This window comes from Pseudomonas sp. S1(2024) (genome assembly GCF_046557535.1).
The window spans coordinates 55,251-147,513 of record NZ_JBKGFP010000002.1 but is presented as its reverse complement, the minus strand read 5'-3'; the positions used below and the strand labels follow the sequence as shown (position 1 = coordinate 147,513).

General features: G+C 64.0%; 85 protein-coding genes (1 of these 85 running past the window's edge). 53 read left to right on the top strand and 32 right to left on the bottom strand.

Features of this window, described 5'->3' with window-relative positions; all coding sequences use genetic code 11:
* Window positions 1-84: 84 nt before the first annotated feature.
* From ACLCGK_RS03895 to ACLCGK_RS03885, 3 genes are all read right to left on the bottom strand, one after another.
* Window positions 85-1,386, bottom strand: a complete 1,302-nt coding sequence (locus ACLCGK_RS03895) for an MFS transporter (RefSeq protein WP_054573205.1) — start codon at window positions 1,384-1,386, stop codon at window positions 85-87.
* A gap of 275 nt (window positions 1,387-1,661) precedes the next feature.
* Window positions 1,662-2,867 (bottom strand): transporter associated domain-containing protein, encoded by a 1,206-nt coding sequence (locus tag ACLCGK_RS03890; RefSeq protein WP_410951309.1) that lies wholly within the window; start codon window positions 2,865-2,867, stop codon window positions 1,662-1,664.
* Between the two features lie 9 nt (window positions 2,868-2,876).
* Complete coding sequence (locus tag ACLCGK_RS03885) at window positions 2,877-3,686, bottom strand: inner membrane protein YpjD (RefSeq protein WP_013971188.1); 810 nt, start codon at window positions 3,684-3,686, stop codon at window positions 2,877-2,879.
* A 324-nt stretch (window positions 3,687-4,010) separates the two neighbouring features.
* On the opposite strand from ACLCGK_RS03885, the gene ffh reads away from it, so the two are divergent.
* From ffh to ACLCGK_RS03825, 12 genes are all read left to right on the top strand, one after another.
* On the top strand, window positions 4,011-5,387 hold the full coding sequence (ffh, locus tag ACLCGK_RS03880) for a signal recognition particle protein (protein WP_013971189.1): 1,377 nt from the start codon (window positions 4,011-4,013) through the stop codon (window positions 5,385-5,387).
* A gap of 259 nt (window positions 5,388-5,646) precedes the next feature.
* On the top strand, window positions 5,647-5,898 hold the full coding sequence (gene rpsP, locus ACLCGK_RS03875) for a 30S ribosomal protein S16 (RefSeq protein ID WP_003259424.1): 252 nt from the start codon (window positions 5,647-5,649) through the stop codon (window positions 5,896-5,898).
* A 5-nt stretch (window positions 5,899-5,903) separates the two neighbouring features.
* Complete coding sequence (gene rimM, locus ACLCGK_RS03870; protein WP_025337913.1) at window positions 5,904-6,440, top strand: ribosome maturation factor RimM; 537 nt, start codon at window positions 5,904-5,906, stop codon at window positions 6,438-6,440.
* Window positions 6,441-6,443: 3 nt separating this feature from the next.
* A complete protein-coding gene (trmD, locus tag ACLCGK_RS03865; RefSeq protein WP_003252146.1) occupies window positions 6,444-7,196 on the top strand; it encodes a tRNA (guanosine(37)-N1)-methyltransferase TrmD in 753 nt (250 codons plus the stop codon).
* Between the two features lie 42 nt (window positions 7,197-7,238).
* Window positions 7,239-7,589 (top strand): 50S ribosomal protein L19, encoded by a 351-nt coding sequence (gene rplS / locus ACLCGK_RS03860; RefSeq protein WP_003252148.1) that lies wholly within the window; start codon window positions 7,239-7,241, stop codon window positions 7,587-7,589.
* Between the two features lie 93 nt (window positions 7,590-7,682).
* Entirely contained in the window at window positions 7,683-8,090 is a 408-nt protein-coding gene (locus ACLCGK_RS03855; protein WP_096009939.1) for an acyl-CoA thioesterase, read from the top strand.
* A 170-nt stretch (window positions 8,091-8,260) separates the two neighbouring features.
* Window positions 8,261-9,157, top strand: a complete 897-nt coding sequence (gene xerD, locus ACLCGK_RS03850; protein WP_054573207.1) for a site-specific tyrosine recombinase XerD — start codon at window positions 8,261-8,263, stop codon at window positions 9,155-9,157.
* A gap of 153 nt (window positions 9,158-9,310) precedes the next feature.
* Complete coding sequence (locus ACLCGK_RS03845) at window positions 9,311-10,054, top strand: DsbC family protein (RefSeq protein WP_003259432.1); 744 nt, start codon at window positions 9,311-9,313, stop codon at window positions 10,052-10,054.
* An 83-nt stretch (window positions 10,055-10,137) separates the two neighbouring features.
* Window positions 10,138-11,442 (top strand): homoserine dehydrogenase, encoded by a 1,305-nt coding sequence (locus tag ACLCGK_RS03840; protein ID WP_003259434.1) that lies wholly within the window; start codon window positions 10,138-10,140, stop codon window positions 11,440-11,442.
* A 58-nt stretch (window positions 11,443-11,500) separates the two neighbouring features.
* The gene (gene thrC, locus ACLCGK_RS03835; protein WP_010952565.1) at window positions 11,501-12,910 is read left to right on the top strand and encodes a threonine synthase; all 1,410 of its coding nucleotides are present in this window, start codon (window positions 11,501-11,503) and stop codon (window positions 12,908-12,910) included.
* Between the two features lie 220 nt (window positions 12,911-13,130).
* Window positions 13,131-13,550, top strand: a complete 420-nt coding sequence (locus ACLCGK_RS03830) for a histidine kinase (protein WP_410951308.1) — start codon at window positions 13,131-13,133, stop codon at window positions 13,548-13,550.
* Between the two features lie 79 nt (window positions 13,551-13,629).
* Window positions 13,630-13,911, top strand: coding sequence for a DUF3509 domain-containing protein (locus tag ACLCGK_RS03825; RefSeq protein ID WP_013971195.1), 282 nt, complete (start codon window positions 13,630-13,632; stop codon window positions 13,909-13,911).
* 285 nt (window positions 13,912-14,196) lie between these two features.
* On the opposite strand, the gene ACLCGK_RS03820 is transcribed toward ACLCGK_RS03825, so the two are convergent.
* Together ACLCGK_RS03820 and ACLCGK_RS03815 are read right to left on the bottom strand one after the other, a co-directional pair.
* Window positions 14,197-15,072, bottom strand: coding sequence for a TIGR02285 family protein (locus ACLCGK_RS03820; RefSeq protein WP_410951307.1), 876 nt, complete (start codon window positions 15,070-15,072; stop codon window positions 14,197-14,199).
* A 20-nt stretch (window positions 15,073-15,092) separates the two neighbouring features.
* Complete coding sequence (locus ACLCGK_RS03815) at window positions 15,093-16,292, bottom strand: CaiB/BaiF CoA transferase family protein (RefSeq protein ID WP_410951306.1); 1,200 nt, start codon at window positions 16,290-16,292, stop codon at window positions 15,093-15,095.
* A gap of 133 nt (window positions 16,293-16,425) precedes the next feature.
* Here ACLCGK_RS03815 and ACLCGK_RS03810 point away from each other — a divergent pair, with 133 nt between their 5' ends.
* On the top strand, window positions 16,426-16,968 hold the full coding sequence (locus ACLCGK_RS03810) for a YaeQ family protein (RefSeq protein ID WP_013971198.1): 543 nt from the start codon (window positions 16,426-16,428) through the stop codon (window positions 16,966-16,968).
* A gap of 8 nt (window positions 16,969-16,976) precedes the next feature.
* Window positions 16,977-18,686, top strand: coding sequence for a single-stranded-DNA-specific exonuclease RecJ (gene recJ / locus ACLCGK_RS03805; protein WP_410951305.1), 1,710 nt, complete (start codon window positions 16,977-16,979; stop codon window positions 18,684-18,686).
* 329 nt (window positions 18,687-19,015) lie between these two features.
* On the opposite strand, the gene ACLCGK_RS03800 is transcribed toward recJ, so the two are convergent.
* A complete protein-coding gene (locus ACLCGK_RS03800; protein ID WP_338460156.1) occupies window positions 19,016-19,279 on the bottom strand; it encodes a DUF3077 domain-containing protein in 264 nt (87 codons plus the stop codon).
* Window positions 19,280-19,835: 556 nt separating this feature from the next.
* Between ACLCGK_RS03800 and ACLCGK_RS03795 the strand changes: the two genes are divergently transcribed.
* Complete coding sequence (locus ACLCGK_RS03795) at window positions 19,836-20,942, top strand: NADH:flavin oxidoreductase/NADH oxidase (RefSeq protein WP_410951304.1); 1,107 nt, start codon at window positions 19,836-19,838, stop codon at window positions 20,940-20,942.
* A 126-nt stretch (window positions 20,943-21,068) separates the two neighbouring features.
* Here the strand turns inward: ACLCGK_RS03795 and ACLCGK_RS03790 are convergent, their stop codons facing one another.
* The 5 genes from ACLCGK_RS03790 to ydcS form a co-directional block, all read right to left on the bottom strand.
* Window positions 21,069-22,493, bottom strand: coding sequence for a gamma-aminobutyraldehyde dehydrogenase (locus ACLCGK_RS03790; RefSeq protein ID WP_410951303.1), 1,425 nt, complete (start codon window positions 22,491-22,493; stop codon window positions 21,069-21,071).
* A 17-nt stretch (window positions 22,494-22,510) separates the two neighbouring features.
* Window positions 22,511-23,317, bottom strand: a complete 807-nt coding sequence (locus ACLCGK_RS03785) for an ABC transporter permease (RefSeq protein WP_013971205.1) — start codon at window positions 23,315-23,317, stop codon at window positions 22,511-22,513.
* Window positions 23,307-24,218, bottom strand: a complete 912-nt coding sequence (locus tag ACLCGK_RS03780; protein ID WP_410951302.1) for an ABC transporter permease — start codon at window positions 24,216-24,218, stop codon at window positions 23,307-23,309. The genes ACLCGK_RS03785 and ACLCGK_RS03780 overlap by 11 nt, the downstream gene beginning before the upstream one ends.
* A 1-nt stretch (window position 24,219) precedes the next feature.
* On the bottom strand, window positions 24,220-25,251 hold the full coding sequence (locus ACLCGK_RS03775) for an ABC transporter ATP-binding protein (protein ID WP_410951301.1): 1,032 nt from the start codon (window positions 25,249-25,251) through the stop codon (window positions 24,220-24,222).
* Between the two features lie 148 nt (window positions 25,252-25,399).
* Window positions 25,400-26,551 (bottom strand): putative ABC transporter substrate-binding protein YdcS, encoded by a 1,152-nt coding sequence (gene ydcS / locus ACLCGK_RS03770; RefSeq protein WP_013971208.1) that lies wholly within the window; start codon window positions 26,549-26,551, stop codon window positions 25,400-25,402.
* A 218-nt stretch (window positions 26,552-26,769) separates the two neighbouring features.
* On the opposite strand from ydcS, the gene ACLCGK_RS03765 reads away from it, so the two are divergent.
* The 15 genes from ACLCGK_RS03765 to ACLCGK_RS03695 all read left to right on the top strand — a co-directional run bounded on the left by ACLCGK_RS03765 (window position 26,770) and on the right by ACLCGK_RS03695 (window position 43,237).
* Window positions 26,770-27,462, top strand: a complete 693-nt coding sequence (locus tag ACLCGK_RS03765; RefSeq protein ID WP_015269154.1) for a tellurite resistance TerB family protein — start codon at window positions 26,770-26,772, stop codon at window positions 27,460-27,462.
* A 256-nt stretch (window positions 27,463-27,718) separates the two neighbouring features.
* The gene (locus tag ACLCGK_RS03760; RefSeq protein WP_410951300.1) at window positions 27,719-29,341 is read left to right on the top strand and encodes a methyl-accepting chemotaxis protein; all 1,623 of its coding nucleotides are present in this window, start codon (window positions 27,719-27,721) and stop codon (window positions 29,339-29,341) included.
* Between the two features lie 5 nt (window positions 29,342-29,346).
* Complete coding sequence (locus ACLCGK_RS03755) at window positions 29,347-29,853, top strand: chemotaxis protein CheW (protein ID WP_410951299.1); 507 nt, start codon at window positions 29,347-29,349, stop codon at window positions 29,851-29,853.
* Window positions 29,850-31,124, top strand: coding sequence for a CheR family methyltransferase (locus ACLCGK_RS03750; RefSeq protein WP_015269157.1), 1,275 nt, complete (start codon window positions 29,850-29,852; stop codon window positions 31,122-31,124). Before ACLCGK_RS03755 ends, ACLCGK_RS03750 begins: the two co-directional genes overlap by 4 nt.
* Window positions 31,121-31,783, top strand: coding sequence for a chemotaxis protein CheW (locus ACLCGK_RS03745; protein WP_013971213.1), 663 nt, complete (start codon window positions 31,121-31,123; stop codon window positions 31,781-31,783). The genes ACLCGK_RS03750 and ACLCGK_RS03745 overlap by 4 nt, the downstream gene beginning before the upstream one ends.
* Complete coding sequence (locus tag ACLCGK_RS03740; RefSeq protein ID WP_054573214.1) at window positions 31,780-34,083, top strand: hybrid sensor histidine kinase/response regulator; 2,304 nt, start codon at window positions 31,780-31,782, stop codon at window positions 34,081-34,083. The genes ACLCGK_RS03745 and ACLCGK_RS03740 overlap by 4 nt, the downstream gene beginning before the upstream one ends.
* On the top strand, window positions 34,080-35,093 hold the full coding sequence (gene wspF / locus ACLCGK_RS03735; RefSeq protein WP_013971215.1) for a Wsp signal transduction system protein-glutamate methylesterase WspF: 1,014 nt from the start codon (window positions 34,080-34,082) through the stop codon (window positions 35,091-35,093). Before ACLCGK_RS03740 ends, wspF begins: the two co-directional genes overlap by 4 nt.
* Before the next feature lie 51 nt (window positions 35,094-35,144).
* Entirely contained in the window at window positions 35,145-36,149 is a 1,005-nt protein-coding gene (gene wspR / locus ACLCGK_RS03730; protein ID WP_025337936.1) for a Wsp signal transduction system regulator diguanylate cyclase WspR, read from the top strand.
* Window positions 36,150-36,364: 215 nt separating this feature from the next.
* A protein-coding gene (gene prfB, locus ACLCGK_RS03725) for a peptide chain release factor 2 (RefSeq protein WP_096009945.1) occupies window positions 36,365-37,460 on the top strand; the annotation gives its coding sequence in 2 pieces (ribosomal slippage) (window positions 36,365-36,436 and window positions 36,438-37,460; 1,095 coding nt in all).
* A gap of 92 nt (window positions 37,461-37,552) precedes the next feature.
* Window positions 37,553-39,055 carry a lysine--tRNA ligase gene (gene lysS, locus ACLCGK_RS03720; protein ID WP_046616107.1) on the top strand — a complete coding sequence of 501 codons (1,503 nt, stop codon included), beginning with the start codon at window positions 37,553-37,555 and terminating at the stop codon, window positions 39,053-39,055.
* A gap of 264 nt (window positions 39,056-39,319) precedes the next feature.
* Complete coding sequence (locus tag ACLCGK_RS03715; protein WP_182329152.1) at window positions 39,320-40,024, top strand: TetR/AcrR family transcriptional regulator; 705 nt, start codon at window positions 39,320-39,322, stop codon at window positions 40,022-40,024.
* 29 nt (window positions 40,025-40,053) lie between these two features.
* A complete protein-coding gene (locus ACLCGK_RS03710; RefSeq protein WP_003258915.1) occupies window positions 40,054-40,602 on the top strand; it encodes a hypothetical protein in 549 nt (182 codons plus the stop codon).
* 139 nt (window positions 40,603-40,741) lie between these two features.
* Window positions 40,742-42,019, top strand: coding sequence for a flavohemoglobin expression-modulating QEGLA motif protein (locus ACLCGK_RS03705; RefSeq protein WP_013971219.1), 1,278 nt, complete (start codon window positions 40,742-40,744; stop codon window positions 42,017-42,019).
* Entirely contained in the window at window positions 41,991-42,914 is a 924-nt protein-coding gene (locus tag ACLCGK_RS03700) for an alpha/beta hydrolase (RefSeq protein ID WP_038408942.1), read from the top strand. The genes ACLCGK_RS03705 and ACLCGK_RS03700 overlap by 29 nt, the downstream gene beginning before the upstream one ends.
* Window positions 42,911-43,237, top strand: a complete 327-nt coding sequence (locus tag ACLCGK_RS03695; RefSeq protein WP_013971221.1) for a hypothetical protein — start codon at window positions 42,911-42,913, stop codon at window positions 43,235-43,237. Before ACLCGK_RS03700 ends, ACLCGK_RS03695 begins: the two co-directional genes overlap by 4 nt.
* Before the next feature lie 246 nt (window positions 43,238-43,483).
* Here ACLCGK_RS03695 and ACLCGK_RS03690 read toward each other — a convergent pair whose 3' ends face one another.
* From ACLCGK_RS03690 to ACLCGK_RS03680, 3 genes are all read right to left on the bottom strand, one after another.
* On the bottom strand, window positions 43,484-44,275 hold the full coding sequence (locus ACLCGK_RS03690) for an OmpA family protein (RefSeq protein WP_015269164.1): 792 nt from the start codon (window positions 44,273-44,275) through the stop codon (window positions 43,484-43,486).
* A gap of 50 nt (window positions 44,276-44,325) precedes the next feature.
* Window positions 44,326-44,739: a DUF4398 domain-containing protein gene (locus ACLCGK_RS03685; protein ID WP_003258911.1), complete on the bottom strand. Its 414-nt coding sequence runs from the start codon at window positions 44,737-44,739 to the stop codon at window positions 44,326-44,328.
* A 275-nt stretch (window positions 44,740-45,014) separates the two neighbouring features.
* Window positions 45,015-45,359 (bottom strand): type 1 pili tip component, encoded by a 345-nt coding sequence (locus ACLCGK_RS03680; RefSeq protein ID WP_013971223.1) that lies wholly within the window; start codon window positions 45,357-45,359, stop codon window positions 45,015-45,017.
* Between the two features lie 200 nt (window positions 45,360-45,559).
* Here ACLCGK_RS03680 and ppc point away from each other — a divergent pair, with 200 nt between their 5' ends.
* The 7 genes from ppc (at window position 45,560) to ACLCGK_RS03645 (ending at window position 52,854) form a co-directional block, all read left to right on the top strand.
* On the top strand, window positions 45,560-48,187 hold the full coding sequence (gene ppc, locus ACLCGK_RS03675; RefSeq protein ID WP_410951298.1) for a phosphoenolpyruvate carboxylase: 2,628 nt from the start codon (window positions 45,560-45,562) through the stop codon (window positions 48,185-48,187).
* 257 nt (window positions 48,188-48,444) lie between these two features.
* A complete protein-coding gene (gene adk, locus ACLCGK_RS03670) occupies window positions 48,445-49,095 on the top strand; it encodes an adenylate kinase (RefSeq protein ID WP_003259830.1) in 651 nt (216 codons plus the stop codon).
* 241 nt (window positions 49,096-49,336) lie between these two features.
* Complete coding sequence (gene tsaB, locus ACLCGK_RS03665; RefSeq protein WP_410951297.1) at window positions 49,337-50,011, top strand: tRNA (adenosine(37)-N6)-threonylcarbamoyltransferase complex dimerization subunit type 1 TsaB; 675 nt, start codon at window positions 49,337-49,339, stop codon at window positions 50,009-50,011.
* Window positions 50,012-50,142: 131 nt separating this feature from the next.
* Window positions 50,143-50,433 (top strand): hypothetical protein, encoded by a 291-nt coding sequence (locus ACLCGK_RS03660; RefSeq protein WP_025337946.1) that lies wholly within the window; start codon window positions 50,143-50,145, stop codon window positions 50,431-50,433.
* Window positions 50,434-50,436: 3 nt separating this feature from the next.
* The gene (locus ACLCGK_RS03655; RefSeq protein ID WP_410951296.1) at window positions 50,437-51,306 is read left to right on the top strand and encodes a DUF72 domain-containing protein; all 870 of its coding nucleotides are present in this window, start codon (window positions 50,437-50,439) and stop codon (window positions 51,304-51,306) included.
* 28 nt (window positions 51,307-51,334) lie between these two features.
* Window positions 51,335-52,165, top strand: coding sequence for an oxaloacetate decarboxylase (locus ACLCGK_RS03650; protein WP_367245302.1), 831 nt, complete (start codon window positions 51,335-51,337; stop codon window positions 52,163-52,165).
* Complete coding sequence (locus ACLCGK_RS03645) at window positions 52,165-52,854, top strand: extensin family protein (protein ID WP_410951295.1); 690 nt, start codon at window positions 52,165-52,167, stop codon at window positions 52,852-52,854. The genes ACLCGK_RS03650 and ACLCGK_RS03645 overlap by 1 nt, the downstream gene beginning before the upstream one ends.
* Window positions 52,855-52,866: 12 nt before the next feature.
* On the opposite strand, the gene ACLCGK_RS03640 is transcribed toward ACLCGK_RS03645, so the two are convergent.
* Window positions 52,867-53,487, bottom strand: a complete 621-nt coding sequence (locus ACLCGK_RS03640; protein ID WP_367245300.1) for an energy transducer TonB — start codon at window positions 53,485-53,487, stop codon at window positions 52,867-52,869.
* Between the two features lie 103 nt (window positions 53,488-53,590).
* Between ACLCGK_RS03640 and ACLCGK_RS03635 the strand changes: the two genes are divergently transcribed.
* Window positions 53,591-54,367, top strand: a complete 777-nt coding sequence (locus ACLCGK_RS03635) for a class I SAM-dependent methyltransferase (RefSeq protein ID WP_367245310.1) — start codon at window positions 53,591-53,593, stop codon at window positions 54,365-54,367.
* A 164-nt stretch (window positions 54,368-54,531) separates the two neighbouring features.
* On the opposite strand, the gene ACLCGK_RS03630 is transcribed toward ACLCGK_RS03635, so the two are convergent.
* A complete protein-coding gene (locus ACLCGK_RS03630) occupies window positions 54,532-55,173 on the bottom strand; it encodes a TetR/AcrR family transcriptional regulator (RefSeq protein WP_013971232.1) in 642 nt (213 codons plus the stop codon).
* A gap of 193 nt (window positions 55,174-55,366) precedes the next feature.
* Here ACLCGK_RS03630 and ACLCGK_RS03625 point away from each other — a divergent pair, with 193 nt between their 5' ends.
* Complete coding sequence (locus ACLCGK_RS03625) at window positions 55,367-56,467, top strand: efflux RND transporter periplasmic adaptor subunit (RefSeq protein WP_367245299.1); 1,101 nt, start codon at window positions 55,367-55,369, stop codon at window positions 56,465-56,467.
* Between the two features lie 6 nt (window positions 56,468-56,473).
* Window positions 56,474-59,539 (top strand): efflux RND transporter permease subunit, encoded by a 3,066-nt coding sequence (locus ACLCGK_RS03620; protein WP_410951294.1) that lies wholly within the window; start codon window positions 56,474-56,476, stop codon window positions 59,537-59,539.
* A gap of 128 nt (window positions 59,540-59,667) precedes the next feature.
* On the opposite strand, the gene ACLCGK_RS03615 is transcribed toward ACLCGK_RS03620, so the two are convergent.
* The 5 genes from ACLCGK_RS03615 to plsB form a co-directional block, all read right to left on the bottom strand.
* Window positions 59,668-60,357 (bottom strand): DUF4197 domain-containing protein, encoded by a 690-nt coding sequence (locus ACLCGK_RS03615; protein WP_015269179.1) that lies wholly within the window; start codon window positions 60,355-60,357, stop codon window positions 59,668-59,670.
* Between the two features lie 34 nt (window positions 60,358-60,391).
* Complete coding sequence (locus ACLCGK_RS03610; protein ID WP_015269180.1) at window positions 60,392-60,790, bottom strand: YbaY family lipoprotein; 399 nt, start codon at window positions 60,788-60,790, stop codon at window positions 60,392-60,394.
* A gap of 121 nt (window positions 60,791-60,911) precedes the next feature.
* A complete protein-coding gene (locus tag ACLCGK_RS03605; RefSeq protein WP_410951293.1) occupies window positions 60,912-61,625 on the bottom strand; it encodes a hypothetical protein in 714 nt (237 codons plus the stop codon).
* 39 nt (window positions 61,626-61,664) lie between these two features.
* Window positions 61,665-62,039, bottom strand: a complete 375-nt coding sequence (locus tag ACLCGK_RS03600; protein WP_410951292.1) for a YbaY family lipoprotein — start codon at window positions 62,037-62,039, stop codon at window positions 61,665-61,667.
* A gap of 80 nt (window positions 62,040-62,119) precedes the next feature.
* Window positions 62,120-64,606, bottom strand: a complete 2,487-nt coding sequence (gene plsB / locus ACLCGK_RS03595) for a glycerol-3-phosphate 1-O-acyltransferase PlsB (protein ID WP_410951291.1) — start codon at window positions 64,604-64,606, stop codon at window positions 62,120-62,122.
* A gap of 231 nt (window positions 64,607-64,837) precedes the next feature.
* On the opposite strand from plsB, the gene ACLCGK_RS03590 reads away from it, so the two are divergent.
* A complete protein-coding gene (locus ACLCGK_RS03590) occupies window positions 64,838-65,047 on the top strand; it encodes a cold-shock protein (RefSeq protein WP_003252255.1) in 210 nt (69 codons plus the stop codon).
* Between the two features lie 122 nt (window positions 65,048-65,169).
* Here ACLCGK_RS03590 and ACLCGK_RS03585 read toward each other — a convergent pair whose 3' ends face one another.
* The 4 genes from ACLCGK_RS03585 to ACLCGK_RS03570 form a co-directional block, all read right to left on the bottom strand.
* Entirely contained in the window at window positions 65,170-65,544 is a 375-nt protein-coding gene (locus ACLCGK_RS03585; RefSeq protein WP_003257701.1) for a hypothetical protein, read from the bottom strand.
* Between the two features lie 17 nt (window positions 65,545-65,561).
* The gene (locus ACLCGK_RS03580; protein WP_013971239.1) at window positions 65,562-66,374 is read right to left on the bottom strand and encodes a putative RNA methyltransferase; all 813 of its coding nucleotides are present in this window, start codon (window positions 66,372-66,374) and stop codon (window positions 65,562-65,564) included.
* Window positions 66,374-67,525 (bottom strand): succinyl-diaminopimelate desuccinylase, encoded by a 1,152-nt coding sequence (gene dapE / locus ACLCGK_RS03575; protein WP_013971240.1) that lies wholly within the window; start codon window positions 67,523-67,525, stop codon window positions 66,374-66,376. Before dapE ends, ACLCGK_RS03580 begins: the two co-directional genes overlap by 1 nt.
* A 187-nt stretch (window positions 67,526-67,712) precedes the next feature.
* On the bottom strand, window positions 67,713-70,304 hold the full coding sequence (locus ACLCGK_RS03570) for a glycosyltransferase (protein ID WP_061550985.1): 2,592 nt from the start codon (window positions 70,302-70,304) through the stop codon (window positions 67,713-67,715).
* A gap of 119 nt (window positions 70,305-70,423) precedes the next feature.
* Between ACLCGK_RS03570 and tcdA the strand changes: the two genes are divergently transcribed.
* Window positions 70,424-71,233, top strand: a complete 810-nt coding sequence (gene tcdA / locus ACLCGK_RS03565; RefSeq protein ID WP_367245297.1) for a tRNA cyclic N6-threonylcarbamoyladenosine(37) synthase TcdA — start codon at window positions 70,424-70,426, stop codon at window positions 71,231-71,233.
* A gap of 111 nt (window positions 71,234-71,344) precedes the next feature.
* Here the strand turns inward: tcdA and ACLCGK_RS03560 are convergent, their stop codons facing one another.
* The 4 genes from ACLCGK_RS03560 to ACLCGK_RS03545 all read right to left on the bottom strand — a co-directional run bounded on the left by ACLCGK_RS03560 (window position 71,345) and on the right by ACLCGK_RS03545 (window position 74,491).
* Window positions 71,345-71,755 carry a SufE family protein gene (locus tag ACLCGK_RS03560; RefSeq protein WP_013971243.1) on the bottom strand — a complete coding sequence of 137 codons (411 nt, stop codon included), beginning with the start codon at window positions 71,753-71,755 and terminating at the stop codon, window positions 71,345-71,347.
* Window positions 71,752-72,957: a cysteine desulfurase gene (locus tag ACLCGK_RS03555; protein ID WP_410951290.1), complete on the bottom strand. Its 1,206-nt coding sequence runs from the start codon at window positions 72,955-72,957 to the stop codon at window positions 71,752-71,754. Before ACLCGK_RS03555 ends, ACLCGK_RS03560 begins: the two co-directional genes overlap by 4 nt.
* A gap of 120 nt (window positions 72,958-73,077) precedes the next feature.
* Window positions 73,078-74,112, bottom strand: coding sequence for a 2,3,4,5-tetrahydropyridine-2,6-dicarboxylate N-succinyltransferase (dapD, locus tag ACLCGK_RS03550; RefSeq protein WP_367245295.1), 1,035 nt, complete (start codon window positions 74,110-74,112; stop codon window positions 73,078-73,080).
* Between the two features lie 31 nt (window positions 74,113-74,143).
* On the bottom strand, window positions 74,144-74,491 hold the full coding sequence (locus ACLCGK_RS03545) for an ArsC family reductase (protein ID WP_013971246.1): 348 nt from the start codon (window positions 74,489-74,491) through the stop codon (window positions 74,144-74,146).
* A gap of 562 nt (window positions 74,492-75,053) precedes the next feature.
* Here ACLCGK_RS03545 and ACLCGK_RS03540 point away from each other — a divergent pair.
* Window positions 75,054-76,700, top strand: a complete 1,647-nt coding sequence (locus tag ACLCGK_RS03540; RefSeq protein WP_013971247.1) for a Na+/H+ antiporter — start codon at window positions 75,054-75,056, stop codon at window positions 76,698-76,700.
* A 151-nt stretch (window positions 76,701-76,851) separates the two neighbouring features.
* On the opposite strand, the gene dapC is transcribed toward ACLCGK_RS03540, so the two are convergent.
* From dapC to map, 3 genes are read right to left on the bottom strand one after another with little or no spacing between them, the layout of a single operon-like run.
* The gene (gene dapC / locus ACLCGK_RS03535; protein WP_410951289.1) at window positions 76,852-78,048 is read right to left on the bottom strand and encodes a succinyldiaminopimelate transaminase; all 1,197 of its coding nucleotides are present in this window, start codon (window positions 78,046-78,048) and stop codon (window positions 76,852-76,854) included.
* A 30-nt stretch (window positions 78,049-78,078) separates the two neighbouring features.
* Entirely contained in the window at window positions 78,079-80,781 is a 2,703-nt protein-coding gene (locus ACLCGK_RS03530; protein ID WP_023662319.1) for a [protein-PII] uridylyltransferase, read from the bottom strand.
* Between the two features lie 42 nt (window positions 80,782-80,823).
* Window positions 80,824-81,606 (bottom strand): type I methionyl aminopeptidase, encoded by a 783-nt coding sequence (map, locus tag ACLCGK_RS03525; RefSeq protein WP_004375406.1) that lies wholly within the window; start codon window positions 81,604-81,606, stop codon window positions 80,824-80,826.
* 346 nt (window positions 81,607-81,952) lie between these two features.
* Between map and rpsB the strand changes: the two genes are divergently transcribed.
* From rpsB to ACLCGK_RS03475, 10 genes are all read left to right on the top strand, one after another.
* Window positions 81,953-82,690: a 30S ribosomal protein S2 gene (rpsB, locus tag ACLCGK_RS03520; RefSeq protein WP_003252287.1), complete on the top strand. Its 738-nt coding sequence runs from the start codon at window positions 81,953-81,955 to the stop codon at window positions 82,688-82,690.
* Window positions 82,691-82,876: 186 nt separating this feature from the next.
* Window positions 82,877-83,740 (top strand): translation elongation factor Ts, encoded by an 864-nt coding sequence (tsf, locus tag ACLCGK_RS03515; RefSeq protein ID WP_013971250.1) that lies wholly within the window; start codon window positions 82,877-82,879, stop codon window positions 83,738-83,740.
* 180 nt (window positions 83,741-83,920) lie between these two features.
* Window positions 83,921-84,664, top strand: coding sequence for a UMP kinase (gene pyrH, locus ACLCGK_RS03510; protein WP_003252294.1), 744 nt, complete (start codon window positions 83,921-83,923; stop codon window positions 84,662-84,664).
* Window positions 84,661-85,218, top strand: a complete 558-nt coding sequence (gene frr, locus ACLCGK_RS03505; RefSeq protein WP_013971251.1) for a ribosome recycling factor — start codon at window positions 84,661-84,663, stop codon at window positions 85,216-85,218. The genes pyrH and frr overlap by 4 nt, the downstream gene beginning before the upstream one ends.
* Window positions 85,219-85,233: 15 nt before the next feature.
* A complete protein-coding gene (uppS, locus tag ACLCGK_RS03500; RefSeq protein ID WP_013971252.1) occupies window positions 85,234-85,989 on the top strand; it encodes a polyprenyl diphosphate synthase in 756 nt (251 codons plus the stop codon).
* Window positions 85,989-86,804: a phosphatidate cytidylyltransferase gene (locus ACLCGK_RS03495; protein WP_013971253.1), complete on the top strand. Its 816-nt coding sequence runs from the start codon at window positions 85,989-85,991 to the stop codon at window positions 86,802-86,804. Before uppS ends, ACLCGK_RS03495 begins: the two co-directional genes overlap by 1 nt.
* Window positions 86,801-87,991 carry a 1-deoxy-D-xylulose-5-phosphate reductoisomerase gene (gene ispC / locus ACLCGK_RS03490; RefSeq protein ID WP_410951288.1) on the top strand — a complete coding sequence of 397 codons (1,191 nt, stop codon included), beginning with the start codon at window positions 86,801-86,803 and terminating at the stop codon, window positions 87,989-87,991. The genes ACLCGK_RS03495 and ispC overlap by 4 nt, the downstream gene beginning before the upstream one ends.
* Window positions 87,992-88,063: 72 nt before the next feature.
* On the top strand, window positions 88,064-89,416 hold the full coding sequence (rseP, locus tag ACLCGK_RS03485; RefSeq protein WP_410951287.1) for an RIP metalloprotease RseP: 1,353 nt from the start codon (window positions 88,064-88,066) through the stop codon (window positions 89,414-89,416).
* 74 nt (window positions 89,417-89,490) lie between these two features.
* A complete protein-coding gene (bamA, locus tag ACLCGK_RS03480; protein ID WP_013971256.1) occupies window positions 89,491-91,851 on the top strand; it encodes an outer membrane protein assembly factor BamA in 2,361 nt (786 codons plus the stop codon).
* A gap of 44 nt (window positions 91,852-91,895) precedes the next feature.
* A protein-coding gene (locus tag ACLCGK_RS03475) for an OmpH family outer membrane protein (RefSeq protein ID WP_015269197.1) crosses the window boundary here: on the top strand, window positions 91,896-92,263 show its 5' portion. The gene runs 136 nt beyond the window's last position; 368 of the gene's 504 nt are visible here — the first part of the coding sequence; the start codon lies at window positions 91,896-91,898; the stop codon falls past the right edge of the window.

Here is a 92,263-nt window from a genome sequence, read left to right as displayed (position 1 = left end):
TACCCCCCCCTCCCCATTTTTCTTTGCCCCCCCCTTGGGGGAACGTTACTCCCCCACAAAGGGCCGCAACGCGGCCCCATTTACTTACAGCTGCGTATTGCGGGTCTCTTTCAGGCACAGCACGGCAATCAAGCTGATCACCGCCGCCACCGACACATAACCCCCCACCCAGCTCAACCCACCCATGCTCACCAGCTTCTGGGCAAAGAACGGTGCCGCCGAGGCGCCGACGATGCCGCCCAGGTTATACGCCGCCGAAGCGCCGGTATAACGCACGTGGGTCGGGAACAGTTCAGGCAGCAGTGCCCCCATCGGCGCAAAAGTCACGCCCATCAGGAACAGTTCGATGGCCAGGAACAGCGCCACACCTGCGGTCGACCCCGAAGTCAGCAGCGGCTCCATGGTAAAGCCCGAGGCCACTGCCAGCAGGCCGCCGACGATCAGTACCGGTTTGCGCCCGTAGCGGTCGCTGAGCCAGGCCGACAGTGGTGTGGCCAGGGCCATGAACACCACCGCGAAGCACAGCAGGCCAAGGAACGTCTCGCGGCTGTAGCCCAGCGTGGTCACGCCATAGCTCAGCGAGAACACCGTGGAGATGTAGAACAGCGCGTAGCACACCACCATCGCCGCTGCGCCCAGCAGGGTCGGCAGCCAGTATCTGGAAAACAGGTCGACCACCGGCATTTTCACCCGCTCGTGGCGGGCGACGGCCTTGGCGAACACCGGGCTTTCTTCCAGCTTCAGGCGCACATACAGGCCTACCAGTACCAGCGCGGCGCTGAGCAGGAACGGAATGCGCCAGCCCCACTCGCGGAACTGCTCGTCGCTGAGCACCAGGGCCAGGGTCAGGAACAGGCCGTTGGCGGCCAAAAAGCCGATCGACGGGCCCAGCTGCGGGAACATGCCGAACCAGGCGCGCTTGCCTTCGGGCGCGTTCTCGGTGGCCAGCAAGGCCGCGCCACCCCATTCGCCACCCAGGCCCAGGCCTTGGCCAAAGCGCAGCAGGCAGAGGATGATCGGCGCCCATACACCAATGCTGTCATAGCCCGGCAGCACGCCGATGGCTGTGGTGGACACGCCCATCAGCAGCAGCGAGGCGACCAGGGTCGACTTGCGGCCGATACGGTCGCCAAAGTGGCCGAACAGTGCCGAACCCAGCGGGCGCGCCAGGAAGGCGATACCGAAGGTGAGAAAGGCCGCCAGCATCTGCGCGGTGCCCGACCCGGACGGGAAGAACACCGGGCCGATCACCAGGGCGGCGGCAGTGGCGTAGACGTAGAAATCGTAGAACTCGATGGCGGTGCCGATGAAGCTGGCGGTGGCTACCCGCGCGGGCGAGTTGACCGGCGCGGCAGGCGCTTCGGCATAGGTGCTGCTGGTTGTCATTGAATAGGTCCCTGACAGTCTGGTCCGGCTCCATTGGGATAAGCCCCGCGGCGTGCAATGCAAAAGGGCAGGCACGGTGGCACGGGCGCCGGAGCGTTTTGTTGTTGTGTGCGCCCGACTGACGATAGCCCAAGGGGGATAGGGGCGGGGGCGGGCACTGTTCGGGGTGTTGAAGCAGGACCGCGGGGCGTGTCAGTGGAGCGGACTGGCCGTGGAGCGCCGGGTGCGGGTAGCAGGCGGGACGGCGGGGCTGGGTAAGCGTGACCCGAGTATAGCTATCGGGTCACGGTCCACACCAGTACCTTGCTGGCACAATTGTCCTCTGTTTCGAGGATTTCCAGGCGATAGCGGCCGATCTTCAGGCAAACGGCGCTTTCCGGGATACTTTCCAGCGCTTCGGTGACAAGCCCGTTGAGGGTTTTCGGCCCGCCGTCGCAGGGTAGGTGCCAGCCCAGGCTGCGGTTGATCTCGCGCAGCGAAGCAGTGCCGTCGATGACGAAAGTGCCATCGGGCTGCGGGTGCACGTGGGGGTTGTCCAGGCTGTGTTCATCCTCGAACTCGCCAACGATCTCTTCGAGGATGTCTTCCAGGGTGACGATGCCCAGCACCTCGCCGTACTCGTCCACTACCACGCCCAGGCGGCGCTGCTGTTTGTGGAAGTTCAGCAGCTGCATTTGCAGGGGCGTGCTCTCGGGCACGAAATAGGGCTCGTAGCAGGCGCCGAGCAGCATCTCCAGGGTCAGCTCGGCTTTGGGCAGCAGGTGGCTGATCAGCTTGGTATTGAGGATTGCTTCAACCTGGTTGATGTCGCTGTGGTACACCGGCAGGCGGGTGTGGCGGCTGACGATCAGTTGCTCGATGATGCGCTCGATCGGCTCGTCGAGGCTGATGCCGTCCACTTCGTTGCGCGGTACCAGGATGTCGTTGACGGTCATCTTGTCCAGTGACTGCAGGCCGTCGAGCAGGCCGTGGCGCGGTGCTTCTTGTTCCTCATCCTCGTCGAATTCGTCGGCTTCCTGCGGGTGCAGGGCCACGGCCGTGGGTTGCACGCGGAACGGACGCAGGATCAGCTTGGCCATGCCATCCAGCAGGCAGGCCAGCGGTTGCAGCAGGGCGAGGGGTACTTTCAGCAGGCTGGTGCCGAGGCTGACGAACGCTTGCGGGTTGCGCCGGGCCAGGCGACGCGGCAGGTATTCGGCAAACACCAGCAGGACGAGGGTGGCGGCCAACCCGGCCAGCCAGAAGCCGTGCTCGCCGCTATGGCGCTGGCCGAGCAGGCAGGCCAGGCCCAGCACCAGCAGCTTGCCCAGGCTGGCGCACAGCACCAGGGCCTGGGCCGGCAGCACGGGCTGGCCGTCGTCGCCGACACGCAGCGTGCCATTGAGTTGCAGGCGGGCGGCGTCCACCGCGGTGAACAGCGCCGACCACAACAGGGCCAGTGCCAGGGTGCCGAATAGCGGTGCGTACGGCAGGGTATCCATGGGCGGCCGTCAGATATGCAGGATGAATTCGCGAACCAGCTTGCTGCCGAAATAGGCCAGCATCAGCAGGCAGAAACCGGCCAGCGTCCAGCGGATGGCCTTGTGGCCACGCCAGCCCAGGCGGGTGCGGCCCCACAGCAGCACGCTGAACACCACCCAGGCGATACAGGCCAGCAGGGTCTTGTGTACCAGGTGCTGGGCGAACAGGTTGTCGAGGAACAGCCAGCCGGAGATCAGCGACAGCGACAGCAGGCACCAGCCAGCCCAGAGGAAGCCGAACAGCAGGCTTTCCATGGTTTGCAGCGGCGGGAAGTTGCGGATCAGCCCGGATGGGTGCTTGTTCTTCAGTTGGCGGTCTTGCAGCAGCAACAGCAGTGCCTGGAACACCGCGATGGTGAACAGCCCGTAGGCCAGGATCGACAGCAGGATATGCGCGAGGATGCCCGGCTCTTCGTTGACCAGCGGCACCGTGCCGGGGGGCGCGAACTGGGCCAGCAGCGCGGTCACCGCGCCCAGCGGGAACAGCAGCACCAGCAGGTTTTCCACGGGTATGCGCAAGCAGGCCAGCAGGGTCAGGGCGATGACCGCCACGGCGATCAGGCTGGCGGCACTGAAGAAGTCCAGGCTCAGGCCCAGCGGGGTAATCAGCTGGAAGAACAGCGCACCGGCCTGGGCGAGTACCGCGAAGGCACCCAGCAGGGCAAGCAGGCGCTTGTCGGCCTTGCGGTTCTGGGCAAGGTAAGAGCCCTGGTAGATGGCCGCTGCTATATATAGGCCGGCGGCGATCAGGTTGGGGATGAGGCTGGGTGAGGAGAACATAAGTCCTGGTTGGCGAGCCTTAAAGAGACGGAGTTTGGCATAGATCGCGCTGGTCTAGGAAGACTGGCAGACTGCGGTGCGGCATTCGCGGGCGCGCCCGCTCCCACAGGGATCGCGCCGCTCTTCAGGATGGTGATGTTCCTGTGGGAGCAGGTTCACCCGCGAAGAGGCCGGCACAGCCACCGAATATCTACCCGGCCGCCAGCAAGGTGTGCGCCGCCGCCGCACTTCGCTATAATCGCCGCCTTGCTGTGCCCGGCGGGTATGCATTCCCCCCTGGGCGCCTGACAAACCTCGGCTTTTACTGGGCCTGAAAGGATCACCATGTTCGAAAACCTGACCGACCGCCTGTCACAGACGCTGCGCCATGTCACCGGCAAGGCCAAGCTGACCGAAGACAACATCAAGGACACGCTGCGCGAAGTGCGCATGGCCCTGCTCGAGGCCGACGTTGCCCTGCCGGTGGTCAAGGATTTCGTCAACAGCGTCAAGGACCGTGCAGTCGGCACCGAAGTGTCGCGCAGCCTGACCCCAGGCCAGGCGTTCGTGAAGATCGTCCAGGCCGAGCTGGAAAGCCTGATGGGCGCGGCCAACGAAGACCTCGCACTGAACGCCGCTCCGCCAGCCGTGGTGTTGATGGCCGGCCTGCAGGGTGCCGGTAAGACCACCACCGCCGGCAAGCTGGCGCGCTTCCTCAAGGAGCGCAAGAAAAAGAGCGTGATGGTGGTGTCCGCCGACGTCTACCGCCCGGCGGCGATCAAGCAGCTGGAAACCCTGGCCAACGACATCGGCGTCACCTTCTTCCCGTCCGACATCAGCCAGAAGCCGGTGGCCATCGCTGAAGCGGCCATCCGCGAAGCCAAGCTGAAGTTCATCGACGTGGTCATCGTCGACACCGCCGGCCGTCTGCACATCGACGCCGACATGATGGACGAGATCAAGGCGCTGCACGCCGCGGTCAAGCCGATCGAGACCCTGTTCGTGGTCGACGCCATGACCGGCCAGGACGCGGCCAACACCGCCAAGGCGTTTGGCGAGGCGCTGCCGCTGACCGGCGTGGTGCTGACCAAGGTCGACGGTGACGCCCGTGGCGGTGCCGCGCTGTCGGTGCGTGCCATCACCGGCAAGCCGATCAAGTTCATCGGTATGGGCGAGAAGACCGAAGCCCTCGAACCGTTCCACCCCGACCGCGTCGCCTCGCGCATCCTCGGCATGGGTGACGTGCTCAGCCTGATCGAGCAGGCCGAGCAGAACATCGACAAGGCCAAGGCCGACAAGCTGGCCAAGAAGCTGAAGAAGGGCAAGGGCTTCGATCTCGAAGACTTCCGTGACCAGCTGCAGCAGATGAAGAACATGGGCGGCCTCGGCGGCCTCATGGACAAGCTGCCGAGCATCGGCGGGGTCAACCTGTCGCAGATGGGCAACGCCCAGGGCGCCGCCGAGAAGCAGTTCAAGCAGATGGAAGCGATCATCAACTCCATGACCCCGGCCGAGCGCCGTGATCCGGAGCTGATCAGCGGCTCGCGCAAGCGCCGCATTGCCATCGGTTCCGGCACCCAGGTGCAGGACGTCGGCCGCCTGATCAAGCAGCACAAGCAAATGCAGAAGATGATGAAGAAATTCTCCGCCAAGGGCGGCATGGCCAAGATGATGCGCGGCCTTGGCGGGATGCTGCCGGGCGGCGGCATGCCGAAGCTGTAACCCCTATTCCGGGGGCCTGCCGTTTGTCCGGCAGGCGTCCAGAACCCCCGCCGTGGCGGGGCAATGGCCGCGGATTTCGCGGCTCAACCGGCAGATCTGGACGGCAGGGCAGGGCCTTGCCGAAAAAGTCATTTGCAAATGTCCGTGTATTCCCCGAGAATATGCGGCCTTTTGGGCACCCGTGTGCCTATTTGGCATTCAGATTTGCAGTACCAGCTGCTGTATCAACTGCAGCACCGACTATAGGAACGATGTTCACATGGTAACCATTCGTCTGGCCCGTGGCGGCTCGAAAAAGCGCCCATTCTACCACCTGACCGTGACCAACTCGCGTAACGCCCGTGACGGCCGTTTCGTTGAGCGCGTAGGTTTCTTCAACCCGATCGCTGCTGGCGCCGAAGTCAAGCTGTCGGTCAACCAAGAGCGCGTCAACTACTGGCTGAGCCAGGGTGCACAGCCGTCTGAGCGCGTTGCTCAGCTGCTGAAGGACGCTGCCAAGGCTGCTGCCTGAGTAGTATGAACGCGACGCCAGAAAAGGCTGACGACCTCATCGTCGTTGGCAAGATTTTTTCGGTTCACGGCGTTCGCGGCGAGGTGAAGGTGTATTCCTTTACCGATCCGATTGAAAACCTGTTGGATTATCCGCGCTGGACGCTTCGGCACGAAGGCAAGGTAAAGCAGGTCGAGCTGGTCAACGGTCGTGGCTCCCAGAAGGGCCTGGTCGTGAAGCTGAAAGGCCTCGATGATCGCGATGAAGCCCGTCTTCTGAGCGGTTACGAAATCTGCATTCCGCGGAGCCTTCTGCCCAACCTGGCTGCTGACGAGTACTACTGGTACCAGTTGGTCGGCCTGAAGGTCATCAACCAGGACGAACAACTGTTCGGCAAGGTCGATCACCTGTTGGAGACCGGTGCGAACGATGTAATGGTGGTCAAGCCCTGCGCAGGCAGCCTGGATGATCGCGAGCGTCTGTTGCCCTATACGGCGCAATGCGTGCTCGATATCGACCTGGAAGCAGGCGTGATGCGGGTTGAATGGGACGCGGACTTCTAAACGATGGGTAACCTTCGCGTAGACGTCATAACGTTGTTCCCCGAGATGTTCTCGGCCATCACGGAGTACGGCATTACCAGCCGCGCGGTGAAACAGGGGTTGCTTCAGGTGACTTGCTGGAACCCGCGGGACTACACCACAGATCGTCACCACACGGTGGATGATCGGCCGTTTGGCGGTGGTCCGGGCATGGTGATGAAAATCAAGCCTCTGGAAGACGCCCTGGTTAGCGCCAGGCAAGCGACCGGAGCAGCGGCGAAGGTGATCTACCTTTCGCCACAAGGCCGCAAGCTGACTCAGCAGGCGGTCAAAGGCCTGGCCGAACAGGAATCGTTGATCCTGATCGCCGGTCGTTATGAAGGCATCGACGAGCGCTTTATCGAGGCTCATGTCGATGAGGAGTGGTCGATTGGCGACTATGTGCTTTCCGGTGGCGAGCTGCCGGCCATGGTACTGATCGATGCGGTTACACGGCTGCTGCCCGGAGCTTTAGGGCATGTGGACTCGGCGGAAGAAGATTCCTTCACCGACGGTCTGCTCGATTGCCCGCACTACACCCGACCTGAGGTGTATGCGGATCAGCGTGTTCCCGACGTGTTGCTAAGTGGCAACCATGCACACATCCGGCGTTGGAGAATGAAGCAGTCCCTTGGTAGGACCTTCGAACGACGCGCCGATCTTCTGGAAAGTCGCTCGCTTTCTGGAGAAGAGAAGAAGCTGCTCGAGGAATATCTCCGCGAGCGGGACGATAGTTAAACGTATCGATGGTGGATCACGTATCCATCTTAGGAGCACAGCATGACCAACAAGATCATCCAGCAGCTCGAAGCCGAGCAGATGAGCAAGGAAATCCCGACCTTCGCACCAGGCGACACCGTTGTCGTTCAGGTTAAAGTGAAGGAAGGTGAGCGTTCCCGTCTGCAGGCGTTCGAAGGCGTCGTTATCGCCAAGCGTAACCGCGGTCTGAACAGCGCCTTCACCGTGCGCAAGATCTCCAGCGGCGTTGGCGTAGAGCGTACCTTCCAGACCTACAGCCCGCAAATCGACAGCCTGGCCGTGAAACGTCGTGGTGACGTGCGTAAAGCCAAGCTGTACTACCTGCGCGACCTGTCCGGCAAAGCCGCTCGCATCAAGGAAAAACTGTCCTGAGTGCAGTTTGCCCGGTGGCCGAGGCCGCCTAGCGAGAAAAAAGCAGCCTTCGGGCTGCTTTTTTGCGTTTTGACCCCCGAAGATGTGATTGCCATGACTACCCGAGAGCAGGAAATCCTGCGCCGCACCGAACTGTCGGTGACCCGCGTGACCAAGGCGGTGTTCCCCAACACCACCAACCACCACAACACCCTGTTCGGCGGCACCGCCCTGGCCTGGATGGACGAAGTGTCGTTCATTGCTGCCACGCGCTTCTGCCGCCTGCCACTGGTGACCGTGTCCACTGACCGCATCGACTTCAAGCACCCGATCCCGGCGGGCTCGATCGTGGAGTTGGTGGGGTCGGTCATCAAGGTGGGTAATACCAGCTTGCAGGTGCAGGTGGATGTGTTCGTCGAGAACATGTACCTGGATGGGCGCGAGCGAGCGATTCATGGGGTGTTCAGCTTCGTCGCCATCGACGAGGACAAGCGGCCGGTGCCGGTTTTGCCCCAGGCCTGATTTCTCCTGCGCTGGCCCTTTCGCGGCTAAAGCCGCTCCCACAGGGATCGCACATACCTCAAGGGCGGTGATATCTCTGTGGGAGCGGCTTTAGCCGCGAAGAGGCCAGTACAGACAACAATTATGCTGCTGTGAAACACTAAGCCACCTCCAACATCCAGCAGCCCCGAATGCCCGCCCTAGACCACCCCCTGATCGACCAGTTCCTCGACGCCCTGTGGCTTGAAAAGGGCCTGTCCGACAACACCCGCATGTCCTACCGCAGCGATCTGGCCCTGTTCAACGGTTGGCTGCAGGAACACGGCGTCAGCTTGCCCGATGCCGGCCGCGACCTGATTCTCGACCACCTGGCCTGGCGCCTCGACCAAGGCTACAAGCCGCGCTCCACGGCACGCTTCCTGTCCGGCCTGCGCGGTTTCTTCCGCTACCTGCTGCGGGAAAAACTGGTGGCCATCGACCCGACCCTGCAAGTCGACATGCCGCAACTGGGCAAGCCGTTGCCCAAGTCGTTGTCCGAAGCCGACGTCGAAGCCTTGCTGCAGGCCCCGGACCTGAGCGAAGCCATTGGCCAGCGTGACCGCGCCATGCTCGAAGTTCTCTACGCCTGCGGCCTGCGGGTCACCGAACTGGTCAGCTTGGCCCTCGACCAGGTCAACCTGCGCCAAGGCGTGCTGCGGGTGATGGGCAAGGGCAGCAAGGAGCGCCTGGTGCCCATGGGCGAAGAGGCGGTGCTTTGGTTGCAGCGCTACCTGCGCGATGGCCGCGCCGAACTGCTCAATGGCCGCCCCAGCGATGTCTTGTTCCCCAGCCAGCGTGGCGATCAGATGACCCGCCAGACCTTCTGGCATCGCATCAAGCACCATGCCCGGGTCGCCGGTATCGACAAACCGCTGTCGCCGCATACCCTGCGCCATGCCTTCGCTACTCATCTGCTCAACCATGGTGCCGACCTGCGCGTGGTGCAGATGCTGCTGGGCCACAGTGACCTTTCGACCACGCAGATCTACACCCATGTCGCCAAGGCCCGCCTGCAGCAATTGCATGCCCAGCACCACCCGCGTGGATGAATGTTTTTCATGTTCCGCCGACCGGTCCTTGCAAGGCCCTTCACTGGCGGTGTGATGTGGTAGGCTTGAGCGGTTTGCACCAAGGGCCGCACGGTCACCGCGTATTTTTCGCAGGTGGCGCCCTCCGGCCCCTGTCCGCCTTCAGGAGTTCCCATGCGCGTGACCCAGTTTTTCGCCGCCGCCGCGTTGGCGCTGGCCAGTACCTTTGCCGCTGCCGCGGCAACCGATAGCAATGCTGCTGCCGAGCAGGCCATCCGTAAGTCATTGCAGAACCTCGAGCTGGAAGTGCCCGTCGAAAGCGTGGCCAGCAGCCCGGTCAGCGGCCTCTATGAAGTCAAGCTGCAGGGCGGCCGCGTGCTGTATGCCAGCGGCGACGGCCAGTTCGTGATGCAGGGCTACCTGTTCCAGATCCAGGACGGCAAGCCGGTCAACCTCACCGAGAAGACCGAGCGCCTGGGCATTGCCAAGCTCATCAACGGCATTCCAGCCGCCGAGATGGTGGTTTATCCTGCCAAAGGCGAGACCAAGTCGCACATCACCGTGTTCACCGACACCACCTGCCCGTACTGCCACAAGCTGCACGCCGAGGTGCCCGAGCTCAACCGCCGCGGTATCGAAGTGCGCTATGTCGCCTTCCCGCGTCAGGGCCTCGGTTCGTCGGGTGACCAGCAGTTGCAGGCCGTCTGGTGTTCCAGCGACCGCCGTGCGGCGATGGACAAGATGGTCGAGGGTGAGGAAATCAAGGCCGCCAAGTGCGCCAACCCGGTCAGCAAGCAGTTCCAGCTGGGCCAGTCGATCGGCGTCAACGGCACGCCGGCGATCGTCCTTGAAAGCGGCCAGGTCATTCCGGGCTACCAGCCGGCACCGCAGGTCGCCAAGCTGGCATTGGCCAAGTAATCCAATTCAGTACGCCGTCGTCATGGGGTGACGGCATGTTTCACGGTCGGCATAGGTGCCGGCCGTTCAATGGGGAGTTCACAGTGAAACCGGTCAAAGTAGGCATCTGTGGGTTGGGGACCGTCGGTGGCGGAACCTTCAATGTACTTCAGCGCAACGCCGAGGAGATCGCCCGCCGTGCCGGGCGCGGTATTGAAGTGGCACAGATTGCCATGCGCTCGCAGAACCCGAACTGCCAGATTACCGGTACCCCCATTACCGCTGATGTGTTCGAAGTTGCGAGCAACCCGGAGATCGACATTGTCATCGAGCTGATCGGTGGCTACACCGTGGCCCGCGAACTGGTGCTCAAGGCCATCGAAAACGGCAAGCACGTGGTCACCGCCAACAAGGCGCTGATTGCCGTGCACGGCAACGAAATCTTCGCCAAGGCCCGCGAGAAGGGCGTGATCGTCGCCTTCGAAGCGGCCGTGGCCGGTGGCATCCCGGTGATCAAGGCCATCCGCGAAGGCCTGTCGGCCAACCACATCAACTGGCTGGCCGGCATCATCAACGGCACCGGCAACTTCATCCTCACCGAAATGCGTGAGAAGGGCCGCGCCTTCCCGGACGTGCTGGCCGAAGCCCAGGCGCTGGGTTACGCCGAAGCCGACCCGACCTTCGACGTTGAAGGCATCGATGCCGCGCACAAGTTGACCATCCTGGCCTCGATCGCTTTCGGCATCCCGCTGCAATTCGACAAGGCCTACACCGAAGGCATCACCCAGCTGACCACTGCTGACGTGAACTATGCCGAGGCCCTGGGCTACCGCATCAAGCACCTGGGTGTGGCCCGCCGCACTGCCGAAGGTATCGAGCTGCGCGTACACCCGACGCTGATCCCGGCCGACCGCCTGATCGCCAACGTCAACGGCGTGATGAACGCCGTCATGGTCAACGGCGACGCTGCCGGCTCCACCCTGTACTACGGCGCCGGTGCCGGCATGGAGCCTACCGCTTCGTCGGTGGTCGGTGATCTGGTGGATGTGGTCCGTGCCATGACCTCCGACCCGGAAAACCGCGTGCCGCACCTGGCCTTCCAGCCGGATTCGCTGTCGGCCCACCCGATCCTGCCGATCGAAGCCTGCGAAAGTGCCTACTACCTGCGCATCCAGGCCAAGGATCACCCTGGCGTACTGGCCCAGGTGGCCAGCATCCTCTCGGAGCGTGGCATCAACATCGAGTCGATCATGCAGAAGGAAGCCGAGGAACAGGACGGCCTGGTGCCGATGATCCTGCTGACCCATCGCGTGGTCGAGCAGCGCATCAACGACGCCATCGTCGCCCTGGAAGCCCTGCAGGACGTCATCGGCAAGGTCGTGCGCATTCGCGTCGAGCAGCTCAACTAACAATAGTGCCGTGGGGCCGCCAGCGCGGCCCCGGCCCCAGTATCGAAGGTTTGCACCCATGCGCTATATCAGTACCCGCGGCCAGGCTCCGGCCCTCAATTTCGAAGACGTCCTGCTGGCTGGCCTGGCCAGCGACGGCGGCCTGTACGTCCCGGAAAACCTGCCACGCTTCACCCAGGAAGAAATCGCCTCGTGGGCTGGCCTGCCGTACCACGAACTTGCTTTCCGGGTGATGCGCCCGTTCGTCGAAGGCAGCATCGCCGACGCCGACTTCAAGAAGATCCTCGAGGAAACCTACGGCGAGTTCGCCCACGCCGCGGTTGCCCCGCTGCGTCAATTGAACAGCAACGAGTGGGTGCTGGAGCTGTTCCACGGCCCGACCCTGGCGTTCAAGGACTTCGCCCTGCAACTGCTCGGCCGCCTGCTGGACCACGTGCTGGCCAAGCGCAACGAGCGCGTGGTGATCATCGGCGCCACCAGCGGTGACACCGGTTCCGCCGCCATCGAAGGCTGCCGCCGTTGCGACAACGTCGACATCTTCATCCTGCACCCGCACCAGCGCGTGTCGGAAGTGCAGCGCCGGCAGATGACCACCATCTTCGGCGACAACATCCACAACATCGCCATCGAAGGCAACTTCGACGACTGCCAGGAAATGGTCAAGGCCAGCTTCGCCGACCAGTCGTTCCTCAAGGGCACCCGCCTGGTTGCGGTCAACTCGATCAACTGGGCGCGGATCATGGCCCAGATCGTCTACTACTTCCACGCTGCCCTGCAGCTGGGTGGCCCGGCGCGTTCCGTGGCGTTCTCGGTGCCGACCGGCAACTTCGGCGACATCTTCGCCGGCTACCTGGCACGTAACATGGGCCTGCCGGTCAGCCAGCTGATCGTCGCCACCAACCGCAACGACATCCTGCACCGCTTCATGAGCGGCAACCAGTACGTCAAGGAAACCCTGCACGCGACCCTGTCGCCGTCGATGGACATCATGGTCTCGTCCAACTTCGAGCGCCTGCTGTTCGACCTGCACGGCCGCAACGGCGGCGCCATTGCCGAGCTGATGGCCAACTTCAAGCAAGGTGGCGGCTTCAGCGTCGAGCAAGACCGCTGGACCGAGGCGCGCAAGCTGTTCGACTCGCTGGCAGTGAGCGACGAGCAGACCTGCGAAACCATCGCCGAAGTGTTCGCCGCTACCGGCGAAGTGCTCGACCCGCACACCGCTATCGGCGTCAAGGCCGCCCGCGAGTGCCGCCGCAGCCTGGACACGCCGATGGTGGTGCTGGGCACCGCGCACCCGGTCAAGTTCCCGGAAGCGGTGGAGAAGGCCGGTGTTGGCAAGGCGCTGGAGCTGCCAGCGCACCTCAGCGACCTGTTCAGCCGTGAAGAGCGTTGCACGGTGCTGGCCAATGACCTGAAGGCCGTGCAGGGCTTTGTCAGCCAGCATGGTAACCGCGGCAAGCCTTTGTAAGCATCGGGGCCGCACTGCGGCCCATCGCCGGCAAGCCAGCTCCCACCCCGACCGCATAGACCCAAGGTCATGTGCAATCCCTGTGGGAGCTGGCTTGCCGGCGATGGGCTGCGGAGCAGCCCTAATTATCCGAATTTTCCCACTGCTCCATCAGAAGCATCCTATTCAGGCCGCCCAGCGCAACGCCTAAATTAGCCGGTCCTCCCATCAGGAGCGGCTCATGCACCAGCCCTACGTGTTGATCCACCAGGCTCGCCCATCCCATCAGATCCTCCTGCACCAGGCCCTCAACGCTCAGGGCATGTTCCATGTGCGCATCAGCGAAACCAGTGCAGACCTCGACGCCTGCCTGAACGCCGATCACCGCCCCGATCTGCTGATCCTTGACCACGCCATGCCGACCCGGGCCGGCCTTGCCTTGCTCGAACAGCAGCACCGAACTCGTGCTTTGCTGTTCGTCGGCCAGGCTACCCCCAAGCGCCGCAACCTCGCCCAAGAGGCCAGAAACCGGGGCCTGTGGGTGCTCGCCGAACTGCCCTGGCCACTGTCGATGCCATGCCTGCAGCGCGCTCTGCAGGCACTGCAGGTGCGCCCGTGGCGGCGTATTCAAACTGTCACGTCCGCCCCGCATGCTCACTGAAGCAGCCGCGGTGTAACGAACTTTCCGCTGCGTCTGTTGGTCAGTTCCTCTATATCCCACCACGCAGCGAGTGATCCGGATGGAAAGAATCTGCAGACTGCTCAACGAAGCCCTGACCCCCTATCAGACCCACCTCGGCATAGCCGATGCCCAGGGTAATCGCCAACTGACCGTTCATGACCGCCTCGCCGGCATCACCTTGCGGCGCACGGTGAGCGAACGCCAGTTGCAGGAACAACGCCTGTTGGTCGACCTGGTGGATGGCCTTCACCGTGACCTCCAGATCGCTGAAGGGCGTTTGCAGCCCTGTGTGATCGCGGCATTGCAGCAGCGTCAGCAACCCCATGGAACCTTTGCCTGAGTGGTTTATCAGACACTGTAGGGGCAGCCGGGCCAGTGCTTTGCTCCGGCGCTGGCAAGGCTGTCACGGGAAGCCCCCAAGGGCTTTCGCTTGGCCCCGGGCGTGTTTCCCCAGCGCCCGGGGTTTCTTTTCTTGGGGGGCAGGCACATGTCCTTGTAGGAGCGGCCTTGTGTCGCGATGGGCCGCAAAGCGGCCCCGGCAATCTTTGCGGCGAAGCTGAAAATGTGGGGCCGCTACGCGCCCCATCGCGACACAAGGCCGCTCCTACAGGGGCCGATCGGGCAGCTAGTGGTCTTCGAAGAAGCGCTTGCTCTCTTCCAGGTAGTCTTCCTGCAACGCCGGGTCCAGCCAGCGTGCATACAACCCTGGCAACACATCCCGACGCAGGGCAGGCAGCAGCTGGTCGATGTGCGCAATGGCTTCACGCCCCAGCTCGCTGTTTGAACAGCCCACATGCAGAAACTGGTAGCGGTTTACCCCTTTCACAGGGTGAAACTGGTAGTCAGCCAGCGCCCCGCCTTGCAGGTCGACCAGGTAGCGCACCTCGGGCCAGTAGCCGAGCACCATGCGCAGGCGCCCGAGCTGTTGCATCTGCAGCAGGTTGGCGGTGGCGTCGTTGCCGTAGTGGCGGCTGAACGCGGTGTCGGGCAACTGGCGCAGGATGGCGTCGATCTGTGTGCCATAGCTGCGCTCGGCGACAACACCCAGCTTCAGTGGGGTCTTGCTCAGCAGGTTGAGCAGGTCTACCTCCTGGCCGTCGAGGTAAGGCGCCACCAGCGCCTCGCTGTCCTTGCGCAGCACCAGGCCGCCACTGAGCACGCCCAGGGAAGGCACGGAAAACCTCACATATTCGGCGCGTTCCGGCGTCCACAGCAGGGTCGGGTCGCAGGTGAAGCTTTTCGGGTCCTGCAGCATCTGGATGCCGCGGGCGCGGTTGACCCGCAGGATGCTGTGGTCGTACTCGGGCATCTGCCTGATCAGCAGGGGCAACAGCTGGTCGATCACCCCTTGGCCTTTCTCCGGCCCTTCCAGAATGGTGAACGGCGGCAGGTCGCGCACCAGCCAGAAGATGCGCTCCTTGGCACTGGCAGGCTGCAACAGCAATGCGGGCAGCAGCCCGCACAGCAGGACCAGGTGACGTAGGCAACGGGCAGCGCGCATGGACCAGGGCCGCGCCAGGGTCAGACCGTGCCTGCTTCGCGCAGGCTGGCGATGGCCGCCGCGTCGTAGCCCAGGTTGCCGAGCAGTGCCTCGGTGTGTTCGCCCAGCGCCGGGCCTACCCACTCGGTGGAGCCGGGGGTGTCCGACAGCTTGGGCACGATGCCCGGCATGCGGAATGGCTTGCCGTCCGGCAGCTTGGCCTGCAGGAACATTTCGCGTGCCAGGTACTGCGGGTCGTTGAACATGTCCTCGGCCGAATAGATGCGGCTGGCCGGCACTTCGGCGGTGTTCAGCACCTGTATCAGTTGCTCCAGCGGCAGGCTGTTTGCCCAGCGGTCGATTACCCCGTACAGCTCGTCACGGCGCAGGTCGCGGCCATCGTTGGTGGCCAGGGTCGGGTCGTCGGCCAGGTCGATGCGGCCAATGGCTTGCATGAAGCGCTTGAAGATCGCATCGCCGTTGGCGCCGATCTGCACATGCTTGCCGTCGGCGCTGGTGTGAATGGAGGAGGGCGTGATGCCTGGCATGATGTTGCCAGTGCGTTCGCGGATAAAGCCGAACACATCGAACTCCGGGACCATGCTTTCCATCATGGCGAAGATCGCTTCGTACAGGGCTACGTCCACCACCTGGCCCTGGCCGCCGTTGACTTCCCGGTGTCGCAGCGCCATAAGTGCGCCGATCACCCCCCACAAGGCAGCAATCGAGTCACCGATGGAAATGCCCGTGCGCACCGGTGGGCGGTCGTCGAAGCCGGTGATGTAGCGCAGGCCGCCCATCGACTCGCCCACGGCGCCGAAGCCCGGCTGGTCCTTCATCGGCCCGGTCTGGCCGAAGCCCGACAGGCGCACCATTACCAGGCGCGGGTTGAGCGCGTGCAGCACGTCCCAGCCCAGGCCGAGTTTTTCCAGCACGCCCGGGCGGAAGTTCTCGATCAGGATGTCGGCGTTGGCCAGCAGGCGTTTCAGAATCTCGCGCCCCTCTGGGTGCTTGAGGTTGAGGGTGAGCGACTGCTTGTTGCGGGCCTGCACGAACCACCACAGCGAGGTGCCCTCGTACAGCTTGCGCCATTTGCGCAACGGGTCGCCGCCATCGGGCGATTCGACCTTGATCACCTCGGCGCCGAATTCGGCACAGATACGCGAGGCGAACGGGCCAGCGATGAGGGTGCCGAGTTCGACAACCTTGAGACCGGCGAGGGGTTTGCTGGGCGTAGTCATGGGGCATCCGTGGCAGCTGGGCAGATGCGTGGTTTTATCATAGGTCCGAAGCGGCAGATACTGCTGCGGGGCAACGAAGGGCAGTATCGGTTAGACTGTGTCACTTTTTCTCTGCGCAAGAAGCCCGTCGACCATGGCCCAGCCGTCCACCACCTACAAATTCGAACTGAACCTGACCGACCTCGACCGCGGCGTGTACGAAAACGTCCGTCAGACCATTGCCCGCCACCCTTCGGAAACCGAAGAACGCATGGCCGTACGCCTGCTGGCCTACGCCCTCTGGTACAACGAAAACCTGTCGTTCGGCCGTGGCCTGTCCGACGTGGACGAGGCGGCGCTGTGGGAAAAGAGCCTGGACGATCGCATCCTGCACTGGATCGAGGTAGGCCAGCCGGACGCCGACCGACTGACCTGGTGCTCGCGCCGCACCGAGCGTACCAGCCTGCTGGCCTACGGCAGCCTGCGCGTATGGCAGAACAAGGTGGTAGACGCGGTCAAGGGGCTGAAGAACCTGAGCATCGCCGCTGTGCCGCAGGAGGTGCTGGAAACCCTCGCCACCGACATGCCCCGCACCATCAAGTGGGACGTGATGATCAGTGAAGGCACGTTGTTCGTCACCGACGACCGTGGCCAGCACGAAGTGCAGCTGGAGTGGCTGCTTGGTGAGCGTGGCTGAAGCCCCTCATGCGTATCGAACCTCGCCCGCTGCCGCCCACCCTGCCATTCCTGGGTAACCTGCCACCCTTGCTGACCCGCCTGTACGCCGCGCGCGGCGTGCAGAGCGAGGCCGAGCTGGACAAAAGCCTCGCGCGCCTGCTGCCGTACCAGCAGCTCAAGGGCATCGAGGCCGGCGTGGATCTGCTGGTCGAGGCTATCGACCAGCGCCAGCGCATCCTCATCGTCGGCGACTTCGATGCCGACGGCGCCACTGCCAGTACTGTCGGCGTGCTGGGCCTGCGCCTGCTGGGCGCGGCCCATGTCGACTACCTTGTGCCCAACCGCTTCGAATACGGTTACGGCCTGACCCCGGAAATCGTCGAGGTGGCGCTGCAACGCCAGCCGCAGCTGCTGATCACCGTGGACAATGGGATTTCCAGCGTCGACGGTGTGGCAGCCGCCAAAGCCGCCGGGCTCAAGGTGCTGGTCACCGACCACCACCTGCCGGGCGCGGAGTTGCCCGACGCCGACGCCATCATCAACCCCAACCAGCCGGGCTGTAGTTTCCCGAGCAAGGCGCTGGCTGGGGTAGGGGTGATCTTCTACGTGCTGATGGCCCTGCGTGCGCGTCTGCGCAGCCTGGGCCGCTATGAAACGCAGCCGCAGCCGAACATCGGCGAATTGCTCGACCTGGTGGCCCTGGGCAGCGTCGCGGACGTGGTGCCATTGGATGCCAACAACCGCATCCTGGTGCACCAGGGCCTCGAGCGCATTCGCGCCGGCCGCGCCCGGCCGGGGCTCAAGGCCATTCTTGAAGTGGCCCGTCGCGATCACCGGCGCATCACCTCGACCGACCTTGGCTTCATCCTGGGCCCGCGGCTGAACGCTGCCGGGCGCCTGGACGACATGAGCCTGGGCATCGAATGCCTGCTGTGTGAAGACGCGGCCCTGGCCCAGGACATGGCCCAGCAGCTGGATGACCTGAACCAGGACCGCAAGTCCATCGAACAGGGCATGCAGCGCGAGGCCCTGGCCCAGCTCAAGGACCTGCCTGTCGAGTCGATGCCATATGGCCTGTGCCTGTTCGATGCCGACTGGCACCAGGGGGTTATCGGTATTCTGGCTTCGCGCCTGAAGGAGCGTTACCACCGGCCGACCATCGCTTTCGCCGACGCTGGCGAGGGTATGCTCAAAGGGTCGGCGCGTTCGGTGCCGGGGTTCCATATTCGCGATGCGCTGGATGCCGTGGCGGCGCGCCACCCGCAACTGATCAGCAAGTTCGGCGGCCACGCGATGGCGGCGGGGTTGTCGTTGCCTGAGGCCAATTTTCCGGCATTTGCCGCGGCGTTCGATGAAGAAGTACGACGCCAGCTACGCGAAGAGGACCTGACCGGTCGGCTGTTGTCCGACGGCAGCCTGGCGGTGGAGGAGTTCCACCTCGACCTGGCCAAGGCCCTGCGCCATGCCGGGCCCTGGGGGCAGCACTTCCCCGAGCCGCTGTTCCATGGCGTGTTCCAGCTGGTGGAGCAGCGCGTGGTGGGCGAGCGGCACCTGAAGGTGGTGCTCAAGAGCGAGTGCGGCTCGGTGCGGCTGGACGGCATTGCCTTTGGCATTGACCGCGAAGTGTGGCCGAACCCGACGGTGCGTTGGGTCGAGTTGGCGTACAAGCTGGATGTGAACGAGTTTCGTGGTAATGAAAGTGTGCAGTTGATGATTGCCCACATGGAGCCGCGCTGACTGCAAGTACTGCGGCTTCCGCAACTCTGTAGGTATGGCACAAGGCCTTGATGCCAGGTGAAGATCCCTGTGGGAGCGGGCATGCCCGCGAACACCGGCGAAGCCGGTGCCATCCACCGAGTCGCCTTCTTCGCGGGCACGCCCGCTCCCACAGGGCCTGCGGCGGGCTTGAGACTTACGCTGTACCTGTAGGAGCGGGCATGCCCGCGAACACCGGCAGAGCCGGTGCCAGCCACCGAGTCGCTTGCTTCGCGGGCACGCCCGCTCCCACAATGCTCTGCGGCGGGCTTGCGAATGTGCTCTAGGTACGATCGATGATCACACCAAACTCAGCGCGCCATACCTAACTCGGCATCATCCATCAGTGCCTTGGCCATTGCACTGAGATAGTGCGCAGCCCAGATCATCATGGGTTTCTCATCCATCAGCCCGACGATGGTCAACTCCCGCACATAGCCCATCAATTCCGAAGCCTGATCACGGGCGTCTCGGCACGGAATGCCCGCTTCGATGCGAAATAATGGGTGGGTCTGGTTTTCACCCTGAAAGAAAGTGGTCTTGCCGACGGTGAACTGGGTGTCTTCTGTGTTCATTGATCCCTCTCCTGATCATTCTGAGCGTTTTGTCGAAGGAGAAGAAATGAGGGGGATCAGGGACTGTCATTTTCATATCAATCACTCGTATGGTTGCTGATTGACCGCCTCTCCGATTCCACACGAAGGGTGGCAGTTGTACGCGGTGTGGAATCCAGGCTACGAGTAAACCCGGTAGGCTTTGCGGCCTTCCGCGCACAACTGCCATGACGACAGCTACTCGGTAATTGATCGGGATTCCACCCCCGGCCGCTGAATGCCAGCGACCAGCAAAGGCTAGAGAGTCAGGATTCCAGTAACAATCAGACGCGAGTCGACAGGACTTGTAGGTTATTTCTTCAACCTAGGCTTCACCATATCTGGGCCGTAAGGGATATCTGAAACTCTGATCAGACATGGGGCTGGTAACGCAGAGCCGTTCAACCTCTACCAAATCCCATGGAACCTCCCCCCCAACCATTCTGGTCTAGTCTGAAGTTATGACCGGACCTGGGCCAGGGACGTGCAATTGAGTGTCCGGGCCGGATCACCATTGGAGTCCTTGGGAGGTGCCCTCATGAGCCTGCTGCTCGAGCCTTACACCCTGCGTCAGCTGACCCTGCCCAACCGAATCGCCGTTTCGCCGATGTGCCAGTATTCCGCCGTCGATGGCCTGGCCAACGATTGGCACCTTGTCCATTTAGGCAGCCGCGCCGTGGGCGGCGCTGGCCTGGTAATCACTGAAGCCGTGGCGGTGACCGCCGATGGCCGCATCACCGCTGAAGACCTCGGCCTGTGGGACGACGCTCAGATCGCCCCGCTGCAACGCATCACCCGTTTCATCACCGCCCAGGGGAGCGTGCCCGGCATCCAGCTGGCTCACGCCGGGCGCAAGGCCAGCACCTATCGCCCATGGCTGGGCAAGCAAGGCAGCGTCAAGCTCGAGGAGGGCGGCTGGCAGCCGGTGGGCCCGTCGAAAATCGCCTTCGACCCGCAACACACGACGCCGCACGAGTTGAACCACAATGAGATTCAGGGTGTGATCGACGCCTTCGTCGCCTCGACCGAGCGCGCCCTGAAGGCCGGTTTCAAAGTGGTCGAGATCCACGCTGCCCATGGCTACCTGTTGCACCAGTTCCTGTCGCCGCTGAGCAACCAGCGTCGCGACGAGTACGGCAGTTGCTTCGAAAACCGTATCCGCCTGACCCTGGAGGTGGTCGAGGCCGTGCGCAAGGTCTGGCCTGCCGAGTTACCGCTGTTCGTGCGGGTATCGGCGACCGACTGGGTCGAGGACGGCTGGAACCCGGATGAAACCGTCGAACTGGCCCGCCGCCTGCGTGGTTTGGGCGTCGACCTGATCGACGTGTCCTCCGGCGGCACCTCGGTCAACGCCGAAATCCCCACCGGCCCGGGCTACCAGACGCGCTTCGCCGAGCGTGTGCGCAAGGAATCGGAAATCGCCACCGGCACCGTGGGCATGATCACCGAACCGGCCCAGGCCGAGCACATTCTGCGCACCGGCCAGGCCGACATCATCTTCCTCGCCCGCGAACTGCTGCGCGACCCGTACTGGCCGCTGCATGCCGACGACGACCTGGGCGGCAACAAAGCTACCTGGCCAGCGCAATACCAGCGCGCCACCAGCCGGGCCAACCCGATTCACGAGTCGGACCTGCGGGACTAGGTTCTACCTGCACTGGCCTCTTCGCGGGCTTGCCCGCTCCCACAGGTACATCACAAACCTCAAGGGCTGTGATGTACCTGTGGGAGCGGGCAAGCCCGCGAAGAGGCCAGTAGATTCAACCCTGGACTAGTGCTTGATCATCACATGCCGCACACAGGTGTAGTCCTCCAGCCCATACATCGACATGTCCTTGCCATACCCCGAATGCTTCTGCCCGCCATGGGGCATTTCGCTGACCAGCATGAAGTGGGTGTTCACCCATGTGCAGCCATACTGCAGGCGCGCCGCCAGGCGGTGGGCGCGGCCGGTGTCGCGGGTCCATACCGATGAGGCGAGGCCGTAGTTGGAGTCGTTGGCCCATTCCAGCGCCTGCGCTTCGTCGTTGAAGCGGGTCACCGACACTACCGGACCGAACACTTCGTTGCGCACGATTTCGTCGTCCTGCAGGGCGTCAGCCAGCACGGTCGGTTCGAAGAAGAAACCGTCGCCATCAATCGCCTTGCCACCGGTTACCAGGCGAATGTGCGGCTGGGCGATGGCCCGTTGCACCAGCCCTGCGACCTTGTCGCGGTGCTGGGCACTGATCAGTGGCCCCAGTTCGGTGTCCTCGGCTTCCTGCAGGCCCGGCTTGAGGCTGGCCACTGCGGCCCCCAGGCGTTCGACGAAGCGCTCGTAGATGCCATCCTGCACGTACAGCCGACAGGCGGCGGTGCAGTCCTGGCCGGCGTTGTAGAAACCGAAGGTACGGATGCCGTCGATGGCGGCATCGATGTCGGCATCGTCGAACACCAGCACCGGGGCCTTGCCGCCCAGTTCCATGTGCATGCGTTTCACGCTGTCGGCGGTGGCGCTGATGATGTGAGCGCCGGTGGGGATCGAGCCGGTCAGCGACACCATGCGCACCTTGGGGTGGTTGACCAGCGGGTTGCCGACCGTCTGGCCACGGCCGAAGAGGATGTTCAGCACCCCCGGTGGCAGCAGGTCCTGGGCCAGTTCGCCGAGGCGCAGGGCGGTCAGCGGGGTCAGCTCGGAGGGCTTGATCACCACCGTGTTGCCGGCAGCCAGGGCCGGGGCGATCTTCCACGCCAGCATCATCAACGGGTAGTTCCACGGCGCGATCGAGGCCACCACGCCCAGCGGGTCGCGGCGGATCATCGACGTATGGCCCGGCAGGTACTCGCCGGCTGCCGAGCCGCCCAGGCAGCGCGCCGCACCGGCGAAGTAGCGGAACACGTCGGCAATTGCCGGGATCTCGTCATTCAGCGCAGCGCTCAGCGGCTTGCCGCAGTTCTGCGATTCCAGTCGGGCCAGTTCGTCGCCATGGGCTTCGATAGCGTCGGCCAGTGCCAGCAAGGCTTGCGAGCGTTCCTTGGGGCTGGTTTGCGACCAGCTGTCGAAGGCCTGGTCGGCGGCGCGCACGGAGCTGTCCACCTGGGCCTCGCTGGCTTCGTTGATCTGCGCCAGGGCACTGCCCAGCGCCGGATTGAGCACGGTCCAGGCCGGGCCTTCGCCAGCGACCAGTTGGCCATTGATCAGCATCTGCGTTTGCATCGGGGACTCCTCCAGGGTCATTTGCCGCTGCCCGCGACGCTTTCGCCGCCACGGGTCAGGTAATAGGCGCCAAGTATCGGCAGCATGGTCACCAGCATCACCAGCATGGCGACCACGTTGGTCACCGGCACGTCGCGCGGGCGGCTGAGCTGGTTGAGCAGCCAGATCGGCAGGGTGCGTTCGTGGCCGGCAGTGAAGGTGGTGACGATGATTTCGTCGAACGACAGGGCAAAGGCCAGCATGCCACCGGCCAGCAGCGCCGAACCGAGGTTGGGCAGGATGATGTAGCGGAAGGTTTGCCAACCGTCGGCACCGAGGTCCATCGAAGCTTCGATCAGGCTCTGCGAAGTGCGTCGCAGGCGGGCGATCACGTTGTTGTAGACGATAACCACACAGAACGTGGCGTGGCCGACCACGATGGTGAACACGCCGGGCTCGATCCCCAGGCTCTTGAACGCCGAGAGCAGGGCGATGCCAGTAATGATGCCAGGCAGGGCAATGGGCAGGATCAGCATCAGCGAAATGCTCTCCTTGCCGAAAAAGCTGCGCCGGTACAGCGCCGCCGATGCCAGCGTGCCGAGCACCAGGGCGATCAGCGTGGCCAGGCAGGCCACTTGCAGTGACAGCTTGATCGCTTCCAGCACATCGGGCCGGGCGAAGGCCACGGCGAACCACTTCAGGGTAAAGCCCTTGGGCGGGAAGCTGAACGCCGCGTCTTCGGTGTTGAAGGCATACAGGAAGATGATCAGGATCGGGAAGTGCAGGAACAGTAACCCGCCCCAGGCCGCCAGGCGCAGCCCGGTCGAGGCTTTTTCAGAGTGCATCGAAGGCCCCCAGTCGCTTGACGATGGACAGGTACACCGCGATCAGCACGATCGGCACCAGGGTGAACGCGGCGGCCATCGGCATGTTGCCGATCGCCCCTTGCTGGGCATAGACCATGCTGCCGATGAAATAGCCGGGCGGGCCGATCAGCTGCGGCACGATGAAGTCGCCCAGGGTCAGCGAGAAGGTGAAGATTGAACCGGCGGCAATGCCCGGGATCGACAGCGGCAGGATCACCTGCACGAAGGTCTGGCCGGGCCTGGCGCCCAAGTCTGCCGAAGCTTGCAGCAGCGACGGCGGCAAGCGTTCCAGCGAGGCCTGGATCGGCAGGATCATGAACGGCAGCCAGATGTACACGAACACCATGAAGCGCCCCAGGTGCGAAGTCGACAGCGTGCTGCCGCCCACGCCCGGTACCGCCAGCACCATTTGCAGCAGGGCATCCAGGTGCAGTTGCTGGGTGAACCACTGGGCCACGCCGCCCTTGGCCAGCAGCAGGGTCCAGGCGTAGGTCTTGACGATGTAGCTGGCCCACATCGGCATCATCACTGCGATGTAGAAAAATGCCTTGGTCTTGCCGCTGGTGTAGCGCGCCATGTAGTAGGCGATGGGGAAGGCCAGCACCGCGCTGGCCAGCGACACCGCCAGCGCCATTCCCAGGGTGCGCAGGATGATGTCGAAGTTCGACGGGTTGAACAGCGCGGCGAAATTGCCCAGGGTCAGGTTCGGGGTCACCGCCATGGTGAAGTCGTCGAAGGTATAGAAGCCTTGCCACAGCAGGTTCAGCAGCGAGCCCAGGTAGATCGCGCCGAACCAGGTCAGCGGTGGGATCAGCAGCAGGGCCAGGTACAGGTTGGGGCGCCGGTACAGCAGGTTGGACAGGCCGCGCAGCGTGCTCATGTCAGCGGCCCTCCGTTTCCTGCAGCACCGTCATGGCTTCGCGGGGCCAGTGCGCCTGTACTCGTTGCCCGGGTTGCCAGGCCTGTGCCTGCGCCTGCCAGCGGTCGTTGGCCTGGCTCACCGCCAGCAACTGGCCGCTGTCCAGTTGCAGCTCGTAGCGGGTGGCACTGCCCTGGTACTGGATATCGCGCAGCTGGCCGCTGACCTGGACGTGCTGGCCGGCTGTGGCCGGGGCGCCGAGGCGGATGTGTTCGGGGCGGATGGAGAAGGGCGCCGGGCTGCCATTGAGCAACGTGGCCAGTTCGCCGCGCACAACGTTGGAGGTGCCGACGAACTCGGCGACGAAGGTGGTGGCCGGCTGCATGTACAGGTTGCGCGGGGTGTCGACCTGCTCGATACGGCCGCGGTTGAACACTGCGACGCGATCGGACATCGACAGCGCCTCGGTCTGGTCGTGGGTGACGAAGATGAAGGTGATGCCCAGCTGGCGCTGCAGCTTTTTCAGCTCGCCCTGCATCTGTTCGCGCAACTTCAGGTCCAGCGCGCCAAGCGGCTCGTCCAGCAGCAGTACCCGTGGCCGATTGACCAGCGCGCGGGCCAGGGCCACGCGTTGGCGTTGGCCCCCGGACAACTGCGCCGGTTTGCGCGCGCCGTAGCCGGCCAGGGCCACCATCGCCAGGGCTTCTTCGGCGCGGCTGTGGCGTTCGGCCTTGGCCACGCCTTTTACCTTCAGGCCGTAGGCGATGTTGTCCAGTACGTTCATGTGCGGGAACAGGGCGTAGTCCTGGAATACGGTGTTGACGTCGCGCTGGTAGGGCGGTACGCCCGCAGCCTCGACACCGTGGATGCGGATCGAACCGCTGGTGGGTTGCTCGAAGCCTGCGATCAGGCGCAGGCAGGTGGTCTTGCCCGAGCCAGAGGGGCCGAGCATGGAGAAGAATTCGCCATCGATGATGTCGATGCTGACCTGGTCGACGGCCTTGACCTCGCCGAAGGTGCGGGAAACCTGGGTGAACTGGACGGCTAGGGGCATAGGCGGTACTCGGTTGTTCTTGTATTGCCTGTACCGGCCCTATCGCCGGCAAGCCAGCTCCCACAAGTACTGTGCAGGCCTCATGGCCTATGCGCGCCCTGTGGGAGCCGGCTTGCCGGCGATAGGGCCGGTACAGGTGAAGAAACCCTCAGCGCCCACCCATGATCGCAATGTAATCCTGGGTCCAGCGGCTATACGGCACGAACTTGCCGCCCTGGGCCTGCGGGGTTTTCCAGAAGGCGATCTTGTCGAAGTTGTCGAAACCGTTGGTCTTGCAGCCCTCGGCCCCCAGCAGCTCGTTGCCGGTGCAGGCCGCCGGCACCGCCGGCAACGAACCGAACCAGGCCGCCACGTCACCCTGTACTTTCGGCTGCAGCGACCAGTCCATCCATTTGTAGGCACAGTTGGGGTGCTTGGCCTCGCTGTGCAGCATGGTGGTGTCGGCCCAGCCGGTCGCGCCTTCTTTGGGAATGGTCGAGGCCACGGGCTGCTTCTCGGCCTTCAGGCCGTTGACCATGTAGCCCCAGGAGCTGGAGGCAACCACGCCTTCGTTTTTCACGTCGCTCATCTGCACCGTGGCGTCATGCCAGTAGCGGTGGATCAGCGGTTGTTGCTGGCGCAGCAGTTCCAGCACGGCCTTGTATTGTGTTTCGCTCAGCTCGTACGGGTCCTGGATGCCCAGTTCCGGTTTGGCCGTCTTCAGGTACAACGCCGCATCGGCGATGTAGATCGGCCCATCGTAGGCCTGCACGCGGCCCTTGTTCGGCTTGCCGTCGGGCAGGTTCTGCGGCTCGAACAGCACACCCCAGGTGGTGGGCGCCTGCTTGAACACGTCGGTGTTGTACAGCAGCACGTTCGGGCCCCATTGGTACGGGGTGCCGTAGACCCGCTTGTCGACCACGTACCAGCCACCGTTCTGTAGCCGTGGGTCGATGTTCTTCCAGTTGGGGATCAAGTCGGTGTTGATCGGCTGTACCCGCTTGCCCGCGATCAGCCGCAGCGAGGCATCGCCCGAGGCGGTGACCAGGTCGTAGCCGCCCTTGGTCATCAGGCTGACCATCTCGTCCGAGGTGGCGGCGGTCTTGACGCTGACCTTGCAGCCGGTTTCCTTCTCGAAGCCGGTCACCCAGTCGTAGGCCTTGTCGCTTTCACCGCGCTCGATGTAGCCGGGCCAGGCGACGATGTCCAGGCGGCCCTCGCCGGGCCCCAGGGCCTTGGGCGGTTCGGCAGCCTGCAGGCTGGCGCTGGCCAGCACGGCGCAGGCGGTTGCGCCGAGCAATGCGGTCTTGTGCACTGACATGGTGTTCCCTCTTCTTGGAGATTTTGGTCGGGGCAGTCATCAAGCAAGCCGTGAAGCGAGCGTTATAGGCGTAGTGCGGTTTACGCGCGGTATTGGCGATATCGAGTCTAGTTGGCTTTTTGCCAGCCAATGCAACATCCGGAAGCAAATCCCCCCATGGCGATCGGGCGGGCAGGGCTTAACCTGACGGCTCCCTTGGCCAGCGTGGAGACCGTTTGATGAACACCCGGGGATTGCTCGACCAGTTGCTCAAGTCCGGCCAGGACTTGCTCGCCAGCCAGGCTGGCAAGGGCAGCTCTGGCAAGCCAGGCGCCAGTGCCGGCGGCCTTGGCAGCCTGCTTTCCGGTGCCGGTGGCGGCGCCCTGGCGGCGGGCGCCATGGGCTTGCTGCTGGGCAACAAGAAGGCCCGCAAGTATGGCGGCAAGGCCCTTACCTATGGGGGGCTGGCCGCGCTCGGTGTGCTGGCCTACAAGGCCTACGGCAACTGGCAGGCGCGCCAGCAGGTGGCCGCCGCCGAGCCGCAGACCGTCGACCGCCTGCCGCCGGCCCAGGCCGAACTGCACAGCCAGGCGGTGCTGCGGGCGCTGGTGGCGGCGGCCAAGTCAGATGGCCATATCGATGAACGCGAGCGTGCGCTGATCGAGGGTGAATTCACCCGCCTGGACAACGACCGCGAGTTGCAGCACTGGCTGCATGCCGAGCTGAACAAGCCGCTGGACCCGGCCGAAGTGGCCCGTGCCGCGCAAACGCCGGAAATGGCCGCCGAGATGTACCTGGCCAGCGTGATGATGGTCGACCAAGAAAACTTCATGGAGCGCGCCTACCTGGACGAACTGGCCCGCCAGCTGCGCCTGGACCCGGCCCTGCGCCAGGAGCTGGAAAGCCAGGCAAGGCTTGCCGCCGGCCAGTGATGGGGGCTGCGTTGCAGCCCATCGTCGGCAAGCCGGCTCCCACAGGGATCACACATGGCCTGAGGTCATGCGGTCGAGGTGGGAGCCTGGCTTGCCGGCGATGGGCCGCACAGCGGCCCCAATGGCGTTGGGCACAAATGACCGGTCTGTCGGCAAGGTTACCTGGTCACCCCACATTTCAGCCGCATGAGCACTGGGCGCCTGGGCTATACTTCGGCGATTTTTCCCGCTCGTTGTGAATTCCTGAGGGCTGAATGTGAAGAACTGGACCTTGCGCCAACGGATCCTGGCAAGTTTCGCCGTGATCATCGCCATCATGCTGCTGATGATCGTGGCCGCCTACTCGCGGTTGGCGACCATCGCATCCGCCGAGCAGGCAGTGGGGAGCGACAGCATTCCCGGGGTGTACTACAGCTCGATGATCCGTAGCGCCTGGGTCGACAGCTATGTCACCAGCCAGCAACTGGTGGGCCTGTCCAACCGTCGTGAAATCACCTCGGCCGACATGGAGCTGTTCAAAGGTTTCGAGGACCGCCTGAAGCAGCACATGGCGAGTTACCAGGCCACGATCCTGAACCAAGCCGACCAGAGCCACTTCAACACCTTCGTGCAACTCGAAGAAAACTACATGAAGATCGTCGGCCAGGTACTGGACGCCTACCGTCAGCACGACTATGACGGAGCCCAGCGGTTGATCAACGAGGTGCTCACCCCGGCATGGGTGGATGGGCGCAAGCATCTGAACCAGGTTATCGAGGACAATCGAGCCTCAGCTGAAACCGCCACCAGCGAAATCGTAAGCGCCGTGAGCACGGCCAAGGGCAGCATGGTGGTTTCGCTATTGCTGGCGATCATCGCCGCGGGCATTTGCGGCCTGCTGCTGCTGCGCGCCATCACCGCGCCCATGCAACGCATTGTCCATGCCCTCGACAAACTGCGCTCCGGCGACCTGAGCATGCGCCTGAGCCTGGACCGCAAGGACGAGTTCGGCGCCATCGAAAGCGGCTTCAACGAAATGGCCGAGGCCCTGGCCAACCTGGTGGCCCAGGCCCAGCGTTCGTCGGTGCAGGTGACCACCTCGGTGACCGAAATTGCCGCAACCTCCAAGCAACAGCAGGCCACCGCCACCGAAACGGCTGCCACCACCACCGAAATCGGCGCCACCTCGCGGGAAATCGCCGCCACCTCGCGTGACCTGGTGCGCACCATGACCGAAGTCACCTCGGCCGCCGACCAGGCCTCCAGCCTGGCCGGCTCCGGCCAACAGGGCCTGGCACGCATGGAAGAAACCATGCACCAGGTGATGGGTGCCGCCGACCTGGTCAACGCCAAGCTGGGCATCCTCAACGAAAAGGCCAGCAACATCACCCAGATGGTGGTGACCATTGTCAAGGTTGCCGACCAGACCAACCTGCTGTCGCTCAACGCTGCCATCGAAGCGGAAAAGGCCGGCGAGTACGGCCGGGGCTTTGCCGTGGTGGCCACCGAAGTGCGCCGCCTGGCCGACCAGACCGCCGTTGCCACCTACGACATCGAGCAGATGGTGCGCGAGATCCAGTCGGCGGTGTCGGCCGGGGTCATGGGCATGGACAAGTTTTCCGAAGAAGTGCGCCGCGGCATGTTCGAGGTGCAGCAGGTGGGCGAACAGCTCAGCCAGATCATCCACCAGGTGCAGGCCCTGGCGCCGCGCGTGCTGATGGTCAACGAAGGCATGCAGGCCCAGGCCACCGGTGCCGAGCAGATCAACCAGGCGCTGGCCCAGCTCAGCGATGCCAGCACCCAGACAGTCGAGTCGCTGCGCCAGGCCAGTTTCGCCATCGATGAGCTGAGCCAGGTGGCCGCAGGCCTGCGTGGCGGCGTGTCGCGCTTCAAAGTCTGACCGCGATGAACGACTTGCAACCGCGCGCCGCGCGGACGGGCAACGCCAAGGGGGCGTTGTACCTGCAGTTTCGCATTCGGGAGCAACGCTTTGCCCTGAGCGTGCACGAGGTGATCGAGGTGCTGCCGCGTCAGCCGCTGAAACCGATCGCCAAGGCACCTGCCTGGGTCGCAGGCATCCTTGCGCACCGAGGCCTGCTGGTACCGGTGGTCGACCTGGCGGCATTGAGCTTCGGCCAGCCGGCAGCGCAGCGCACCAGTACCCGCCTGGTTCTGGTGCACTACCGAGTCGGCCTGCAGCTTGGCCTGATACTGGAGCAGGCCACCGAAACCCTGCGTTGCCACCCCGACGAGTTCCTGCCGTATGGCGTGGACAGCGGCGAGGCCCCGTACCTGGGCCCGGTGCGTCAGGATGAGCAGGGCTTGTTGCAGCGCATCGAAGTCAACGACCTGCTCCCCGATGCCGTGCACGAGTTGCTGTATGCGGGTGATCCGACAGGGATGCCGACATGAACGAACAGCATTTCTTCCGCTACTTGCGCGAGCGCATAGGCCTGGACGTGGAGTCGGTGGGCGCGCCCATGGTCGAGCGTGCGCTGCGCCAGCGTTGCGTGGCCGTGGACGCCGCGGACCTGGATGATTACTGGCTGCACCTGCAGCAGTCGACGGATGAGCAACAGGCGTTGATCGAAGCGGTCATCGTTCCGGAAACCTGGTTCTTCCGTTACCCCGAATCCTTCACCGCCTTGGCCAGCCTGGCGCACAAGCGCCTGGCCGAGCTGGCCGGGGCGCGCCCGCTGCGTTTGCTCAGCCTGCCTTGCTCGACCGGCGAGGAGCCCTATTCGTTGGCCATGGCCTTGCTCGATGCCGGTATCGCGCCGGGGGCGTTCATGATCGACGGCATGGACATCAGCCCCAGTTCCGTGGCCAAGGCCGGGCAGGCCGTGTACGGGCGCAATGCCTTCCGTGGCAGTAACCTGGGCTTTCGCGAGCGTTACTTCGATGCGCTCGACGAAGGCCACCTCCTGCATGAGCGGGTGCGTGACCAAGTCAGCCTGCAGGTGGGCAACGTACTCGACCCGGCCCTGGCCAGCCGCGATGGCCTGTATGACTTCGTGTTCTGCCGCAACCTGCTGATCTATTTCGACGTACCGACCCAGCAACGGGTGTTCGAAGTGCTCAAGCGCTTGCTGCATCCACAGGGCGTACTGTTCATCGGCCCCGCCGAAGGCAGCTTGCTGGCGCGGTTGGGCATGCGCCCGCTGGGGATTGCCCAGTCGTTCGCCTACGTGCGCCAGGAGGGCGGTAGCGCTGCGCTGGCTACGCCCCCGGTCCAGCCCTTGCGGCGCACGTCGCCAGCACCTGCCAAGCCAGGCTCTCCGTTACCGAGCGCAGCGTTGCCGCGCCCATTGCGGGTGCTCCCCTTTGCCGCCAAGCCAGCACCAGCGCGCGAGCACAAACGCGAGGATGCAACTGAGTTGCTGGCCAGCATTGCCCGGCTTGCCAACGCCGGTGCCAGCGAGCAGGCCCGTGCCGAATGCCAGCGCTACCTGGGCCAGTTCGCGCCTTCGGCGCAGGTTTACTACTGGCTGGGGCTGCTCAGCGACACCGAAGGCGATGCGCAGCAGGCTCTGACCCACTATCGCAAAGCCCTGTACCTGGAACCGCAGCACTCCGAGGCGCTGGTACACCTGGCTGCCTTGCTGGCAGCCCAGGGTGACCTGGCCGGTGCCCGGCGCCTCCAGGAGCGCGCCGCGCGGGTTGGCCGGGAGTCTGAACGATGAAGGAATCCGCGATGCAATTGCTCGCCGAGGCTGACACGCACGTCGATGACTGCTGGAACCGCATCGGCGTGCACGGCGACAAGCAGTGCCCATTGCTGGAGCGTCATGTTCACTGTCGCAACTGCGAGGTATATGCCGCAGCGGCCACACGCCTGCTCGACCGCTACGCACTTATGCAGGACCACCAGGCCGCCGTGGCTGCGCCGGTGGAGGAAAACACTGGCCGCTCCATGCTGCTGTTCCGCCTTGGCGAAGAATGGTTGGCGCTGCCCACCGCCTGCCTGGCCGAAATTGCCCCGCTGCAGGCGGTGCATTCGCTGCCGCACCAGCGCTCGCGGGTGCTGCAGGGGGTGGCCAACGTACGTGGTGCGCTGGTGCCGTGCCTGTCACTGGCTGACTTGCTGGGTGTGCAGGCCAGCGCTGCCGAGCAACGTGGCGGCCGGGCGATGCCACGCATGCTGATCCTGGCCGCGGAGGGCGGGCCGGTGGTGATGGCGGTCGAGGAAATCGACGGCATTCACCGGCTCGACCCGCTGCTACTGAACAGCGGGCAGGACGCCTCCCACTTCACCGCAGCGGTCCTGCAATGGCGTGGCCGCAGTGTGCGGGTACTGGACGATCAACATTTACTGTCTGCCGTGCAGCGGAGCCTGTCATGACCCCAGAGCAAATGCGCGACGCATCGTTGCTCGAACTGTTCAGCCTGGAGGCCGAGGCGCAGACCCAGGTGCTCAGTGCCGGCCTGATGGCGCTGGAGCGTAATCCCACGCAGGCCGACCAGCTTGAGGCTTGCATGCGCGCGGCCCACTCGCTGAAGGGCGCGGCGCGGATCGTCGGAGTGGACGCTGGCGTCAGCGTCGCCCATGTCATGGAGGACTGCCTGGTGGCCGCCCAGGAGGGTCGCCTGCGGCTGAGCGCCGAGCATATCGATGCCCTGTTGCAGGGCACCGACCTGTTGATGCGCATCGCCACGCCTGGCGATGCCGGGGCGCAGGCGACCCTGCCGGTGTTCCTTGCGCAAATGGCCAACCTGCTCGACCCGGGGGCGGCAGCCTTGCCCCCCGCGCCGCCAGCCGTGCCAGCGCTGCCGGAAGCGCCGGCGCAAACCGTGCAAGCCGAACCTTTGCCGCTACCCGTCGAACCCTTGGAGCCTGAGCCCGAGCCCGAGCTGGCCCCGCGTCGCAAGGCCGGCAAGCGCACCGGCGAAGGTACGGAGCGGGTGCTGCGGGTCACCGCCGACCGCCTCAACAGCCTGCTCGACCTGTCCAGCAAGTCGCTGGTGGAAACCCAGCGGCTCAAGCCTTACCTGGCCACCCTGCAGCGCCTCAAGCGCATGCACGGCCAGGGCATGCAGGCGCTTGATGGCCTGCGCTTGCAACTGGAGGACAGTGGCCAGAGCAGCGAGGTGCTCGAAGCCCTGGCACAGACCCAGCGCCTGCTGGCGGAAACCCAGCAGATCCTGCAGCAGCAGGCTGCCGACCTGGACGAGTTCGGCTGGCAGGCCAGCCAGCGCGCACAACTGCTCTACGACACCGCGCTGGCCTGCCGGATGCGGCCGTTTGCCGATGTGCTGACCGGCCAGAGCCGCATGGTGCGCGACCTTGGTCGTTCGCTGGGCAAGCCGGTGCGGCTGTTGGTGGAAGGGGAAAAGACCCAGGTCGACCGTGATGTGCTGGAAAAGCTCGAGGCACCGTTGACCCACCTGTTGCGCAACGCGGTCGACCACGGCATCGAGCTGCCCGAGCGGCGCCTGCTGGCGGGCAAGGCGGAGGAGGGCGTGATCCGCCTGCGGGCCTCGCACCAGGCCGGTATGCTCAGCCTTGAACTGATCGACGACGGTGCCGGCATCGACCTCGAACGCCTGCGCAGCAGCATTGTCGAGCGCGCCCTGTCGCCCGCCGACACGGTGGCGCGCATGAGCGAGGAAGAGTTGCTGACATTCCTGTTCCTGCCCGGTTTCAGCCTGCGCGACAAAGTCACCGAGGTGTCCGGGCGCGGTGTCGGCCTGGATGCGGTGCAGCACATGATCCGGGAGCTGCGCGGTTCGATAGAGCTGACCCAGCTGGCCGGGCAGGGCTGCCGTTTCCATTTGCAGGTGCCACTGACCTTGTCGGTTGTGCGCAGCCTGGTGGTCGAGGTGGGTGGCGAGGCCTATGCCTTCCCGCTCGCTCATATCGAACGCACGCTCGAAGTAAGTGCCGAAGAGATCGTGCAGATCGAGGGGCGCCAGCATTTCTGGCACGAAGGCCGGCACATAGGCCTGGTCGCGGCCAGCCAACTGCTCAATCGCCCGGCCGGGCAAACGCAGGAGAGCAACCTGCGCGTGGTGGTGATCCGCGAGCGCGAGCAGTTGTACGGGGTAGCCGTGGAGCGACTGGTGGGCGAGCGGGTGCTGGTGGTGATGCCGCTCGACCCACGGCTGGGCAAGGTGCAGGACATCTCTTCCGGTGCCCTGCTCGACGATGGCTCGGTGGTGCTGATCGTCGATGTGGAGGACCTGCTGCGTTCGGTGGAGAAGCTGCTCAGCACCGGCAGCCTGGAACGCATCGACCGCGGCAGCAGCGGCACCCGTGGCGTGGCGCGCCAGCGCATCCTGGTGGTCGATGATTCGCTGACCGTGCGTGAACTGCAGCGCAAGCTGCTCGGCAACCGTGGCTACGACGTGGCCGTGGCGGTGGATGGCATGGACGGCTGGAACGCCTTGCGTGGCGAGGACTTCGACCTGCTGATCACTGATATCGACATGCCGCGCATGGACGGCATCGAGCTGGTCACCCTGGTACGCCGCGACCAGCGCCTGCAATCGCTGCCGGTGATGGTGGTGTCCTACAAGGACCGTGAGGAAGACCGACGGCGGGGCCTGGATGCCGGCGCCGACTACTATTTGGCAAAGGCCAGTTTCCATGACGATGCGTTGCTGGATGCTGTGGTTGAGCTGATCGGAGGTGCTCAGGGATGAAGATCGCCATCGTCAACGACATGCCCATGGCCGTCGAGGCGCTGCGCCGGGCGGTTGCCCTCGAACCGGCGCACCAGGTGGTGTGGGTGGCCAGCAATGGCGCCGAGGCGGTGCAGCGCTGCACCGAGCAGCAGCCAGACCTGATCCTCATGGACCTGATCATGCCGGTCATGGATGGCGTCGAGGCCACCCGGCGGATCATGGCCGAAACCCCTTGCGCCATCGTCATCGTCACGGTCGATCGCAAGCAGAACGTGCACCGGGTATTCGAGGCCATGGGCCACGGCGCCCTCGACGTGGTCGACACGCCGGCGCTGGGGGCGGGCGATCCGCGTGAAGCGGCAGCGCCACTGCTGCGCAAGATCCTCAACATAAGCTGGTTGATTGGTCAGCAGCGCGCACCGGCCGCACGCCCGGTCGCCGCACCCGTGCGGGCGGCGTCACAGCACCGCGGGCTGGTTGCGATCGGTTCGTCCGCTGGCGGCCCGGCGGCCCTCGAAGTACTGCTCAAGGGCCTGCCGGCGGCGTTTCCGGCGGCCATCGTGCTGGTCCAGCATGTGGACCAGGTATTTGCCGCGGGCATGGCAGAATGGCTCAGCAGCGCCGCCGGCTTGCCGGTGCGCCTGGCCCGTGAGGGCGAGCCACCACAGCCGGGGCAGGTATTGCTGGCCGGCACCAATCACCACATCCGCCTGCTACAGAACGGCCAACTGGCCTACACTGCCGAACCTGTCAATGAAATTTACCGGCCCTCGATCGATGTGTTCTTCGAGAGTGTGGCGCGGTATTGGACCGGCGATGCGGTGGGTGTGTTGCTTACCGGCATGGGTCGCGATGGTGCCCAGGGCCTGAAGCTGATGCGCCAGCAGGGTTTCCTGACCATTGCCCAGGACCAGGCCAGCAGTGCGGTGTACGGGATGCCCAAGGCCGCTGCGGCCATCGATGCCGCAGTGGAAATCCGCCCGCTGGAACGCATAGCCGGGCGCTTGATGGAATTTTTCGCAAAATGACGAAGTGTATTGAATCACGCCGCCAGGCCGGCAGTGATCGGGTGAACAGGTATGAATGATTTACCGATCGAAGGTTTCACGACCCCCAACGAGAACTCGGCGATGGTGCTGCTGGTCGACGACCAGGCCATGATCGGCGAGGCGGTGCGGCGTGGCCTGGCCCATGAAGAGAACATCGACTTCCACTTCTGCGCTGACCCGCACCAGGCGGTGGCCCAGGCCGTGCGCATCAAGCCCACGGTGATCCTGCAGGACCTGATCATGCCTGGCCTGGACGGGCTGACCCTGGTGCGTGAATACCGCAACAACCCGGCGACCCAGGACATTCCGATCATCGTCCTGTCGACCAAGGAAGACCCGCTGGTCAAGAGCGCAGCCTTTGCTGCCGGGGCCAACGATTACCTGGTCAAGCTGCCGGACACCATCGAACTGGTGGCGCGCATCCGCTATCACTCGCGTTCCTACCTTACCCTGTTGCAGCGCGACGAGGCCTACCGCGCTTTGCGTGTCAGCCAGCAGCAACTGCTCGATACCAACCTGATGCTGCAGCGGCTGATGAACTCCGATGGCCTGACCGGGTTGTCCAACCGCCGCCACTTCGACGAGTACCTGGAACTGGAATGGCGCCGGGCCATGCGTGAGCAGCAGCAGTTGTCGCTGCTGATGATCGACGTGGACTACTTCAAGGCCTACAACGACAGCTTTGGCCACCTGGCCGGTGACGAGGCCTTGCGCCAGGTGGCCGAGGCGATCCGCGGCTCGTGCTCGCGGCCGACCGACCTGCCGGCGCGCTATGGTGGCGAGGAATTCGTCCTGGTATTGCCCAACACCTCGCCGGGTGGGGCACGCCTGGTGGCCGAGAAGCTGCGCCAGACCGTGCTCGGCCTGGGCATCCCGCACACCGCGCCGGTGCCCGACTCGTATCTGACCGTGAGCATTGGCCTGGCCACCCAGACTCCGTCCATCGGCAGCCATAGCCGGCAACTGATCTCGGCTGCGGACAAAGGCCTGTACCAGGCCAAGAATGGCGGGCGCAACCAGGTTGGCATCGCCTGACAGGGCCTCATCGCCGGCAAGCCAGCTCCCACAGGTACAGCGCATGCCTGAGACCTGCGCTTAACCTGTGGGAGCTGGCTTGCCGGCGATAGGCCGGGGCAGGCGTTCACCTCTTTCTGCCGACACCACTTCTACCGCCCGGCGGGTCTGCCGCCCTGCGGCGGACTCGGTTATACTCGCAGGCTTTTCACCGAATTCGTGCGAGTAGCCAGCCCATGGAAATCCAACCGATCCTGAACACCATCAAGGACCTCACCGAGCGTTCCCAGTCCATTCGGGGGTATCTTTGACTACGATCACAAGCATGACCGCCTGATCGAAGTCAACCGCGAGCTGGAAGACCCCAACGTCTGGAACAAGCCCGAGTACGCCCAGGCCCTGGGCCGCGAGCGTGCCATGCTGGCGCAGGTCGTCGAGACCCTGGACAAACTGTCCAATGGCCTGTCCGACTGCAAGGACCTGCTCGACATGGCCGTCGAGGAAGAGGATGAAGGCGCCGTAAGCGACGTCGAGACCGAGCTGCAAGCCCTGGAAGAGTCCCTGGCCCTGCTTGAGTTCCGTCGCATGTTCAGCGGCGAGATGGACATGAACAACGCCTACCTGGACATCCAGGCCGGCTCCGGCGGTACCGAGGCGCAGGACTGGGCCAACATCCTGCTGCGCATGTACCTGCGCTGGGCCGACAAGCGTGGTTTCGACGCTACCATCATCGAGCTTTCCGAAGGTGAAGTCGCCGGTATCAAGGGCGCCACCGTGCATATCAAGGGCGAGTACGCCTTCGGCTGGCTGCGCACCGAGATCGGCGTGCACCGCCTGGTGCGCAAGAGCCCATTCGACTCCGGTGCCCGTCGCCACACCTCGTTCTCGGCGGTGTTCGTGTCGCCCGAGATCGACGACAAGGTCGAGATCGAGATCAACCCGGCCGACCTGCGTATCGACACCTACCGTTCCTCCGGTGCCGGTGGTCAGCACGTGAACACCACCGACTCGGCGGTGCGTATTACCCACGTACCGACCAACACCGTGGTGGCCTGCCAGAACGAACGCTCCCAGCACGCCAACAAGGACACCGCCATGAAAATGCTGCGGGCCAAGTTGTACGAGCTGGAAATGCAGAAGCGCAACGCCGCCTCGCAGGCGCTGGAAGACAGCAAGTCGGACATCGGCTGGGGTCACCAGATCCGCTCCTACGTGCTGGATGACTCGCGTATCAAGGACCTGCGTACCGGTGTCGAGCGCAGCGACTGCCAGAAGGTATTGGACGGCGACCTCGACCAGTACCTGGAAGCGAGCCTCAAGCAAGGGCTGTAAATCGCACACAACCGCCGCGGTACCTGGCCTGGGCCGGTACCGCGTGCCCTGCCCGAAAGGGGCACCGAACACCTGATGGAAAGAATGACGAAATGAGCGACCTCAAGACCGAAGCGCAAGACCTGCAACAGGAAGAAAACGCCCTGATCGCCCTGCGCAAGGAAAAGCTTGCCGCCGAGCGCGCCAAGGGCAATGCCTTCCCCAATGACTTCCGTCGCGACAGCTACTGCAACGACCTGCAGAAGCAGTATGCGGACAAGACCAAGGAAGAACTGGAAGCTGCAGCGATTCCGGTCAAGGTTGCCGGCCGCATCATGCTCAACCGCGGCTCGTTCATGGTCATTCAGGACATGACCGGCCGTATCCAGGTCTACGTCAACCGCAAGACCCTGTCGGAAGAGACCCTGGCCGCGGTCAAGACCTGGGACCTGGGCGACATCATCAGCGCCGAAGGTACCCTGGCCCGTTCCGGCAAGGGCGACCTGTACGTCGAAATGACCAACGTGCGGCTGCTGACCAAGTCGCTGCGCCCGCTGCCCGACAAGCACCACGGCCTGACCGACACCGAGCAGCGCTACCGCCAGCGTTACGTCGACCTGATGGTCAATGAAGAAACCCGCCACACCTTCCGTGTGCGTTCGCAGGTGATCTCGCACATCCGCAAGTTCCTCATCGAGCGCGACTTCCTCGAAGTCGAGACGCCGATGCTGCAAACCATCCCGGGCGGTGCCGCGGCCAAGCCGTTCGAAACCCACCACAACGCTCTGGACATGGCCATGTTCCTGCGTATCGCGCCGGAGCTGTACCTCAAGCGCCTGGTGGTTGGGGGCTTCGAGAAGGTGTTCGAGATCAACCGCAACTTCCGTAACGAAGGCGTTTCGACTCGTCACAACCCTGAATTCACCATGCTCGAGTTCTACCAGGCCTACGCCGACTACCGCGACAACATGGACCTCACCGAGGAACTGTTCCGCGAGCTGGCGCAGCTGGTACTGGGCACTACCGACGTGCCGTACGGCGACAAGGTGTTCCACTTCGGCGAGCCGTTCGCCCGCCTGTCGGTATTCGACTCGATCCTCAAGTACAACCCGGAGCTGACCGCTGCCGACCTGCAGGACGTCGACCGCGCCCGCGACATCGCCAAAAAGGCCGGTGCCAAGGTGCTGGGCCACGAGGGCCTGGGCAAGCTGCAGGTAATGATTTTCGAAGAGCTGGTCGAGCACAAGCTGGAGCAGCCGCACTTCATCACCGAGTACCCGTTCGAAGTATCGCCGCTGGCCCGTCGCAACGACGACAACCCGGCTGTTACCGACCGTTTCGAACTGTTCATCGGTGGCCGCGAGATCGCCAACGCCTACTCCGAGCTCAACGATGCCGAAGACCAGGCCGAGCGCTTCCTGGCCCAGGTGGCCGAGAAGGACGCCGGTGACGACGAAGCCATGCACTACGACGCCGACTTCGTTCGCGCACTGGAGTACGGCATGCCACCTACAGCAGGTGAAGGTATCGGTATCGACCGTCTGGTGATGCTGCTGACCAACTCGCCGTCGATCCGCGACGTGATCCTGTTCCCGCACATGCGTCCGCAGGCCTGAGTGAATTGAATGAGCCGCCTTTCGAGGCGGCTTTTTCTTGCCTGAAGCTTTATGTTGTCAGTACCGGCCTCTTCGCGGGCGCCCGCTCCCACAGGGACCCCACAGGTCCTTGCAGGTGTGGTTTCCCCCGGGAGCTGTTTTGCCAGCCATCATAGGCCTGCACAGGTCCTGAATGTGGTGGGGTCCCTGTGGGAGCGGGCGCGCCCGCGAAGAGGCCGGCACTGACGAAACACTGTCCATGAGGTACCCCCCGTGACACCCGCAATGCCTCACCAGGGCGCCGCTGGCATCGCCACCGCCGTCGCCGAAAGCGTGCAATACCAAGGCCGCAAGACTGCCCGCCAGGGCAGCGAGCAGCGTCGCCAACTGATCCTCGACGCCGCCATGCGCATCGTCGTGCGCGATGGCGTACGCGGTGTGCGCCATCGCGCCGTCGCCGCCGAGGCCGGTGTGCCATTGTCGGCCACCACCTACTACTTCAAGGATATCGAGGACCTGCTCACCGATACCTTTGCCCAGTACGTCGAACGCAGCGCCGCCTATATGGCCAAGCTGTGGGCCAATACCGAGGTGGTGTTGCGCCAGTTGCTGGCCCAGGGTGACGGCAGCCCGCAGGCGCGGGCGCGGTTGGCTGACGAGGTAGCACGCATGACTGCCGACTACGTGCAGCGACAACTGCTGAATCGCCGCGATTTCCTGATGGCCGAGCAGGCCTTCCGCCAGGAGGCGCTGCTGTGCCCGCGCCTGGCTCAACTGGTGTGCGCCCATGACCAGATCCTGCTGCATGGCACCCGCCAATTGCTGCAGGTGGTGGGCTCGCAGCAACCGGAACAGGACGCCCAAATGTTGACGGCGATTATCGAGCAGATGGAATATCAGGGCCTGCTCAAGGATGCGAACGCGCAAGCCGATGGGCAGATGCTCGCTATGCTTAGCCGATACCTGCAGCTGGTGCTGGCATCGGCCTGAGCCGAGACCGACTTTTCAAGGAGAACCTGATGAAAGCCTGGCGTGTGGTGTTGTTGACTCTGTCATTCCTGCTGCTGGGCGGTTGTCTGGTGACCTTCCACGAGCCCTTGCCTAGCAACCAGGCGGCGCCCAAGGCCCTGCTCGGCAAGTGGAGCAGCAAGGACGCCTGGGGCGAGCCGCTGAAGTTGGTGATCAGCCGTAGCGGCGGTGATGCCTACAAGGCGGTGGCCACGGCCAAAGGCAAGGCCCCTGAGGAATACGTGTTCACCGTGTCGCGCCACGGCAACCGCTGGTACCTGTCGGCTGGCGTGCCGAAGCGCCTGGGTGGCAATTTCCTGATCGGCGGTTTCGATATTGTCGATGGCAAGGAACTGGTGGTCTACAACCTGGATGTCGAGCAGGTGCAGCAGGCGGTGGACAAGAAGGAGCTGACCGGGCGCAGCACCGAAGTGCCGGAAGACAACGGCGACGGCGTGCTGATCGACAGCCCGTCGGCGCGGGTGCTGGCGTACCTGGACGACCCGGCCAACTCCGACCTGTTCGTTGAAGTGGCGCGGTTCCAGCGCTCCGGCAAGTAAATACCTGTGCCGGCCTCTTCGCGGGCTTGCCCGCTCCCACAGGTACAACGCTGCTCTCGACTGTGGCGCCCCTCCTGTGGGAGCGGGCGAGCCCGCGAAGAGGCCGGTACAGGTTTCTTGTACTAGAAAGGAGTCCCCGGTGGACGAATACCAGCAAACCATCCGTGCCCTGTCCGACCGCATCGTTGCGGCACAGACCCCGATCCGGGTTCTGGACGCGGTGAAGTGGGACGACAACATCCGCCAGGGTTTCCTCAAGGCCAAGGGCAAGGAGCCGCCGGCCGTCGACCGTGCCTACTACCAGTCGCGCCCGCTGGCGTTCGACTCCAGCGCGGTCAAGGCCGAGTTCCAGGGCATCGAACGCGACATCATTCGCCAGCTCGGCCAGTTCAACCCGGTCGGGCAGATCATGAAGCGCATGTGCCGCGAATACCGCATGGTGGTGCGCATGCTCGAAGCGCGTGGCACCGAGGATTTCGGGCTGATCTCCCAGGAACTGTACGGCGCTGCCTCGGATGCCTTCCACGCTGGTGATCCGACCCTGGCCGACCTCGGCCTGATGCTGTCGGACTACCTGAACAACATCGATGGCCGTGGCGACCTCAAGGACGAGCCGAAGAACCTCACTGCCAAGGAAGCCGTGGAAATCCTCCAGCACCGGTTGAACAAGGTATTCGGCGAGGCCGAGGAGACCATCCGTGTGTTCGAGTCCGACGGTATCGTCGCCGATGCCGCGGCCGGGGCCGACTACATCAAGGTGCGTGCCGACGCCATGTTCAACTCCCGTGACGTGCGCGCCCTGGAGGTGCACGAAGGGCTGGTGCATGTCGGCACCACGCTCAACGGCCTGAACCAGCCGATCTGTACCTTCCTGGCCAAGGGCCCGCCCTCGTCGACGGTCACCCAGGAAGGCCTGGCCATCCTCATGGAGGTGATCGCCTTCGCCTCCTACCCCAGCCGCCTGCGCAAGCTCACCAACCGCACCCGCGCCATCCACATGGTCGAGGAGGGTGCCGATTTCATGCAGATCTACAACTTCTTCCGCGAGCAGGGGTTCGAGATGGCGCAGAGCTACAGCAACGCCAGCCGGGTGTTCCGCGGGTCGGTGCCCAATGGCCTGCCATTTACCAAGGACTTGTCCTACCTCAAAGGCTTCATCATGGTTTACAACTACATTCAGTTGGCCGTGAAGAAAGGCAAGCTCGAACAGATCCCGTTGCTGTTCTGTGGCAAGACCACCCTGGAAGACATGCGTACCCTGCGACAGCTGGTCGAGGAAGGCCTGGTCGAGCCGCCCAAGTACCTGCCCGAGCAGTTCCGCGACCTCAATGCGCTGTCGGCCTGGATGTGCTTCTCCAACTTCCTCAACCACCTGAGCCTGGACCGTATTGAAGCCGATTACGCGAACATTCTCTGAGTGCTGCCGCCTGCTGGCCCTGGGTTTGATCCTGCTGGGCCTGGGCGGTTGCAGCAGCCTGCTGTTCTATCCCGAGCGCGGGCAGCCGTTCACGCCCGAGCGGGCCAGGCTCGAGTACCGCGATGTCACTCTGATCACTGCTGATGGCATCCGCCTGCACGGCTGGTGGTTGCCGGCCAAGGCCGGGGTCGAGGTCAAGGGCACGGTGCTGCACCTGCATGGCAATGGCGGCAACCTGCCTGGGCACCTGGGCGGCAGCTACTGGCTGCCGGAGCAGGGCTACCAGGTGTTGATGATCGATTACCGCGGCTATGGCCTGTCCCAGGGCGAGCCGAGCCTGCCCGAGGTGTACCAGGACATCGCCGCGGCCATGGCCTGGCTGGAGCAGGCGCCCGAAGTCAAGGGCAAGCCGCTGGTGCTGCTGGGGCAGAGCCTTGGCGGGGCCATGGCCATTCACTACCTGGCGGCCCACCCGGAGCAGCGCCAGCGTTTCAGTGCTTTGGTATTCGACGGTGTGCCGGCCAGTTACCGTGCGGTCGGGCGCTTTGCCCTCAGCACCTCGTGGATGACCTGGCCGCTGCAGGTGCCGCTGTCGTGGCTGGTGCCGGACGGTGACAGCGCGATCCGCTCGATCGAGCAGCTGAGCAGCCCGCCCAAGCTGTTCTTCCACAGCATCGACGATACCCTGGTGCCGATGGACAACGGCATCCGCCTGTACCAGCACGCGCCAGCGCCGCGGGTGCTGCAACTGACCCGTGGTGGCCACGTGCAGACCTTCGCCGACCCGACCTGGCGCCAGGTGATGCTGCGTTTCCTCGACGACCCCAGCCATTTCAATGGCCTGCGGCGGCTGGCCGAAGTGCCCAATTACCCTGACGAGAAGAACAAGCAATGAGTGAAGAACGCAACGCCATCCCGCTGATCCTGACCGGTGTCGGCAGCATCATCGTGACGGTGGGGGCCTTGTGGTACTACGGTTACCTGCATTTCGCCAAGCCCGAAGATGCCCTGTTGCTGCAGGACTTCACCATGCTCAAGACCATCCCCGGCGAGGACTACAAGGTCTCGCTGGACCCGGCACCACAAATGGCCCAGTGCGTCGACGGCGTGTTGGTGCTGTTCGATACCCAGCAGAAAGGCCTGACAGGGGTGCTGGTGGACAACCGCAAGCGTGCTGTGCGTTGCATGGGCGAGGAAACGCCGCAGCAGGTGCAGTGAGCCATTATCTCTGCTGCCTGTGCTGGCCCTTTCGCGGCTAAAGCCGCTCCCACAGGGACTGTGCAAAGCTCAAGATATCTGCTGCCTGAACCGGCCTCTTCGCGGGCACGCCCGCTCCCACAGGGATCGCGCAAAGCTCGAAACTGGCGCCGTACCTGTGGGAGCGGGCAAGCCCGCGAAGAGGCCAGCACAGGCAAAAGAAAGCCCCGCTTCGATCGCGGGGCTTGTCAGTTCAGCTAGCCAGCCTTACTGCTGTACCTGGCTCACAGAGCGAGGTGCCACCGGTTGGTTGTCGTTGGAGATGGTCACCTCCACCCGGCGGTTCTGCGCACGCCCCGAATTGCTCGAGTTGTCCGCTACCGGGTACTCCTTGCCATAGCCCTGGGCGACGATGCGCGCTGGGTCGACGCCAGCACGTACCAGTGCCATCCGTACGCTGTTGGCGCGGCGCTCCGACAGGCCCTGGTTGTAGTTGGCCGAGCCGACGCTGTCGGTGTAACCCTCGACGATCACCTTGCGTTCCGGGTTTTCCTGGAGGAATTGCGCCAGCTTGGTGACGTTCGGGTAGGCGTTGCTCTTGAGTTCGGCCTTGTTGAAGTCGAACAGCACGTCTCCGAAGGTGACCAGCGTGCCGCGGTCGGTCTGCTTGGCGTTGAGGCTGTCCTGCAGCTTGGCGATCTGTGCGTCGCGTGCGTCGAGCTTGGCCTGGGCGCGCTGGGCCGAAGCGTTTTTCAGTTCGCTTTCGGCAGTGCGCAGGGCGATGGTCTGCTTGGCCACTTCGACGCGCTGGTTGGTCAGGTAGGCCAATTGGTCGACCTTCTTCTCGTCTTCACGGTCCATGTAGGCCTTGTCGGCCTTGTTCAGCCAGTCCTGGGCGTCCTTGGTCTCCAGCGCCGCAACCTTGCTCGATTGCGGGTCGCTCTGCAGCGAGGAGAAGTTGGTGCGGGCCGATTCGAGGTTGGCGTTAGGGTCGTGCGAGCAGGCGGCAAGGCCGACGCTCAGGGCCAGCAGGGCGGGAATCATGACGTAGTTGCGCATAGTGTTCATCCTTTGATCGTGTGCGAAGACCGAGGTGGGCAGGGCAGGGCTCACTGAGCGCTGCGCAGGCCTTCCTCACGTACGTCCTGAACGCCCTGGCGGGCATCCTGCACGGCCTTCTGGGCCTTGGCCGCCTGGGCCTTGCGTTCGGCGAGGCGGGCGTCCCACTCGGCCTGTTCGGCCAGGCGCCTGGCGTCGTCGTACTTCTTGTCATGCATGGCGATCTCGGCCTGCTTGAACTTGTCCTGTGCCGCTTTCATTTCCACGGCGGCGAACTCGGTGCCGCCAGCGCTGACGGCCGAGTTCACGGCGGACTGGGTGACTGCATACTGCTCGGTGGGCGGGTTGCCCGCACAGCCGGCCAGGACCAGGCTGCTGCCCAAGGCCAGCGCTGCCAGCTTGAACCCGCGCACATGAGTGGATGAGGGTTTGTAGATGCGGGTGTTCTTGGTGGTCAGTTCCATTGGATCACTCCTGTTTACGACGTTGTCCGTAGCAGTCCATCGCTCGTTCCCTGACACGTGCGCGCGCTTCAGCTCAACGGTGCACAACGGCAGGTGTGCAGGGTTTTAGCGTGATGGCTATTGGCTGTGACTGACGCGTTTTTCGGATAGTTCAGAAAAAATCATCGTGAGCGGATTACTATTTCTGACTAATCGGTCAGTGCGATTCGCCCGGAACTTTCGCGCGGCGTAGCGGTATTCCGGGCCTTTGCCAGGCCCGGAGCGGGGGCGGCGGGTTACTTCTCGCTGTCGGCTGCTGGGTTGCTCAGGGCGTGCAGATGCTGTCGCGACAGTGACAGAAAGCGCGGAGTAGGGCCGATGTCCTCGTACAGCGGGTCGCCTTCCTCGTCGGTGGCAATGACCTGGCGGCCTTGCACATAGGGGAAGCTGGCCTCCAGTTCCTCGAGGGCTGCCGCGACCAGCTCTCCGAGCAGTTCCTCGGCGGTGCGCTTGGGGTACATGTCGATCAGCGCGGCCAGGCGCGCTTCGGACTCAAGGTCCAGATGCAGGACATGGCCCGTGGGGCTGAGGGTACCGGCGGCATTCTGTTCCCAGTGCTGGGCGAGTTCACGGATTTTCATGCTGACCTCTGTTGACGCCTGAAAGGGCTGCAATGCATGGGAGTGTCGTGCTTTCACTTTAGTTTGCTTTGGCCGATCACGGCTTGCCATCGGCGCCTGGCTGTGGGCACTCTTGGAGCGAATACCGCGCTCCCACAGGGGATCGCGTAAAGGCTGAAAAAGGGATGCAATGCGCCAGAGCCGCGCCGGAGAGAGGGCCAATGACCGATATCGATGTGCGTTTGCGTGAAGATGTCCATGTGTTGGGTGAACTGCTTGGCGATACCATTCGCCAGCAGCATGGCGAGGCGTTCCTGCAGAAGATCGAGGACATCCGCCACAGTGCCAAGGCCGACCGCCGCGGTGCTGGCGAGCAACTGAGCTCGACCCTGGCGGACCTGGCCGATGAAGACTTGCTGCCCGTGGCCAGGGCCTTCAACCAGTTCCTCAACCTGGCCAACATGGCCGAGCAGTACCAGTTGATCCGCCGCCGCGACGCCGACCAGCCCGAGCCGTTCGAGGCCCGGGTGCTGCCCGAGCTGCTGGCGCGCCTGAAGCAGGCCGGGCACAGCAATGATGCCCTGGCCCGGCAATTGGCCAAGCTCGACATCCAGCTGGTGCTCACTGCGCACCCCACCGAAGTGGCTCGCCGCACCCTGATCCAGAAGTACGACGCCATCGCCGGCCAACTGGCTGCCCAGGACCACCGCGACCTGACCCCGGGGGAACGCCAGCAGGTGCGCGAGCGCTTGCGCCGGCTGATCGCCGAGGCCTGGCACACCGAAGAAATCCGCCGTACCCGACCGACGCCGGTGGACGAAGCCAAGTGGGGCTTTGCGGTAATCGAGCATTCGCTGTGGCACGCCATCCCCAGCCACTTGCGCAAGGTCGACAAGGCCCTGCTGGAGGCTACCGGCCTGCGCCTGCCGCTGGAGGCGGCGCCGATCCGCTTCGCCTCGTGGATGGGCGGTGACCGTGATGGCAACCCCAACGTGACCGCAGCGGTCACCCGCGAAGTCCTGCTGCTGGCGCGCTGGATGGCTGCCGACCTGTTCCTGCGCGACATCGATGCGCTGGCTTCCGAGTTGTCCATGCAGCAGGCCGACGATGCGCTGCGTGAGCAGGTCGGCGACAGTCCCGAACCCTACCGCTCTCTGCTCAAGCAACTGCGCGATCGCCTGCGAGCAACGCGCGCGTGGGCGCATTCGGCATTGACCAGCAGCCAGCCGGCCAGCGCCGAGGTGCTGGTGGACAACCGCGACCTGATCGCGCCGCTGGAGCTGTGCTACCAGTCCCTGCACGCCTGCGGCATGGGTGTGATCGCCGAAGGCCCGTTGCTCGACTGCCTGCGCCGCGCCGTGACCTTTGGCCTGTTCCTGGGCCGCCTGGACGTGCGCCAGGACGCCGCTCGCCACCGTGATGCGTTGAGCGAGATTACCGACTACCTGGGCCTGGGGCGTTATGCCGACTGGGATGAAGAGCAGCGCATTCAGTTCCTACAGGCCGAGCTGAAAAACCGCCGGCCACTGCTGCCCGCGCATTTCAAGCCGCAGGCCGAGACCGCCGAGGTGCTTGCCACCTGCCGGGAAATTGCCGCCGCGCCAGCCGCATCGCTGGGCTCTTACGTAATCTCCATGGCCGGTGCCGCCTCGGATGTGCTGGCGGTGCAGCTGCTGTTGAAGGAGGCCGGCCTGACGCGGCCCATGCGCGTGGTGCCGCTGTTCGAGACCCTGGCCGACCTCGACAATGCCGGCCCGGTGATGCAACGCCTGCTTGGCCTGCCAGGCTACAGAGCGAACCTGCGCGGCCCGCAGGAAGTGATGATCGGCTATTCCGACTCGGCCAAGGACGCTGGTACCACGGCAGCGGCCTGGGCGCAGTACCGGGCCCAGGAAAACCTGGTGCGCATCTGCGCCGAGCACCAGGTCGAATTGCTGCTGTTCCACGGCCGTGGCGGCACGGTGGGCCGCGGCGGTGGCCCGGCCCACGCGGCGATCCTCTCGCAGCCACCGGGTTCGGTGGCGGGGCGCTTCCGCACCACCGAGCAGGGCGAGATGATCCGCTTCAAGTTCGGCTTGCCGGGTATCGCCGAGCAGAACCTGAACCTGTATCTGGCTGCGGTGCTGGAAGCCACCTTGTTGCCACCGCCACCACCGCAGCCTGCCTGGCGCGAGGTGATGGACCAGCTTGCCGCCGATGGCGTCAAGGCCTACCGCGGCGTGGTGCGGGAGAACCCCGATTTTGTCGAGTATTTCCGCCAGTCGACCCCGGAGCAGGAACTGGGGCGTCTGCCGCTGGGCAGCCGACCGGCCAAGCGCCGCGCCGGTGGCATCGAAAGCCTGCGGGCCATTCCGTGGATCTTTGGCTGGACCCAGACCCGCCTGATGCTGCCCGCCTGGCTTGGTTGGGAAACGGCATTGAACAATGCCCTGGCCCGTGGCCAGGGTGAACTGCTGGCGCAGATGCGCGAGCAATGGCCGTTCTTCCGCACCCGCATCGACATGCTCGAGATGGTGCTGGCCAAGGCCGATGCGCAGATCGCCGAGGCCTACGACGAACGTCTAGTGCAACCGCACCTGCTGCCTTTGGGTGCGTACCTGCGCGACCTATTGTCGCAGTCGTGCCAGGTGGTACTGGGCCTTACCGGGCAGCCGGTGCTACTGGCGCACAGCCCCGAGACGCTGGAATTCATCAGCCTGCGCAATACCTACCTGGACCCGTTGCACCGCCTGCAGGCCGAGTTGCTGGCCCGCTCGCGCAGCCGCGAAGCCGCTCTGGACAGCCCGTTGGAGCAGGCCTTGCTGGTGACTGTGGCGGGTATTGCAGCCGGCCTGCGCAACACCGGCTGAAGGTAGGCCCGGGGCGCACAGGGCAGGTGTCGTGCGGGGGATGCAAGTGGGCGAAGAGGGTGGTTGCGCCGGGCGCAACCGCCTGCCAGGCCGGCCGTAGGTGGCGCAATCCTGCAACTTTGGGACGCTTGTCTGGCTGCCGGGCGCTGTGTATCTTGAGCAGCCTTCTGACCGATTTATGGTCATACCCGATTTTCCGGACTTGGCCCTGGTCGCCGAATCCATTGAATTTCATAACAAAATTTGAGGAGCACGAGATGCGCGTAATTCTGCTGGGAGCTCCCGGGGCCGGTAAAGGTACTCAGGCAAAGTTCATCACCGAAAAGTTCGGTATCCCCCAGATTTCCACCGGTGACATGCTGCGTGCCGCCGTCAAGGCTGGTACCCCGCTGGGCCTGGAACTGAAGAAAGTCATGGATGCCGGCCAGCTGGTCTCCGACGAGTTGATCATCAGCCTGGTCAAGGAGCGCATCGCCCAGCCTGATTGCGCCAAGGGCTGCCTGTTCGACGGCTTCCCACGCACCATCCCGCAAGCCGAAGCCATGGTCGCTGCCGGTGTCGACATCGACGCCGTGGTCGAAATCGCCGTGGACGACGAGGAAATCGTCGGCCGCATGGCTGGCCGCCGCGTGCACCTGGCTTCGGGCCGCACCTACCACATTCAGTACAACCCGCCGAAAGTGGAAGGCAAGGACGACGAGACTGGTGAAGACCTGATCCAGCGTGATGACGACAAGGAAGAGACCGTTCGCCATCGCCTGTCGGTTTACCACAGCCAGACCAAGCCGCTGGTGGACTTCTACCAGAAGCTGTCGGCCGCCAATGCCGGCAAGCCGAAGTACAGCCACATCGAAGGCGTCGGCTCGGTCGAAGCCATCACCGCCAAGGTCCTGGCAGCCCTGAGCTGATCCAGCACCCGACGCACCTCGACAACGGCCCGCTTGCGGGCCGTTGTCGTTTGGGGGGCTGCTTAAGCAGCCCATCGCCGGCAAGCCGGCTCCCACAGGACCGCGCCGATTCCGAAGGCTGTGCCGTACCTGTGGGAGCTGGCTTGCCGGCGATGGGCCGCACAGCGGCCCCTTGCGGACACAACGCCGCGGCTGCTCTATACTGCCGCTCTTTTCCCCCTAGTACCTGGATACCCGTTCGATGACCACCCTGCTGGCCCTGGATACCGCTACCGAAGCCTGTTCCGTCGCACTGCTGCATGACGGCAAGGTAACCAGCCATTACGAGGTGATCCCGCGCATGCATGCCCAGAAGCTGCTGCCGATGATCAAGCAGCTGCTGGCCGAGTCCGGCGTGGCGCTGAATGCGCTGGATGCCATCGCCTTTGGCCGTGGCCCGGGCGCTTTCACCGGCGTGCGCATTGCCATCGGGGTGGTCCAGGGCCTGGCCTTCGCACTGGAACGCCCGGTGTTGCCGGTGTCCAACCTGGCCGCACTGGCCCAGGGCGCGCTGCGCGAACACGGTGTACAGCAAGTGGCGGCCGCCATTGATGCGCGCATGGATGAAGTGTATTGGGGCTGCTACCAGGCCGCCGAAGGTGAAATGCGCCTGGTCGGCCAGGAGGCAGTGCTGCCGCCCGAGCAGGTGGCGCTGCCGGCGGGCAGCGCTGGCGAGTGGTTCGGTGCCGGTACCGGTTGGGGCTATGCCGAGCGCCTGGCGGTGCAGGTGGCCGCCAGCAATGCCAGTGCCTTGCCCAACGCCCTGGACATCCTCAGCCTGGCCAGCTTTGCCTGGGCGCGTGGCGAGGCGATCATTGCCGAGCAGGCGCAACCGGTCTACCTGCGCGATAATGTAGCGACACCCAAGAAGCGCTGAGTGTTTTTCGTCGGTTATCGCCGATGACACTAAAACCTTTTGCGCGATCTGTGGTCCAGTTATCACTCGAGCATTAGCGATGGAACCCTGATGCTGCTAAATTGCCATCATTGGTTCTGAGTGCTCATGCCATGCGTATCGACGGTTTCTCATCGCAGTCCTATCCGATCAAGCGCACCCCGCGCAAGGCAGCGGTACGTGACGAGGCCATCGATGATGCCGAGGTGATCGAGGAGGTCGAAACCGCCCCTCAGGAAGCCACCGCCCGCCGTCGCAGCGGTGGCCTGCCAGCCCGCCAGCAGGACATGATTTTCCCCCGCGCCCGTGACCGCCGCACCGCTACCGCATTGGCCAGCTACCTGAGTACTGCCGGTTTTACCGACTGGGACATGGAAGTACTGGGGCTCGACCTGTACATTTAGTGGATGAGTCCATCACCACTGCCTTATTTTCTCGGTTGCCCGTCATGGAGCGAAAACGCCTGGCGCGACTACCTGTATCCCGCCGACGCCAACAGCGGTGAAATGCTCGGCTACTACAGCCAGGTGTTCAACGCCGTCGAGGGCAATACCACTTTCTACGCACGCCCCGCACCAGGCACTATTGCGCGCTGGGCGCAGATCATGCCCGAACACTTCCGCTTCACTGCCAAGTTTCCCCGGGACATCAGCCATGAAGGCGACCTGCGTGATCAGCTGGAACCGGCCTCTGACTTCACCCGCCTGATGGCCCCGCTGGGCCAGCGCGTAGCGCCGTACTGGCTACAGTTGCCGGCCCAGTTCAGCCCCGCACGGCTGGGCGAGCTTTGCCACTTCCTTGACGAAGTCGGAGTGCCGGTGGCCGTGGAGGTGCGCAACCAGGCTTTCTTCGCCAAGGGTGAAGAAGAGCGGTTGCTCAACCGCCTGCTGCATGAGCGCGGTGTGGAGCGTATCTGCCTGGACCCGCGCGCCTTGTTCAGCTGCACCTCTCGTGACCCTGCCGTGCTGCATGCGCAGGCTAAGAAGCCCAAAGTACCGCCTCGCCCGGCAGCCTTCACCCAGCACCCGCAGGTGCGCTTCATCGGCCACCCGCAGCTGGAGGCCAACGAGGCCTTTCTTACCCCTTGGGTGGACAAGATCGCCGCCTGGATCGAGGAAGGCCGCAACCCTTACATCTTCCTGCACACCTCGGACAACCAGCTGGCCGCGGCGCTGGCCCAGCGTTTTCATCAACGCCTGATGCAGCGCCTGCCGGGCCTTGCCGCGTTGCCGGAATTGCCGCGCACCCCCGCGGTCGAACAATTGGGGCTACTCTGACCTTCCCCTGACTGCCGGAGGTTGAACCATGGATGTGCAAACCCTGCGAGCCGAAGCCTTCAAGGCCCTGCACGAGCGTGACAGCGCCTTCGTCATCCCCAACCCGTGGGATGCCGGCTCGGCCAAGTTGCTGGCCAGCCTGGGCTTCGAGGCGCTGGCCACCACCAGTGCAGGCCTGGCTTTCAGCCTGGGCCGTCCGGACGCCGAAGGCGCCTTGAGCCTGGACGATACCCTTGATAATGCCGGGGAGATCGTCGATGCCACCCCGCTGCCGGTGGCTGCCGACTTGGAGAACGGCTTTGGTGACCTGCCCGAAGATTGTGCCCAGACCATCCTGCGCGCTGCCGAGGCTGGCCTGGTAGGCGGTTCCATCGAAGATGCCAGTGGCCGCAGTGAAGCGCCCATCTACGACTTCGGGCTGGCCGTGGAGCGCATTCGTGCAGCTGTGCAGGCAGCGCGTAGCCTGTCGTTCCCGTTCACCCTGTGCGCCCGGGCAGAGAACCTGCTGCACGGGCGCATGGACCTGGACGACACCATCCGGCGCTTGCAGGCCTATGCCGAGGCCGGTGCTGATGTGCTCTACGCGCCAGGGCTGCGTACTGTCGAGGAAATCCGCGCGGTGGTGCAGGCCGTCGCGCCACGGCCGGTGAATGTGCTGATGGGCATGGCGGGCGTGCCGCTGAGCGTCAACCAGTTGCAGGACCTGGGTGTACGCCGCATCAGCGTCGGCTCGTCGCTTGCCCGTGCTGCGTTGGGGGCCTTCCACCGGGCCGCGCTGGAGATTCGCGATGAGGGCACCTTCGGCTATGGGGAGCAGGCGCTGCCGTTCGCACAACTCAACGACCTGTTCCGCCGCTGATGAGGGCCGTGCTGGCGTTGCTGGCCAGCCTGTCGCTGCTTGCGGGGCTGGCCTGGCACCTGGATTGGCGGCTGCCCGCCGCGTGGAACCCGTGGGCGCCGCTGGACGTGCGTCAGCCCCCCAACCTGCTGACCCCATACAAGTTGTCCCGCCTTCGCGATGACCCGACGCTGTGTCGCCTGGCACTTCAAACCAGCCAGCTGCGCTACCGGGCACAAGCCGACAGTTCGGCTACTGCCAACTGCCCATTGCGGAATGTATGGCGTATCGACGGTGGTCAGGCGCGGCTCGGCGGCAGCTTCCTGGCCAGTTGTCCGTTGGCAGTGGCGTATGCACTGTTCGAAAACCATGGCCTGCAGCCTGTGGCGCAACGGGTGTTGGGGCAGCCGGTGGCTCAGGTCGACCACCTGGGCAGTTTTGCCTGCCGCAATGTCTACCACCGCAAGCAGGGCCGGCTGAGCCAGCACGCCACGGCCGATGCCCTGGACATCAGTGGCTTTCGCCTGCGAGACGGCCAGCGCATCGTCCTTGCGCGGGACTGGCAGGCGGGCGGGCAGAAAGCGGAATTCCTTCGTCAGGTGCAGCGGGCGGCCTGTGACAGCTTCAGCACGGTACTTGGGCCGGACTACAACGCTGCACACCACAACCACTTTCATGTGGACATGGGCCGCTGGCAGATCTGTCGCTGAGCGTGGGCGCGTTCAGGCGTGGGCGCGCACGTTGTTAAGCACCACCGGGCGTGCCCAGTGGATGTCGAACTCCAGGTCGTTCTGTTGCTTGGCCAGGGTGGTGTCATCGAACGGTTCGGGCGCCGGGTCCAGCAGGTTGGTCTCGAACTCGGCGATCGGCAGGAACAGCGAGCGCGGAGCAGGGCCGGGGCCGGGCTCGGCAATCGGGTGACCTTGGCTCATCACCACCGGGCGTAGCCAGCTGTTGCTGATATCGAGCTGGCGCTGCTGCTCGATCAGCTCGACTGCGCTGAACGGCTCGGGGGCGGGCGGCAGCAGGTTGGCTTCGAGTTCTGCCTTGGGCAGGAACAGTGGCTCGGGCGGTGCCACGATGGTGTCATGCACCGGGCAGGCACGCTGGGCGTCGATCAGAGCTAGCGCCCGGGCGCCGCCGATCGGCTCGCCACTGCTCTGGTCGAATTGCACGAACGACTGGCTGACGCTGTCTACGGGCTCTTCCTGCTGCTCGGCCATGGCCCGGGCAAAGAAATCCTGCCACAGGTGGCTGACGCCCCCGAGTGCCTGAGTGTTGTGCTGACTGTAGTTGCCGACAGGCGACAGGTAGGTCAAGCCGATGGGAAGAGTATCTGACATGGCAGTCGCGCGCGTTGTGCTCTGGCAGAATAGCGGGATATTGCCTGTATCGGCCGAAGTAGCCGATACATTAACGGCTGGGTTCAATTTCTAGGTGTGAATGATGGAAGAGCAGGGCACAGGTATCCGGGTCGAGGCGATGTCGGCTGAATTCGAGGCGCAAGCCGCTGCGTGGGCCGAGCGCCTTGAGTTGCCGCTGCAGGACGATGCTGCCGGGTTTGCCGTGCAGGTGGGCGTCGATGGCTTGCAGATCCAGCAATTGGGCCCGCAGGCACCGGGGCCGGTGCGGGTGGACTTTGTCGAAGGCCAGGCCGCGCACCGGCGCCTGTTCGGTGGTGGCAACGGGCAGATGATCGCCAAGGCGGTGGGCATTGCCCAGGGCGTGCGTCCGCAGGTGCTGGATGCAACTGCCGGGCTGGGCAAGGACGCGTTCGTGCTGGCCAGCCTGGGCTGCCAGATGACCCTGATCGAGCGCCAGCCGCTGATTGCCGCGTTGCTGGAGGATGGCCTGGCGCGGGCGCAGTCGGATGAAGAGGTGGGGCCGATCGTGGGGCGCATGCGCCTGCTGACCGGCAACGCCATCGAGCGCATGCGCGCCTGGGAAGGTGAGGCGCCCCAGGTGATCTACCTCGACCCGATGTTCCCGCACCGGGACAAGAGTGCGCTGGTGAAGAAGGAAATGCGTGTGTTCCGCCCATTGGTCGGTGATGACCTGGATGCCCCGGCCCTGCTCGAAGCTGCCCTGGCGCTGGCCAGCCACCGGGTGGTGGTGAAGCGGCCGCGCAAGGCGCCGATCATCGACGGGCCGAAGCCGAGCCACAGCCTGGAGGGCAAGTCGAGCCGGTATGACATTTACCCGAAGAAGGCCCTCAAGGCATGAGCTGAGAGCCTCGGTATCCTGTAGGAGCAACTATCTTATGTTGCCTGTAAGGGCCCTATCGCCGGCAAGCCAGCTCCCACAGGTACTGCACAGCCTTGAGGACAGTGCGATCAAGGTGGGCGCTGGCTTGCCGGCGATGGGGCCAGTCCTGGCAGCCTGATGTATCAGGGCTGGAACGCCCGCAGGAACACACCTACCACCTCGCGCACATGTGCCTCGGCCTCATCCCCCTCCAGCGGCCCCGCGCATCCCAGCAGCAACCGGTAATCCGGTGCGCCCTTGACCAGGCAGAAGAAGTGCTCCGCCGCACGCAGGGGGTTGTCGATACGCAACAGTCCGCGCTCATGCGCCCCTCGCAACAGTGCCTCCATCCCCGCCAGCACGCGCTTGGGCCCGGCTTCGTAGAAGTACTCGCCAAAGCTCGGGTCCAGGCTGCCCTGGGCCATGATCAAGCGGCTGAGCTTGACTGCCTCATCGCTGCTGATCAGCGCCTGGAAGCCACGGGCAATGGTCAGCAGCACCTCTTCCACCGGCACCCCCTCGGGGTACTCGAACAGCATGTCGGGCAACTGGATCTGGCAGGTTGCCATTACCGCCGAGCCGAAAAGCGTCTGCTTGTCGGTGAAGTGGCTATATACGGTGAGCTTTGAAACACCTGCCGCCGCAGCGACCGCATCCATGCTGGTGTTGGCGTAGCCGAGGCTGAGGAAAAGGGCTTTGGCTGCTTCGAGAATTGCCTCGCGTTTGGCCAGGTCCTTGGGCCGGCCCGGGCCGATGGGTGCGTCGTTGGACATTGTGGTCTGCATCTGGTTGAAGAATCGCTCATCTTAACGGGTCAGGCGCCAGCCTTCGAGTTGAACCGTTCTGGCGTGTCAGGCGAACAGGGCTTCGGCCATATCCTGCAAAAACCAGTGCATCCTACCTTCCCGGCGCCGGTTGCCTGACTTAATATACTCCCCAGTACAAATATTGAATGTACCCATCGCGAAAGGATTCATCATGTTGCGCCCTGCCTTGTTCATTGCTTTGTCTGCCGCTGCCGCGATGTTGCTGGCGGCGTGCGGCCAGGAAGCCGCCCCACCGGCTGCGCCACGCCCGGCGCTGGTGGTGCAGCCGCAGCCGGCCGAAGCCGCTGCCGACAGTTACCCCGGCGAAGTGCGTGCACGCTTCGAGCCGGAACTGGCTTTCCGCATAGGCGGCAAGGTCAGCAAGCGCCTGGTCGAGGAGGGGCAGCGGGTAAAGGCCGACCAGCCGCTGGCCGAACTGGACCCGCAGGATGTGCGCCTGCAACTGGAGGCCAACCGTGCCCAGCTGGCAGCCGCCGAGGCCAACCTGTCGCTGGTGCGCGCCGAGCGCGATCGCTACCAGAAGCTGCTGGACCGGCAAATGGTCAGCCATTCCCAGTTCGATAACGCCGAAAATCTCTACCGTGCCGGCCTGGCCCGGCTGAAACAGGCCAAGGCCGAGTTCGACGTGGCTGGTAATCAGGCTGAATATGCTGTGCTGCGCGCACCCCAGGCCGGGGTGATCGCCAAGCGCCAGGTGGAAGTGGGCCAGGTGGTCGGCGCAGGGCAGACCGTGTTCACCCTGGCCGCAGATGGCGAGCGGGAAGTCGCCATCGGCCTGCCGGAGCAGCAGTTCGCCCGCTTTGCCGTGGGCCAGCCGGTGAGCGTGGAGCTATGGTCGCACCCGCAGGAGCGCTTCCAGGGGCGTATCCGCGAGCTGTCACCGGCTGCCGACCCACGTTCGCGCACTTTCGCTGCCCGTATTGCCTTTACCTCGGCCGCCACCCCGGCGGAGCTGGGCCAGAGCGCCCGGGTGTTCATCGCCCACGAAGGGCTGATCCCGTTGGCGGTGCCCCTGTCGGCAGTCACAGCGGAAAACGGCCAGGCCTACGTCTGGCGGGTCAACAAGGACAGCCGCCTGGAGCGGGCAGTGGTGCGCCTGGGGCCCTACGGCGCCGACAGCGTACCCGTGCTCGAAGGCCTCGCCCCCGGCGACTGGGTTGTCGCCGCGGGTGGCCATGTATTGCGCGAGGGCCAGGAGATACGCCCCGTGGACCGTACCAACCGCGTAGTGAACCTGACGGCCAAGGAGTAAGTCCCGATGGGTTTCAACCTTTCTGCCTGGGCGCTGCGCAACCGCCAGATCGTCCTGTTCCTGATGATCCTGCTGGCGGCCATTGGCGCCATGTCCTACACCAAGCTCGGCCAGAGTGAGGACCCGCCGTTCACCTTCAAGGCCATGGTCATTCGTACCCTGTGGCCCGGTGCCACCGCTGAGGAAGTGTCGCGTCAGGTCACCGAGCGCATCGAAAAAAAGCTGATGGAAACCGGCGAGTACGAGCGGATCGTCTCGTTCTCCCGCCCGGGCGAATCGCAGGTCACCTTCATGGCCCGCGACTCGCTGCATTCCAAGGACATCCCCGAGCTGTGGTACCAGATCCGCAAGAAGGTCGCGGACATCCGCCACACCTTGCCGCCGGAGATCCAGGGCCCGTTCTTCAATGACGAGTTCGGCACCACCTTCGGCAATATCTATGCACTGACCGGTGAGGGCTTCGACTACGCGGTGCTCAAGGACTATGCCGACCGTATCCAGATCCAGTTGCAGCGGGTCAAGGACGTGGGCAAGGTCGAGCTGATCGGGCTGCAGGACGAGAAAATCTGGATCGAGCTATCCAACGTCAAGCTGGCCACCCTCGGCGTGCCGCTGGAGGCCGTGCAGCAGGCCCTGCAGGAGCAGAATGCGGTCAGCACCGCCGGTTTCTTCGAAACGCCCAGCGAGCGCCTGCAACTGCGGGTGAGCGGGCGCTTCGACAGCGTCGAGCAGATCCGCCAGTTCCCCATCCGCATAGCTGAACGCACCTTCCGTATCGGCGATGTGGCCGAGGTGCACCGCGGCTTCAACGACCCGCCCGCACCGCGCATGCGCTTCATGGGCGAGGATGCCATTGGCCTGGCGGTTTCGATGAAAGACGGCGGCGACATCCTGGTGCTGGGCAAGGCATTGGAAATCGAGTTCGAGCGCCTGGCACGCAGCCTGCCGGCCGGCATGGAACTGCGCAAAGTCTCGGACCAGCCGGCGGCGGTCAAGGCCGGCGTGGGCGAGTTTGTCCAGGTGCTGGTCGAGGCGCTGGTCATCGTGCTGTTGGTGAGTTTCTTCTCGTTGGGCTTGCGCACGGGGCTGGTGGTGGCGCTGGCCATCCCGTTGGTGCTGGCCATGACCTTCGCCGCCATGCACTACTTCGGTATCGGCCTGCACAAGATCTCCCTCGGCGCGCTGGTGCTGGCCCTGGGCTTGTTGGTCGATGATGCGATCATTGCCGTGGAGATGATGGCGATCAAGATGGAGCAGGGCTACGACCGCCTCAAGGCGGCCAGCTACGCCTGGAGCAGCACCGCGTTCCCGATGCTCACCGGCACCCTGATCACGGCGGCGGGCTTCCTGCCCATCGCCACGGCGGCCTCCAGTACGGGCGAGTACACCCGTTCGATTTTCCAGGTGGTGACCATTGCCTTGCTGACCTCCTGGGTGGCCGCCGTGGTATTCGTGCCTTACCTGGGCGAGCGCCTGCTGCCGGACCTGGCCAAGCTGCATGCCTCCCGTCATGGCAAGGACGGCCACTCGCCAGACCCTTACGCCACACCGTTCTACCAGCGTGTACGGCGTGTGGTGGAGTGGTGTGTGCGGCGGCGCAAGACGGTGATCCTGCTGACCATTGCCGCCTTTGTCGGCAGTATCCTGCTGTTCCGTTTCGTGCCCCAGCAGTTCTTCCCGGCCTCAGGGCGCCCGGAGTTGATGGTCGACCTGAAACTGGCCGAGGGTGCCTCGCTGGCCAACACTGCCGAGCGGGTCAAGCAACTGGAGGTGTTGCTCAAGCAGCAGGAAGGTATCGACAATTACGTGGCCTACGTGGGCACCGGTTCGCCGCGTTTCTACCTGCCACTGGACCAGCAGCTGCCGGCGGCCAGCTTCGCCCAGTTCGTGGTACTGGCCAAGTCGATGGAAGACCGCGAGCGCCTGCGCAGCTGGCTGATCAGCACCATGGACCAGCAGTTCCCCGACCTGCGTGCCCGGGTCACCCGCCTGGAAAACGGCCCGCCCGTGGGGTACCCAGTGCAGTTCCGGGTGACTGGCGAGCACATCGAGAAGGCCCGTGCGCTGGCCCGTGAAGTGGCCGACAAGGTGCGCCAGAACCCGCATGTGGTGAACGTGCACCTGGACTGGGAAGAGCCGAGCAAGGCGGTGTTCCTCGAGATCGACCAGGACCGCGCCCGTGCCTTGGGCGTGAGCACCGCTCACCTGTCGAGCTTCCTGCAAAGCTCGCTGACCGGCACCACGGTCAGCCAGTATCGCGAGGACAACGAGTTGATCGAGATCCTGCTGCGCGGCACCCGGCAGGAACGCAGCGAGCTGGGCAACCTCGGCAGCCTGGCACTGCCGACCGACAATGGCCAGAGCGTGGCGTTGTCGCAGGTCGCGACTCTGGAGTACGGCTTCGAGGAGGGCATCATCTGGCACCGTAACCGCTTGCCGACGGTGACCGTGCGCGCCGATATCTACGACAAGGAGCAGCCGGCGACGCTGGTGAAACAGATAGAACCGACCCTGCGTGACATTCGTGCCAAGCTGCCGGATGGATATTTGCTGGAAGTGGGCGGCACGGTCGAGGACTCCGAGCGCGGGCAGAAGTCGGTGAATGCCGGCATGCCGCTGTTCGTGGTGGTGGTGCTGAGCTTGCTGATGATCCAGCTGCGCAGCTTCTCGCGCACGGTGATGGTGTTCCTCACTGCGCCGCTGGGGCTGATTGGCGTGACCTTGTTCTTGCTGGTATTCCGCCAGCCGTTCGGCTTTGTCGCCATGCTTGGCACCATTGCCCTGGCGGGGATGATCATGCGCAACTCGGTGATCCTGGTGGACCAGATCGAGCAGGACATCGCGGCGGGGCTGGATCGCTGGCAAGCGATCATCGAAGCCACGGTGAGGCGCTTCCGCCCGATCGTGCTGACTGCTCTGGCGGCGGTGCTGGCGATGATCCCGTTGTCGCGCAGTGTGTTCTACGGGCCTATGGCGGTGGCGATCATGGGCGGGTTGATCGTGGCCACCGTGCTTACCCTGCTGTTCTTGCCGGCGTTGTATGCGGCTTGGTTCAGGGTGAAGAAGGGCTGAAGGCCGCAGGGGAGGGCTTTGCCCTCCTTTCGCGACACAAGGCCGCTCCCACAAAGGTCCTGCATTCGCCGATCAATGTGGGAGCGGCCTTGTGTCGCGATGGGCTGCAAAGCAGCCCCCAGGGGCCCTCAGAGGGCGCCGAAGACCTTCTTGGCCAGGCTGGTAGCCGCTTCAGCCGGGTTCTGGCGAATGCTCTGCTCCTGCTTGGCAATCATCTCGAACAGGCCATCCAGTGCCTTTTCAGTCACGTAGTTCTCGATGCTGGCGCTCTTGGCATCGACCACACCCAACGCCACTGCCTGCCCGGCAAAGTTGTTGTACTGCTGAGCCAGGCCAACCTTGTCGGTAGCCTGCTTGACGATCGGCAGGAACTTGGCGCGGATCTGCTCGCGGCTGCTCTTGTTCAGGTACTGGGTGGCCGAGTCGTCACCGCCGGCGAGGATGCCCTTGGCATCGGTCACGCTCATGTTCTTCACGGCATCTACCAGAATCGCCTGGGCCTGCGGCACGGCAGCCTCGGCGGCCTTGTTCATGCTGGTTTCCAAGGCCTCGACCTGTTCACCCTTGCCGAACATCTTCATCGCCTTGGCGGCCTTGCCCAGGTTGCCAGGCAGTTCGATGCGCACGTCGGGGTTGTCGCTGAAGCCGCCCGGGGTGCTCAGCTGCTTGACGGCCAATTGTGCGCCTTGGGTCAGTGCATCCTTCAGGCCGCCAGTGGCATCTTTCTGGGTCAGATCGCCAAGCGACAGGGCCAGGGCACTGGCCGACAGCAGCAGGCCGGCACACAGGGTGGTGAAGCGCAGGGAAGTGCGGATCATGAAGCTTTCCTTGTAAACAGATGAAATACGGGTGTCAGCGGACCGGATCGACCTTGATCCGCACGGGCTGAGGGTCACTGCCGTCGAGCATGACACCGTGGTGCTCGGTGTTTATGAACAGCAGCTTGCCGTCCAGCTCGATGCGCGCGCTTACCGCATAGCGGTGGCCTGGCTTGACCTGGGCCGGGTCGTAGATGAGGTGGAATGGCAGCGGTACGTTGCCTTTGACCGGGCCAGCCTGGCGGGCCAGGGTAACCGCCGGGGCGTCCATCAGCGAGACGTCCTGCAGCTCCACGCTGAGGGTGGCGGCCGGTGGCAGGGCACTGCGTTGCAGGTAGAAGACTTCGCCATCCAGGCTGGCCTGGTTGGACGGGGTATGGCTGGAGCAGGCTGCTAGCAAGGATGCGCAACACAGCATAAAGAGCTTTTTCATGGTATCTCCGAAGTCCTTGGCGTTGGCTTGTGGCCAACCCCAGGGACTTTAGCGGATTTCTTCTGGTGGGTCCTTGATGAAGATGCGACAAGGAGGGGGAGAGCAAGGCGAAGCGCGATATTCAGCTACGGCGCGGCGGTCGCAGGCTGATTGCCTCAAGTTCGGTAACGCTTTGAAGGGTCAGGCCGCGCAGCGTTCTCCCGGCGTACGGGGTCATGGTATGTGGGTCGTAGTAGGACACGCGCAGATGCAAGGGTTCGTCGTCATTGACTGTGTTGCCATCCAGGTACGTGGTAAGCGTCACAGGTCCCTGTGTCGGCCACAGGGCGGCACCGGCAATGTAGCTGGAGCTTCTGTTGCTGTAACCGTCTTCCTGGGTCCGATACAGGCCGAACGTCATGAGCGCCTGTGGCCTTAGCAACTCTTCGGGAATCTCGATGATGTTCTTCATCTCGATGATCGCGGGCGTCAGGGGCTGCTGACTTTGCTCGCCAGGCTGGGCGGGTATCCTCAGGACCATGGGAGGGTTTGGCTCAGGCTGGTTGATTGCAAGTGGCATCGACAGGCTCAAGCTGTTTGGCTCTTCATTGACGCCAACACCATAACTGGCTACTAGCGTTGGTTCGGCACCTTCCGGCAGGCTATTGCGGTCCAGCAGCAAGTTGAAAGGCATTGCGACGCCAAGCGTCTGGCACCCCCAGGCGGCCAGGATGATCTTGTTCTCATCCGTGCCCAACTGTACGCGTACGCCAAGGTGCGGTGCGCCTTCAGCTGTATGGATGCACGACGGGACAAGCACGGTCCCGCGGATCTCGATGAAGTTGGCGGGTAGCATGTTGGTTTTCCTCGGTTCGGTCATGGGTACAGGCGCCAGTCACTCAGCGAGGTTGTCGCTGAACTGGCGACCGTTTTCGGTGGCAATCTGGTCGACAGTCACCCGTTGTGTACCCGATACCGTGGCTGGTTCTATCGAGTGACGGCTGGTGGTGATGTAGCGCAGTTGGCCGTCTATCTCGATGCGCGCGGCGAGGGCATAGCTGCGGCGTGGGTCGATAAGGCTGGTATCAAACGTCAGCGGCAGATTGATCGGCATCAGGCCGCCACAGCGCAGACGCAACTCGGCAAGGCTGATGGAGCGCGCATCTGCCTTCGAAATATCGATCAGCTTCAATTCAACCAGGCCGGACGGTGCGAGCGTGTTATCGCCAGAGGAAACGATTTCAACGTCCAGCGTCTTCATTTGAGACATGTTGGTGCTCCTTGAGAGGGATGTGCTGAAGTAGCACCGTGATCCTGGTCCCTCCCAAGGGCTGAGAGCAGCCTGAAAAGCTACCGCTGTATAACCTCCGCAGGCTCATCGCGGTGCAATGCCACCTGGCGGATCGACAGGCGCAGTTCCGCAGACAGCACGCGCTTGGCCACGCCTTCGGCCAGCTCGCCGAGCTTGTCGCGATAACCGAGCTTGCCCTGGGGGTCTGCATGTAGCACGCCTTGCTCGACCAGCGTCTGGATAAAGTGGCGGAACAGGGTCTTGTCGAAGAACTCCGGGGCGTTCAGGCCGTGCAGGATCGACAGGCGCTGGGCCATCATCACGCACAGGTCTTCCAGCTCTTCGGCGCTGAGGCTGTTCTGCCCGCTGTTGAGCAACAGCGAGGTGGCCATGTAGAAACGCTGCAGGGTCTGGGTGATAGTGCGGGCGAGCAGGGTCAGCAACACGAACTGCCGCGAGCTGGGCGCCGGGCGAATGTAGATGGCGTTGTCCTGGCGCAGCAGCCCTTGCTCGACCAGTGCGGCCAGCCACTGGTCGATCACCGCATCCAGTTGTTCCGGCGTCCAGCGCAGGAACAGTTCGGCCTGCAGGTAGGGATACAGCGCGTGTACATACTGGCCCAGCAGTTCGCGGCTCATGCGCGAGCTGCTGAGGAAGAAGCTGGCCAGCAGCGCCGGCAGGGCGAAGATGTGCAGCACGTTGTTGCGGTAATAGGTCATCAGTACCGCGTTGCCTTCATCCAGGTACAGGATGCGGCCCAGGGCGTCCTTCTGCTCGGCCACCAGGTTCATCCCGCGCACGTGCTCGATCAGCGCCTGGCCGTCGCCGTCGGGCAGGGTGGTGTGCGGCGAGTAGGGTACCTGGCGTAGCAAGGCCAGGTACAGGTCGAGCACGCGGGTCAGGGCGCGCTCGTCCAGGGCCAGGCGGCTGGTGGACAGCAGCGCCAGCGCCACCAGGTTGACCGGGTTGATAGCGGCCGCCTCGTTGAGGTGGCGGGCAACGGTTTCGCCCAGGCGGGTGGTGGTGGCGTTGAGCCAGGCCGGGCGGTACTGCGGGCCGTGGTCCTGTTCACGCCAGCCGGGTTGTTGCTGGTCGAGGAAACCGGCCAGGCGGATCGGCTCGCCAAAGTTCACGTACACCTGGCCAAATCGCTGCCTGAGCGCGCCGAACACCTTGAAGATATCGAAGATCGACTCTTTCTTCTTGCTGGCACCGCGCAGCTCGCCCAGGTAGGTGCGGCCTTCGAGCACGCGCTCGTAGCCGATGTAAACCGGCACGAAAACGATCGGCGTACGCGATGAACGCAGGAAGCTGCGCAGGGTAATGGCCAGCATCCCGGTGCGCGGCTGCAGCATGCGCCCGGTGCGCGAGCGCCCGCCTTCGACGAAGTACTCGACCGGAAAGCCCTTGGTGTACAGGGTGTGCAGGTACTCGTTGAAGACCGCGGTGTACAGCGGGTTGCCCTTGAACGTGCGGCGCATGAAGAAGGCGCCGCCACGGCGTAGCAGGTTACCCACCAGTGGCATGTTGAGGTTGATGCCCGCGGCCACGTGCGGCGGCGTCAGGCCGTTGCGAAACAGCAGGTACGACAGCAGCAGGTAGTCGATGTGGCTGCGGTGGCACGGCACATAGATCACTTCGTGGCCGGGTGCGATGCCTTGCACCTGCTCGATGTGGTTGACCTTGATGCCGTCGTAGATCTTGTTCCAGAACCAGCTCAGTACCACTTCGAGGAAGCGGATCGCGGTGTAGGTGTAGTCTGAGGCAATCTCGTTGCCATAGCGCAGGGCCTGGGCTTCGGCCTTGGCCAGCGGCAGGTTTTCCCGCTGCGCCTCATCGACGATGGCCTGGCGCACCTGGGGCGCGTGGATCAGGCCTTTGACCAGGTTGCGCCGGTGCGAGATGTCCGGGCCGATGACTGCGGTCTTCAGGTTGCGAAAGTGCACGCGCATCAGGCGCTGGGCCATGCGTACGGTGCGTTCGTGGCCCTTGTTGTGCTGTACCAGTTCGCGCAGGTGAATGGGCGCGGAGAACTGCACCCGGGTCTTGCGCCCGAGGATCAGTACGGTCAGCAGCCGGCGCAGGCGCCCGGTAACCGCCCAGCTGTCGGCGAACAGCAACTTCCACGGGCTGGATTCACTTGCCGGGGTCTGCCCCCAGAACACACTGACCGGAATGATCTGCGCATCCTCTTCGGCATGCTGGCTGATGGCGGCGACCAGGCGCTCCAGGGTGGGTGGGGCGCCGCGCTTGTCATGGCGGCCGAGCCAGTCCGGGTCCGGGGTGAGGTAGAAGAATGCCGCAGGTTCCTGCAGCGGGCCAACCGCCACCGGCAGCACCGGGCGCGGCAGGCCTGCCTTGGTGCATTCATGGTCGAGCACGGCCAGGTCGGTGAGCGCGGGCGAGGGCAAGGCATAGAACACCGGCCGGCTGCGGTCGAGCTTGAGGGTGAGGGAGGACTGGTTGATGGTCTCGGAGCGCACCCACAGGTACAACAGGCGACGCAGGGCGCCGAAGATCAGGCGGCGCAGGGGGGAACGGGTCATGGGGTGTGTGCCCTGGGGGTGGTTTTCAGGTGGGTATCCAGCCAATTAGTCTGCCGTATCCGCGCAAGTTCAGCAAAAATCGCCGAACGGCGCGACGGTCATCAAATTTTTTTGTTCTGTGTCATATACTCGGCCTGCCACTTGCAAGATATTTGCGCAAGCGGCGTCGACACAGGGAGGGACTCTGTGTCTGCAAGGCGATCTTCACAATAAAAATCCGGAGTAGTTCAGATGTCGTCTCGTGAGACTGGGAATGTAAAGTGGTTCAACGATGCCAAGGGTTATGGCTTCATTCAGCGCGAAGGTGGTGCGGATGTATTCGTCCACTATCGGGCGATCCGCGGTGAGGGGCATCGTACCCTGGTCGAAGGTCAGCGGGTGGAGTACGCCTGCGTGCAGGGCCAGAAAGGCCTGCAAGCCGAGGACGTGGTAGGCCTCTGAGCCTCATGCGGTAAGGCTTGTTGTGGGAGCTGGCTTGCCGGCGATCACCGGCGAAGCCGGTGCCAGGCACCGTGTTGCCTGCATCGCCGGCAAGCCGGGCTCCCACAAAGAATGCAGTGCATTCAGGTGCGCCAGGTGATTTCCTCTTCACCGTCGGCGCTGATGCGGACCCAGCGGTCGGCATCTTCTTCCCCATCTTCCTCCACCCAGCCACCTGGCGCGCAGCGCACTTCCACGCCCAGTGCGGCAAATGCGGCGCGGGCGCAGGCAACGTCATCGGCCCACGGCGTCTGGTCGCTTTCCAGGTACAGGCTGTTCCATTTCCCTACAGCCTTGGGTAACCAGGTGACCGGAATGTTACCGGCCTGGCATTTGAAGGTATGGCCTTTCTGCTTCCATTCGCTGCATGGGCCGATTGCCTGGGCGAGCCACTCGGCAATCTGCTTGTGGTCGACGTCGGCGTCCTTCAGGTAGATCTCGATATCAGGTTGGCGCATAAGGGCTCCGGGTGTGCTCAGTCTTGGCGCACGAAATAGTCATAACGCATGGAAACCGTGACCTCGAACGGCTCGGGCTGGTCAATCACCCGGGCACGCTTCTCGGCACTGGCGCGCCAGCCGTGCGGGGTCATGGCCAGCAGGTCGGCGCGGGCCTTGGGCGCGGCCAGGCTCAGGCGGAACTCCAGGGTTTCGCTGTGAGCGTGGACCATGCCTTCGGGGACCAGGGCCAGGTGTTTGTCGTCGGCGTAAGGGCGTACTTCATCGTAGAGCACTTCGCGCAGCTCCATCAGGTGGCCGCTGGTGGGGCCGACCCGCATCAGGCCGCCGCCCGGGCTGAGCAGGCGCTTGGCCTCGGCCCAGTCCAGCGGGCTGAATACGCTGGCGATGAACTGGCAGCTGGCGTCGGCAAGCGGCACGCGGGCCATGCTGGCGACCATCCAGGTAACCTCGGGCGCTCGGCGGCAAGCACGCTTGACCGCCTCACGGGAGATGTCCAGGGCGTAGCCGTCGGCGGCCGGCAGGGCCTGGGCGATCTGCGCGGTGTAGTAACCCTCGCCACAGCCGATGTCCAGCCAGGCACCGGGCTGGCGCTCGGCGGCCAGCTCAGCCAGGCGGCGCGCCACCGGCGCGTAGTGGCCGGCGTCGAGGAAATCGCGGCGGGCTTCGACCATGGCCTGGTTGTCACCCGGGTCGCGGCTGTTCTTGTGCTGCACCGGCAGCAGGTTCAGGTAACCCTGGCGGGCGCGGTCGAAGCGGTGGCCGGCCGGGCACACCACACCGTTGTCGAGCCGGCTCAGCGGTGCCTGGCAAAGAGGGCAGGCGAGCATCAGGCGAGCAACCGGACCAGGGTCTGGTAATAGATTTCGGTCAGCAGGTCGAGATCGCTGGCCAGGATCCGCTCATCCACCTGGTGGATGGTGGCGTTGACCGGGCCGAGCTCGACCACCTGGGTGCCCATGGTGGCAATGAAGCGCCCATCGGAGGTACCGCCGCTTGTCGACGGCTGGGTGTCGCGGCCGGTGACGCCCTTGATGCTGGCCGAGACGGCGTCCAGCAATTCGCCCGGTTCGGTAAGGAATGGCAGGCCCGACAACGCCCAGTCGATCGACCAGTCCAGCTCATGCTTGTCGAGGATCGCCGACACCCGCGCCTGCAGGCCTTCGACGGTGGACTCGGTAGAGAAACGGAAGTTGAACAGGGCGGTCAGCTCGCCGGGGACCACGTTGGTGGCGCCGGTGCCGGAATTGAGGTTGGAGATCTGGAAACTGGTCGGCGGGAAGAACGCGTTGCCTTCGTCCCAGTGCTCGGCCGCCAGTTCTGCCAGGGCCGGAGCGGCCAGGTGGATCGGGTTGCGCGCCAGATGCGGGTAGGCCACATGGCCCTGCTTGCCGCGCACGGTCAGCTTGGCGCCCAGCGAGCCACGGCGGCCATTCTTGACCACGTCACCCAGCAGGGTGGTGCTGGAGGGTTCGCCGACGATGCACCAGTCCAGGCGCTCGTTGCGTGCTTTCAGGCGCTCGACCACGGCCTTGGTGCCATGGTGGGCCGGGCCTTCCTCGTCGCTGGTGATCAGGAACGCGACCTTGCCGCGGTGATCCGGGTAGTCCTGCACGAAGCGCTCGCTGGCAATCACCATGGAGGCCAGGCTGCCTTTCATGTCGGCGGCGCCGCGACCGCAGAGCATGCCGTCGGCGTCGATCAGCGCTTCGAACGGCTCATGCTGCCATTGCTGCACCGGGCCGGTGGGTACCACGTCGGTGTGGCCGGCGAAGCACAGCACCGGGCCATCCTGGCTGCCGTGGGTGGCCCAGAAATTGTCGACGTCCTCGATGCGCATCGGCTCGAGCTGGAAGCCTACGGCGCCCAAGCGGTTCATCATCTGCGCCTGGCAGTCGGCGTCGACGGGGGTGACCGAGGGGCGGCGGATCAGGTCGCAGGCCAGTTGAAGGGTAGGCGAGAGCTCGGCAGGGGCCGTCATGGGGAACTCCGGGGCAAGGCAAGGCGGGGAAATCTGAGGGCGTTATCTTATATCAAATGGTTTCAGGCGGCACGGCCCATTCGCGGGCACGCCCGCTCCCACAGGTACTGCATGGCGTTGAATGCCGGTGACAGACCTGTGGGCGCGGGCGTGCCCGCGAATGGGCTGCAAAGCAGCCCCGGCAATCTCAGGCCTGCTGCGGCTCGGCGGCCTTTTCCCCAGGCTTGGGCAGCGAAGACAGGAACGCCATCACCAGCGCCGCCACATAAGGCAACGATTGCACCAGCAACATCGCCACCCAGAAGCGCATGTCCGAACTCGGCAGCCCCTGTACCAGGTAAATGCCCAGCGCTGCGCCCCACAGCAGCAACATGATGAACAGCTCTTCCCGCGCCTCGGAAATCGCCACCAGCAGCCCGTGGCTGTCGGCGTTCTTCGGTGTGCGGAAGAACGGCATGCTGCTGGTGAAGAACCCGTACAGCACCGCCTTGGCGATGGTATGCGACAGTGCCAACCCGGCCAGCGCCGCAGCAAAGGCATCTTTCAGGTTCACCCCTACCGCGCGGCGGTAGAGGAAGATGATCTTGCCGACCTTGAAGAAGAACAGTGCCAGCGGCGGAATGGCAAAGATCATCAGCGGTGGGTCGACCCGGTGCGGCACAATGATCATCGCCGCCGACCACAGCAGCGCGCCGATGGTGAAGAAGATGTTCATGCCATCGGCGATCCACGGCAGCCAGCCGGCCAGGAAGTGGTAGCGCTGGCCGCGGGTCAGCTCGCTGCCCTTGCCGCGCAGCAGGGCGCTGGCGTGGTGCTTGATGATCTGGATGGCGCCGTAGGCCCAGCGGAAGCGTTGCTTCTTGAAGTCGATGAAGGTGTCGGGCATCAGGCCCTTGCCGTAGCTGTTGTGGGCATAGGCGGCCGACAGGCCCTTTTCGAATACCCGCAAGCCCAGTTCGGCGTCCTCGCAGATGCACCACTCGGCCCAGCCCAACTCTTCCAGCACGCTGCGGCGGGTCATGGTCATGGTACCGTGCTGGATGATCGCGTCACGGTCGTTGCGGGTGACCATGCCGATGTGGAAGAAGCCCTTGTACTCGCTGTAGCACAGCTTCTTGAAGGCGCTTTCGTGCTGGTCGCGGTAGTCCTGCGGCGACTGCACCACGGCAATCTTCGGGTCGGCGAAGTGCGGCACCATGTGCTTGAGCCAGTTGCGGTCGACGCAGTAGTCCGAGTCGATCACCGCGATCACCTCGGCGTCTTTGGCGGTGTGCGGGATCAGGTAGTTCAGTGCGCCGCCCTTGAAACCGGCCAGGGGCGCGACGTGGAAGAACCTGAAGCGCTCGCCGAGCTTCTCGCAATGGGCCTTGAGCGGCTCCCACACGGCCGGGTCCTTGGTGTTGTTGTCGATCACCAGCACTTCGTAGTCTGGGTAATCCAGCGCTGCCAGTGCATCGAGGGTCTGTTTGACCATCTCCGGCGGCTCGTTGTAGCACGGCACATGCACCGATACCTTGGGCCGGTAGGCGCTATCGGCCTGCACCGGCAGGAACTCGCGCCGGCGCTTGTGTATCCATACTGCCTCGGCCAGTTCGTGGGCCTCGGTCAGCAGCACGATGAACACGCCCAGCGCGCCGAGGGCAAGCAGCACGCCTACGGTCAGGCTGAACCAGGTGCTGTATTGCTGGCTGTAGTCGTAGGCGATCCATACCAGCACCGACCCGCACAGGAAGGTGATGAAGGTCAGGAAGGTGCGGCCGCGCTGGCGCAGGGCCGAACCGTCGATGAATAGTACCATCAGGGCGATCATCGCCAGCACTACCGAGGCCACCGCCAGGGCGCGCCATTGCGGTATTGCCACCACCGGGCCGTCAAAGTTGAATTTTTGCTGGCGTTCGGCGTTGTACACGCCCCAGTAGGCGCCCACCGAGCCTTCGTCGCTGGCCTTCCACGGCTGGTCGTAGGCTTCGATGACGAAGTAATTGTAACCACGGCGGTTGAGGGTGTTGACCAGGGTACGCAGGTATATGGCCTGGTCAGCCTGGGTGGCATCGGCGCCGCCGCGCATGCGGCCGTTGCTCGGCCAGCCGACTTCCGACAGCAGCAGGGGTTTGCGCGGGAACTGGTGCTTCAGCTCGCGGGCACGGTCGAGCACGAACTCGACCGAATCCTTCATCGGCACGAACTCCCAGTACGGCAGGATGTGCGCGGCAATCAGGTCGACGTGCTTGGCCAGCTGCGGGTTTTCCTTCCAGATGTGCCATTGCTCACTGGTGGTCACCGGCACCTTGACCGCTGCGCGTACTCGGTCCAGGTACTTGATCAGGTTTTCCGGGGTGACTTCTTCGCGGAACAGCGCCTCGTTGCCGACCACCACCCGCACCACGCTGCGCGAGGTGTTGGCCAGCTGGATGGCCGTGGCGATTTCGCGTTCGTTGCGCTCCAGGTCCGGGCTGATCCAGATGCCCAGCGTCACCCGCAGGCCGAATTCCTCGGCCAGGCGCGGGATATCCGCCTGGGTGCCCTCCACGGTGTAGATCCGGATGCTGTCGGTCAGTTTGCTCAACTGTTCCAGGTCCTGGCGCATCTCGTCGTCACTGGGGTACTGGCCCTTCTGCGGGCTTTCGCCCAGGCGGAACGGTGAATACGAGAAGCCAGAGATCTGCTCTGGCCAGGCGGGGGCGGAGACCGGGCGGTTGATCAGTGCCCAGAACCCGGTGAACAACGCGGCGATGGCCAGGACCACGACCAGGTTCAGGCCGAATTTACGTGAAGACATTGTCGTCCATATGTGTCGAAGTGATAGGACATTAAAGCAGGGTTGGTAGTCTCTTTCCTAACGATGCAGGCCATGGGCCCGCTGGCATATAATGCGCGCCGGTTTTTTGGGGTATGAACATGAGCACAGAAGATCCACGCTTCGCCGGCGTTGCCCGGCTGTATGGCGACCAGGGGTTGCACCGTCTGGGCCAGGCCCATGTGGCCGTGGTCGGTATTGGCGGGGTAGGCTCGTGGGCGGCGGAAGCGCTGGCACGCAGTGGCGTGGGCGAGATCACCCTGTTCGACCTTGACGATGTGTGCGTCAGCAACACCAACCGCCAGGCCCATGCCTTGGAAGGGCAGGTGGGGCGGCCCAAGGTCGAGGTCATGGCCGAGCGCCTGCGGGCGATCAACCCGGCGTGCACGGTGCATGCAGTGGCCGACTTCGTCACCCGCGACACCATGGTCGACTACATCACCGAGAACCTCGACTGTGTGATCGACTGCATCGACAGCGTCATGGCCAAGGCGGCGCTGATTGCCTGGTGCCGGCGGCGCAAGATCGCCATCGTCACCACGGGGGGCGCCGGTGGGCAGATCGACCCGACACAGATCCAGATCGCCGACCTGAACAAGACCTTCAACGACCCGCTGGCCTCGCGGGTGCGCTCCACCCTGCGCCGCGACTACAACTTCTCGCGCAATGTCAGCCGCAACTATGGCGTGCCATGCGTGTTCTCCAGTGAACAGCTGCGCTACCCCAAGGGCGATGGCAGCGTTTGCTTGCAGAAAAGCTTCGTGGGCGAGGGCGTGCGGCTGGACTGCTCGGGTGGCTTTGGCGCGGTGATGATGGTGACCGCGACCTTTGGCATGGTGGCGGCGAGCAAGGCGGTGGAAAAACTGGTAGCGGGGGCGCGGCGGCCTTCGGAGCGGGTCAAGCCTGAATAGACCGCGTGGGCTTCTTCGCGGGCTTGCCCGCTCCCACAGGTACCGCATCTCTCTCAAGAAAGGTGAAAGTCCTGTGGGAGCGGGCGAGCCCGCGAAGAAGCCAGCACCGATTCAACGGTTGGACGCCAGCTCTGCCATCCGCTGCAACACCGCATGCAGCCCATTGCTGCGCGACGGCGAAAGCTGGCGCTCCAGGCCCAGCTGAGTGAACCACTCACGCAGATCGAGCCCGGCAAGTTCTTCACTGGCCAACCCCTGCACCCGCACCAGCAACAACGCCAGCAGCCCGCGCAACAGGCGTGCATCGCTGCTGGCCTTGAACCGCCACAAACCCTCGGCCTGCTCGGCCACCAGCCATACCAGGCTTTCGCAGCCATGCACCCGGTTGGCCTCGGTCTTTTCAGTATCAGCCAGCGGTTCCAGCCGATCGCCCCACTGCATCAGCAGCCGCGCACGCTGTTCCCAACCCTTGCCCTGCTCGAAAGCTTCCAGCGCCTGGCGCGCCTGATCGGGCAAGGTCATCGCAACAGCTCCAGGCCTTGATCCAACGCCTCGAAGAAACGCTGCAAGTCATCGCTGTCGTTATACAGCCCCAATGACACGCGGATCGCGCCCTCCAGGCCCAGGCCCTGCAGCAGCGGCATGGCACAGTGGTGCCCGGCACGCACGGCAATGCCTTGCTCGGTCAGCAGGTGGGCGATGTCGGCGTTGTGCACGCCTTCGATGACGAAACTGGCAAGGGCCGCCTGTGGCGTCCCCAGGATGCGCACGCCATCGCGGTCTGCCAGGCCGCGCAGCAGGTGCTGGTGCAGGCTGGTTTCATGGGCTTCGAGTGCCTGGGCATCGAGGCTGGCCAGGTAGTCCAGGGTCGCACCCAGGCCGATCACCCCGGCGATCGGTGGCGTGCCAGCCTCGAACCCCAGCGGCGCCGGGCGGAAGCTGGCGCTGTGGTACTCGGCCAGTTGCACCATCTCGCCGCCGAACTGCCAATGGTGCAGCAGCTCCAGCGCCTGGCTACGGCCGTACAGCACGCCCACGCCTTCCGGGCCGTACAGCTTGTGACTGGAGAACACATAGAAGTCGCAGCCAAGCTGCTGCACATCATGGCGGCCATGCACCACGCCCTGGGCACCGTCGACCACGGTCAGCGCGCCTTGGGAGCGGGCATGGGCCAGCAGCGCCGGCAGCGGCTGCCAGGTACCCAGCACGTTGGACAGCTGGCTCACCGCCAGCACCCGGGTGCGCGGGCCGATCAGTTGCAGCGCTTGGTCCAGGTCGATGCGGCCATGGGCATCCAGCGGCAGCACCACCAGGCGCAGGTTGCGCCGGCGCGCCAGCTGTTGCCAGGGCAGCAGGTTGGCATGGTGCTCCAGGGCACTGACGGCAATTTCGTCACCGGCCTCGAAGCGGTGCTCCAGGCCATAGGCCAGCAGGTTCAGCGCCGAAGTGGCACCGTGGGTGAAGATGATCTGCCGCGAGTCTGGCGCATTGAGCCAGGCGGCAACCTTGTCGCGGCTGGTTTCGAAGGCCTGTGTGGCCAGTGCGCCGGGCAAGTGCTGGGCACGGTGCACGTTGGCTGCGCCATGGCCGTAGTAATGGCTCAGGGCATCGAGCAGGGCTTGCGGCTTCTGGGTGGTGGCGGCGCTGTCCAGGTAGGTCTGGTGCTGCCGTTGCAGGGCGGCGATGGCGGGAAAATCGGCACGCCAGGGGGAGGGCTGAAACATGGTCGCGGGGCCTGGAATGAAAATCGGGTCTGGCGTGGTGCCAGACCCGATCTTAACATTTCAAACGCTGAGAATCCGCTGTTCGCGAGCAAGCTCGCTCCGGCAGCGGTTGAAGGGTTCTCAGTTGTGCGCGTGCAGCGCCTCGTTCAGCTCGATGGCCGACTTGTGGGTCTTGCACTCCACCGCGCCGTTCAGCGAGTTGCGGCGGAACAGCAGGTCGGTCTGGCCGGCCAGGTCGCGGGCCTTGACCACTTTGACCAGCTGGTTGTTCTCGTCCAGCAGGTTCACCTTGGTACCGGCGGTGATGTACAGGCCGGCTTCGACGGTGTTGCGGTCGCCCAGCGGAATGCCGATACCGGCGTTGGCGCCGATCAGGCAGCCTTCGCCAACCTTGATGACGATGTTGCCGCCACCGGACAGGGTGCCCATGGTCGAGCAGCCGCCGCCCAGGTCCGAGCCCTTGCCGACGAATACGCCAGCGGAAACGCGGCCTTCGATCATGCCCGGGCCTTCGGTGCCAGCGTTAAAGTTGACGAAGCCTTCGTGCATGATGGTGGTGCCTTCGCCGATGTAGGCGCCCAGGCGCACTCGGGCAGTGTCGGCGATACGCACGCCGGCCGGGACCACGTAGTCGGTCATTTTCGGGAACTTGTCCACCGAGAACACTTCCAGCAGCTCGCCCTTCAGGCGCGCTTCCAGTTGCAGTTCAGCGAGTTCGGCCAGATCGACCGCGCCCTGGTTGGTCCAGGCCACGTTCGGCAGCAGCGGGAAGATGCCAGCCAGGCTCACGCCGTGCGGCTTGACCAGGCGGTGCGACAGCAGGTGCAGCTTGAGGTAGGCCTCTGGCGTCGAGGTCAGCGCGGCGTCTTCGGCCAGCAGGGTGGCGACCAGCGGCTTGTGGCTTTCGGCCAGGCGGGTCAGCAGGGCGGCTTGGGTGGCATCCACACCTTTCACGGCTTCGGCCAGTTGCGCGGCCTGGGCGTTGCTGAAGGCGATGGCCTGGTTGCCACCTTGGTAACCGAGAACAGGGGCTACTGCAGCGACCAGTTCGGCGCTCGGGTTGAGCAGCGGTTGTGCGTAGAACACTTCCAGCCAGGTGCCCTGGCGGTTCTGGGAGCCGACACCGAAGGCCAGGCTGAACAGGGTATTGGACATGTGATTACCTCGTGCGAAATAGGGTAGGGGCTCAGGCCAGGGCAGCGGCGTACAGGTCGGGCTTGAAGCCGACCAGGGTACGCGCGCCAAGGTCGAGCACCGGGCGCTTGATCATCGACGGCTGGGCCAGCATCAGCTCGACGGCCTTGGCCTGGTCGAGGTCGGCCTTGCTGGCGTCGTCCAGCTTGCGGAAGGTGGTGCCGGCACGGTTGAGGATGACTTCCCAGCCGTGTTCCTCGCACCAGCGGTTCAGGCTGTCACGGTCGATGCCTTGGGCCTTGTAGTCGTGGAATTCGTAGGCGATGGCCTGGTCTTCGAGCCAGGTACGTGCCTTTTTCATGGTGTCACAGGCTTTGATGCCGTAGAGCGTGTAGGTCATTGTGTGCATTGGGGATCACAGGCTGCCCCAATCTCTCCGTTTTCCGATTTCAGTCGCGGGATTATGCGGGAACGATCCTGTGAGCGCCACGGGTGTGCATGTCTTGGGTCTTGCAGTGTGTCGGAGACCGAGCGCCGCCCGCGCGGCGCTTCGCAGCACAAGGCTGCTCCTACATCTGTTTCGGACCAGTTATTCCTGTGAGCGCGGCACGCGGCCCCCTGGCGTACGCCTCGATATCGTGTCGAGCAAACAAGGCGGTCGCGTGCGTTGGTACAGGCGTTACTGGCCCGAAACAGATGTAGGAGCAGCCTTGTGCTGCGAAGCGCCGCGCGGGCGGCGCTCGGTCTCACAGGCACTGCAAGGCTCAAGGCATGCATCTGCTGGGCGATAAGGGGTCGAACCTGCGCCACCGACAAACCGAAGTATCATCATGTTACATATTCATCCGCCACCTGCGACTATCGTGCAGCGGCCCCGAATCGCCCACCGCCGCTAACATATTGTTTCAATGGCGATGTTTCGCCCTGTTGTCGTTTCTGGTTCACAAAGGAAGCTTTCCCGGATGCAGTCCGCCTACACCGTCCTCATCCTGCTGACGCTGGTCAGCGTGTCGAAGCTGGTCGGCCGCATGATTCCGCTGCCCTTGCCGCTGGTACAGATCGCCGCTGGTGCCTTGCTCGCTTGGCCGACACTGGGCCTGCATGTGGCACTGGACCCCGAGCTGTTCCTGTTCCTGTTCCTGCCACCGTTGCTGTTCGCCGACGGCTGGCGCATTCCCAAGCGTGAGTTGTGGCGCATTCGTGGGCCAGTGGTGGCGCTGGCCGTGGGCCTGGTGCTGTTTACCGTGGTTGGGGCCGGTTACTTCATTCACTGGCTGCTGCCGAGCATCCCGCTGCCCGTGGCCTTCGCCCTGGCCGCAGTGTTGTCGCCAACCGACGCCGTGGCGGTTTCGGCCATTACCCAGGACCGCCTGCCCACCCCGCTGATGCACATGCTCCAGGGCGAGGCCCTGATGAACGATGCCTCGGGCCTGGTGACCTTCAAGTTCGCCCTGGCGGCGGCGATCACCGGGGTGTTCTCGCTGACCGACGCAAGCTTCAGCTTCGTACTGGTCGCCCTGGGCGGCCTGGCGGTGGGCGTGGCCCTGAGCTGGCTGATCGGCCGCCTGCGTGCCTGGATGATCGCCCGCGGCTGGGACGACCCGGCCACCCACGTGGTGTTCATGTTGCTGCTGCCGTTCGCTGCCTACGTGCTGGCCGAGCGCCTGGGCGTGTCGGGCATCCTTTCGGCGGTAGCGGCTGGCATGATGCAGAGCTGGCTCGACCTGCTGCCACGGCAGACCAGCACGCGCCTGCTCAACCGCAGTGTGTGGTCGCTGCTGGAGTTCGCTTTCAACGGCCTGATCTTCCTGCTGCTGGGCCTGCAGTTGCCGGACATCATCAAGGCCGTGGTCAGCCATGAACCCACCGTATGGCCGACCCTGGCCTGGCGCTGCCTGGACGTGGTGGCGATCTTTGTGGCGCTGATCTTGCTGCGGTTCATCTGGGTCCAGAGCATCTGGCGCTCGATCGGTGTGGTACGCCGCTGGCGCGGCAAGCCGGCGCTGGTGCTGATGCCCACGGCGCGCTCCTGCTGGCTGCTGACCCTGGGCGGTGTGCGCGGTGCGGTCACCCTGGCCGGTGTGATGTCGATCCCGTTGCTGATGGGAGCAGGCAAGGCCTTCCCGGAGCGTGACTTGCTGATCTTCATTGCGGCCGGTGTGATCCTGTTGTCATTGATCAGCGCCTGTATCGCGCTGCCGCTGTTGCTGCGCGGGGTGACCAAGAGCCCTGACGAGCGCTTGCACCAGGAAGTGCAGGAGGCCTGGCGACGGACGGCCGAGGCGGCGATCCATGCGCTGGAGGCAGAGGAAGTGATCGACAGCAATGCGCCGCAGGATGCCGCGCAGGCGACCCTGGCGACCGAGTTGAAGGCGCGCTTGATGGCGGAATACCGCGATGAGCTGGACAGCTACAATGACAGCGCCGAGGCCAAGGCCCTGGCTGAGCAGATGGACTTGCTGGAGCGGCGTTTGCGCCTGCGGGCGCTGCGGGCCCAGCGGCTGGAGCTGTATGAACTGCATCGCCAGCATCTGGTGGGGGATGAAGTGGTGCGGCAGGTGCTGGGTGAGCTGGATATGAGTGAAGCGAACCTGGGGTCAGTCAGGTAGACCCCAAGGGGCCGCTTTGCGGCCCTGTGGGAGCGGGTTTACCCGCGAATCAGGCGACGCGGTGCATGGCACCGGCTGTGCCGGTGTTCGCGGGTAAACCCGCTCCTACAGGTACTGCACAACACTCGAGAGTTGTACGGCCCCTGTCGAATCAGCGGTTCTGCAGGAATTCGCGAATCCGCTCCGCCGCTTCGATGCACTCGGCCAGCGGTGCAACCAGTGCCATGCGCACACGCCCGGCGCCCGGGTTCACGCCATCCACTTCGCGCGACAGGTACGACCCCGGCACCACCGTCACATGCTGGGCCTCGAACAGGTCGCGGGTGAACTCGGCATCGCCGCCGGGTACCTTCGCCCACAGGTAGAAGCTGCCATCCGGGCGCTGCACGTCCAGCACCGGCTGCAGGATATCCAGCACGGCGTCGTACTTGGCGCGGTACTGGTCGCGGTTCTCACGCACATGCGCCTCGTCCTGCCAGGCAGCGATACTGGCCAGCTGGGTTTGTACCGGCATGGCGCAGCCGTGGTAGGTACGGTACAGCAGGAACGGCTTGATGATCTCGGCGTCACCGGCGACGAAGCCCGAGCGCAGGCCCGGCAGGTTGGAGCGCTTGGACAGGCTGTGGAATACCACGCAGCGCTTGAAGTCGCTGCGGTCCAGTTCCGCACAGGCAGTCAGCAGGCCTGGTGGTGGGGCATCCTCGTCGAAGTACAGCTCGCTGTAGCACTCGTCGGCGGCAATCACGAAGTCGTGCTCGTCGGCCAGGGCAATCAGCTTCTTCAGGGTGTCCATCGGCACCAGTGCGCCGGTGGGGTTGCCCGGCGAGCACAGGAACAGGATCTGGCAACGCTTCCACACTTCAGCCGGCACGGCGTCGAAGTCGGGGTTGAAACCGTTGCTTTCCAGGCACGGCAGGTAGTGCGGGGTGGCACCGGCCAGCAGCGCTGCGCCTTCGTAGATCTGGTAGAACGGGTTGGGGCTGACCACCAGGCCGTCATCGGCGCGGTTGACCACGGCCTGGGTGAAGGCGAACAGCGCTTCACGGGTGCCGTTGACCGGCAGGATGTGGCGGTCGGCATCCAGCCAGCCGGCCGGTACGCCGAAGCGCCGCTCGCACCACTGGCCGATGGCCTGACGCAGGGCGGGCAGGCCGATGGTGCTCGGGTACACCGCCAGCTTGTCGAGGTTGTCGGCCATGGCCTGGGCGACGAACGCCGGCGATTCGTGCTTCGGCTCACCGATCGACAGGGCGATGGCGCGCTTGTCCGCCGCAGGTGCAACGCTGCCCAGCAGGGCGCGGAGTTTCTCGAACGGGTAGGGCTGAAGCTGGGTCAAGGCATGGTTCATCGGCGCAAGGTCTCGTCAATCGTCTAGTCGTTAAAAGGTCACGCGGGTGGGGCTGGCATCGCTGGCCTGGCCGGCCTGCAGCTGCTGGACGATGGCCTCCTGCAGTCGGCTGCACAGCTGTGGGTCGGACAGCGGCTGGTTGTCGGCATCGGTGATGAAGAACACGTCTTCCACCCGCTCGCCAAGGGTGGCGATCTTGGCGTTCTGCAGCGACAGGTCGAACTCCAGGAAGATCCGCCCCAGCCGGGCCAGCAGGCCTGGGCGGTCGGGCGCGGTGATTTCGAGGATGGTCACCGGCCGCTGGGCATCGTTGAGGATGGTCACCTGTGGCGGGAAGTCGAAGTGCTTGAGCTGGCGCGGTACCCGGCGCTGGATGATGGTCGGGTAGTCCTCGGGGTTGCGCAGCGCTTCGGTCAGGCCGTCGCGAATCTGCTTGACCCGCTGCGGGTTGTCGCCGATCGAGCCGCCGTCGTTGTCCAGCACGATGTAGGTGTCGAGGGTGAACTGGCTGCTCGAGGTGATGATTCGCGCGTCATGAATGTTCAGGTTCAGCTGCGACATGGCCGCCACCGTCACGGCGAAGAAGTCGTGCTGGTCGGGGGCATAGATGAAGATCTGCGTGCCACCCTCGAACTCGCGCTGGGTGGTTTCCTTGATCAGCACCAGCGGCCCGCCATCGGCCGGCTGCTGGAGGATCGCGTCACTGTGCCAGGCCACGTCGGCGGCGGTGTGCTTGAGGAAGTAGTCATCGCCCAGCTGCGACCACAGCTGCTCGACGTCGTCCGGGTCGGTGCCTTCGCGCACCAGGATATCCAGCGCTGCCGATTGGGTCTGGCGAATCTGCTCCTCGCGGTCCAGCGGGTTTTCCAGGCCTCGGCGCAGGGCGCGTTTGGTCTCGGTGTACAGCTGGCGCAGCAGGCTGGCCCGCCACGAGTTCCACAGGCTGGGGTTGGTGGCGTTGATATCGGCCACGGTCAGCACGTACAGGTAGTCCAGGCGTGTCTCGTCGCCCACGTGCAGGGCAAAATCGTTGATTACCTGAGGGTCGGACAGGTCCTTGCGTTGGGCGGTGGTCGACATCACCAGGTGGTTCAGCACCAGCCAGACGATCAGCCGGCTGTCCCAGGCCGGCAACTGGTGGCGCTCGCAGAACTTCTGCGCATCCACCGCGCCCAGCTCGGAATGGTCGCCCTGGCGGCCCTTGCCGATATCGTGGTACAGGCCGGCCAGGTAGATCAGCTCGGGCTTGGGCAGGCGGCCCATGAGCTTGCTGGCCAGCGGGAATTTCTCGGACACCGGGGTGTATTGCAGCTTGCGCAGGTGCTTGATGAGGTTGAGGGTGTGCGCATCGACCGTATAGATGTGGAACAGGTCGTGCTGCATCTGCCCGACGATCAGGCCGAACTCCGGCAGATAGCGGCCAAGGATGCCGTAGCGGTTCATCCGCCGCAGGTTGCGGTGGATGCCGATTTCGCACTTGAACAGCTCGATGAACAGGCTGGTGTTGCGGATATCGGTGCGGAAAGTGTCGTCGATCAGGTGCCGGTGTTCGCGCAGCAGCCGCACCGTATCGGCGCGTACGCCCTTGATCTCGGGGTGCTGAGCCATCAGCACGAAGATTTCCAGCATGGCGAACGGTGTGCGCCTGAACACGTTCGGCCTGACTGCCTCTATATAGCCATCATGCAGGCGGAAGCGCGCATTCAGCGGCTGGGTGGTGCCGCTGTCGTCATCGGCGAGGATGACCTCCTCGAAGTGCTGGATGATCAGGTCGCACAGCTGGCTGATGCTCATCACCACCCGATAGTACTGCTGCATGAACTGCTCGATCGCCCGCTTGGGGTTGTCGTCGCTGTAGCCCAGCAGCGCGGCGATGCTGCGCTGGTGGTCGAACAGCAGGCGGTCCTCGGCGCGCCCGGCCAGCATATGCAAGGCGTAGCGCACCTTCCACAGGAAGTCCTGGGACGAGGCCAGCAGCTCGTTCTCGCTTTCCAGCAGGAAACCTTCACCGGCCAAGGCGTGCAGGTTGAGTGTGCCGTACTGGCGGCGGGCCACCCACAGCACTGTCTGGATGTCGCGCAGGCCACCGGGTGAACCTTTCACGTTGGGTTCGAGGTTGTACTCGGTATCGTTGTACTTGTGGTGGCGGGCCTTGAGTTCGGCGCGCTTGGCCAGGAAAAAGTCCTTGCTCGGCCACATGTGCGCAGTGCTGGTGACCTCCAGCATGCGCTGGCGCAGCGCCTCGGGGCCGGCAATGGTGCGGCTTTCCATCAGGTTGGTGATGACCGTCAGGTCGGCGCGGGCCTGCTCGGCGCACTCGTCGACGGTGCGCACGCTCTGGCCCACTTCCAGGCCGATGTCCCAAAGCAGGGTGAGAAACCTCTCTATGGCGTCGCGGTACTGCTCGTGTTCGGCAGCACCCAGCAGGATCAGCAGGTCGATGTCCGAATGCGGGTGCAGCTCGCCGCGTCCGTAGCCACCCACCGCGACCAGGGCGATGCCGCTCTGGTCACCCCAGTCGAACTGGTTCCAGGCCTGTTGCAGGATGTTGTCGACGAGCCAGGCGCGGGCCTCGATCAGTGGGCGGATTTCGCTGCCACTGCGGAAACGCTTGTCGAGCACCTCGCCGGCCTGGCGGATGGCTTTTTTGAAGGCGGCGATGGGGCTCGCCTTGAGGGCCAGTTCCGCCTGGAACTGGCCGCGGTCGAACAGCTCGGGGTCCACCTGGGGCATCGCGTCACGTTCCTGTCGTGGGGGTGGCCTGTGGGAGTGCGGTCAGGCCGAGGTGCGCGGGATGGTGTCGTCCTTGCGCAGGGTGAAGATCTCGTAGCCGGTCGCGGTCACCACCAGGGTGTGCTCCCACTGGGCCGAGAGCTTGCGGTCCTTGGTGATGGCGGTCCAGCCGTCGCCCAGCACCTTGGTGTCGGCCTTGCCCTGGTTGATCATCGGCTCGATGGTGAAGGTCATGCCTTCCTTCAGCTCCATGCCGGTGCCGGCGCGGCCGTAGTGCAGGATCTGCGGCTCTTCGTGGAACACCTTGCCGATGCCGTGGCCACAGAACTCGCGTACCACCGAGAAGCCGTTCTTTTCAGCGTGCTTCTGGATCACTTCGCCGATGTCGCCCAATCGGCAGCCCGGCTTGACCAGTTCGATGGCCTTGTACATGCACTCCTGGGTGACCTTGGACAGGCGCTCGGCCCATACCGGCACGGTGCCGACGTGGAACATGCGGCTGGTATCGCCGTGGTAGCCGTCCTTGATCACGGTGACGTCGATGTTCAGCGTGTCACCGTCCTTGAGCGGCTTGTCGTTGGGGATGCCGTGGCAGACCACATGGTTGATCGAGGTGCAGATCGACTTCGGGTAGCCCTTGTAGTTGAGCGGTGCCGGGATGGCCTGCTGGACGTTGACGATGTAGTCGTGACACAGGCGGTCCAGCTCTTCGGTGGTGACACCGGGCTTGACGTGTTCCTCGATCATTTCCAGCACCTCGGCGGCCAGGCGGCCGGCGATGCGCATCTTCTCGATGTCTTCTGCGGTCTTGATGGTGACGGTCATTACAGGCTCTCTACAGCGCCGTGCACGGCGCGAACAAACGGGAAAGGCCGGATTCTAGCAGAGCAGGGCGCCGATCGGTCGGGATAAAGGCGGCAATGCTGCTGTCTACAGCTGGCATTCTGGCGCGAAAGCCGGGGTGCTGCAAAAACCGCTGACGGACGCAACAGTATCCGGGTTCCGTTCGGTCGCGGTCTGTGGTATAAAATGCGCCGCTTTCGGGGACGACCCCGTCAGCACTTAACCCACACACGTGTCGACACGATGACCTGGGTGCCCCGAGTTGCAGAATTCGCGGGTTGGTCATTGGGATACGTGGAGGCCCAACCCGACTTACCAAGGAACTATCATGTCCCAAGTCAACATGCGCGATATGCTGAAGGCCGGTGTGCACTTCGGCCACCAGACCCGTTACTGGAACCCGAAAATGGGCAAGTACATTTTCGGCGCGCGTAACAAGATCCACATCGTCAACCTGGAAAAAACCCTGCCAATGTTCAACGACGCTCTGTCGTTCGTAGAGCGCCTGGCCCAGGGCAAGAACAAGATCCTGTTCGTCGGCACCAAGCGTTCCGCCGGCAAGATCGTCGCCGAGCAAGCTGCTCGTTGCGGTTCGCCGTACGTTGACCACCGTTGGTTGGGCGGCATGCTGACCAACTACAAGACCATCCGCGCTTCGATCAAGCGTCTGCGCGACCTGGAAACCCAGGCCGAAGACGGCACTTTCGCCAAGCTGACCAAGAAAGAAGCCCTGATGCGCTCCCGCGACCTGGAAAAACTGGATCGCAGCCTGGGCGGCATCAAGGACATGGGTGGTCTGCCAGACGCTCTGTTCGTTATCGACGTTGATCACGAGCGCATCGCGATCACCGAAGCCAACAAGCTGGGCATCCCGGTAATCGGCGTTGTCGATACCAACAGCAGCCCGGAAGGTGTTGACTACATCATCCCAGGTAACGATGACGCCATCCGCGCTATCGAGCTGTACATGACTTCGATGGCTGACGCAGTCATCCGCGGCCGCAACAACGTTGCCGGCGGCACCGAAGTTTACGCTGAAGAAGCGGCTGCACCTGCTGCCGAGTAATTAGACGCTAGCGTCGACTTGGCACGCAAAAAGGGGGCTCTGCCCCCTTTTTGCCACCTTGAAATCCTGCTGTCAGCATCGGCCCCGCATCATGGGCCCGCTGAGATAAACACAGTGGATTTGCAGAATTGAACGCCCGTGACGAACGGGTGGAATGGTTGAAAAACTTTCCAAGAGGATTTTGAAATGGCAGCAATTACTGCAGCGCTGGTCAAAGAACTGCGCGAGCGTACCGGCGAAGGCATGATGGATTGCAAGAAGGCCCTGGAAAAGGCCGGCGGCGACATCGAAAAAGCCATTGACGACATGCGTGCCTCGGGCGCCATCAAGGCCGCCAAAAAGGCTGGCAACGTCGCTGCTGAAGGCGCTATCGCCGTCAAGACCGACGGTAAATCCGCCGTCCTGCTGGAAGTGAACTCGCAGACCGACTTCCTGGCCCTGCAAGACGACTTCAAGAACTTCGTTGCCGACAGCATCGAAGAAGCCTTCGCCCAGAAGCTGACCGACGCTGCTCCGCTGATCGCCTCGCGTGAAGCTGCTCGTGAAGCCCTGGTTGCCAAGTGCGGCGAGAACGTCAACATCCGTCGCCTGGTGCGCGTTGAAGGTGACGTTGTCGGTGCCTACCTGCACGGCAACAAGATCGGCGCTGCCGTTGTCCTGAAAGGCGGTGACGTCGATCTGGCCAAGAACATCGCCATGCACGTTGCAGCTTCGAACCCTGAGTTCCTGCTGCCGTCGGAAGTATCGGCCGAAGCCATCGAGCGCGAGAAGGGCGTCTTCCTGCAGCTGAACGCTGACAAGATCGCCGGCAAGCCGGAAAACATCGTCGAGAACATGATCAAAGGTCGTATCTCGAAGTTCCTGGCCGAAGCCTCGCTGGTCGAGCAAGCCTTCGTCATGAACCCGGAAGTCAAGGTTGGCGAGCTGGCCAAGAAAGCCGGTGCTGAAATCGTTTCCTTCACCTACTTCAAGGTAGGCGAAGGCATCGAGAAGCCAGTCGACGACTTCGCTGCTGAAGTTGCCGCTCAGGTAGCTGCTGCCAAGCAGTAAGACAGCCCCGTCTGTCGCCCCGAAGAGGCTGCCCGCTCACGCGCGCAGCCTCTTTGTCAAAACGGCGAAGGGTTTATAAGGCCCGTCGCCGCTGGCACCGAAGCGGTGCCACGCTACAGTTAGCAGGCTGCAAACAGCCCGCACGAATTTTCTAAAAGTACGCCGCAGGAGAGACTCGCAATGGCTCAGCAGGTGAGTGGTCGCCAACCTCGCTATAAACGCATTTTGCTCAAACTTAGCGGCGAGGCCCTGATGGGCTCGGAAGACTTCGGGATCGACCCGAAAGTGCTGGATCGCATGGCCCTCGAAGTTGGCCAGCTGGTAGGGATCGGTGTCCAGGTCGGCCTGGTGATCGGTGGTGGCAACCTGTTCCGCGGTGCCGCGCTCAGCGCAGCCGGCATGGACCGCGTCACCGGTGACCACATGGGCATGCTGGCCACCGTGATGAACGGCCTGGCCATGCGCGACGCGCTGGAGCGCTCGAACATCCCGGCACTGGTCATGTCGGCCATTTCCATGGTCGGTGTCACCGATCATTACGATCGTCGCAAAGCTATTCGCCACCTCAACTCCGGGGATGTGGTAATTTTCTCCGCCGGTACCGGCAACCCGTTCTTCACCACCGACTCCGCCGCCTGCCTGCGCGCCATCGAAATCGATGCCGACGTGGTGTTGAAGGCGACCAAGGTCGATGGTGTGTACACTGCCGATCCATTCAAGGACCCGCATGCCGAGAAGTTCGATCACCTGACCTACGACGAGGTCCTGGATCGCAAGCTGGGTGTAATGGACCTGACCGCAATCTGCCTGTGCCGTGACCACAAGATGCCATTGCGGGTATTCAACATGAACAAGCCTGGCGCCCTGCTGAACATCGTGGTGGGTGGCGCTGAAGGTACTCTGATCGAGGAAGGCCAAGCATGATCAACGACATCAAGAAAGACGCGCAGGAGCGCATGACCAAGTCCCTCGAGGCCCTGGCTCGCAACCTCGCGGCAATCCGCACCGGTCGCGCCCACCCAAGCATCCTGGACAGCGTCAAGGTCACTGCCTGGGGTAGCGAGATGCCGCTGAACCAGGTGGCCGCGATCACCGTCGAAGATGCCCGCACCCTGAAGATCGTCGCGCACGACAAGAACCTTAGTGCTGCCATCGAAAAGGCCATCCTCACCTCCGACCTGGGCCTGAACCCGTCCAGCGCCGGCACCACCATCCGTGTGCCGATGCCGGCCCTGACCGAGGAAACCCGCAAGGGCTACACCAAGCAGGCCAGCGGCGTTGCCGAGGATGCCAAGGTGGCTGTGCGCAACGTGCGCCGTGACGCTCTGGCCGACCTGAAGAAGCTGACCAAGGACAAGGAAATCAGCGAAGACGAAGAACGTCGCGCCGCTGACGAGATCCAGAAGCTGACCGACAAGTACGTTGCCGAAGTCGATGCCGCCTTCAAAGCCAAGGAAAAGGACCTGATGGCCGTCTAAGGCCGGGGTTTTTTAATGGAAAAGACCAAGCCAGCGGCACCGTCCTCGGTGCCGCGTCATGTCGCGATCATCATGGATGGCAACAACCGCTGGGCGAAAAAACGCCTGTTGCCCGGTGTTGCCGGGCACAAGGCGGGTGTCGACGCCGTTCGCGCGGTCATCGAAGTCTGTGCCGAATCCGGGGTCGAGGTGCTGACCCTGTTCGCCTTCTCCAGCGAGAACTGGCAGCGTCCCGCCGAAGAGGTCGGTGCGCTGATGGAACTGTTCTTCTCGGCCCTGCGCCGCGAGGCCAAACGCCTCAACGAGAACAACATCAGCCTGCGTATCATCGGTGACCGTTCGCGCTTCCATCCCGAGCTGCAGGCCGCCATGCGTGAGGCCGAGGCACTGACTGCCGGCAACAATCGCTTTATCTTGCAGATCGCGGCCAACTACGGTGGCCAGTGGGATATCGCCCAGGCCGCCCAGCGGCTGGCGCGGGAAGTGCAAGCCGGGCACCTGCGCCCGGAAGACATCACCCCGGGCCTGCTGCAGACCTGCCTGGCAACCGGCGAGCTGCCGCTGCCGGACCTGTGCATCCGCACCGGTGGCGAGCACCGCATCAGCAACTTCCTGTTGTGGCAGCTGGCCTACGCCGAGCTGTACTTCTCCGACCTGTACTGGCCGGACTTCAAACACGAGGCCATGCGCACCGCCCTGGCCGATTTCGCTTCGCGCCAGCGCCGCTTCGGTAAGACCAGCGAGCAGGTCGAGGCTGGAGCTCGTGCTTAATGCTTAAACAACGCATCATTACCGCGCTGATCCTGCTGCCGATCGCGCTGGGTGGCTTCTTCCTGCTCAACGGTGGGGACTTCGCCCTGTTCATCGGCTTCGTGGTGACCCTCGGCGCCTGGGAGTGGGCGCGTCTGGCCGGGCTCATGGCCCAGCCGCTGCGCATCGCCTATGCCGTGGTCGTCGCCGGAGCGCTGATGCTGCTGTACATCCTTCCGGAGCTGGCGCCCTGGGTGCTGGGCGCTGCGGTGATCTGGTGGGGGTTGGCCACCTGGCTGGTGCTTACCTATCCACGTAGTAGCGAGCTGTGGGCCAGTGCAGCCTGCCGGTTGCTGATCGGCCTGCTGGTTTTGTTGCCGGCCTGGCAGGGTCTGGTGCTGCTCAAGCACTGGCCGCTGGGTAACTGGCTGATCCTGTCGGTCATGGTGCTGGTGTGGGCTGCCGATATTGGCGCGTATTTCTCTGGCCGTGCTTTCGGCAAGCGCAAGCTGGCGCCTCAGGTCAGCCCAGGCAAGAGCTGGGAAGGCGTGTATGGCGGCCTGGCGGTCAGCCTGGTGATTACCCTGGTGGTCGGAATCAGTCGCGACTGGGGCTTCGGCCAGATTCTGCTGGGCCTGCTGAGTGCAGCCCTGGTGGTCATGTCTTCGGTGGTCGGTGACCTGACCGAAAGCATGTTCAAGCGCCGTTCCGGCATCAAGGACAGCAGCAACCTGTTGCCTGGGCATGGTGGGGTACTCGATCGCATCGACAGCCTGACTGCGGCGATCCCGATTTTCGCCGTGCTGCTATGGGCCGCCGAATGGGGTGTGATGTGAGCCGTCCGCAGCGTATTACCGTGCTCGGGGCCACCGGCTCCATCGGCCTGAGCACGCTGGATGTCATCGCGCGCCATCCCGACCGTTATCAGGTGTTCGCCCTGAGTGGCTATTCGCGTATCGACGAATTGCTTGCGCTGTGCGTGCACCATCGGCCGACATTCGCCGTGGTACCGAATGCCGAGGCGGCCGCGCGACTGCGCGAAAGCCTGGTTGCGGCAGGTTGCGCCACCGAGGTGCTGGAAGGCGAGGCCGGGTTGTGCCAGGTGGCTTCTGCGTCGGAAGTGGACGCGGTGATGGCGTCCATCGTCGGCGCCGCCGGCCTGCGCCCCACCCTGGCGGCGGTCGAGGCAGGCAAGAAGGTGTTGCTGGCCAACAAGGAGGCGCTGGTGATGTCCGGCGCGCTGTTCATGGAGGCGGTGCGGCGCAGTGGTGCCGTGCTGCTGCCGATCGACAGCGAGCACAATGCGATCTTCCAGTGCATGCCCGGCGACTACGCGCGCGGCCTGAGTGCCGTCGGCGTGCGCCGGATCCTGCTCACCGCCTCCGGTGGCCCGTTCCGCGAGACGCCCGTCGAGGCGTTGCTGGACGTCACCCCGGAACAGGCGTGCGCGCACCCCAACTGGTCCATGGGGCGCAAGATTTCCGTGGATTCGGCCAGCATGATGAACAAGGGCCTGGAGCTGATCGAGGCCTGCTGGTTGTTCGATGCCGCACCGGCCAAGGTCGAGGTGGTAGTGCACCCGCAGAGCGTGATCCACTCCCTGGTGGATTATGTGGACGGTTCGGTGCTGGCGCAGTTGGGTAACCCGGACATGCGCACACCCATCGCCAACGCCCTGGCCTGGCCCGAGCGGATCGATTCCGGTGTGGCACCGCTGGACCTGTTCGCCATCGCCCGTCTGGACTTCCAGGCGCCCGACGAACAGCGCTTCCCTTGCCTGCGCCTGGCGCGGCAGGCTGCCGAGGCCGGCAACAGCGCACCGGCTGTGCTCAATGCGGCAAACGAGGTCGCAGTCGAGGCATTTCTCCAGCGGCGTATCCGCTTCCCGGAGATCGCGGGTATGATCGAACAGGTGCTCGATCAGGAGCCCGTCGTACCGCTGCCGTCGCTGGACGCGGTGTTCGCCGCCGACCAGCGTGCCCGGGAGCTTTCCCGTGAGTGGCTGAGGCGTCACGGTCGCTGATGCAGGCCCGCCACGGTTCACGAGGGGGGCTGGGCATGATGCCAGCCCGCTGAACATCATTCGGAGATGGATATGACAGCGCTCTACATGATTATCGGCACCCTCGTAGCCTTGGGTGTACTGGTCACTTTCCATGAATTCGGCCACTTCTGGGTGGCACGCCGCTGCGGTGTCAAGGTGCTGCGCTTCTCGGTGGGCTTCGGCACGCCGCTGCTGCGCTGGCATGACCGCCATGGCACCGAGTTCGTGGTCGCGGCGATCCCGCTGGGTGGCTACGTCAAGATGCTCGACGAGCGCGAGGGGGACGTGCCGCCGGCGCTGATCGAGCAGTCGTTCAACCGCAAGACCGTACGCCAGCGCATCGCGATCGTCGCGGCGGGCCCGGTTGCCAACTTCCTGCTGGCCATCCTGTTCTTCTGGGTGCTGGCGATGCTGGGTACCCAGCAGATCCGCCCGGTGATCGGCGCGGTCGATGCTGGCAGCCTGGCAGCATCGGCAGGCCTGACCGCAGGTCAGGAAATCGTCTCCATCGACGGCAAGCCGACCAATGGTTGGTCTGCTGTCAACCTGCAACTGGTTCGCCGCCTGGGCGAGAGCGGCACCTTGCAGGTTGGCGTGCGTGAAGAGGGCGCCAGCGCCGAGCGCCAGCTGCAGGTGACGCTGGACAGCTGGCTCAAGGGCGCCGACGAGCCGGACCCGATCCAGTCCCTTGGGCTGCACCCTTGGCGCCCGGCGATCTTGCCGGTGTTGGCCGAGATCGATCCGAAGGGGCCGGCTGCCGCTGCGGGCCTGAAAACCGGTGACAAGCTGCTGGCCCTCGATGGCGTGGCAGTGAGCGAATGGCAGCAGGTGGTCGATGCCGTGCGGGCCCGCCCGCAAGCCAAGGTTCTGGTGCGTGTCGAGCGCGATGGTGCTGCGCTGGACGTCCCGGTCACCCTGGCGCGCAAGGGCGAGGGCAAGGCGGCCGGCGGCTATCTAGGCGCCGGGGTAAAAGGTGGCGAATGGCCTGCCAACATGCTTCGCGAAGTCAGCTATGGCCCGCTGGATGCGGTGGGTGAGGGCTTGTCACGCACCTGGAACATGAGCGTCCTGACCCTTGAATCGCTGAAGAAAATGCTGTTCGGGGAGCTCTCGGTAAAAAACTTGAGCGGACCGATAACCATTGCTAAAGTGGCGGGCGCTTCAGCCCAGTCCGGCGTGGGGGATTTCCTGAATTTCCTGGCCTACCTGAGCATAAGCCTGGGGGTTCTTAACCTGCTGCCCATCCCGGTTCTGGATGGGGGGCATTTGCTGTTTTACCTGGTCGAGTGGGTGCGCGGTCGTCCGCTGTCGGATCGGGTGCAAGGTTGGGGGGTCCAGATCGGTATCAGTTTGGTCATAGGGGTGATGTTGCTCGCCCTGATCAACGATCTGGGTCGACTATAAAGCTTCGCTCAATTGCGAAACCTGCCGTCTTGTCGCGGCGGGCTGTTTATTGCCAGTTGGAATAAAAGGACTTCATGAAACGTCTGCTGCTAACTGCGGTCATGTCCGCACTGATGATCGCTGAAGTTCACGCCGAGTCCTTCACCATCTCCGATATCCGCGTCAACGGCCTGCAGCGGGTTTCCGCCGGCAGTGTCTTCGGTGCCTTGCCGCTGAACGTCGGCGACCAGGCCGATGACCGCCGACTGGTGGAGTCGACCCGTTCCCTGTTCAAGACCGGCTTCTTCCAGGACATTCAGCTGAACCGCGATGGCAATGTCCTGATCATCAACGTGGTCGAACGCCCGTCGGTGTCGAGCATCGAGATCGAAGGCAACAAGGCGATCAGCACCGAAGACCTGATGAAAGGCCTGAAGCAATCCGGCCTGGCCGAAGGCGAGATCTTCCAGCGTGCCACCCTCGAAGGTGTGCGTAACGAACTGCAGCGCCAATACGTGGCCCAGGGCCGCTATTCGGCCGAGGTTGACGCCGAGGTGGTGCCGCAGCCGCGCAACCGCGTGGCGCTGAAGATCAAGATCAACGAAGGCACCGTCGCCGCCATTCAGCACATCAACATCGTTGGCAACAACGTGTTCGACGACGAGACCCTGGCGCAGCTGTTCGAGCTGAAGACCACCAACTGGCTGTCGTTCTTCAAGAACGACGACAAGTACGCCCGCGAAAAGCTCTCCGGTGACCTGGAGCGCCTGCGTTCCTACTACCTGGACCGCGGCTACATCAACATGGACATCGCCTCCACCCAGGTGTCCATCACGCCGGACAAGAAACACGTCTACATCACCGTCAACATCAACGAAGGCGAGAAGTACACCGTCCGTGACGTGAAGCTGTCCGGTGACCTGAAGGTGCCGGAAGACCAGGTCAAGTCGCTGCTGCTGGTGCAGCCTGGCCAGGTGTTCTCGCGCAAGGTGATGACCAGCACCTCCGAGCTGATCACCCGCCGCCTGGGTAACGAAGGCTACACCTTCGCCAACGTCAACGGCGTGCCGCAGCCGAACGATGAAGACCACACCGTCGACATCATGTTCGTGGTCGACCCGGGCAAGCGTGCCTACGTCAACCGCATCAACTACCGCGGCAACACCAAGACCGAAGACGAAGTGCTGCGTCGCGAAATGCGCCAGATGGAAGGCGGCTGGGCCTCGACCTACCTGATCGACCAGTCCAAGACCCGCCTGGAACGCCTGGGCTTCTTCAAGGAAGTGAACGTCGAGACCCCGCCGGTGCCGGGCACCGACGACCAGGTCGACGTCAACTACAGCGTCGAGGAACAGGCCTCCGGCTCGATCACCGCCAGCGTCGGTTTCGCCCAGAGCGCCGGCTTGATCCTCGGTGGTTCGATCAGCCAGAGCAACTTCCTCGGTACTGGTAACAAGGTATCCATCGGCCTGACCCGTTCGGAATACCAGACCCGCTACAACTTCGGCTTCGTTGACCCCTACTTCACTGCCGATGGCGTGAGCCTGGGTTACAACGCCTTCTACCGTAGCACCGACTACGACGACCTCGACGTCGACGTGGCCAGCTACGCGGTGGACAGCTACGGTGCAGGCGTCAGCCTCGGCTACCCGATCAGCGAGACCTCGCGCCTGACCTATGGCCTGAGCGTGCAGCAGGACAAGATCAAGACCGGCAAGTACACCGTTGACGAGATCTTCGATTTCCTCGAAGAGGAAGGCGACAGCTTCCTGAACTTCAAGGCCTCGATCGGCTGGTCGGAGTCGACCCTGAACAAAGGCGTGCTGGCGACCCGTGGTCACTCGCAAAGCCTGACCCTGGAATCCACCATTCCGGGCAGCGATCTGTCGTTCTTCAAGCTCGACTACCGCGGCCAGCTGTTCAAGCCGATTACCAACGACTACACCCTGCGCCTGCACACCGAACTGGGCTATGGTGATGGTTACGGCAGCACCTCCGGCCTGCCGTTCTACGAGAACTACTTCGCGGGTGGCTTCAACTCCGTCCGTGGCTTCAAGGACAGCAGCCTGGGCCCACGCAGTACCCCAAGCCGCGGTGAGGCCAACGGTGGCAAGCCAGGCACCATCGCCGACCCGGACCAGGATCCGTTGCCGTTTGGTGGCAACGTGCTGGTACAAGGTGGTGTGGAGCTGCTGTTCCCGCTGCCATTCGTCAAGGATCAGCGTTCGCTGCGCACGTCCGTGTTCTGGGATGTGGGTAACGTGTTCGACACCAATTGCGGCAACCAGCCTGATTGCGAGAAGGTCGGTTTCTCGGGTATGGCCAGCTCGGTCGGCCTGGGCGTGACCTGGATCACCGCACTGGGCCCGCTGAGCTTCAGCCTGGCAATGCCGGTCAAGAAGCCGGACGATGCCGACACCCAGGTGTTCCAATTCTCTCTGGGCCAGACCTTCTGAGGTCGGCCCTCGCTTAATGACAACGGTTTATCCAGGAGTGCATCGTGCGTAAGTTGACCCAACTGGCCGTAGTGGCCGCGGCGCTTGTCGCCACCCCGGCTTTCGCCGAAATGAAGGTTGCCGTCCTGAACTATCAGATGGCTCTGCTGGAGTCGGACGCCGCCAAGAAATACGCGGTGGATGCCGAGAAGAAGTTCGGCCCGCAACTGACCAAGCTGAAAAGCCTGGAAAGCAGCGCCAAGGGCATCCAGGACCGTCTGATCAAGGGCGGCGACAAGATGCAGCAGCAGGAGCGCGAGCGCCTGGAACTCGAGTTCAAGCAGAAGGCCCGTGACTTCCAGTTCCAGTCCAAGGAACTGAACGAAGCCAAGGCCGTTGCTGACCGCGACATGCTCAAGCAGCTGAAGCCGAA

Excerpts from the sequence above, each read along its gene's own strand:
- ACLCGK_RS03895 (WP_054573205.1), bottom strand. The coding sequence starts at position 1,386 with ATGACAACCAGCAGCACCTATGCCGAAGCGCCTGCCGCGCCGGTCAAC.
- ACLCGK_RS03890 (WP_410951309.1), bottom strand. The coding sequence starts at position 2,867 with ATGGATACCCTGCCGTACGCACCGCTATTCGGCACCCTGGCACTGGCC.
- ACLCGK_RS03885 (WP_013971188.1), bottom strand. The coding sequence starts at position 3,686 with ATGTTCTCCTCACCCAGCCTCATCCCCAACCTGATCGCCGCCGGCCTA.
- ffh (WP_013971189.1), top strand. The coding sequence starts at position 4,011 with ATGTTCGAAAACCTGACCGACCGCCTGTCACAGACGCTGCGCCATGTC.
- rpsP (WP_003259424.1), top strand. The coding sequence starts at position 5,647 with ATGGTAACCATTCGTCTGGCCCGTGGCGGCTCGAAAAAGCGCCCATTC.
- rimM (WP_025337913.1), top strand. The coding sequence starts at position 5,904 with ATGAACGCGACGCCAGAAAAGGCTGACGACCTCATCGTCGTTGGCAAG.
- trmD (WP_003252146.1), top strand. The coding sequence starts at position 6,444 with ATGGGTAACCTTCGCGTAGACGTCATAACGTTGTTCCCCGAGATGTTC.
- rplS (WP_003252148.1), top strand. The coding sequence starts at position 7,239 with ATGACCAACAAGATCATCCAGCAGCTCGAAGCCGAGCAGATGAGCAAG.
- ACLCGK_RS03855 (WP_096009939.1), top strand. The coding sequence starts at position 7,683 with ATGACTACCCGAGAGCAGGAAATCCTGCGCCGCACCGAACTGTCGGTG.
- xerD (WP_054573207.1), top strand. The coding sequence starts at position 8,261 with ATGCCCGCCCTAGACCACCCCCTGATCGACCAGTTCCTCGACGCCCTG.
- ACLCGK_RS03845 (WP_003259432.1), top strand. The coding sequence starts at position 9,311 with ATGCGCGTGACCCAGTTTTTCGCCGCCGCCGCGTTGGCGCTGGCCAGT.
- thrC (WP_010952565.1), top strand. The coding sequence starts at position 11,501 with ATGCGCTATATCAGTACCCGCGGCCAGGCTCCGGCCCTCAATTTCGAA.
- ACLCGK_RS03830 (WP_410951308.1), top strand. The coding sequence starts at position 13,131 with ATGCACCAGCCCTACGTGTTGATCCACCAGGCTCGCCCATCCCATCAG.
- ACLCGK_RS03825 (WP_013971195.1), top strand. The coding sequence starts at position 13,630 with ATGGAAAGAATCTGCAGACTGCTCAACGAAGCCCTGACCCCCTATCAG.
- ACLCGK_RS03820 (WP_410951307.1), bottom strand. The coding sequence starts at position 15,072 with ATGCGCGCTGCCCGTTGCCTACGTCACCTGGTCCTGCTGTGCGGGCTG.
- ACLCGK_RS03815 (WP_410951306.1), bottom strand. The coding sequence starts at position 16,292 with ATGACTACGCCCAGCAAACCCCTCGCCGGTCTCAAGGTTGTCGAACTC.
- ACLCGK_RS03810 (WP_013971198.1), top strand. The coding sequence starts at position 16,426 with ATGGCCCAGCCGTCCACCACCTACAAATTCGAACTGAACCTGACCGAC.
- recJ (WP_410951305.1), top strand. The coding sequence starts at position 16,977 with ATGCGTATCGAACCTCGCCCGCTGCCGCCCACCCTGCCATTCCTGGGT.
- ACLCGK_RS03800 (WP_338460156.1), bottom strand. The coding sequence starts at position 19,279 with ATGAACACAGAAGACACCCAGTTCACCGTCGGCAAGACCACTTTCTTT.
- ACLCGK_RS03795 (WP_410951304.1), top strand. The coding sequence starts at position 19,836 with ATGAGCCTGCTGCTCGAGCCTTACACCCTGCGTCAGCTGACCCTGCCC.
- ACLCGK_RS03790 (WP_410951303.1), bottom strand. The coding sequence starts at position 22,493 with ATGCAAACGCAGATGCTGATCAATGGCCAACTGGTCGCTGGCGAAGGC.
- ACLCGK_RS03785 (WP_013971205.1), bottom strand. The coding sequence starts at position 23,317 with ATGCACTCTGAAAAAGCCTCGACCGGGCTGCGCCTGGCGGCCTGGGGC.
- ACLCGK_RS03780 (WP_410951302.1), bottom strand. The coding sequence starts at position 24,218 with ATGAGCACGCTGCGCGGCCTGTCCAACCTGCTGTACCGGCGCCCCAAC.
- ACLCGK_RS03775 (WP_410951301.1), bottom strand. The coding sequence starts at position 25,251 with ATGCCCCTAGCCGTCCAGTTCACCCAGGTTTCCCGCACCTTCGGCGAG.
- ydcS (WP_013971208.1), bottom strand. The coding sequence starts at position 26,551 with ATGTCAGTGCACAAGACCGCATTGCTCGGCGCAACCGCCTGCGCCGTG.
- ACLCGK_RS03765 (WP_015269154.1), top strand. The coding sequence starts at position 26,770 with ATGAACACCCGGGGATTGCTCGACCAGTTGCTCAAGTCCGGCCAGGAC.
- ACLCGK_RS03755 (WP_410951299.1), top strand. The coding sequence starts at position 29,347 with ATGAACGACTTGCAACCGCGCGCCGCGCGGACGGGCAACGCCAAGGGG.
- ACLCGK_RS03750 (WP_015269157.1), top strand. The coding sequence starts at position 29,850 with ATGAACGAACAGCATTTCTTCCGCTACTTGCGCGAGCGCATAGGCCTG.
- ACLCGK_RS03745 (WP_013971213.1), top strand. The coding sequence starts at position 31,121 with ATGAAGGAATCCGCGATGCAATTGCTCGCCGAGGCTGACACGCACGTC.
- ACLCGK_RS03740 (WP_054573214.1), top strand. The coding sequence starts at position 31,780 with ATGACCCCAGAGCAAATGCGCGACGCATCGTTGCTCGAACTGTTCAGC.
- wspF (WP_013971215.1), top strand. The coding sequence starts at position 34,080 with ATGAAGATCGCCATCGTCAACGACATGCCCATGGCCGTCGAGGCGCTG.
- wspR (WP_025337936.1), top strand. The coding sequence starts at position 35,145 with ATGAATGATTTACCGATCGAAGGTTTCACGACCCCCAACGAGAACTCG.
- lysS (WP_046616107.1), top strand. The coding sequence starts at position 37,553 with ATGAGCGACCTCAAGACCGAAGCGCAAGACCTGCAACAGGAAGAAAAC.
- ACLCGK_RS03715 (WP_182329152.1), top strand. The coding sequence starts at position 39,320 with ATGCCTCACCAGGGCGCCGCTGGCATCGCCACCGCCGTCGCCGAAAGC.
- ACLCGK_RS03710 (WP_003258915.1), top strand. The coding sequence starts at position 40,054 with ATGAAAGCCTGGCGTGTGGTGTTGTTGACTCTGTCATTCCTGCTGCTG.
- ACLCGK_RS03695 (WP_013971221.1), top strand. The coding sequence starts at position 42,911 with ATGAGTGAAGAACGCAACGCCATCCCGCTGATCCTGACCGGTGTCGGC.
- ACLCGK_RS03690 (WP_015269164.1), bottom strand. The coding sequence starts at position 44,275 with ATGCGCAACTACGTCATGATTCCCGCCCTGCTGGCCCTGAGCGTCGGC.
- ACLCGK_RS03685 (WP_003258911.1), bottom strand. The coding sequence starts at position 44,739 with ATGGAACTGACCACCAAGAACACCCGCATCTACAAACCCTCATCCACT.
- ACLCGK_RS03680 (WP_013971223.1), bottom strand. The coding sequence starts at position 45,359 with ATGAAAATCCGTGAACTCGCCCAGCACTGGGAACAGAATGCCGCCGGT.
- ppc (WP_410951298.1), top strand. The coding sequence starts at position 45,560 with ATGACCGATATCGATGTGCGTTTGCGTGAAGATGTCCATGTGTTGGGT.
- adk (WP_003259830.1), top strand. The coding sequence starts at position 48,445 with ATGCGCGTAATTCTGCTGGGAGCTCCCGGGGCCGGTAAAGGTACTCAG.
- tsaB (WP_410951297.1), top strand. The coding sequence starts at position 49,337 with ATGACCACCCTGCTGGCCCTGGATACCGCTACCGAAGCCTGTTCCGTC.
- ACLCGK_RS03660 (WP_025337946.1), top strand. The coding sequence starts at position 50,143 with ATGCGTATCGACGGTTTCTCATCGCAGTCCTATCCGATCAAGCGCACC.
- ACLCGK_RS03655 (WP_410951296.1), top strand. The coding sequence starts at position 50,437 with ATGAGTCCATCACCACTGCCTTATTTTCTCGGTTGCCCGTCATGGAGC.
- ACLCGK_RS03650 (WP_367245302.1), top strand. The coding sequence starts at position 51,335 with ATGGATGTGCAAACCCTGCGAGCCGAAGCCTTCAAGGCCCTGCACGAG.
- ACLCGK_RS03645 (WP_410951295.1), top strand. The coding sequence starts at position 52,165 with ATGAGGGCCGTGCTGGCGTTGCTGGCCAGCCTGTCGCTGCTTGCGGGG.
- ACLCGK_RS03640 (WP_367245300.1), bottom strand. The coding sequence starts at position 53,487 with ATGTCAGATACTCTTCCCATCGGCTTGACCTACCTGTCGCCTGTCGGC.
- ACLCGK_RS03635 (WP_367245310.1), top strand. The coding sequence starts at position 53,591 with ATGGAAGAGCAGGGCACAGGTATCCGGGTCGAGGCGATGTCGGCTGAA.
- ACLCGK_RS03630 (WP_013971232.1), bottom strand. The coding sequence starts at position 55,173 with ATGCAGACCACAATGTCCAACGACGCACCCATCGGCCCGGGCCGGCCC.
- ACLCGK_RS03625 (WP_367245299.1), top strand. The coding sequence starts at position 55,367 with ATGTTGCGCCCTGCCTTGTTCATTGCTTTGTCTGCCGCTGCCGCGATG.
- ACLCGK_RS03620 (WP_410951294.1), top strand. The coding sequence starts at position 56,474 with ATGGGTTTCAACCTTTCTGCCTGGGCGCTGCGCAACCGCCAGATCGTC.
- ACLCGK_RS03615 (WP_015269179.1), bottom strand. The coding sequence starts at position 60,357 with ATGATCCGCACTTCCCTGCGCTTCACCACCCTGTGTGCCGGCCTGCTG.
- ACLCGK_RS03610 (WP_015269180.1), bottom strand. The coding sequence starts at position 60,790 with ATGAAAAAGCTCTTTATGCTGTGTTGCGCATCCTTGCTAGCAGCCTGC.
- ACLCGK_RS03605 (WP_410951293.1), bottom strand. The coding sequence starts at position 61,625 with ATGCTACCCGCCAACTTCATCGAGATCCGCGGGACCGTGCTTGTCCCG.
- ACLCGK_RS03600 (WP_410951292.1), bottom strand. The coding sequence starts at position 62,039 with ATGTCTCAAATGAAGACGCTGGACGTTGAAATCGTTTCCTCTGGCGAT.
- plsB (WP_410951291.1), bottom strand. The coding sequence starts at position 64,606 with ATGACCCGTTCCCCCCTGCGCCGCCTGATCTTCGGCGCCCTGCGTCGC.
- ACLCGK_RS03590 (WP_003252255.1), top strand. The coding sequence starts at position 64,838 with ATGTCGTCTCGTGAGACTGGGAATGTAAAGTGGTTCAACGATGCCAAG.
- ACLCGK_RS03585 (WP_003257701.1), bottom strand. The coding sequence starts at position 65,544 with ATGCGCCAACCTGATATCGAGATCTACCTGAAGGACGCCGACGTCGAC.
- ACLCGK_RS03580 (WP_013971239.1), bottom strand. The coding sequence starts at position 66,374 with ATGCTCGCCTGCCCTCTTTGCCAGGCACCGCTGAGCCGGCTCGACAAC.
- dapE (WP_013971240.1), bottom strand. The coding sequence starts at position 67,525 with ATGACGGCCCCTGCCGAGCTCTCGCCTACCCTTCAACTGGCCTGCGAC.
- ACLCGK_RS03570 (WP_061550985.1), bottom strand. The coding sequence starts at position 70,304 with ATGTCTTCACGTAAATTCGGCCTGAACCTGGTCGTGGTCCTGGCCATC.
- tcdA (WP_367245297.1), top strand. The coding sequence starts at position 70,424 with ATGAGCACAGAAGATCCACGCTTCGCCGGCGTTGCCCGGCTGTATGGC.
- ACLCGK_RS03560 (WP_013971243.1), bottom strand. The coding sequence starts at position 71,755 with ATGACCTTGCCCGATCAGGCGCGCCAGGCGCTGGAAGCTTTCGAGCAG.
- ACLCGK_RS03555 (WP_410951290.1), bottom strand. The coding sequence starts at position 72,957 with ATGTTTCAGCCCTCCCCCTGGCGTGCCGATTTTCCCGCCATCGCCGCC.
- dapD (WP_367245295.1), bottom strand. The coding sequence starts at position 74,112 with ATGTCCAATACCCTGTTCAGCCTGGCCTTCGGTGTCGGCTCCCAGAAC.
- ACLCGK_RS03545 (WP_013971246.1), bottom strand. The coding sequence starts at position 74,491 with ATGACCTACACGCTCTACGGCATCAAAGCCTGTGACACCATGAAAAAG.
- ACLCGK_RS03540 (WP_013971247.1), top strand. The coding sequence starts at position 75,054 with ATGCAGTCCGCCTACACCGTCCTCATCCTGCTGACGCTGGTCAGCGTG.
- dapC (WP_410951289.1), bottom strand. The coding sequence starts at position 78,048 with ATGAACCATGCCTTGACCCAGCTTCAGCCCTACCCGTTCGAGAAACTC.
- ACLCGK_RS03530 (WP_023662319.1), bottom strand. The coding sequence starts at position 80,781 with ATGCCCCAGGTGGACCCCGAGCTGTTCGACCGCGGCCAGTTCCAGGCG.
- map (WP_004375406.1), bottom strand. The coding sequence starts at position 81,606 with ATGACCGTCACCATCAAGACCGCAGAAGACATCGAGAAGATGCGCATC.
- rpsB (WP_003252287.1), top strand. The coding sequence starts at position 81,953 with ATGTCCCAAGTCAACATGCGCGATATGCTGAAGGCCGGTGTGCACTTC.
- tsf (WP_013971250.1), top strand. The coding sequence starts at position 82,877 with ATGGCAGCAATTACTGCAGCGCTGGTCAAAGAACTGCGCGAGCGTACC.
- pyrH (WP_003252294.1), top strand. The coding sequence starts at position 83,921 with ATGGCTCAGCAGGTGAGTGGTCGCCAACCTCGCTATAAACGCATTTTG.
- frr (WP_013971251.1), top strand. The coding sequence starts at position 84,661 with ATGATCAACGACATCAAGAAAGACGCGCAGGAGCGCATGACCAAGTCC.
- uppS (WP_013971252.1), top strand. The coding sequence starts at position 85,234 with ATGGAAAAGACCAAGCCAGCGGCACCGTCCTCGGTGCCGCGTCATGTC.
- ACLCGK_RS03495 (WP_013971253.1), top strand. The coding sequence starts at position 85,989 with ATGCTTAAACAACGCATCATTACCGCGCTGATCCTGCTGCCGATCGCG.
- rseP (WP_410951287.1), top strand. The coding sequence starts at position 88,064 with ATGACAGCGCTCTACATGATTATCGGCACCCTCGTAGCCTTGGGTGTA.
- bamA (WP_013971256.1), top strand. The coding sequence starts at position 89,491 with ATGAAACGTCTGCTGCTAACTGCGGTCATGTCCGCACTGATGATCGCT.